Annotated in this window: 117 protein-coding genes, 1 tRNA gene and 1 pseudogene (2 of these 119 only partly in view); 31 read left to right on the top strand and 88 right to left on the bottom strand. The window is 60.2% G+C overall.

Annotated elements, in window-relative coordinates; all coding sequences use genetic code 11:
* The 13 genes from YY7_RS50270 to YY7_RS0101315 all read right to left on the bottom strand — a co-directional run.
* Positions 1 to 523, bottom strand: partial view of an extradiol ring-cleavage dioxygenase gene (locus YY7_RS50270; RefSeq protein ID WP_196237200.1) — the 5' portion only. Its footprint begins 317 nt before the window's first position; 523 of the gene's 840 nt are visible here — the first part of the coding sequence; the start codon lies at positions 521 to 523; the stop codon falls past the left edge of the window.
* Between the two features lie 372 nt (positions 524 to 895).
* Positions 896 to 2404, bottom strand: coding sequence for a tripartite tricarboxylate transporter permease (locus YY7_RS50265; protein ID WP_035688755.1), 1509 nt, complete (start codon positions 2402 to 2404; stop codon positions 896 to 898).
* A gap of 2 nt (positions 2405 to 2406) precedes the next feature.
* Positions 2407 to 2907 (bottom strand): tripartite tricarboxylate transporter TctB family protein, encoded by a 501-nt coding sequence (locus tag YY7_RS0101365; RefSeq protein ID WP_196237199.1) that lies wholly within the window; start codon positions 2905 to 2907, stop codon positions 2407 to 2409.
* Between the two features lie 25 nt (positions 2908 to 2932).
* Positions 2933 to 3889, bottom strand: coding sequence for a Bug family tripartite tricarboxylate transporter substrate binding protein (locus YY7_RS0101360; RefSeq protein ID WP_080663517.1), 957 nt, complete (start codon positions 3887 to 3889; stop codon positions 2933 to 2935).
* Between the two features lie 318 nt (positions 3890 to 4207).
* Positions 4208 to 5557, bottom strand: coding sequence for an MFS transporter (locus YY7_RS0101355; protein WP_028161656.1), 1350 nt, complete (start codon positions 5555 to 5557; stop codon positions 4208 to 4210).
* A gap of 169 nt (positions 5558 to 5726) precedes the next feature.
* Positions 5727 to 6779, bottom strand: a complete 1053-nt coding sequence (locus tag YY7_RS0101350) for a leucyl aminopeptidase (RefSeq protein ID WP_028161655.1) — start codon at positions 6777 to 6779, stop codon at positions 5727 to 5729.
* Entirely contained in the window at positions 6760 to 7650 is an 891-nt protein-coding gene (locus YY7_RS0101345; RefSeq protein ID WP_028161654.1) for an alpha/beta fold hydrolase, read from the bottom strand. The genes YY7_RS0101350 and YY7_RS0101345 overlap by 20 nt, the downstream gene beginning before the upstream one ends.
* Positions 7647 to 8363 carry an isochorismatase family protein gene (locus YY7_RS0101340; RefSeq protein WP_028161653.1) on the bottom strand — a complete coding sequence of 239 codons (717 nt, stop codon included), beginning with the start codon at positions 8361 to 8363 and terminating at the stop codon, positions 7647 to 7649. Before YY7_RS0101340 ends, YY7_RS0101345 begins: the two co-directional genes overlap by 4 nt.
* 33 nt (positions 8364 to 8396) lie before the next feature.
* Positions 8397 to 9608, bottom strand: a complete 1212-nt coding sequence (locus YY7_RS0101335) for an FAD-dependent monooxygenase (RefSeq protein WP_028161652.1) — start codon at positions 9606 to 9608, stop codon at positions 8397 to 8399.
* Positions 9609 to 9646: 38 nt separating this feature from the next.
* Entirely contained in the window at positions 9647 to 10135 is a 489-nt protein-coding gene (locus YY7_RS0101330; RefSeq protein WP_028161651.1) for a (2Fe-2S)-binding protein, read from the bottom strand.
* A gap of 1 nt (position 10136) precedes the next feature.
* The gene (locus tag YY7_RS0101325) at positions 10137 to 11006 is read right to left on the bottom strand and encodes an FAD binding domain-containing protein (RefSeq protein WP_028161650.1); all 870 of its coding nucleotides are present in this window, start codon (positions 11004 to 11006) and stop codon (positions 10137 to 10139) included.
* A 2-nt stretch (positions 11007 to 11008) separates the two neighbouring features.
* The gene (locus tag YY7_RS0101320; RefSeq protein ID WP_028161649.1) at positions 11009 to 11458 is read right to left on the bottom strand and encodes a CoxG family protein; all 450 of its coding nucleotides are present in this window, start codon (positions 11456 to 11458) and stop codon (positions 11009 to 11011) included.
* 4 nt (positions 11459 to 11462) lie between these two features.
* On the bottom strand, positions 11463 to 13721 hold the full coding sequence (locus YY7_RS0101315) for a xanthine dehydrogenase family protein molybdopterin-binding subunit (protein ID WP_080663516.1): 2259 nt from the start codon (positions 13719 to 13721) through the stop codon (positions 11463 to 11465).
* Positions 13722 to 14169: 448 nt separating this feature from the next.
* Between YY7_RS0101315 and YY7_RS0101305 the strand changes: the two genes are divergently transcribed.
* Entirely contained in the window at positions 14170 to 14637 is a 468-nt protein-coding gene (locus YY7_RS0101305; protein WP_028161647.1) for a MarR family winged helix-turn-helix transcriptional regulator, read from the top strand.
* A gap of 721 nt (positions 14638 to 15358) precedes the next feature.
* On the opposite strand, the gene YY7_RS64740 is transcribed toward YY7_RS0101305, so the two are convergent.
* Together YY7_RS64740 and YY7_RS64735 are read right to left on the bottom strand one after the other, a co-directional pair.
* Positions 15359 to 15508 (bottom strand): hypothetical protein, encoded by a 150-nt coding sequence (locus YY7_RS64740; protein ID WP_349642647.1) that lies wholly within the window; start codon positions 15506 to 15508, stop codon positions 15359 to 15361.
* Between the two features lie 5 nt (positions 15509 to 15513).
* Entirely contained in the window at positions 15514 to 15660 is a 147-nt protein-coding gene (locus tag YY7_RS64735) for a hypothetical protein (RefSeq protein ID WP_349642646.1), read from the bottom strand.
* A gap of 284 nt (positions 15661 to 15944) precedes the next feature.
* Here YY7_RS64735 and YY7_RS0101285 point away from each other — a divergent pair, with 284 nt between their 5' ends.
* Positions 15945 to 17015, top strand: a complete 1071-nt coding sequence (locus YY7_RS0101285; protein WP_245287145.1) for an AraC family transcriptional regulator — start codon at positions 15945 to 15947, stop codon at positions 17013 to 17015.
* Positions 17016 to 17099: 84 nt separating this feature from the next.
* Here the strand turns inward: YY7_RS0101285 and YY7_RS0101280 are convergent, their stop codons facing one another.
* The 13 genes from YY7_RS0101280 to YY7_RS50260 all read right to left on the bottom strand — a co-directional run bounded on the left by YY7_RS0101280 (position 17100) and on the right by YY7_RS50260 (position 30193).
* A complete protein-coding gene (locus YY7_RS0101280) occupies positions 17100 to 18332 on the bottom strand; it encodes an ABC transporter substrate-binding protein (RefSeq protein ID WP_028161644.1) in 1233 nt (410 codons plus the stop codon).
* A 142-nt stretch (positions 18333 to 18474) separates the two neighbouring features.
* Positions 18475 to 20346 carry an AMP-dependent synthetase/ligase gene (locus tag YY7_RS0101275; RefSeq protein ID WP_028161643.1) on the bottom strand — a complete coding sequence of 624 codons (1872 nt, stop codon included), beginning with the start codon at positions 20344 to 20346 and terminating at the stop codon, positions 18475 to 18477.
* A 1-nt stretch (position 20347) separates the two neighbouring features.
* A complete protein-coding gene (locus tag YY7_RS0101270) occupies positions 20348 to 21127 on the bottom strand; it encodes an enoyl-CoA hydratase/isomerase family protein (protein WP_028161642.1) in 780 nt (259 codons plus the stop codon).
* Positions 21128 to 21140: 13 nt separating this feature from the next.
* On the bottom strand, positions 21141 to 22274 hold the full coding sequence (locus YY7_RS0101265; RefSeq protein ID WP_028161641.1) for an LLM class flavin-dependent oxidoreductase: 1134 nt from the start codon (positions 22272 to 22274) through the stop codon (positions 21141 to 21143).
* Positions 22275 to 22500: 226 nt separating this feature from the next.
* A complete protein-coding gene (locus tag YY7_RS0101260; RefSeq protein ID WP_028161640.1) occupies positions 22501 to 23268 on the bottom strand; it encodes a creatininase family protein in 768 nt (255 codons plus the stop codon).
* Entirely contained in the window at positions 23269 to 24036 is a 768-nt protein-coding gene (locus YY7_RS0101255) for an enoyl-CoA hydratase/isomerase family protein (RefSeq protein ID WP_028161639.1), read from the bottom strand. It abuts the gene before it with no gap.
* A gap of 210 nt (positions 24037 to 24246) precedes the next feature.
* On the bottom strand, positions 24247 to 24966 hold the full coding sequence (locus YY7_RS0101250; RefSeq protein ID WP_028161638.1) for an ABC transporter ATP-binding protein: 720 nt from the start codon (positions 24964 to 24966) through the stop codon (positions 24247 to 24249).
* Positions 24959 to 25684, bottom strand: a complete 726-nt coding sequence (locus YY7_RS0101245) for an ABC transporter ATP-binding protein (RefSeq protein WP_028161637.1) — start codon at positions 25682 to 25684, stop codon at positions 24959 to 24961. The genes YY7_RS0101250 and YY7_RS0101245 overlap by 8 nt, the downstream gene beginning before the upstream one ends.
* Positions 25681 to 26658 carry a branched-chain amino acid ABC transporter permease gene (locus YY7_RS0101240; RefSeq protein ID WP_035688886.1) on the bottom strand — a complete coding sequence of 326 codons (978 nt, stop codon included), beginning with the start codon at positions 26656 to 26658 and terminating at the stop codon, positions 25681 to 25683. The genes YY7_RS0101245 and YY7_RS0101240 overlap by 4 nt, the downstream gene beginning before the upstream one ends.
* Before the next feature lie 37 nt (positions 26659 to 26695).
* A complete protein-coding gene (locus YY7_RS0101235; protein WP_028161635.1) occupies positions 26696 to 27565 on the bottom strand; it encodes a branched-chain amino acid ABC transporter permease in 870 nt (289 codons plus the stop codon).
* A 290-nt stretch (positions 27566 to 27855) separates the two neighbouring features.
* The gene (locus YY7_RS0101225; protein ID WP_028161633.1) at positions 27856 to 28362 is read right to left on the bottom strand and encodes a flavin reductase family protein; all 507 of its coding nucleotides are present in this window, start codon (positions 28360 to 28362) and stop codon (positions 27856 to 27858) included.
* Positions 28363 to 28416: 54 nt separating this feature from the next.
* Positions 28417 to 28788 carry a VOC family protein gene (locus YY7_RS0101220; protein ID WP_028161632.1) on the bottom strand — a complete coding sequence of 124 codons (372 nt, stop codon included), beginning with the start codon at positions 28786 to 28788 and terminating at the stop codon, positions 28417 to 28419.
* Positions 28789 to 29233: 445 nt separating this feature from the next.
* The gene (locus YY7_RS50260; protein WP_051396424.1) at positions 29234 to 30193 is read right to left on the bottom strand and encodes a LysR family transcriptional regulator; all 960 of its coding nucleotides are present in this window, start codon (positions 30191 to 30193) and stop codon (positions 29234 to 29236) included.
* A gap of 242 nt (positions 30194 to 30435) precedes the next feature.
* Here YY7_RS50260 and YY7_RS0101210 point away from each other — a divergent pair, with 242 nt between their 5' ends.
* Both YY7_RS0101210 and YY7_RS0101205 read left to right on the top strand, forming a co-directional pair.
* Positions 30436 to 31239, top strand: coding sequence for an AraC family transcriptional regulator (locus YY7_RS0101210; protein ID WP_028161631.1), 804 nt, complete (start codon positions 30436 to 30438; stop codon positions 31237 to 31239).
* Between the two features lie 307 nt (positions 31240 to 31546).
* Complete coding sequence (locus YY7_RS0101205; protein WP_028161630.1) at positions 31547 to 32173, top strand: Lrp/AsnC family transcriptional regulator; 627 nt, start codon at positions 31547 to 31549, stop codon at positions 32171 to 32173.
* Positions 32174 to 32469: 296 nt separating this feature from the next.
* Here the strand turns inward: YY7_RS0101205 and YY7_RS0101200 are convergent, their stop codons facing one another.
* The gene (locus tag YY7_RS0101200; RefSeq protein WP_035688753.1) at positions 32470 to 33297 is read right to left on the bottom strand and encodes an AraC family transcriptional regulator; all 828 of its coding nucleotides are present in this window, start codon (positions 33295 to 33297) and stop codon (positions 32470 to 32472) included.
* A 94-nt stretch (positions 33298 to 33391) separates the two neighbouring features.
* Here YY7_RS0101200 and YY7_RS0101195 point away from each other — a divergent pair, with 94 nt between their 5' ends.
* The 6 genes from YY7_RS0101195 to YY7_RS62895 all read left to right on the top strand — a co-directional run bounded on the left by YY7_RS0101195 (position 33392) and on the right by YY7_RS62895 (position 38754).
* Positions 33392 to 35476 carry an FUSC family protein gene (locus YY7_RS0101195; RefSeq protein WP_080663515.1) on the top strand — a complete coding sequence of 695 codons (2085 nt, stop codon included), beginning with the start codon at positions 33392 to 33394 and terminating at the stop codon, positions 35474 to 35476.
* Positions 35473 to 35691 (top strand): DUF1656 domain-containing protein, encoded by a 219-nt coding sequence (locus YY7_RS0101190; protein ID WP_028161627.1) that lies wholly within the window; start codon positions 35473 to 35475, stop codon positions 35689 to 35691. Before YY7_RS0101195 ends, YY7_RS0101190 begins: the two co-directional genes overlap by 4 nt.
* Complete coding sequence (locus YY7_RS50255) at positions 35688 to 36662, top strand: HlyD family secretion protein (protein ID WP_080663514.1); 975 nt, start codon at positions 35688 to 35690, stop codon at positions 36660 to 36662. Before YY7_RS0101190 ends, YY7_RS50255 begins: the two co-directional genes overlap by 4 nt.
* Before the next feature lie 524 nt (positions 36663 to 37186).
* Positions 37187 to 37849 carry a hypothetical protein gene (locus tag YY7_RS0101180; RefSeq protein ID WP_028161626.1) on the top strand — a complete coding sequence of 221 codons (663 nt, stop codon included), beginning with the start codon at positions 37187 to 37189 and terminating at the stop codon, positions 37847 to 37849.
* The gene (locus YY7_RS0101175) at positions 37846 to 38112 is read left to right on the top strand and encodes an HGGxSTG domain-containing protein (protein ID WP_035688750.1); all 267 of its coding nucleotides are present in this window, start codon (positions 37846 to 37848) and stop codon (positions 38110 to 38112) included. The genes YY7_RS0101180 and YY7_RS0101175 overlap by 4 nt, the downstream gene beginning before the upstream one ends.
* A 333-nt stretch (positions 38113 to 38445) precedes the next feature.
* Positions 38446 to 38754 carry an SEC-C metal-binding domain-containing protein gene (locus tag YY7_RS62895; RefSeq protein ID WP_080663513.1) on the top strand — a complete coding sequence of 103 codons (309 nt, stop codon included), beginning with the start codon at positions 38446 to 38448 and terminating at the stop codon, positions 38752 to 38754.
* Positions 38755 to 38828: 74 nt separating this feature from the next.
* Here the strand turns inward: YY7_RS62895 and YY7_RS0101160 are convergent, their stop codons facing one another.
* The 7 genes from YY7_RS0101160 to YY7_RS0101125 all read right to left on the bottom strand — a co-directional run bounded on the left by YY7_RS0101160 (position 38829) and on the right by YY7_RS0101125 (position 44916).
* Positions 38829 to 39521 carry a hypothetical protein gene (locus YY7_RS0101160; protein ID WP_028161622.1) on the bottom strand — a complete coding sequence of 231 codons (693 nt, stop codon included), beginning with the start codon at positions 39519 to 39521 and terminating at the stop codon, positions 38829 to 38831.
* A gap of 104 nt (positions 39522 to 39625) precedes the next feature.
* Positions 39626 to 40699 carry a type I restriction enzyme HsdR N-terminal domain-containing protein gene (locus YY7_RS50250; RefSeq protein WP_051396422.1) on the bottom strand — a complete coding sequence of 358 codons (1074 nt, stop codon included), beginning with the start codon at positions 40697 to 40699 and terminating at the stop codon, positions 39626 to 39628.
* A gap of 132 nt (positions 40700 to 40831) precedes the next feature.
* Positions 40832 to 42451: a hypothetical protein gene (locus tag YY7_RS0101150; RefSeq protein ID WP_155254986.1), complete on the bottom strand. Its 1620-nt coding sequence runs from the start codon at positions 42449 to 42451 to the stop codon at positions 40832 to 40834.
* Positions 42408 to 43103, bottom strand: coding sequence for a hypothetical protein (locus YY7_RS0101145; RefSeq protein ID WP_155254985.1), 696 nt, complete (start codon positions 43101 to 43103; stop codon positions 42408 to 42410). The genes YY7_RS0101150 and YY7_RS0101145 overlap by 44 nt, the downstream gene beginning before the upstream one ends.
* A complete protein-coding gene (locus YY7_RS0101140; RefSeq protein ID WP_028161619.1) occupies positions 43100 to 43753 on the bottom strand; it encodes a type VI secretion system-associated protein TagO in 654 nt (217 codons plus the stop codon). Before YY7_RS0101140 ends, YY7_RS0101145 begins: the two co-directional genes overlap by 4 nt.
* A 699-nt stretch (positions 43754 to 44452) precedes the next feature.
* Positions 44453 to 44527, bottom strand: a tRNA-Glu gene (locus YY7_RS0101130).
* A gap of 53 nt (positions 44528 to 44580) precedes the next feature.
* Positions 44581 to 44916 (bottom strand): hypothetical protein, encoded by a 336-nt coding sequence (locus YY7_RS0101125; protein WP_028161617.1) that lies wholly within the window; start codon positions 44914 to 44916, stop codon positions 44581 to 44583.
* A 117-nt stretch (positions 44917 to 45033) separates the two neighbouring features.
* On the opposite strand from YY7_RS0101125, the gene YY7_RS50245 reads away from it, so the two are divergent.
* Together YY7_RS50245 and rpoH are read left to right on the top strand one after the other, a co-directional pair.
* Positions 45034 to 46038, top strand: coding sequence for an RluA family pseudouridine synthase (locus YY7_RS50245; protein ID WP_051396449.1), 1005 nt, complete (start codon positions 45034 to 45036; stop codon positions 46036 to 46038).
* Between the two features lie 193 nt (positions 46039 to 46231).
* Entirely contained in the window at positions 46232 to 47128 is an 897-nt protein-coding gene (gene rpoH, locus YY7_RS0101115; protein ID WP_028161616.1) for an RNA polymerase sigma factor RpoH, read from the top strand.
* A gap of 92 nt (positions 47129 to 47220) precedes the next feature.
* Here rpoH and YY7_RS0101110 read toward each other — a convergent pair whose 3' ends face one another.
* From YY7_RS0101110 to YY7_RS0101100, 3 genes are all read right to left on the bottom strand, one after another.
* Complete coding sequence (locus tag YY7_RS0101110; RefSeq protein WP_028161615.1) at positions 47221 to 47844, bottom strand: peptidoglycan recognition protein family protein; 624 nt, start codon at positions 47842 to 47844, stop codon at positions 47221 to 47223.
* Positions 47845 to 47867: 23 nt separating this feature from the next.
* The gene (locus tag YY7_RS0101105; RefSeq protein WP_028161614.1) at positions 47868 to 49085 is read right to left on the bottom strand and encodes a GGDEF domain-containing protein; all 1218 of its coding nucleotides are present in this window, start codon (positions 49083 to 49085) and stop codon (positions 47868 to 47870) included.
* A 622-nt stretch (positions 49086 to 49707) separates the two neighbouring features.
* Entirely contained in the window at positions 49708 to 50097 is a 390-nt protein-coding gene (locus YY7_RS0101100) for a response regulator (protein WP_028161613.1), read from the bottom strand.
* A gap of 126 nt (positions 50098 to 50223) precedes the next feature.
* On the opposite strand from YY7_RS0101100, the gene YY7_RS0101095 reads away from it, so the two are divergent.
* Positions 50224 to 51078 carry an SDR family NAD(P)-dependent oxidoreductase gene (locus tag YY7_RS0101095; protein ID WP_028161612.1) on the top strand — a complete coding sequence of 285 codons (855 nt, stop codon included), beginning with the start codon at positions 50224 to 50226 and terminating at the stop codon, positions 51076 to 51078.
* A 213-nt stretch (positions 51079 to 51291) separates the two neighbouring features.
* Here YY7_RS0101095 and YY7_RS0101090 read toward each other — a convergent pair whose 3' ends face one another.
* From YY7_RS0101090 to YY7_RS50240, 4 genes are all read right to left on the bottom strand, one after another.
* Positions 51292 to 51798: a YkgB family protein gene (locus YY7_RS0101090; protein ID WP_433994479.1), complete on the bottom strand. Its 507-nt coding sequence runs from the start codon at positions 51796 to 51798 to the stop codon at positions 51292 to 51294.
* A 192-nt stretch (positions 51799 to 51990) separates the two neighbouring features.
* Positions 51991 to 52965, bottom strand: coding sequence for a zinc-binding alcohol dehydrogenase family protein (locus YY7_RS0101085; protein WP_028161610.1), 975 nt, complete (start codon positions 52963 to 52965; stop codon positions 51991 to 51993).
* Between the two features lie 39 nt (positions 52966 to 53004).
* Positions 53005 to 53865, bottom strand: coding sequence for an alpha/beta fold hydrolase (locus YY7_RS0101080; RefSeq protein ID WP_028161609.1), 861 nt, complete (start codon positions 53863 to 53865; stop codon positions 53005 to 53007).
* A gap of 48 nt (positions 53866 to 53913) precedes the next feature.
* Positions 53914 to 54750 carry an alpha/beta hydrolase gene (locus YY7_RS50240; RefSeq protein WP_080663512.1) on the bottom strand — a complete coding sequence of 279 codons (837 nt, stop codon included), beginning with the start codon at positions 54748 to 54750 and terminating at the stop codon, positions 53914 to 53916.
* Positions 54751 to 55179: 429 nt separating this feature from the next.
* Here YY7_RS50240 and YY7_RS50235 point away from each other — a divergent pair, with 429 nt between their 5' ends.
* Positions 55180 to 55737 carry a sigma factor-like helix-turn-helix DNA-binding protein gene (locus YY7_RS50235; RefSeq protein ID WP_080663511.1) on the top strand — a complete coding sequence of 186 codons (558 nt, stop codon included), beginning with the start codon at positions 55180 to 55182 and terminating at the stop codon, positions 55735 to 55737.
* A gap of 92 nt (positions 55738 to 55829) precedes the next feature.
* Positions 55830 to 56489 (top strand): CGNR zinc finger domain-containing protein, encoded by a 660-nt coding sequence (locus YY7_RS0101065; protein WP_028161608.1) that lies wholly within the window; start codon positions 55830 to 55832, stop codon positions 56487 to 56489.
* A gap of 65 nt (positions 56490 to 56554) precedes the next feature.
* On the opposite strand, the gene YY7_RS50230 is transcribed toward YY7_RS0101065, so the two are convergent.
* Together YY7_RS50230 and YY7_RS50225 are read right to left on the bottom strand one after the other, a co-directional pair.
* Positions 56555 to 57445: a cyclase family protein gene (locus YY7_RS50230; protein ID WP_051396421.1), complete on the bottom strand. Its 891-nt coding sequence runs from the start codon at positions 57443 to 57445 to the stop codon at positions 56555 to 56557.
* Between the two features lie 32 nt (positions 57446 to 57477).
* Positions 57478 to 58092 carry an SRPBCC family protein gene (locus YY7_RS50225; protein WP_051396420.1) on the bottom strand — a complete coding sequence of 205 codons (615 nt, stop codon included), beginning with the start codon at positions 58090 to 58092 and terminating at the stop codon, positions 57478 to 57480.
* 319 nt (positions 58093 to 58411) lie between these two features.
* Here YY7_RS50225 and YY7_RS0101050 point away from each other — a divergent pair, with 319 nt between their 5' ends.
* The 6 genes from YY7_RS0101050 (at position 58412) to YY7_RS0101025 (ending at position 64435) form a co-directional block, all read left to right on the top strand.
* The gene (locus tag YY7_RS0101050; RefSeq protein WP_035688745.1) at positions 58412 to 59716 is read left to right on the top strand and encodes an MFS transporter; all 1305 of its coding nucleotides are present in this window, start codon (positions 58412 to 58414) and stop codon (positions 59714 to 59716) included.
* A gap of 42 nt (positions 59717 to 59758) precedes the next feature.
* The gene (locus YY7_RS0101045; RefSeq protein WP_028161606.1) at positions 59759 to 60508 is read left to right on the top strand and encodes a maleate cis-trans isomerase family protein; all 750 of its coding nucleotides are present in this window, start codon (positions 59759 to 59761) and stop codon (positions 60506 to 60508) included.
* Positions 60509 to 60619: 111 nt separating this feature from the next.
* Positions 60620 to 61360, top strand: coding sequence for a GntR family transcriptional regulator (locus YY7_RS50220; RefSeq protein ID WP_051396448.1), 741 nt, complete (start codon positions 60620 to 60622; stop codon positions 61358 to 61360).
* The gene (locus tag YY7_RS0101035) at positions 61357 to 62127 is read left to right on the top strand and encodes an aspartate/glutamate racemase family protein (RefSeq protein ID WP_028161605.1); all 771 of its coding nucleotides are present in this window, start codon (positions 61357 to 61359) and stop codon (positions 62125 to 62127) included. The genes YY7_RS50220 and YY7_RS0101035 overlap by 4 nt, the downstream gene beginning before the upstream one ends.
* Entirely contained in the window at positions 62127 to 63536 is a 1410-nt protein-coding gene (gene hydA / locus YY7_RS0101030) for a dihydropyrimidinase (protein ID WP_028161604.1), read from the top strand. Before YY7_RS0101035 ends, hydA begins: the two co-directional genes overlap by 1 nt.
* Before the next feature lie 14 nt (positions 63537 to 63550).
* Positions 63551 to 64435, top strand: coding sequence for an alpha/beta fold hydrolase (locus YY7_RS0101025; protein ID WP_028161603.1), 885 nt, complete (start codon positions 63551 to 63553; stop codon positions 64433 to 64435).
* Between the two features lie 85 nt (positions 64436 to 64520).
* Here YY7_RS0101025 and YY7_RS50215 read toward each other — a convergent pair whose 3' ends face one another.
* Together YY7_RS50215 and YY7_RS60010 are read right to left on the bottom strand one after the other, a co-directional pair.
* Positions 64521 to 66470 (bottom strand): PAS domain-containing sensor histidine kinase, encoded by a 1950-nt coding sequence (locus YY7_RS50215; RefSeq protein WP_051396419.1) that lies wholly within the window; start codon positions 66468 to 66470, stop codon positions 64521 to 64523.
* A 343-nt stretch (positions 66471 to 66813) separates the two neighbouring features.
* Positions 66814 to 67233, bottom strand: a pseudogene (locus tag YY7_RS60010) (IS5 family transposase); the annotation flags it as partial.
* A 264-nt stretch (positions 67234 to 67497) separates the two neighbouring features.
* On the opposite strand from YY7_RS60010, the gene YY7_RS0101010 reads away from it, so the two are divergent.
* The gene (locus YY7_RS0101010) at positions 67498 to 67977 is read left to right on the top strand and encodes a GNAT family N-acetyltransferase (protein WP_196237198.1); all 480 of its coding nucleotides are present in this window, start codon (positions 67498 to 67500) and stop codon (positions 67975 to 67977) included.
* Between the two features lie 155 nt (positions 67978 to 68132).
* Here YY7_RS0101010 and YY7_RS0101005 read toward each other — a convergent pair whose 3' ends face one another.
* Positions 68133 to 69143, bottom strand: a complete 1011-nt coding sequence (locus tag YY7_RS0101005; protein ID WP_028161600.1) for a pyridoxamine 5'-phosphate oxidase family protein — start codon at positions 69141 to 69143, stop codon at positions 68133 to 68135.
* 144 nt (positions 69144 to 69287) lie between these two features.
* On the opposite strand from YY7_RS0101005, the gene YY7_RS0101000 reads away from it, so the two are divergent.
* The 7 genes from YY7_RS0101000 (at position 69288) to YY7_RS0100960 (ending at position 78091) form a co-directional block, all read left to right on the top strand.
* Positions 69288 to 70115, top strand: coding sequence for an AraC family transcriptional regulator (locus YY7_RS0101000; protein WP_028161599.1), 828 nt, complete (start codon positions 69288 to 69290; stop codon positions 70113 to 70115).
* Between the two features lie 476 nt (positions 70116 to 70591).
* Positions 70592 to 72244 (top strand): alpha-keto acid decarboxylase family protein, encoded by a 1653-nt coding sequence (locus tag YY7_RS0100995; RefSeq protein WP_028161598.1) that lies wholly within the window; start codon positions 70592 to 70594, stop codon positions 72242 to 72244.
* 326 nt (positions 72245 to 72570) lie between these two features.
* Positions 72571 to 72930 carry a hypothetical protein gene (locus YY7_RS0100990; protein WP_028161597.1) on the top strand — a complete coding sequence of 120 codons (360 nt, stop codon included), beginning with the start codon at positions 72571 to 72573 and terminating at the stop codon, positions 72928 to 72930.
* A 215-nt stretch (positions 72931 to 73145) separates the two neighbouring features.
* Positions 73146 to 75206, top strand: a complete 2061-nt coding sequence (locus tag YY7_RS0100985; protein ID WP_028161596.1) for a DUF1217 domain-containing protein — start codon at positions 73146 to 73148, stop codon at positions 75204 to 75206.
* A gap of 180 nt (positions 75207 to 75386) precedes the next feature.
* Positions 75387 to 76280 carry a hypothetical protein gene (locus tag YY7_RS50210; RefSeq protein ID WP_051396418.1) on the top strand — a complete coding sequence of 298 codons (894 nt, stop codon included), beginning with the start codon at positions 75387 to 75389 and terminating at the stop codon, positions 76278 to 76280.
* A gap of 752 nt (positions 76281 to 77032) precedes the next feature.
* A complete protein-coding gene (locus YY7_RS0100965) occupies positions 77033 to 77233 on the top strand; it encodes a hypothetical protein (protein WP_028161595.1) in 201 nt (66 codons plus the stop codon).
* Between the two features lie 144 nt (positions 77234 to 77377).
* Entirely contained in the window at positions 77378 to 78091 is a 714-nt protein-coding gene (locus YY7_RS0100960) for a response regulator transcription factor (RefSeq protein WP_028161594.1), read from the top strand.
* Here YY7_RS0100960 and YY7_RS0100955 read toward each other — a convergent pair.
* The 36 genes from YY7_RS0100955 to motA form a co-directional block, all read right to left on the bottom strand.
* Complete coding sequence (locus YY7_RS0100955; RefSeq protein WP_155254982.1) at positions 78057 to 78515, bottom strand: hypothetical protein; 459 nt, start codon at positions 78513 to 78515, stop codon at positions 78057 to 78059. The two genes, YY7_RS0100960 and YY7_RS0100955, sit on opposite strands and share 35 nt — an antisense overlap.
* Positions 78506 to 79003 (bottom strand): hypothetical protein, encoded by a 498-nt coding sequence (locus tag YY7_RS50205; protein WP_245287143.1) that lies wholly within the window; start codon positions 79001 to 79003, stop codon positions 78506 to 78508. Before YY7_RS50205 ends, YY7_RS0100955 begins: the two co-directional genes overlap by 10 nt.
* 23 nt (positions 79004 to 79026) lie before the next feature.
* Positions 79027 to 79509 carry a rod-binding protein gene (locus YY7_RS50200; protein WP_035688848.1) on the bottom strand — a complete coding sequence of 161 codons (483 nt, stop codon included), beginning with the start codon at positions 79507 to 79509 and terminating at the stop codon, positions 79027 to 79029.
* A 136-nt stretch (positions 79510 to 79645) separates the two neighbouring features.
* Positions 79646 to 80068 carry a hypothetical protein gene (locus YY7_RS0100940; protein ID WP_028161592.1) on the bottom strand — a complete coding sequence of 141 codons (423 nt, stop codon included), beginning with the start codon at positions 80066 to 80068 and terminating at the stop codon, positions 79646 to 79648.
* A 7-nt stretch (positions 80069 to 80075) separates the two neighbouring features.
* Positions 80076 to 80825 (bottom strand): flagellar biosynthesis protein FliR, encoded by a 750-nt coding sequence (gene fliR, locus YY7_RS0100935; RefSeq protein ID WP_028161591.1) that lies wholly within the window; start codon positions 80823 to 80825, stop codon positions 80076 to 80078.
* A complete protein-coding gene (gene flhA / locus YY7_RS0100930) occupies positions 80822 to 82909 on the bottom strand; it encodes a flagellar biosynthesis protein FlhA (RefSeq protein ID WP_028161590.1) in 2088 nt (695 codons plus the stop codon). The genes fliR and flhA overlap by 4 nt, the downstream gene beginning before the upstream one ends.
* A gap of 78 nt (positions 82910 to 82987) precedes the next feature.
* Positions 82988 to 83254: a flagellar biosynthesis protein FliQ gene (fliQ, locus tag YY7_RS0100925; protein WP_028161589.1), complete on the bottom strand. Its 267-nt coding sequence runs from the start codon at positions 83252 to 83254 to the stop codon at positions 82988 to 82990.
* Positions 83255 to 83257: 3 nt separating this feature from the next.
* The gene (gene flgD, locus YY7_RS0100920; RefSeq protein WP_028161588.1) at positions 83258 to 83668 is read right to left on the bottom strand and encodes a flagellar hook assembly protein FlgD; all 411 of its coding nucleotides are present in this window, start codon (positions 83666 to 83668) and stop codon (positions 83258 to 83260) included.
* 17 nt (positions 83669 to 83685) lie between these two features.
* Entirely contained in the window at positions 83686 to 84096 is a 411-nt protein-coding gene (flbT, locus tag YY7_RS0100915; protein WP_028161587.1) for a flagellar biosynthesis repressor FlbT, read from the bottom strand.
* Between the two features lie 8 nt (positions 84097 to 84104).
* The gene (gene flaF / locus YY7_RS0100910) at positions 84105 to 84452 is read right to left on the bottom strand and encodes a flagellar biosynthesis regulator FlaF (RefSeq protein ID WP_028161586.1); all 348 of its coding nucleotides are present in this window, start codon (positions 84450 to 84452) and stop codon (positions 84105 to 84107) included.
* A 38-nt stretch (positions 84453 to 84490) separates the two neighbouring features.
* Positions 84491 to 85534, bottom strand: coding sequence for a flagellar hook-associated family protein (locus YY7_RS0100905; RefSeq protein ID WP_028161585.1), 1044 nt, complete (start codon positions 85532 to 85534; stop codon positions 84491 to 84493).
* Positions 85535 to 85538: 4 nt separating this feature from the next.
* Positions 85539 to 87011, bottom strand: a complete 1473-nt coding sequence (gene flgK, locus YY7_RS0100900; RefSeq protein ID WP_028161584.1) for a flagellar hook-associated protein FlgK — start codon at positions 87009 to 87011, stop codon at positions 85539 to 85541.
* A 34-nt stretch (positions 87012 to 87045) separates the two neighbouring features.
* Entirely contained in the window at positions 87046 to 88284 is a 1239-nt protein-coding gene (locus YY7_RS0100895) for a flagellar hook protein FlgE (protein WP_028161583.1), read from the bottom strand.
* A gap of 78 nt (positions 88285 to 88362) precedes the next feature.
* Positions 88363 to 88842 (bottom strand): transglycosylase SLT domain-containing protein, encoded by a 480-nt coding sequence (locus tag YY7_RS0100890; RefSeq protein ID WP_028161582.1) that lies wholly within the window; start codon positions 88840 to 88842, stop codon positions 88363 to 88365.
* Positions 88843 to 88885: 43 nt separating this feature from the next.
* On the bottom strand, positions 88886 to 90112 hold the full coding sequence (locus YY7_RS0100885) for a flagellar hook-length control protein FliK (RefSeq protein ID WP_245287142.1): 1227 nt from the start codon (positions 90110 to 90112) through the stop codon (positions 88886 to 88888).
* A complete protein-coding gene (locus tag YY7_RS0100880; RefSeq protein WP_028161580.1) occupies positions 90109 to 91296 on the bottom strand; it encodes a chemotaxis protein in 1188 nt (395 codons plus the stop codon). The genes YY7_RS0100885 and YY7_RS0100880 overlap by 4 nt, the downstream gene beginning before the upstream one ends.
* Positions 91293 to 92660: a MotB family protein gene (locus YY7_RS0100875; protein WP_028161579.1), complete on the bottom strand. Its 1368-nt coding sequence runs from the start codon at positions 92658 to 92660 to the stop codon at positions 91293 to 91295. Before YY7_RS0100875 ends, YY7_RS0100880 begins: the two co-directional genes overlap by 4 nt.
* 1 nt (position 92661) lies before the next feature.
* Positions 92662 to 93306, bottom strand: a complete 645-nt coding sequence (locus YY7_RS0100870) for a hypothetical protein (protein WP_028161578.1) — start codon at positions 93304 to 93306, stop codon at positions 92662 to 92664.
* Complete coding sequence (gene fliF / locus YY7_RS0100865; RefSeq protein ID WP_155254980.1) at positions 93303 to 94928, bottom strand: flagellar basal-body MS-ring/collar protein FliF; 1626 nt, start codon at positions 94926 to 94928, stop codon at positions 93303 to 93305. Before fliF ends, YY7_RS0100870 begins: the two co-directional genes overlap by 4 nt.
* Positions 94929 to 95057: 129 nt before the next feature.
* On the bottom strand, positions 95058 to 96308 hold the full coding sequence (locus tag YY7_RS64300; protein WP_028161576.1) for a flagellin: 1251 nt from the start codon (positions 96306 to 96308) through the stop codon (positions 95058 to 95060).
* Between the two features lie 424 nt (positions 96309 to 96732).
* The gene (gene fliP, locus YY7_RS0100855) at positions 96733 to 97467 is read right to left on the bottom strand and encodes a flagellar type III secretion system pore protein FliP (protein ID WP_028161575.1); all 735 of its coding nucleotides are present in this window, start codon (positions 97465 to 97467) and stop codon (positions 96733 to 96735) included.
* Positions 97464 to 97919 carry a flagellar basal body-associated FliL family protein gene (locus tag YY7_RS0100850; protein ID WP_245287141.1) on the bottom strand — a complete coding sequence of 152 codons (456 nt, stop codon included), beginning with the start codon at positions 97917 to 97919 and terminating at the stop codon, positions 97464 to 97466. Before YY7_RS0100850 ends, fliP begins: the two co-directional genes overlap by 4 nt.
* Before the next feature lie 50 nt (positions 97920 to 97969).
* Positions 97970 to 98671 carry a flagellar basal body L-ring protein FlgH gene (flgH, locus tag YY7_RS0100845; protein ID WP_028161573.1) on the bottom strand — a complete coding sequence of 234 codons (702 nt, stop codon included), beginning with the start codon at positions 98669 to 98671 and terminating at the stop codon, positions 97970 to 97972.
* On the bottom strand, positions 98668 to 99357 hold the full coding sequence (locus tag YY7_RS0100840; RefSeq protein WP_028161572.1) for a MotE family protein: 690 nt from the start codon (positions 99355 to 99357) through the stop codon (positions 98668 to 98670). Before YY7_RS0100840 ends, flgH begins: the two co-directional genes overlap by 4 nt.
* Before the next feature lie 60 nt (positions 99358 to 99417).
* Positions 99418 to 100521 carry a flagellar basal body P-ring protein FlgI gene (flgI, locus tag YY7_RS0100835; protein ID WP_210164675.1) on the bottom strand — a complete coding sequence of 368 codons (1104 nt, stop codon included), beginning with the start codon at positions 100519 to 100521 and terminating at the stop codon, positions 99418 to 99420.
* Positions 100518 to 100967, bottom strand: coding sequence for a flagellar basal body P-ring formation chaperone FlgA (flgA, locus tag YY7_RS0100830; RefSeq protein ID WP_035688845.1), 450 nt, complete (start codon positions 100965 to 100967; stop codon positions 100518 to 100520). Before flgA ends, flgI begins: the two co-directional genes overlap by 4 nt.
* 51 nt (positions 100968 to 101018) lie before the next feature.
* Entirely contained in the window at positions 101019 to 101807 is a 789-nt protein-coding gene (flgG, locus tag YY7_RS0100825; protein WP_028161569.1) for a flagellar basal-body rod protein FlgG, read from the bottom strand.
* A gap of 9 nt (positions 101808 to 101816) precedes the next feature.
* Positions 101817 to 102134 (bottom strand): flagellar hook-basal body complex protein FliE, encoded by a 318-nt coding sequence (locus YY7_RS0100820; RefSeq protein WP_028161568.1) that lies wholly within the window; start codon positions 102132 to 102134, stop codon positions 101817 to 101819.
* A gap of 6 nt (positions 102135 to 102140) precedes the next feature.
* On the bottom strand, positions 102141 to 102560 hold the full coding sequence (gene flgC / locus YY7_RS0100815; RefSeq protein WP_028161567.1) for a flagellar basal body rod protein FlgC: 420 nt from the start codon (positions 102558 to 102560) through the stop codon (positions 102141 to 102143).
* An 11-nt stretch (positions 102561 to 102571) separates the two neighbouring features.
* On the bottom strand, positions 102572 to 102949 hold the full coding sequence (gene flgB / locus YY7_RS0100810) for a flagellar basal body rod protein FlgB (RefSeq protein WP_028161566.1): 378 nt from the start codon (positions 102947 to 102949) through the stop codon (positions 102572 to 102574).
* 93 nt (positions 102950 to 103042) lie between these two features.
* Positions 103043 to 104119, bottom strand: coding sequence for a flagellar biosynthesis protein FlhB (gene flhB / locus YY7_RS0100805; protein ID WP_028161565.1), 1077 nt, complete (start codon positions 104117 to 104119; stop codon positions 103043 to 103045).
* Between the two features lie 12 nt (positions 104120 to 104131).
* Entirely contained in the window at positions 104132 to 105166 is a 1035-nt protein-coding gene (locus YY7_RS0100800; RefSeq protein ID WP_028161564.1) for a flagellar motor switch protein FliG, read from the bottom strand.
* Positions 105167 to 105179: 13 nt separating this feature from the next.
* Complete coding sequence (gene fliN / locus YY7_RS0100795; protein WP_028161563.1) at positions 105180 to 105578, bottom strand: flagellar motor switch protein FliN; 399 nt, start codon at positions 105576 to 105578, stop codon at positions 105180 to 105182.
* 51 nt (positions 105579 to 105629) lie between these two features.
* Complete coding sequence (locus YY7_RS0100790; protein WP_028161562.1) at positions 105630 to 105911, bottom strand: hypothetical protein; 282 nt, start codon at positions 105909 to 105911, stop codon at positions 105630 to 105632.
* Complete coding sequence (locus tag YY7_RS0100785; RefSeq protein ID WP_035688738.1) at positions 105892 to 106827, bottom strand: flagellar motor switch protein FliM; 936 nt, start codon at positions 106825 to 106827, stop codon at positions 105892 to 105894. Before YY7_RS0100785 ends, YY7_RS0100790 begins: the two co-directional genes overlap by 20 nt.
* Entirely contained in the window at positions 106827 to 107732 is a 906-nt protein-coding gene (gene motA / locus YY7_RS50195; RefSeq protein ID WP_035688843.1) for a flagellar motor stator protein MotA, read from the bottom strand. The genes YY7_RS0100785 and motA overlap by 1 nt, the downstream gene beginning before the upstream one ends.
* Before the next feature lie 250 nt (positions 107733 to 107982).
* Between motA and flgF the strand changes: the two genes are divergently transcribed.
* Together flgF and fliI are read left to right on the top strand one after the other, a co-directional pair.
* Positions 107983 to 108714, top strand: a complete 732-nt coding sequence (gene flgF, locus YY7_RS0100775) for a flagellar basal-body rod protein FlgF (protein WP_028161560.1) — start codon at positions 107983 to 107985, stop codon at positions 108712 to 108714.
* Positions 108715 to 108744: 30 nt separating this feature from the next.
* Positions 108745 to 110076 carry a flagellar protein export ATPase FliI gene (fliI, locus tag YY7_RS0100770; RefSeq protein WP_028161559.1) on the top strand — a complete coding sequence of 444 codons (1332 nt, stop codon included), beginning with the start codon at positions 108745 to 108747 and terminating at the stop codon, positions 110074 to 110076.
* A 73-nt stretch (positions 110077 to 110149) separates the two neighbouring features.
* Here the strand turns inward: fliI and YY7_RS0100765 are convergent, their stop codons facing one another.
* From YY7_RS0100765 to YY7_RS64730, 4 genes are all read right to left on the bottom strand, one after another.
* A complete protein-coding gene (locus YY7_RS0100765) occupies positions 110150 to 110956 on the bottom strand; it encodes an NAD-dependent protein deacetylase (RefSeq protein WP_028161558.1) in 807 nt (268 codons plus the stop codon).
* 121 nt (positions 110957 to 111077) lie between these two features.
* On the bottom strand, positions 111078 to 111695 hold the full coding sequence (locus tag YY7_RS0100760) for a dihydroxyacetone kinase subunit L (protein WP_035688735.1): 618 nt from the start codon (positions 111693 to 111695) through the stop codon (positions 111078 to 111080).
* Positions 111695 to 112360 carry a dihydroxyacetone kinase subunit DhaK gene (locus YY7_RS50190; protein WP_349642644.1) on the bottom strand — a complete coding sequence of 222 codons (666 nt, stop codon included), beginning with the start codon at positions 112358 to 112360 and terminating at the stop codon, positions 111695 to 111697. Before YY7_RS50190 ends, YY7_RS0100760 begins: the two co-directional genes overlap by 1 nt.
* Positions 112357 to 112473, bottom strand: partial view of a dihydroxyacetone kinase subunit DhaK gene (locus tag YY7_RS64730; RefSeq protein WP_349642643.1) — the final stretch only. 219 nt of this gene lie beyond the right edge of the window; the window shows 117 of its 336 coding nt (coding positions 220-336); the start codon falls outside the window, past its right edge; the stop codon is at positions 112357 to 112359. The genes YY7_RS50190 and YY7_RS64730 overlap by 4 nt, the downstream gene beginning before the upstream one ends.

Below are 112473 nucleotides of genomic sequence, written 5' to 3'. Positions count from 1 at the left end.
GAACGTCGCTATCCCAAGTACGGATGGCGGCTGCAATAGCGCGCCCTAATGCATAGCATCGCCTCGAGGTTGGCAGGGGCGGAACCACGCAATTGATGAAGATAGGAACGATCGGCAAGTTCATTGCCGGCGTCAGAAAGTGCAAGGGCACCAATGCGCCGTGATCAATCTCGAAATCGACTGATGAGGTAAAGTCGAACCCCTCTTTAATCAGATGAGACAAGACGTATCGGGCCATGTTCGCCTCGACCTTAAGGTCGTACCACGGCATGCCAGGGGTTTGATCGTTGGGACCTGAGGTTGTCTCGGCAATTCCGATCGCAAATGTTGGCCAAATATCAAAGAAGAACGTGTTAAAGTGATCATTGTTGACGGTGAAGATGACGTCTGGCTTTGCCTGATCCAGATGCTGCTTGATCTGACCAAAAAAGCGCGACGTCTCAGAGCGATCGCCATTGAGCTGAACCTCGGCGACGAAGCTGGGCGTATGCGGCACCGCATAGACCCCAACTAGCTTAGCCATGATCCCTTCACTCCTCCCGCTATGCATCTTCGTTTTTCGCCACGAGCCATGGCGTCTCAACATACGCATCGGTAGGCGAGCCGCGTCATCAGGGGCTAGTAGACCGCGCTTCAGATGTCTGAAATCTTTCACTACGCCGGTTCGTGAGAAGCCACCCCGCCGCGAAAACCACGGTCACAGGACCAAGGCCCCACAAAACCGACGCCGAGCCCCGCCGCCGCTGCGCCGCAACAAGGATCACTCGGCACGACGCAATCGTTGGACTCGTCACCGATCTCGCAATGGTGGTTGGACGACCATTTGCGCTTTCGGAGCGTCAGAGAAGCTTGGTTGGCGGCTTGCGCCGCATTCGAAGCGGTGCCGAACTATCCCTTACGATTGCTGCGAAAGGCGGTTCCCGCGCGTGATCCACACGGCAATGGTGGGACCGACGACTGCCACTACGCAAAGGGCCGAAAGCACGGCGCTGATCGGCCGCGTGACAAAGATCGTGAGATCCCCGCCGCTCAGGAACAGCGTTTCGCGCAACGCCTTCTCGAAGATCGGTCCGATCACTAAGCCGAGAATCATCGGGGCGAGATCAAAACCGATCTGGCGCAAAACCGACCCGACGACTCCGAAGCCGACCAGAACGCAAAGGTCCCAGTAGCTGTTTCGCATCGTGTAGACGCCGATGAAGCTGACGGCGAAAATGAAGGCGATCAATGTGTATTGCGGAACGCGCAGCAGCCGGACCCACATCCCGACCAGCGGCAAATTCAGGGCGAGCAACGCCACATTTCCGATATACATGGACGCGAGGAGGCCCCACACGACGTTTGGGTGTTGGGACAGCAGCAGCGGCCCGGGCTGTATGCCTTGAACGATAAGCGCCCCGAGCATCAACGCCACGTTCGGCGTGAAAGGAATCCCGAGACTCAGAACAGGCACCAGCGCGGAGGTTGCGACCGCATTGTTCGCCGCTTCCGGCCCGGCAAAGCCCTCGATCGCTCCCTTGCCAAACTCGTCCCGGTGCTTTCGGGCGATGGCCTTTTCGACTCCGTAGGAGGCGAAGGTCGATGTGAGAGAGCCCGGGCCGGGCAACAGTCCGATAAGAAAGCCGATGCCCGACCCTCGCACGATGGCTGGCCATGCACGCGACCACTCGCGGCGCGTCGGGATCATTTCCCGCAAACGCACGGTGGTGGCACGCGGAAATCCTTCGTTCGAGGCGAGGACGTGGAACAGCTCGCTCAGTCCGTACAGGCCCAGTGCGACCGGTACGAGATCAAAGCCCAATGCCAACGTACTCGTGTTGAATGTAAAGCGCGTGTCCCCACTGACGGCATCGACGCCGATCGTCGCCAGAGCCATGCCGATCAAAAGCATGACCATGTTCTGGGCTGGATCGTTTCCAGTGATGCGCACCAGCGTCAAACCGCCCAACAGCGCCAGAAGGCAGAACTCCGGAGACGAGAAGCGCAGCGCAACGTCGGCTAGCAGCGTGGTGAACAGGCTGAGCCCGACAATGCTGATCGTTCCGGCGATGAACGATCCCACGGCGCAAATCATCAAGGCAGCGCCGGCTCGTCCCTTTCTCGCGAACTCGTAACCGTCGATCGTCGTGACAATAGATCCGCTTTCGCCTGGGATTCTGAGGAGGATCGCCGTGGTCGATCCGCCGTACATGGCACCGTAGTAAATCCCGGCCAACATGATCAGACCGGTCACTGCGGAAAAATGGATCGTGATCGGCATCAGGATTGCCATCGCACCCAGCACGCCGAGACCTGGCAGAACGCCGGTGGCGGTGCCCACAAGCGCCCCGAGCAGTGCGGCCGCAATGTTCACGGGCTGGAGAGCCACGGCGAAGCCGCCAAGCATGTTACCGAGCAGATCCATGGTCAGCCCCTGAAAATGACAGTGAGAAGGGAGCCGAACGGCAGCGATACCTTCAAGCCCAATGAGAAGACAATCCAGAACGCAACAGGTGTTGCCGCGCTGAGAACGACGGCACTCGTCCATGGTGCGCCGGCAAGACGTCCCATCAACAGGAGGAAGATCCCGGTCGTCAGGAAAATCCCAAAGAAGGGCAGCCCGACGATGAACATCACGCAAAGGAAAAAGGCGACCCCGACGCGCAGCGCCGCGCTGCCCCGGGGCCAGGGACCGAGATCAGCAGATACGCCGCGGTTACGAACCGTCACCAATGCGCCGAATAGCACCCAGCAGACCGCCACCAGGACGGGTACGGCGCCGACGCCCGTTCCCGGTGGGTCGCCCATCGGCAGTTCGATGGCCTGATAAAGATAGAACAGTCCCGCGACCGTCAGGATGAGCGATGTGAGCCTGATTCCGGTGGTCGATGCCGGAGCATTGGCCGCTGTCGAAGCCTCGGTCTTCATGACTATCGCCTGGTCCATCTGCGGCCTACTTTCCGCTCGGAGTCGATGGAGCCGTGGCGTTGAATATCTCCGTGAACTGACGGGTCATCTTCTCGCCATCGGTGAATTGCACCTGAATGTTCTGAGCGGTGAGCACCCGCATAAAGTCGGGATCGGACACGGCCTGCTTCACGGCCTCGACGAGAACGCGACGTTTGGCCTCAGGAATTCCCTTCGGAGCATAGACCACGTAGTCGCTGGTCGTGACGACGTCGTAGCCCAGTTCCTTGAACGTCGGGACATCCGGGTTCGAGCTCATCCGCTCGGGACCGAACACCGCCAGCGGACGCGCTTTTCCGACTTCGACCTGGGCCTTCAGCCCCGGCCAGGTGAGCGCCGCAAGTTCGGTGTTCTTTCCGAGGAAGGAGGCAACGCCGTCCGCATCGCCGCTATAGGGGACGAACCTCACGTTGATGTTCGCCTTCTTGGCGAAAGCGTCCCAAGTGTACTGGTTGATTCCGCCCGCAATGCTGGCGACCTTCAGCTTCCCGGGGTTCTCCTTCGCGTACTTCACCACGTCATCCAGCGTCTTCAACGGCGAGTCCGCCTGAATGCAGATGGTGTTGTAGACGATGCCAATGCCGCCCAGAATATCGTACGTGCTGGGGTTTCCCCAGGACAATCCCTTGACCGTATGCACGGCGATCGTCATCGGACTGTTCGTTGCGACACCGATCTGGTATCCGTCCGGCTCGGCCGTGACCACGGCGGTGACACCGCGCGTTCCGGCTCCCCCGGCAATGTTCTCAATCGCAACCGGTTGCTTGAGCGGCTTTTCAAGTGCTCGTCCGAGCGCGCGGGCAATCGCGTCCGATCCGCCGCCAGCGCCGTAATTGACAGTCAGGGTGACCGGCTTCGTGGGAAACGGGTCGTCGGCAGCTTGCGCGAGAGACCCGGCAGGGGAAAGACTGGCAGCGATGGTCATTACAACTAACATGCGCATCTTGAGTGATCCTCGAATTGTCCGACGAATGATCTAAGGCCGGCTATCGACCAAGCGCGCGCTCAACTCTGGACGCGCAAGTTCGCCCTTATCCAGGAGCCGTTGACCCAAGATCAGCGAGTGTAACGATATTTTGATCATTACTTGTGTACAAGCACAAAACTTGTTCGCAAGCGCAAAACTTGCAAGCAGTGCCTGGCGATTTTGAAAGCGCTGTGCCGTCCCGTCAGCGGGTGTGCATGAGTTCCGCCGCATGCATCGACGAGACAAGCGGGTCGACAACGCCTATCTCGCCGGTCAAGCGTCCCTCCACCAGGGTCAAACACCCGACACCGAAGCGGCCTTCATTGTGGGTTCCGTTTCCATGTCGACCTTAAAGCCCTTCGCGGACAAATCGCGACCGAGGGTCTCTGGAAGCAGAAGAGAGGCGATAATGAACACAGTCGCAGCAGGAAGGGCCACCGCAACCATGCCGTTGAGCAAGCTTCCACCGAAGTGAGCGGCCGCAAGAGGCACAATCACAGGCGCTATGCTGCCGAGCCCGCGACCGCCCATATAGAACGTCGACACCGCCGTCGCACGCAGGTTGACCGGATAGAGCTCGGATATCCAGACACCGGTCACGCCCAGCGCCACATTGCCCATGCCGAAGCCGATGTAGAGCCAGAACATCGGCCATTCAGTCTTCGATCCGGCGTAGAGCTGGCTGCCCCAGACGGCCATACCGACCAGAGACCCGACCCAAAACAGCGCGGGCACAAGCGCTCCGAAGCGGCGGCCAGCCCTGTCGTTGAAAAAGCCGTTCGCGAGATAGCAAATGCCGCTGACCACGGAGAGCAGAACTGCCGTCGTGCGAACAACATCACCCGGCGTATGCATATCCCGCAGCAGCAGCGTCGGAATAAAGGAGACGACGCTATAGTAGCAGAGCATGTAGCTCATCAGCCATACGAAGGCGATGACGGTCTGCCGTGCCAGCCCGTTGCGGAATAGATCCGCAAGAGGAAGTGTACGAGCTTCTGCAGTAGCCCGGCCGGCCTTGCGTTGCGCCTCATACTCCAGCCAGATCTTGGATTCAGGCATGAAGAAGCGAATGAAGATAATCAGCAGGATGGGTACGCCGCCACTCAGCAGGCCGATGCGCCAGCTCCACTCGTCGCTAAACGTCGCAATCAGCCAGATGCCAACGATTGAAGCTGTGGATGACGCGATCACAGCACAGCCTTGAAGGGCAGCCGCACCAAAACCGCGGCTGTTCTTCTTCCAGGCCTCGTTGAAGAGCACCATGCCGACGCCGTACTCGCCGCCAAGACCAATGCCGGTGATGAACCGTAGCACGGCAAGGGACCAGTAATTCCATGCGAACGCCGAAACGATCGCGGCAACCGAAAACAATGCGGTTGTGAGTTGAAGCGAGGTCTTTCGGCCAAGTCGATCACCGATGACGCCGAATAGCGCTCCGCCGATGGCCGATCCGAACAATGTGAGAGCTTGCAGCGAACCGACCTCGGTCAACGATAACGACATCGATCGCTGAATCGCAGGCAAGAGGAACGGAAATATCAGAACGTCGTAGAAATCGAGTATGTAGCCCAGCATCGCTGAGATCATAATCGAATACCGTTGCCCCGGCGTGTAGTCTTCCGAACTCGAGATGGTTGCCGACATGTGACGCGTTTCCTGTTGGAGGATTGAAGTCGATAGACGTGCCCGAGACGCTTGCCGCGTCTTTGAGAGTCGAAATGCGACTTTGGCATCGTTGGGAGTCGCGAACGCGGCTCCGGTATCATTCGGAGTCGCATTCGCGACTCCGGGTTGCGTGCTTGATGTGCAGGGCCTAGCGGCCCGGCGCCCTCAGCTCCGGATAAGCAAACTCGCCCTTGTCGAGGATGTGGATATCGTCGAGCCACAGGCTGCAGCCGCGAAGCGGGATGTCCAAATGACACGGCGTGTCATTCGTACCGCCGAGCTCCGTGTTCGGCCCCGTCGAGAACAGGACGTTTCCGTAGAAGGAGAGCGCATTCATGATGTGCTCCGACGACAGCTCCTGGGAAGCCGCGATGTGGTGCCAGGCGGCACGCTCGTTCGACCCCCAGCCGATATGCGAGATCGCCCAGCCGCGCGGATCGCCGAAGCTGTCGATATAATTCTTGATGAGCAGCGCGTCGGTGCCTTCGCCCTTGAGGTCGACGATATAGCCGTCCTTGATGGTCAGCGTGACCGGCGACTGGATGTAACGCTTGAACGCGCAGAGGATATCACCGGGCATCAGCACCACCGTGCCGTTGACCTCGCCGTCGGTCGCCTGAGTGAAGGCAAAGCCTGACGGGAAGTGATCCCAGCGCCCAGGCTCATCCGTGTATCCGTATTCGGAAATGACCGGGTATTGCTTCAGTCCATAAGTTACGTCCGTTCCGCCCGGCGACGTGATCCGCATTTTGCGGGCCGACTGCAGGAGGGTTCGAGAGAGCTCCGTTCGCCGGCGCAGATCTTCAGTCGGGAACATCTTCTTGAGGATGTGGAATGGCTCCATCACGCGCAAGATGCGCGTGCCCGCTTCCTGAATTTCGAGCTGCTCACGAGAGAACAGCAACCCCAGGAGATCGATCACCATATCGACGCGCTTGAGCGTATCGATCGCCGGCTGGTTGCCCGTGAGCGCGTGCCGGCCCTGCAAGCCCGCGACCTTGCCCTGGCCGTATTTGGGCACGTTGAGATGAAAGGTCGTTGCGCCCAGGCTCTGCGCGGCCAGCATGAAGGCCTGGGCGTATTCCTGCTGATCCTCGCCGCCGCTCAGGACCGCAACGACTTCGCCCTTCTTCACCTTGCAGAGTGCCAGCTCGGCCTTGAAGAGCTCGAGCATTTCAACATCAACGATTTGTCGGGACATCTTCACTGATCTCCTGTTTGCCGAACCTAGACAAGCGGCCGTCGAACCGATCGCGCGGTCGCGCTAGAAGCTCTTCAACGATCGAAAGGAAGCCCTCGGTATCGTCGATTTGCATTTGGTGACCGGCGCTTCGCAGCATCCTGATCGCGATTGACGGCAGCAATCCGCGAATTTCTTCTTCATCTTCGGGCAGAATGACCCCTCCCCGCCCCGCGACGATCAACGCGGTCGGAACGCTGAGATGGGCGAGGTCGCGATGAATGTCATCGTGATGAAAGCCCTTGTGGCTCTCGATCAGCGCACGCTCGTCGCAGGTATGCATCCACTCGGCCCGGGTGCGGATGTGCTGCTCGGGCCACCGCGGAGCAGAGGGGCTTCGCAGCGCCGCGTCGGCTTCTCCGCGCTTCGCGCTTCCAAGCAATTTGAGAAGCGGTTCGACCGGAATCGGATAGGCGCGACGTCCAGGACCTGAGACCGGCGGGTCGACCAGTATCAGTTGCTCCATGGACGATGGGCGGCAACGTGCGGCGCGGATCCCGATGCGTCCACCCATCGAGTGGCCCAGCAGCGCGTAAGGGCCCATTCCGAGCTCTTCAGCGAACCCGATGAGGTCGGATGCGCATGCGTCGAGCGAATAGTCGAGATGCGGGCCGCTTTCGGAAAGGCCGCGACCGCGGACATCGAGCACGAAAACGTCGTGTCCGGAGCACAGACGCTCTGCGATGAAGGCCCATTGCGCCGCAGTCGTCGAGATGCCGGGGACAATAATGACCGCCGGCCCGGACCCGCCGAACCGCAGATAATGCTGCCGAATGCCGTTGGCACGCACATGCGCGCCGTAAAGCAATCCGGATGCCGCGGCGCCGCTCACGTTCTCTCATCCTCTGTGTGGTCATCCGACAGCGCGTGAAGCCGCTCGATAGCGGCCTGCGTCGGCATGACGTCCGCGTATTTGCTGGCGATATCGAACAGGTTGACGGCGTGGGACGTGGGCGAGCGGTCGTAGACGGCGTCGCTCGGCACAATTGATTTGAAGTTCAGCGCGCACGCATCCACGACCGAGGCCCGCACGCAGCCGCTGGTCGTGCAGCCGGTCACCACCAGCGAGTCGACGCCGGCACCGATCAGATACGTCGCAAGCGGAGTGCCGAAGAACGCGCTTGCCTGAGTCTTCGGCAGGAGCAACTCGCCGGGCTCCGGAGCCACCTCGCGGACAAAGTCATAGCCCTCAGGCGGGATCCGCATGATACCCGGAATCTTCGAGGAGAACGCGCCCTGGTCCTGGCCCACCTTCCGTGCGACATGCGGGAAAATTACCGGCCACTTCTTCTCGCGAAACAGCCGCACCAATTCGGCGATGTGTGCGATGGCGTGCCAACCAGCTTCGCCGCAGCTAGTCGGGTATTGCTTGATCGCTTCGCGGATCGGCATCGGCCGGTTGCCGACCGAGCGATACTGCACGTCGATGACCAGCAATGCCGGTCGTTTGCCGAATCCCGCCGCGCCACCCAGCCCGGCGAGGGCATAGGTCTCGCGCTCGTCCAGCGGTATCACATCGTCCCAGGGTTGCTTGGTGCCAGTCACTGTTGCGCTCCAGCGGTCACAATCGTGAGCATGTCAGTGAAGCGGTACGGTGGTCGCATCGTACTGGTAGATCCAATCGTACCGCGCAGCCGTCGCTTCCGGCGCCCACTGGGTCTTGATGTAGTCACCTGCCGTTTCCGGCTTGCACAGCGCCTGATTGTGGAAGATCGGCAGCATGCCGGCCGCGGACTTCGTGACCATGGTGGTGCGATCGAGCCGCAGGCCCTGATACGTCTTGAATGCCACCGCGATGTCATCGGGATTCTCCTCGAAGCAGCGGGCGAGGACGGATGCATCCTCCAGGGCCATGTTCACACCTTGCCCGAGGTACGGCAGCATCGAATGGCAGGCGTCGCCGAGCAGGGTGATGCGTCCCTTCGACCACGTACCCAGCGACGGCCGCACGAACAGGCCCCACTTGTTCAGGGTATCCACGTTCCTGACCAGCTCGACGATGTCCGGATGCCAGCCCTCGAAGTCCTTCAGGCAGTCCTCGACCGAGCCCTTCTCCGACCAGGACTCGAGCAGCCAGTCGTTATGGTCGACCTGGCCCGAAAAGGTCATCATGACCGTGTTCTGCCAGCGCACCGGGTAGGCGGTGACGTGGGCGGTGGGCCCGATCCAGGTTGCCACCTCGGGTTCGCGCTGATGCGGCGCGAGGCGGTCGACCGGCACGAGACCACGCCAGGCGATGGCCTTCGTGTACTGGCTCTCGATGTTGCCGATCAGGCCAAGACGGACCTTCGAATGAGCACCGTCTGCCCCGATCAGGGCGCGCCCTTCGACTTCGGAGCCGTCAGCGAGCTTGGCCCGGACCCCTTCGTCGTTTTGACTGAACCCGACAACGTGGGCGTTCAGATGAATGGCGCCCGGCTTCAACTGGCGCACGCCGTCAGCGAGAATCTTCAGCAGGTGAGCACGCAGCAGCAAATAGGGCTGGTTGCGCGCCGCGTCGGAGCTGCGGTTGTAGAGGGGCCACCGATCACCGGTGTTCCAGAGCCGGATCGAGCGTCGCTCGGCTGCGATGCAGTTCTGCTCGACCTGTTCGGTGAGGCCGAGATCCCGAAGAACGCGCACGCCGTTCATGGAGATCCAAAGACCCGCTCCCACCTCGCGCAACTCGGACGCTTGCTCAAATACATCACAATCGATGCCGCGACGAAGCAGCGATAGCGCCATCGCCAAGCCGCCAATGCCGGCGCCGGCAATGAGGACGCTTGATTTATTGACCTGTTCAATGCTCATGACATCTCCAAACGATAATTGCGCTGTCTCGCAACGGGTTAGGCGGCATCTTCGGAGACTTGCTCGGCGGCAAGGCTCCTTACGGCCTCGAAAATCTTGGTGTACCCGGTGCAACGGCAGAGGTTGCCGTGCAGGTAGTGACGGATTTGTTCGTCGGTCGGGTGCGGCGTCGCCTTTAGCAACGCCGTGACCGCCATGATGAAGCCCGGCGTGCAGAAGCCGCACTGAAGGCCCCCGTGAAGCACGAACGCCTTCTGAATCCGTGACAGGCCATCGGGCGGCGTCACGCCCTCGATGGTCGTGACCTCGCGCTGATCGACATCGACGGCGAGTGTGGTGCAACTCGAAATCGGCTCACCGTCGAGCAGAACGGTGCACGCGCCGCACACCTCCATGTCACAGGAACGCTTGGTTCCCTTCAAGCCAAGGCGATCGCGGATAAGGTCGATCAATAGCGTATGGGTTGGAACGTCGATCGCGATCGCCTGACCGTTCAACGAGAATGAGATTGGCAAGACATCTGTCATTTCACGCGCTCCCGGCCGCGGCGATCGCTTCTTCCGCGTTTCGCAGAAGCAAGACACCTGCAAGGTGCCGCTTATAGTCGGCGCCGCCATGCCGATCCTCGTTGACTTCCAGCTCACCCAGCGCCGTCGGGAGCACCGCCTCGATAGCCGGGCGGACTTCGGCGACGGATATGCCCTGGAGGACATCTTCGATGGCCTTCAAAGGCTGAGGTCGAGAACCGAGCGCTCCGACCCGCACACGGGCGCTTCTGATCGTCCTTCCGCCGGAGCCCAGCGACCAGGCCATCGCGACATTTACCGAGGGCCTCTCACCATGCTTGAAGCGCCGATAGGTCACAGGTCCGGTCGGGCGCGGAAACACAATGACCGTCAGTACCTCATCCGGCTCCCGCACCGTTTCCAGCTCACTCCGGATGAAATCGTCAGCGTGAACGACACGCGTGCCGCCGGGGCCATTAAGCACCAGCCGTGCGTCCAGCGCCGCGAGCATCGTCGGCGGATCGGCGTGGGGCTCTCCGAAGCACAGATTGCCTCCGATCGTTCCGACGCTGCGGACCCTGACGTTCGCGACGTTGGCGCAGAGCGAGGACAGCGCCGGCACATGCTCGCGAATAACAGGATCACCGGCGATCTTGTTGTGCGTACAGCGCGCACCGATTTCGATGTCATTCGCATCGTTGAGAACAATGCGATCAAGTCCAAGGATTCCCTTGATATCGATAAGCCGGTCCGTATGGATGACGCGCATCTTCATCGCCAGCAGCAGTTCGGTTCCGCCGGAGTAGAACATGCCGTCGCCGGACTCTCGGACCGCACGCACGGCGTCGGCGATCGTCGAAGGCCTCTCGAATGCGAAGGGTGAAGGCAGCATGATCAGGCCGCGCCCAACATTTCTTTGAGCCGCTTCTCGAACTCCTCGAAGTTCTGATCGACGCGACGCTTGATGACGCCGAACCCCATAGTCGCGAGGCGACCTTGCACGTCGACCTTCGCGTCCACCGCGAATGTGGACCCCGCCCCTTCCGGCGTCACGGTCACGTCGAGAACAACCGCCAGCCTCGTCCCGGTGATCTTGTCGCGACCCGTGGCGCGCGTGCGGACGTGAGACGGCTCCGTTATCGATTCAACGATGATGTCGGCCGGGACCTCGAGCTTGAAGGGGCCGATCTTCTGTTTGACGGTCGCTTTGTAAGTTGCAAGCCGCTCGATTTCCTCGACGTTTTCGCAGCCGGGGATGCAACCCGATATGCGAGGGACGTCGAGCAGCGTGCTCCAAAGCTCCGCCGGCGTCGCTGGCACGACCATCGACATATTGAATTCCATGAATTCAGCTCCTCTTCTGCAGGGCGCGCCATACCTTTTCGGGCGTCATTGGTAGGTCGGTGATCCGAATGCCGTAGGTGGAGAACAGCGCGTTGGCGATCGCTGGCGCGACCGGAAGGATCGCCCCCTCGCCCATTCCCTTGGCGCCGCCTGGACCAGGACCGTCGCCGTTTTCGACAAGGATGGTGTCAAACACGGCAGGAACGTCGGAGATGCGCGGTATCGAATAATCGATCGGCGTCGCATTGATCGGCTGGCCATCCTCGAACTCCAGCACTTCATAAAGCGCGTGTCCGAGGCCCATGATGGCAGCCCCCTCGTCCTGCCCTTCCGCCGCGACGCGATTGATCACGCGGCCGACGTCAGCGGCGCTGGCATATCGGGGGACATGGATCTCGCCGGTGTCTTCATCGACAACGATTTCAGCGAGGCCCGCGGAAGTCTCCCAGAACAGAGGGGACTCGACCAGGGCGCCGTTCTTCGAGCGCGGCGTAATCGCACCGCGGCCGATGACCTCTCCCGAATCGACACCCAACGTGCGGTGAAAAATCTGATGGAAAGTGAGAACCTCTGATCCGGTCGAGACACCGCCCTCAACAAGCGACAGGTTCTCCCGGGGAAGCTCCCAGACGTCAGTAACCATTTCGAGGATCTGATCAGCCGCGTCGAGTGCGGCATTTTCGACGGAAAGGCCGACGACAACGGTCGATCGGCTTGCGCCTGTGCCCCAATCGTAAGGGGCCACGGAGGTATCGGTGCGCAAGACGGTTACCGCCGAGATCGGCTGCTTCAAGGTCTGCGCCGCGATCCGTCCCATGGTCGCGTGCGCCCCCTGGCCGACTTCGATGCTGGAAACCGAAACGAGGATCGACCCGTCGATCTTGAGACGTACGATCGCGTTACTGATCGGCGTATTGGCGGGATCGGTTGCGGCGACTGCCAGTCCGCGCGCCTGCCGGTTGGACGCCTTCACCTCCGATGCGAACGACTGGGTCACCCGGCCCATCAGATCGCTCATATCCATATCGAGCGGCCGCAAATCGGGGCGGATACGTTCTCCGCGGGACGCCAGGTTCAGCAACCGAAACTCGGCCGGATCCATGCCGATTGCCGCCGCGACATTATCCATGTGCGATTCTTTGGCCCAAACAGCTTGCGGCCCCCCGATCGAGCGGAAAGCCGCACCTGGAACGGTGTTCGTGTAGACCGCACACGCCTCGAGGCGCAGATTGGGCACCACGTAAGGGCCGATGATGCGATTTGCCGAATTCGTGGCGACGGCTGAGCCTGTGTCGGAATATGCCCCGCCATCGAGCAGCAGTTTGGCGGTCTTCGCGAGGATCCGCCCCTTGGCGTCCACCGCCGTTCGGATCGTGATGTCGGCGCCCAGCCTTCGGCAGGTGAGCATTGATTCAGTCATGGATTGGGCAACGCGAACCGGGCGCTGCACCTTCCACGAAGCGGCCGCAACCAACGGCTCGATCTTCACCGAGGCCTTGCCGCCAAAGCCTCCGCCGACAAACGGAACGATGACGCGGACCTTGGCCAACTGCAGTCCGTAGAGCCGCGACAGCACTTTCTGAACAGCGGTCGGCGTTTGTGCACCTGCCCAGACCGTCAGGGAGTCCCGCTGGAAATCCGCAATGACCGCATGCGGCTCCATTGCGAAGTGAGAAATCGCCGGGAAGGTGAAACGGTCTTCGTGGATGTACGCCGCGGCCGCCTCCGCGCCGTCAACGTCTCCGACGTTGTTCCGGTAAGTATGGAATATATTGCTGTTCTGGGTCGGCCGGGCCCCGCCCTTGAAGTAAAAGTCTTCGAGATTTTCGTGGCGCTCATGGATGAGCGGCGCATCTTCCGCAATGGCTTCCTGGATGGTCGTTGCGCGCGGAAGCTCCTCGTATTCGACATCGACCAATTCTGCGGCATTTTCCGCGATCTCGACCGTCTCCGCGATCACTACGGCGACGGGTTCGCCCACATATCGCACACGGTCGGTGGCGATGATCGGCCGATCCTTAAGCACAACGCCCCAGCAACCGAACGAAGCGACATCTTCGCCGATGAGCACGTCCACGACGCCGTGCATCGATCGTGCAGCGTTCGTATCGATCGAAACGATGCGGGCATGAATGGCCGGCGAGCGAACCACAAACCCATGCAGCATTCCCGGAACCGTCAGGTCGGTCACGTACTCGGCGCGCCCCGTGACCTTCTCAATCAGGTCGGGTCGAACGGAACTCATGTTGTCAGTTGCCGACATCCGCAAATCCGATGGTATCTGGATGCCTCCGCCGAAGATTGCAGGGCCTGCTTGGCTCCTCACGAAAGCAATCCGCGGACGCTAAGCCATTTATCACTCGTATGCAAGTGCTACGCTTGTACACAACTGATGAGATCGTGTGGATCGGCCCGAGAATGGAGACAGGGCGCGACAAGTCGCTTGCACCCAATGTTCTCCGCCGCGCGGTTTCAATCCTTCGATGTCCTAGATTTCAGCGCCCGGAAGACCGATGCGCCGGAAAAGGGGCAACCATCGCCGAAGCGCCTCGACGCGGCAGAGCGCGATAAGGCAGACTGAGGTCGAACAAAGATGGATTCCTGAGTTCAACGAATGTAGACAATCGACCAGCGCCGAAGACTTTCGGAGCTGAACAGTCACACTCTTCTAAAAATGAGCTCAGGCAACGTACCGCGAGGGGACGAAAGTCGTGCAATCGAAAACAAAGGCGCGCTCGGCGGAGAAGCTGAAGCAAGCTGTACAGTCCTACAGGCTGGATGACGCACCGGGCTTCTTATTGCGCGTCGCGCTCCGTACTCACACGTCCATCTTTGCCGCGAAGATGATTGAAGAACTAACTGCACCCCAATTCTCAACGCTGGCGAAATTGAGAGAGGTCGGACCTTGTTCTCAAAACCACCTAGGACGGCTGATTCACTACGACTCAGCCACAATCACCGGCGTTATCAATCGTCTCAAATCACGCGGCCTGATCAAGAGCTCCAAGGATCCCTTGGATCCAAGACGGCGGGAAATCGATTTAACTGAAAAGGGCACGCGGGTAGCGGATGCCGCGATCGAGACTGTTGGTGAGATTTCAAGCGAGACATTCGCTCCCTTGACCCGGGAAGAATTTCGAACGCTTACCGAACTCCTCAAGAAAATCATACGCCGCTGAACCGGCAGTGGTCCACATTGACGATCATCGATGAGCCGAATCGTTGGCCAATCGTTTCAGCCGACTGCGGTGAGACAAGATGGCCCGGCGATGGAGCCGGGCCAAGTAAAGGGAGGAAGCGAAAGATGGTGATCTCTCGCGAAACGCCGAATGCGGATTTCGATCGAAGACAGCTCAACGAACGATCTCAGCAGCAGAACTATCAGACATTCCGCACAGCATTTTGTGCTGAAGACGATGCCACTGCATAACTTTTCCGGCATCTCCATCGCACAGATCTCAGTCACATACCGACTCCGACACTGCCACGCGAAGATATTCTCTGAGTGGCTATCCTCAATTGTTTCTGCGTAGCGTGCGGATAATCTTTGTTCTGAAGCGCGCCAGGTCGAAGAAAAGTTTTGGCACTCTCTTAACCGCAACCGCTTTGCCATCGATTGCGAGATGTAGAACTCGGACCAATCTAGCGAGACCGATTTCCATAAATGCCTCCCGAACATGTAGGTCATTGGCTATCGTGAGCTGGTTGTTCACTACGACGATGGACGACGCTAGATTAGGCTCCCTCTCCAGAACGAAGTCTCGGCATGCTGCCGCAAACTCCTCCTCCTGAGCGCTCAAAGGTATGCTGAAGACACTCCGAGCATCTTCCGCCATATTCCGGGTCCTTTATGCCAGCCGGCGGCGGGACAGCCGCATGCCGCCTTTCGCTTTTCGATTTCTAATGGCTCACGCGCTTCGGCGCTTTCTTCCCGCTCGGCAACACGTCCATGCAAACACCTTCATAGATTTCCGCAGCCATGCCTATCGTCTCTCCAAACGCAGGATGCGGATAAATGGTCTTGCCGGTATCAATCGCATCGGCGCCCATCCCAGCTATATCTCTCCGATCATGTCGCCAGCGTGCGGGCCAACGATGACGCCGCCGACAATGCAATGCGTCTCCTGGTCGAAGGTCAGCACTTCGTCATTCCACGATTGCGCATTGGCCACCTTGATCGGCGGATCGATGTGAACGGTCATTCTCGTTGGTTCCAGCGAACTCCTTCCTTGGTAGCATTGAGTTGCACGGCATGTTTTGCCGAAGATCCAACCCATCTGACAGAATGCGCAGCTAAAGGGGGCGCGCTATCGCCTATACCCGGCATTCTCTGCCGCACCGCGCATAGGAACAGAGCCGATAAGAACTCTTCTGCACGGAGACGGGTGAAACGCGCCATTCTGCCACGGCCGGATTCGCACGCATGAATTGCAGTCGCTTTCGTCGCGCAACTGGGTGGAGGCTCTGTCAACGATCCGCAGGCAGGATGCCAAGCGGCGACCGCGACCACCAGGGACCGATCGCCTCGCGGCCGCGCGCCGGACGGGCCGCATTCAGTGTTCTGCCGCGAAATTTTTCCTCCGCCGCACTACTTTTCCGTGACGATCATGTTTCAGCGAGCTATCCTTTGAGGGGATCCTTCGCCTTATCGCCGCCCGACAGATTGGAACTGCAGTTTCAACGAGTGAATTCGATGCGCAAGTCACCCGCTTTTGAAACGGATGACGGCTTTGCCCGAATGAATTTGCCGGACCTTCGGATCAATTACGATCCGATCGATCCAGACCAGTTCGACCGACCAGTCGTCTCCTTCTGCCTCGAGACAGGTCAGGACAACGACGAGCTACCACTTCATTCGCACAAGAAGGGGCAGCTGGTGGTCGCCTCTCATGGATCGGTCATGTGCCGTGTACCGGGCGGATTATGGATCGTTCCGCCGCAGGGTGCCGTATGGATACCCGCCGGCGTTCTGCACAGCAACTGCGTGTCAGACAACGGAAAAGTCTACGTCGTCTTCATTGATCCGCAGGCAAGTACGCTTCCAACTACCTGCTGCACATTCACGATATCGTCGCTCGTCCGCGAGTTGATACATCGATTGTCCGTATTTCCGCCCTTGTATCCGATCGAGGGACCGACAAGTCGACTTGGGCGCGTATTGCTCGACGAACTGGTGCAGATGTCCACCGAACATATGTACCTACCTATCTCCTCCGATAGTCGACTTCAGCATCTGGCCGCCTCCCTTCTCAATGATCCTGCCGATCGGAGTACGGTCGAGGAGTTGGCTGCTCGATATGCGATGAGCGAGCGCACATTCGCCCGTCTGGTATTCAAGGAAACCGGGCTGACGTTCGGGCGCTGGAGACAGCGGCTCCACATCTTAGTTGCGTTGCAGCGACTATCGGACGGATCTTCCGTCCAGGCCGTGTCACTCGATCTGGGCTATGAAACGCCTAGCGCCTTCATAACCATGTTCAAGAAGACAATGGGTAAGAGCCCCCGTCGCTTCCTCGCTGAGCGGTCCAGCTTCGCCAGCCGGGAGCCGTTCGTATAACGCGATAATCGGAGAGTCAGAGAGCTCGACCATCGAAGAGCTGCGGCCCCGGCGCGATTGTCGGGGCCGCATCGCATCTCTCGTTTACCGCGCGCTGAACGGAACCAGCGGATACTGCAGTTCCGCCTCCGCAACGGCCCGCGGCGAGACCACACGGGGCCTTCCATTCTGGGCCTGCAGCATGGTTATGTCGCTTCCCGTATTCTGGCCGGTAGCATCGAATTTGACCTTGCCGCTCGACATCAGGAACGGCGTCATGTCAGTCACCTTGAGCGCAGTATGGATTGCGGCAGACTCCGGGGAAGCTGCGCGGGTCACCGCATCTCCGACAATCTGCACGGCTTCGAACGCACATCCCGCGTTTCCATCGAACCAGTCATTTGGATAGTCGGCGGCGAACCGCTTGAGAATGGCTTCGGTGTCCGGTGCCTTCGGGTTGCACCACAAGCCCGTCGCGATTCCGCCGTCGCCATATTTGCCCAGCGCGTCGTAATACGCTTTGTCCTGCACGCCGTTGGAGTTCGGCGAGAAGATCATCTTGGGATTCCACCCCTGCTTGATGCATTCCCGGATGATCATGATGGCGTCATTGACGCGCGTCACCGACACAAGCGCATCGGCCCCCGACGCCTTGGCCTTCGCGACCTCAACCGAGAGGTCCTTGGCCCGCTCGTCATACGGAACGTACTGAGCGATCTTCACCGGAACGTTCTCTTCCTTCCAGGCCTGATCGATGCTTGCCGCGGTCGATTGGCCCATCGTGTTGTTGAGATGTAGAACGGCAACGCTCGTCGGCGGATCCTTCAGCGTCGACAGGACCGACTTCAAGTCGGCGAGAGACTTCCTGACGATCGTCAGCGACGTGGGGTAGTAGCGAAAGACCTGGGTGAACCCTTGCGATGTCACCTGGGTCGCGCTTGCGATATGCACCACCATCGGAACGGCTGCGGCCTCCGCGGCCTGAAGCGCCGAGATGGTTGCTCCTGAGTCCCAGGCTCCAATGAGTACCGTGCAACCTTGCCTGATGAGGCCTTCGGCGGCGATTCGCCCGTTCTCCGGTCTGCTCTGCGTATCCGCATGGATGATTTCGATGTCGATTCCGAACTTCTCTTTGGCGAACTTCGCACCAACATTGATACCACGCACGCAAGCCTGTCCGGGGAACGCCAACACACCGCTGCTGGGCATGATCGCGCCGACTCGCACCTTGGCGGGGGTCGCCGCCTTGACCGGCCACGATACAAGCCCGGCAGCGATGGCAACGCCACCGCCGAGTACGGTGCGGCGCGTTATCCCGTTTCCGATGCGATTCTTCATGTGATGTCCCCTTCTGTTGACTGCAATGAATATTGAGACGGTTCGGTAGGAAACTTTATGGACAACCGTGCGCGTTGAAGCTCGAAAGCTGCTGCGAGGCGCGCCCGACACGTATGATTTGCGTAAGCGGCAATGGTTCAGATCACATTCCCATCTCGGTCTTGATCAGGTTCTCTTCGGTGTCGTCGTAAAGCGTATCGATCAGCGACCGGTATCGTTCCATCAGTTGCTTTCGGCGCTTTTTTCGTGTCGGCGTCATCACGCCATTCTCCGGAGACAGCTCCTCCGGCAGTATTCGAAAGGCCTTGATTTGCTCGGCTCTCGCCAGCCGGCTGTTTGCCTTGGCAATCTCGCCTTCAATCATTCGGACGACCACCTCGGAATTCGCCAGGTCCGAATACTGCGCGATCTTGAGATCGCGCGATTTCGCCCAATCCATCGTCGCGGTCGCGTCGACTTCGATCAACGCGGTGAGATACTTCTTTCCTTCTCCAATCACCGCCGCTTCGGAGATGAACGGACTATGTCGGATCTCGTTTTCGATCTGGGTCGGGCTAATTGACTTCCCGTTGGAGGTATTGATGATTTCCTTCTTGCGATCAATCAGCTTGAAAAGCCCGGTCGGCCCGACTTCGACGATATCTCCGGTATAGAGCCAACCGTCCCGCAGAGCCGACTTGGTTTCCTCGGGCTTATTCCAGTATCCAACAAAGAGTCCCGGTCCGCGGGTGATCATTTCCCCGTCTTCAAGAACCGCTGTCTCCCACGCCGGATCCTCCAAAGGCACTCCGACGGTACCGGCCTCAGGCCATTCTGCCATCTGGACCAGGTTGGCTCCGACCAGTTCTGTCTGGCCGTAGCACTCCTTGAGCTGAAGTCCCCACAATTGCCACAGAGACATCAATTCGGAAGGCATCGCCGCCGAAGACGTGAAGGCAACCGTGAGTTCTTCGAATCCGACTTCGGCAAGCAATGGACGGAATATATGTTTCCGGCAGACCTCGAAGAGCCCGGATATGAAGGGGTCTGGCTCACCACCAGCCTGACGATCATCAAGCGCCTTGCGGGCGATCTTCATCGCGAATTGATAGTCCTGCTTCTGCCTCGCAGATCCGGAATGAACCTTGCTGAGGATCTGCGTGGCAAACCGCTGAAAGAACCGCGGCGGCGCCATGAAGTAGGTCGGCCTGACTTCCCTGATCGTTTGAGCGAAATCCGCGCTCGTCTCGCCAAAATACGGAACCATTTTTGCGATCAATGGCATTGTCGTGGCTTGCGCGCGCGCAACGGTATGCGACATCGGCAGATGGACGACAACGCGATGCGTGTCGGTGCGCATGCGCGTGGTAAACGTCGTCACGCAGTGCGCGCCGGCGAGCAACGAGAGATGGGTCAGCATCGCACCTTTCGGGAAGCCTGTAGTGCCGGAGGTATACCCGATGCTCGCCAGATCACTGGCCTTGGCTTTCGCTGCCTGCTCCCGCAAAAATGCGTCGGTGTCGACTGGAGCCGTTCCACAAAATTCCTTCAGGGAGACGACATTTGCCGCTCCGCCGGCCCCGTTCCATGCACCATCCAGCATGATGATCTTTTTCAGCTTTTCAGCCTGGCCGGATCCAAGGACGATGCCCAGCTGAAGCTCGCTGCCGACGAAGGCAAAGGACGCTCCGGAATCGCTCAGATAGTAGCCGACTTCTTCCGGCGATGAGGTAAAGTAGACACCGACCATTACTGCGCCGGCGCAGATCGTCGCCATGTCCGCAAGCAGCCACTCCTGGGACACGTCCCCCATGATGGCGATGCGGTCGCCGCGCTCGAGCCCGGCTTTCTGCAGGGCGACCGCCAGGCTCGCGACCCGATCCGAATACTGCTTCCACGTCACGGCGATCCACTCGCCGTGACGCTTCTGATGATACGCGACCGTGTCCGGGCGTTCCGCTCTTCGCGCGCCCAGAAGCTGCGGAATGGTCACGTCGACGAGTTGAGCTCCCGACGTAAGGGATTCGACGTTCATCTTATCGCTCCGCGAAGCGCTTCCGCTTCTCCGCAAATGCGGCTACAGCCTCACGACGCTCTGGCGATGCGAAGGTAAGCATCTCCAGCGCGGCCGAAGTATCGAGAAGCAGGTGTGCGTACTGCTTGATGATCTTGTTGACGCTGTATTTCGTCCAAATGATCGATTCCTGCGGGCCCCCCGCAAGCATCTCGGCGTATTCGATCGCAGCGTCTTTGACGTCCCGGTTCGAAATGACTTCGTTGATCATCCCCATCGACGCCGCCTTCTCTGCGGAAATGAAATCGCCCGTCATGAGATAGTGTTTCGCGCGCACAGGCCCCATCAAGAGAGGCCAGATCACCGCACCACCGTCGCCCGCGACGACGCCGGCGGTTACGTGCGTATCAGCAAATCGCGCGGTCGGGTTTGCGAAGATGACGTCGCAAAACAGGGCGAGCGTTGCGCCAAGCCCGACGGCAACGCCGTTGACCGCCGCGATGAGCGGCACCTCGACTTCGAGCATATTGCGGATAAGGTGACGTCCGCTCCTTGTCGGCGACGGAAGCTTGCCCTTGTCGAGCGACTTCTGATCGCCGCCCGAACAGAAGCCGCGTCCCGCACCGGTCAGCACGATCGCACGGACCGACTTGTCCTTATCGAGATCCACGAAGACCTGCTCCAGTTCTTCGTGCATGTCCCAATTGATCGCGTTCAGAATTTCCGGCCGGTTCATCGTCACGACGGCAACGCCGCTGGCGCGCTTCTCGATGATCAGATACTTGTAGCCATGCTGTTGCATTGGTCTTTCCCTTTTATTTCTTCTGAGGCCGCATAGCTCGAATTTGCCCGAGGATGTCTTCCGTGGGCCGCACGACGTTGTTTCTGTCGTTGAAATGGGGAATCACATAGCGCCCGACCATCTCGATCGCTTCCATGATCTTCTCGTGATTCACCGAATCCAGATGAAGAAGCACCTCGTCGATCCCGAGCGCCTGGAACTTTTCGATCTGGCGAATGACGGTGTCGGGGCTTCCGCAGACCGTCGTCGCGGAGTGGTTAAGCAGGTAGTCCCAGTCCTTTGCGGCACGTTCCATCGCTGGGACGCTTTCGCTCATGTACGCATAGTCATCAGCAAGTTTCGCCAGGCGGGGATACGCGTCGGTGGAGATCCTCGCATAGTGCATCAGAGGCTCAGCGTAGTCGTCCTTCGCCTTCTGGTCCGTGGGGCCGATGCCGAAGAAGAGCGGAATGCCGATGCGAGGACGCTCAAGCGGGCCGAATTCGTCCCGTCTCCAAGCACTGCGATACGCGTTGATCAGCCTTTCCTGGATTTCCCATCCTTGGTAGATATTGCTGCTCATCACGGCCAGCCCTTCGGAGCCGGCCCAGCTGTGACTGCGTTCGCTGGTCGCGGCAATGCCGATGACCGGATGCGGCTTCTGAACCGGCTTCGGGACAAGCATTCGCGGTGGAATCTGGTAATATTTGCCCTCGAAAGTGAAGATATCCTCGCGCATCGACTTCTTCAGAAGCGCGAGACCTTCCTCCATCTGCGCAAGCGTTTCACTTGGATCGACATTGAACGCGCGCATTGCGATGGTCGTATTGGCACGGCCGCCGTAAAACTCCATGCGGCCGTGGGATAGGATATCGGTGACCGCCAATCGCTCTGCCGACCGCAAAGCATGATTGATCCTGTGCGGCATCAGGGTAACCGCGGACCGCAGCTTCACGCGCGATGTCACTGCGGCGAGGTAGCCATACACGACTTCAGGCGCTGAGCTCGAGATGCCACCGAGCGCTACGTGCTGCTCGGAAAGCGCGACGCAGTCGAACCCGACTTTTTCCGCGAGGCGCACCTCGTCCACCAATTCATGAAGTCGGCGAGCATAGCTCTGCCCGACCTGGGTTTCTTGCTCCGACCAAAACCCGAACGTAAGTGCCATCTTTTAAATCCTCTGGGAGATTCGAGATCGGCACAGCGTTTCATAGGCGGAGCAACATTTTCGTCCGAATGCTGGTCGTCGTTACATAACTTTCCAAATTTTGTGCTGTAAGCAGCCAGACTACGCTCCCGTCCCTGACCAACACTTGTTGCGGGCCGCAACGTCGTTTTCCTTCGCTGGCAGATTCCTGTGTTGGCGGCACGCATGAGGTGCAACCGGCGTCAACTTATTTGCCGAACGAGGCGGCCAGAAGATCTGTTATCGCCTCAAGGCATCGCTCGCCGATTTCGACGGTCGAACCATGCGGATCGCCAATGACGCCGTTTTCCGTGATCGACCTGATCCCATTCTTCCACATGGAGTGAAGCTGCTCTTCAGATAGCGCGCCTAGATGTCCCACTTCGAACCGATCCAGCCGCACGCTATCGGGGCGGAGACACATCATGAGAGATGTCTCCGCTATATCGGCATGCCCGCCGACTGCATTCGGGTCACCTCCGGCATCTTTAACGGCGCTTCGCCACCTGTCGATCCAAGCGATAGAGTCACAGAATGCGTCGATCTCAACATCTTTCGGAACCGCGCGCCTCAACCGAGGAAGAATGTCGCGCAGGACGGGAAAGTTTCCGATATGTCCGGAGAAGAGCAGAATCCGCCTGAAACCATGCAGCGCGAGACTTGTGCAGTAGTCCAGGCAGATTGCTTCAAACGTTTCCGGTCGAAGGGAGATGGTGCCGGGAAAGACAAGATGGTGAGCTGAACAGCCGACCTTGATCGTAGGGGCTATCAGGGCATTGCCAAGATGCCGCGCCACTTTCGCCGCGAGCGCGTCAGCGTGATCGGCATCCATGCAAAGCGGAAGATGCGGTCCATGCTGCTCGACAGCGCCGCATGGGATTAGGACCGTCGAACTTCCTTGCGCCAGGGCAGCCGATACCTCCTCGAAGCTCATGAACTCCAGGCGGATTTCTTCAGGAGATGCCAATGCGGTCATTCATTCCTTCTTTGAATTCTTCGATAGAAAGCGGGCACGCGCGTCCGCTGAACTATTCTCGGTCAGATAAGCGTTGAGATCTTCAATCGTCATCACCTCGAGCGAGGCGTCATCCATTTGTCCTGTCAAGTTCAACGAGCGCTTGATCGCGGCAAATAGCTTTTTCTCCTTTCCGCGAAGATGCTTGCATACCTCCACGGCACGGCCCATCACTTTCGCGGTGGTTGTGATCTCGTTGATCGCGCCAATTTCGAGCGCTTTCTGCGCGTCGACTAACTCGCCCCAATAGAGCAATGCTTGTGCTTCACGAAGCCCCAGCTTCTGGACTGCTTGCCGCATTCCTTTGGCTGCGGGCAAGAGGCCGTGGTTGATTTCCGGAAACCCGATCTTGCACTCGCGATTTGCGACGACGTAGTCGGCATGAAGAAGAAATTCGAACGCCCCTCCGACCGCATACCCTCGCACGGCACATACGACCGGGCCTGGATATCTCTCCATCTCGCAAAGAAGCGCATGGAAGACCCTCATGCGGGGTCTAGATATTTCGAGGCCGGCCACTTCCTTTATGTCGCCGCCCGCACTGAAGAATCGATCACCTTGACCCGTCAATACAATGCCTGGCGGCGACACTTGAGTAGACAATGCACGAATAGTGTTCAGCAAGCGATTGATTAGTCCGTTATTCACGGCATTTGCTGGTGGCCTATTCATGGTCAGCGTGACTATGTCGAGGTCGCGCTCGATTATGAGGTCGTCATCGTTTTCCATAGGGAAAGCTTAAGCGACATGCCTCCGAATTGATTGCTGTACACCGTTTCCGTGTCAGCGCATATCGACACAAACGGTCGCTGGAGCGCCGTATCGCGGCATTTTCTGCTCCGGCTTTCCGGCGTTTCCGCCGACCTGCAAAGCCGGTTAGCCATGAAGGACAGAACCGGTCTCGTTGAGCGGCCTGATACCGGGAGGGCGAAACGCTCACTACATTCCGAGATATGCGCGCTGAATCTCGGAATTGTTCAGCAGTTCGTGGCTCGATCCGTGGAGTACGATAGAGCCGTTTTCCAGGACGTAGCCGCGATTGCTCAACGCGAGAGATTTTGCGACGTTTTGTTCGACCAACAACACCGTTATCCCTTGCTCGTGCAAGGACTTCACTACTCCAAACATCACGCCCGTCAAAGCGGGCGACAGTCCAATAGACGGCTCGTCGAACATGACTACTTCCGGCTTCGACATGATTGCGCGTCCAATAGCCAACATCTGCTGTTCGCCGCCGGATAACGTCCCGGCAAATTGTCGCCTACGCTCTCGAAGCCTCTCGAACAAGTGATAGACGAACTCGAGCGTTTCGAGGTGGTTGGCCTTCGCGCGCTTAAGCGATCCGCCCAGGAGCAGATTTTCTTCGACAGACAGGCTTCCAAAAATCTGTCGACCTTCGGCGACCTGCGCAATGCCGAGTTCGCAGATCTCCCACGGCGGCATCCCGGTAATCTCAACGCCGTTCATCTTCACGACACCACTCGAAGACGGAACGATGCCTGAGATTGATCTGATCAGCGAAGTCTTTCCCGCACCATTCGCACCCACGACACAGATCAACTCGCCCTTGTGGATCTGCAAGGATACGCCGTTCAAGGCATTCGATCCGTCGTATGCGACACAAAGCCCGTCGATCGATAAAAGCGCCTCGTCAAGCATGGAAGCCCGTCCCCAGATAGCTTTCAAGGACCCTCGGATCCGCGACCACCTCTCTAGGACTTCCTTCCGCGATTTTGGCGCCATGATGAAGCACTACGACGCTCGACGCGATTTCCATCACGATCCGCATAACGTGCTCGACGAGCAGGATCGTTAGTCCACTGTCGGCAAGTTTCTGCAGTACGCGGACCACTCCCGCAGCTTCGGTGGGTCGGAGGCCCGCCATTACCTCGTCCAGCAGCAGTAGTTTGGGTCGCGTCGATAGCGCTTTGGCCATCTCCAGCATTTTCCGGTCCGGCAGCGTCAGCTGGTCCGTCCTAGCATCCGCTTTGCCGGCGAGTCCAACGCTTTCGAGAGAATCGTATGCCTTCGATCTCGCCTCGTTTACGCTCTTGGTCCAGCTGAAGGCTCCGACCATTGCGTTCTCGAGTACTGACATATCCCGCATCGGTCGCACGATTTGGAATGTTCGCGCGATACCTATCCTGCAGACTATTTCAGGCGGTGTATTCTCGATCGAACGCCCCTCGAAGAACACCTGCCCACTGGTCGGCCTCATGGCGCCGGCAACGAGATTGAAACATGTCGTCTTTCCTGCCCCGTTCGGCCCGATCAGCGCGGTGATACTTCGGGCTTCCAGTGCGAAGCTCACGTCGTTCACCGCGACCAGCCCCCCGAACGATCGGGAGAGGTTCTTTACCTCGAGCAGACTTGTCATTTTTCGGCCCTCCTCGGTTGCGGGAGCCACACTCGGGACGGCACCTGAATTGCCTTGCAGAGCCGGACGATCGCCGGCCAAATGCCGTCGGGTAGGAACCAGATCACCAAAATCAGAACGATACCGTACGTAATATTGTTCAGCCCCGGGATCCGAAGACTGTCGCCGAGGGCGCTCATCAAATGGTTCAGAGGAATAGCCGTGAGCGATCCGACCAGCGGACCGAACGTCGTGCCTAAGCCGCCGACCACGGGCCCTATCAGGACGTCAACGGAGAGTCCCATGCCCATAATCGAATCTGGAAATATCGATCCTTGCACGAGTGCTAGAATTCCACCACCCACCGCCGCCGTCGCCGCCGATATCGAGATCACGAGGATTTTGTGCCGGAATGTGCGGACGCCGAGCGCGCGTGCAGCCCCGTCATCATCCCTCATTGCGCGCCAGACATATCCGAAATACGATCGCGAGATAAGTTCAGTTCCCACGATCCCTAGTGCCGCCAGAGCGAGAGCGATAAAGTAGTAGAAACGCGCATCTCCTCGAAGCATCGAGATTTCGATTGCGCCGGTTGGCGCAGGAAAGAACAGCCCCTGCATTGCGCCAACAAACTCCCAGCCACTGAACATAATCCTGGCGAACTCCGCGGCAGCAACCGTCAGCAGCGCGAAATAGATTCCGCGCACTTCGAACCGGAAACTCAACCACGCCAGCACCGCGCCGACGGATCCGGCAATGAACATTCCGACCAGAAGGCCTATCCACGGAGAAATGCCGTACTTTACATCGAGGACGCCCACTGAATAAGCGCCTAGGCCGACAAATAGGGCGTGACCGATCGATAGTTGCCCACCGATCCCGAGCATCAAATTCCAAGATTGCCCCAAGAAAGTGAAGAGCAATACAATCGTCATCAACGAGATGACGTACGGGCTTGCCAGAGCACCGACTAAAGCGAGGACAACGAAGAGCATTGATCCAGCGAGCCACCGTCCCATTTCAGTCGCACCATCAAATCTCTTTTGCACCAAAAAGCCCTCTCGGACGGAAAATCAGGATGATGATCAGGAGCGCATAAGGAAGCGCCGTCTTCATCGACGGAGCGAACATCAACGCCGCGATTGCCTCGGCGACGCCGATCACCAATCCACCCAAGAGTGCTCCACTGAAGCTGCCGAGGCCGCCGACGATAACCGTCACGAAAGCCAGCAGAGTAAAGTCGACAGCTAGATATGGTTGGGCGTCGAACAAAGGAGATATCAATGCGCCGGCTACGCCCGCGCAGGCCGCTCCGACACCAAAGGTCACCGCATAGACCCGAGGAATGTTTAACCCCACGATCAGGCCGCCCAACCGATTGTCTGCGGACGCTCGCAAAGACCGACCGAACGATGAAAACTTCAGATACGCTCCTAACAAGGCAATGAGCAGGCCCGCAGTCGCCGCCGCTTGAAGTCTCGCCAGGTCCAATGTCACGAAACCGAGCGATACGGTTTGAAACGACAGCTGAGAAGGAGTCGGGCGCGGATCCGGTCCGAACGCCACCAGCAGCGCGCCGCTGAAGAGCAGCGACAGACCGATGAAAACAATGAACTGATAGTGATGGGGCCGGTTGACGAACCGCTTTACGATCAGGGTTTCCAAAAAGTATCCGAAGACGAACATCACGACCGCCGCGATTGCGGCCGCGACAATGATTGGAACGTCCCAAAGGCGGACCGCCCAATAGCCGATGTAGACGCCGAAGACGACCATCTCCCCGTGCGCGAAGTTGACGACCCGCATGACGCCAAAAATGATGGTCAGGCCGAGCGCCACGAGGCCGTAGACGAGACCGAGCAGAATGCCACTCGCGAGAACATTGAGCCAAAGCGACAACATTAGCGGACACTGAATGGTACGAGTGGATACCGCGGCTTGAATACGGCGATGCTCAAACCCGCGACGACTTGCGGCTGGCTTCCCTTCGCTTGAATCGAACCGACTCTGGCGTTGTTGCTGTGGCCGCCTTCGTCGACGTCTATCGTCCCCCCGTACATCAGAATTGGCTCCATGTTGGTCGACTTGATGGATGATCTCCCGCGGATAACCGCGTTCGCGACGATCTGCATGCTTCGAACGCAGATCCCGGGCTCGGGCCCGACATAAGAAGGGTACTCGCCGGCGGTCGCTTAGCGCTTAGGTACAGTGAATTCGCCATTCACATAGACAAGAGGTTCGAGATCAGCGTTTGTCGCCTGTGCAACCACCTCGCCGATGAAAATCGTATGACTTCCAGCGTCGTACGAATCGGAAACCCGGCAATCAAAGCTACAAATTGCCTGGATGAGACTTGGCGCTCCCGTAGCGAGTTCGCGCCACACACCTTCGCTGAAACGTATATCGCCTTTGCTCCCGTCTTGCCCCGCGAATTTCTGCGCCAGCGCAACGTGATCTGCCGCGAGGATATTCCAACAGAATGATCTGCTCTGCTTTATCGTATCGTGGGCGCCAGCCGACTTATTGACGCAGACGAGCACGCTCGATGGCTCGGTCGACAACGAACAGCCCGCTGTCAGCGTCAAGCCGTGCCTGCCCGGCTGCGTACCCGTAGTTACGATAGACACGGCGCCCGGCACATTGCGCATTGCGCTGCGGAATTCTGTGCTGCTGAACACCGGGGTTTCTTGACTAGGCATAGGCGACACTCGGAAGTTCATGGTGATAAATAGCCCCGTCACATAGAACTGAAGTCATTCAGAGGGTTGATCTGACGCCCTACTCGCGACTTGAATGAGCTGGATCGTATTATGTTGCGGGTCCCTGAAATGGGCCACCCGGCCATGCGCTCCCATATCCCGGACTTCACCAAGCACCTCAGCCCCCTCCGCCCGCGCGCGTTCGACAGCCATTTCCAAATCATCCACCTCGAATACGAGGACCGCATTGTGAGACTGCTCGGACACGGATTCAGCCGGGCTTGCGATACAAAAGGCAGCTTTCTCTCCTACGAATTGGATCCACTTGCCACGGTCAGCGAAGCGGATCGTCAATCCGAGAGCCTCGTAGAACTTGGCTAACCCTTCGGGTTCGACGGCAGTAAGATAGACTTGCTTAAGCTTCACTTTCTCACTCCCGATTCCGAACGGGCCGTCGATCTGCGATCTCTGAAAACTTCAATCGTCCTGCAATTGTGACGCCGCTTTCTCAGCATTAATGCTCAAACAGTTTGTCGCCCACCTAGCTGATCAGCATTTTATGCCGCAGCACACAGACTTTAGCATCATTACGCACCGGCGCGCGCGGCGAGCGGAGGCGATTTATCTCTGCTGGGTTTCGACCTGTTTCGATCGCAAATGCGCTTGCCATACTTGATGTCATCGCATCGCCGGCCATCTCGATGCTGTTCCCTGGACACTTATCGATGCTTCCTGCTCTTGGACTGAGCAAATCGTCATTGCTTTGTGCAGTACGCGCCTATTTTTTCGACTTCTCACGCACCAACGCGAACAAAGCGGAACATGCCAGCGACCCCAACCACATCCTGTCGAACCAGAACGTCGTGCAACTTCATACGCTGAAAGCCGGAGTGCTTCGGTCGCTTCCTTGGTCTCGACCTTCGCCTGGATCCGCGGAAAGCAAAGCGCGAATTTCTCGTAGCTCCTGCAGGATGAAATTCAGGACCGCGCGCGTACGTGGCGCAAGATGCCGGCGCGAGGAGTAGACCAGGCTGAACGGAATGTTCGGAGACGGGAAGTTGTTCAGCACACGGACGAGCTGGCCGCTGCGCAAATCGTCGAACACGTCGACCAGCGCGAGATGGGCAATCCCGTATCCGCTTCGTGCAGCCAGATGCACGGCGCTCGCGTCATTGGCGAGAAATCCGCCCGACACGCGAAATTGCTGGGCCCCCTCATTGGTCACGAACGTCCACATGTCGGAGTTCTGGTTGCTGGCGTGGACGATGCAGGTGTGCTGCGCAAGTTCCGCGGGCAAGCAAGGCTCGCCGTGCTTTTCGATATAGCTGGGCGCGGCCACGGCAACGCGTGAAAATGTGCCGGCGTGACGAACAATCAATGATGCATCTGATATCTCGCCAAGACGCATCGCAAGATCGAGACGCTCTTCGATCATGTCGCCGATTCGATCGCTCACCACCAATTCGACCTTCAGCCCCGGGTGATCCGCCAGTAACTCGGGCAGACGTTGCGCCAGAAAGCGACCAGCGGTACCCGTCACGCCAACCCGGACCAATCCGATGGGAGAGGTACTCTGTCGTCCCACAGCCGTCAGCATATCCTCGACGCCGTCCAATATCGGTCTTGCAAGGACGACAAGCATCTGTCCGTCATCGGTGAGGCTGATCTTTCGCGTAGTGCGATGGAATAAGCGAACGCCAAAACGCTCTTCGAGCTGCGAAATCTGGCGGGCGACCGCAGCCTGGCTTACGTCGCGCTCGCGCGCCACGGCCGAGAACGAAAGAACTTCCGCTACGCGTACGAAAATGCCGAGGCTACCGAGAAGGTCCATCGCTCGTATACCTGTTCTAAGGCCCCGGTACCTTCAGACGCGCTTTCTCGAGCCCTTCCTCAAGAGAGAACAGTTTTCCACTGAGCTCACTTTGCAATTGAAGATTCGAATTGACCATTCGGGAAATAAGAACGCGCATTTGCATCTTGCCTCAATAGATGGCGCTATTCCCTACACTTCCGCAGCGGCGAAAGGACTAAGTTACCTTGCCAAATCATCTCCAAATATCGACAATTGCGGACATGACCGTGCAGTTGGGTTTTTCTGAATTCGATCCGGACGATTGTCCCGTCGCGGCCACTGCCGTTCGAATGGACGTCTTAGATAACGATAACGAGACGCCGATCCACAGTCACAGAAAAGGTCAGCTCGTTTTGGCACTCCGTGGTGGAATCACCTGCGACGTTCCAGGCACTCGCTGGATAGTACCTCCGCAGTCCGGCGTGTGGATCCCGGGCGGCCTTGAGCACAGCAACAAGGCAACAGCAAACGCGATGATTTGCCTTCTGTTCGTCGAGCCGGATTCAGCGGCCCTTCCGGAAAGATGCTGCACATTGTCGATCAGCCCGATGGTCCGCGAGATGATTCTCCGGCTCGCGGTCATGCCGCGACATTATGATCCTGACAGTCATTGTGGTCGGCTTGCCAGAGTTCTGCTTGATGAATTGACCGTCCAGCCGGTCGAGGATCTTTCGCTGCCCATTTCCGGTAACCCAAAACTTCAGCTCATAGCCGACGCTCTGACCAGAACTCCAGCCGATAGATCTTCATTGGCTGGATGGGCCGATCGTGTAGCGATGAGCGAACGATCGCTTTCTCGGCTGGTCGAGCGGGAGACAGGTCTGACCTTCGGACGCTGGCGACAGCAAATACACCTAATGGTCGCGTTGCGGGAACTCTCCGGTGGCGCGATGGTCCACCAGGTTGCAGCCACGTTGGGCTACGGCTCTACCACTGCATTCATTACGATGTTCAAGAAGGCTCTGGGGAGATCTCCTGCCAAATACTTTCAAGAACGCTCCGAGCAGGCGTCAGTGGCAGATTAAGACGATTGCTTTTTATTTCTTCTATCGGTCGCAGGATCCGCCTTTTGTGTTCGGACTCTAGCCGTTCGGTCGCAGGCGTTTGAGCACGCACACTTGTTTTCGAGTGGACGGCATCCCGCCACGGGTTGCCTCATGCCTGCACGGCCAGCCCTGAGAAATTGACGGTTTTTCGATATAAGTCGTCATTTTGTCGAAATTTCACGGTCGCAACTGCGGTTAGCATCTCTGTCATCGAGATGTCACCACGCGGGATAACGCGCGGGGCCGGGCCTCGATAAAGCTACCGCTTGCCCTGGGAGAAGACGAGATGACAACCACGGCTCTCGACAGGATCGACATAAAGATTCTGAATGAACTGCAGCAGAACGCCGACCTGACCAACGTCGAGCTTGCTTCCCGCGTCAATCTTTCACCGTCGCCCTGCCTCGCCCGAGTTCGTACGCTTGAAAAGCTCGGGGTGATAGATCGACGAATTGCCGTACTGGATCCGGCGGTCCTCGGCATCTGCGTTACCGCCTTCATCCAAGTCAAGCTTGAAAAGCAAGTCCAGCTATCACTTGAGAACTTCACGCGCACAATTGATCGCTTGAGCCAAGTGATGGAGTGTTACCTGATGACGGGAGACAGCGACTATCTTCTCCGCGTGATGGTGCCCGACATCGAGGCTCTTGAAGACCTCATCGTCAACAAGCTCTCGCGCATACCGGGTGTTTCGAGCATTCGTTCAAACTTGGCTTTGAAGCGGATTTCTCACAAGACGGTACTTCCTATCGACTCAAACCAGCCAGTTCAGATCAAGTCGTGCAACCTGGCTTCCAAGCGCATCGAGAGGCCGGCTAAGCCACAATACGACGCAGCCCCTCAGACGAGGATCGACGCGGGCATGAGCATCGAGACGTCGCGCACCCTTGATCATAATGCAGCCAGCTTTTAGCGACATCGTCAATCCATCGCTTCAAAGGTCTGTCCGGATTCGGGATCGAGATCGTTCGAAACGAAGAACTTTGATTTCAATCCTCAGGGGAAGTGATCTTAAAAGACGGCTGGTCGCCTCATCGGCAATCTTTGACGGTGCTCGATCGACCGAGCAACCTAGTGACGGAGTGCGATCGGGAACATTCCTCGTTCGTGCGATTGGCTGGCGGCCGTCGTTGAAGATATCTCGATGCCGGAAAGAGCGCTCGATCTCGTGCTTCGCGCTCGGCACCGGATCTCTCGCCGCTGCAGGATCTAGTTGAACTGCGGTTCCGCCGCCCCTTCGCCCCGCTTGTTGACGCGATCGGAAAAATACCGCGCCGGCGATTTGCCGAGCGCCTTCTTGAACATTGTTATAAATGCGCTAACGGAATCGTAGCCGAGAACTTCAGATACCGATTGCACAGACTCTCCCGCGGATAACCGCTGAAGAGCGATTATGATGTGGAGTTGTTGACGCCAGCGACTGAACGTCATGCCGGTCTCGGCGACGACGAGGCGCATGAGCGTCCGTTCGCCGAGCGCAATGGCCTCGCCCCATTCTGCTACGGTGCGGCGATCCGCAGGATTTTCCATCAAGGCATCGGCGATCGCGCGTAGTTTTGAGTGGCGCGTAACTGGAAGATGCAATTGCTCGGTCGGCATCTCGATGAGCTCGTTCAGCAGAACCACGACGATCTGAGCCGTTGGTCCTTCCGGATTATAGAGGGGCGGCAGCGTCGCCAAGCGATGGATTAGTTCGTGCAGAAGAGGGGTGATCGACAGCGTGCAGCACTCCTTCGGAACGGATGCCGCATTCATGTCTACGTATAGGAAATAGATGCTGGCATTGGCGGTCGCTCGATTGCTGTGCGGCATGCCGCCGGGGATCCAGACGCCGCATCGCGGAGGCACCATCCAAAGTCCACTGGGGGCCTCGCACGTCACGCCACCGCGGTGCGCCAAAACCAACTGTCCTTTCCGATGTGTGTGGATCGGAACTTCGTCTTCCTTCTCCTGAGTATCGACCATGAGCGCAGCGACCGGACGGTCCAGCGCGTCCGGATCCAATTCACGGTAGTATTGGAGGAGAGAGCCACGCATTGTCATAACTTAGCAATTATTTGGCAAAGTGGCGAAATTCCTGGCGCGCTGCAAGTCCTATCGTTCGGGTGCTTCACGGACCCGGCGTAGAACCATGACACGAATCACTCTGTCCCGAATTTTCGGAGACATCGCATTTCCAGGTACCCTCGACCCCAAGTGGGCGCTGCTATCGGCCAATTCGTTCATTGCGGCGATGCTCGCAATTTATCTGGCGTTTCGTCTCGGCCTACAGAGACCCTACTGGGCAATGCTCACCGTCTATCTTACTGCCCAACCACTCGCCGGCGCGGTCCGTTCACGGGCCGTTTACCGTCTGCTCGGCACACTGCTCGGCGCCTGCGCCGCCGTGGCGCTTGTTCCGATCTTGGTCGATCAGCCGACCTTGATGACCGTTGCCATCACGGGCTGGGCAGCGTTCTGTCTGTACGTCTCCCTTCAAGACCGGACTCCCCGCAGTTACGCCTTCATGCTGGCGGGATACACGGCGACGACCGTCGCGTTCTCAAGCGTAGCTGCTCCTGATTTGGTTTTCGACGTCGCCTTGGCACGCGTCGAGGAAATCGCGCTCGGGATCTGCTGTGCAACAGTCGTCCATACGCTGCTGTTTCCGAGCGATGTCACAGGCGCCCTGACCAAGGCAATCGATGCTGCGGTTCGTGATGCATTCGCTTGGACGGCGGATGTCTTGCTGGATCACACTCCAACGCAAGGAAACTCCGCGCGCTGGCGGTTGGCCGCTGACATCACCCACTTCGAAGTGCTATCAACCCACCTCAGCTACGACACAGCCGCGACAAAGCCAGAGCTATGGGCGATTCGTGCCTTGCAGGACAAGCTCGCGCTCGTGCTGCCCATGCTAACGGCGATCGAAGATAGGCTCGCTGCGCTCGGCGAGCGACGCACGCCGGAATTGGATCAACTTCTCTCGCAACTCGGCGAATGGGCGCGCGATCCAATTGATTCGCGGCTGAGCGCGACCGAGTTGCTCCGCCGATGCGCGGAATTTGACGCTGCACTGCCCGCTGCGCAAGACGAATGCGAAAGGCTTCTCGCATCCAGCATGATCGCCAAGTCGGCGGCGTTAATCGAAGCACTGGCTGCAACCCACGAACTGTCCGCGATCATCCATGGATCGCAAGTTACTTCCAACCCGACAACGGCATCTCGCCCGAAAGTCCGCCGCGCCAAGAGAACTCTCCATCGTGACCAGGGGCTCGCTGCCTTGTCCGTCGTCGCTCTTTTCGCGGCCGTGCTTGGCTGCAGCGCCGTTTGGATCGCAACCGCCTGGCCGGAAGGTGGCATCGCCGTGCAGATAGCCACGATCGCCGCAGCGCTCTACAGCAGCCTCGACGATCCCGCTCCGACCCTGATGTCCTATACGATCTGGACAGTGGCGTCGCTGCCGATCGCGGCCATCTACCTGTTTCTGATCTTCCCAGCGATCGACGGATTTCCAATGTTAGTAGCCGCGCTGGCTCCGCCGTTCCTCATCATCGGTTATCTGCAGGCCAATCCGCGCCACATCCTCAAAGCGTTGGCCCTCGGCCTCGGTCTGATCGGGGCGCTTGATCTTCAAAACAGGTTCTCGGCCGACTTCGCTTCGTTCGCCAACACCAATGCCGCCTCACTCATCGGCCTCATTGCCGCCTTCCTGGCCGTCCGCACATTCCGCTCGGTGACCGCGAAGCACGCTGCGAGACGCCTAATCCGGCACGGATGGGTCGACCTGGCGATCCTCGCCGGCGCCCGCCGACCGATGAGCCGAGAGCGGTGGGTGGGCGTGATGCTCGACCGTCTCGGCCTGGTCATTCCAAGATTGGCGCTATCCGGCGCGGATGTAGAGGCAGAAGCCGGCCGCTCGCTGGCCGCGCTGCAGATGGGCCTGGACTTGCTCGACTTAAAGTCGAGCGTGGTGAGCGTTAACGGCCAGCGGAGCACGACTCTCGGAGATCTCCCCGCTAAGCTGTCGCACGCCTTCCGACGGTTTGCGTCGGGGGACAGCGAGCTTCATCCAACCGAGGCACAGGCGCTGCTCGCGGCGATCGATGTGGAGCTGCGCCAGCATTGCAAATCGGACGCCGCAATCCAACGAACACGGCTGCCCGCATTAGTCGGCCTACGTCGCGTGCTCTTCCCGAATGCGCCAGCTCCAACTTTTGATGAAGTTGCGCAATGAACGAAGAGATCAACATCGCAGGTGTGTTCGTGCCGACCTTTGTCGTCGCCTGCGTCTTCGCGCTGGGGCTCGGGATCACTTTATCCGCAGTGCTCAAGAGATTCGTTTCGTCAGGGATCAAGAGCTTCGCGTGGCACCCGGCGCTATTCGAATTCGCGATCTTCGCGATCCTCGTCGATATATCCTACACTTTCTTGGGGAAGTTGCTGCCATGACCGGGAGAGGCTCGATTCTGCCGCGCATCTTTGTCACCACGTTGGTTCTCACCATTGCGGCACCGGTCGCCATCGGCATGTGGGACCACTACGAAGAAGCTCCCTGGACGCGGGACGGCCACGTCAGGGCCGACGTTGTCGTCGTCGCTCCGGACGTTTCCGGCCTGGTCGAGGAAGTTCTGATCAAAGATAATCAGGCGGTTCGCAAAGGGGACGTCCTACTTCGATTGGATCCGGAGCGATTTCGTCTGGCGGTCCGACAGGCAGAGGCTGTGGTGGCAAACCGGGAAGCCGCCCTTGAGAGAGCCGCGAGCGATCGCACCCGCTATGAAAAGCTGAGCGATGGGGTCATCTCTCAACAGCAGCGCGAGACGGTCCGCGCCGCAGATCTTCAGGCCAAGGCTGCCTATAATCAGGCCCTAGCGGATTTGGATGTCGCACGTCTCAATCTGACCCGATCTGAGATCCGCGCCCCAGTAAATGGTCACGTGACAAACTTCGATCTGCGTCCAGGTTCCTACCTTCCGGCGGGTCGAGGCATCATGGCTTTGATCGAGACCGACACGGTGCGCGTCGAAGGCTACTTTGAGGAGACGAAACTCGCACGCATCCATGTGGGCGATGCTGCCGATGTCAGGTTGATGGGCGGTTCGATCCTGAGAGGAAAAGTTGATAGCATCGCCCGCGGAATCGAAGATCGTGAACGAAGTTCGGGTGCGAGCATGCTTGCCAATATCAATCCGACCTTCTCATGGGTCAGGCTCGCTCAGCGCATTCCCGTCCGGATCAAGCTCGACGTGAATGACAATGCGGATGAATTGATCGTCGGGCGAACCGTCACCGTTCAGATCGACAGCGACACCGGTCTCAATCCAGTGGTCACGTCAATGCTCGGGTCGGGTATCTCGCGCCTTTTGCGGGTGTTCGATCGGGAAGACGGTCTCGGGCGATCAGCAGCGCGTAAGCTTTGAACGAACCTACTGGCGCAATCGTACAAAGTCGTACTCCAGCGTGGAAAGGCGCAGCATGGCGCGCCACTCAGAATAAAACTGCGAACTCTTATGTAATTCAGATTGCAGTATAATGCTCCTAGGCGCCCCGCGGGAATATTCATATGCAGGTCGGCCATGCAACTCGATACCCGCTATCGTGCGTATCGCACCGTGCCTTTGCGGGTGACGTCGGAGAACTCCCCTTCGAAGGTGCGCGCTCTCAAATATCGAAAACAACCCCATGCAAAGATGCAGGCGGCAGCTAGCGCTGGAATAGCACCTTGACACGTCGGGCAAATCAGGGGCATTCCTTGATCATTCCGCAATCTTGTAAACGCCCGTCGGTCCGCGAGTAGCGGGCGCATCGGTTGCGACCTGCGGTCCAAGAATCCTCACCCGCATCCTCATCCACAATTGAAATTGCACCGGCTCCGCGCGGTGAACCATGACTGCGCGTGGCCGAACCGCGCCCGCTTGCCGCGCGCATGCCAGGGAGTTTCGACATGAACACCGCCCCAAGCCTCGCCATGCCAAACATGATCGCCGCAACCGACCCCACCAAAGCTGCCGCCGCCCCGCGGATAAGGCTCTCGTCGCAGGGATTCTCCATCGAGCATCCCGATCCGGAGCTCGGCGAACAACTCATGGCGAACGCGCTGGGGGCAACCGATCGCGACGCGATGGATGGCATCCTCCGGCAATTGGTCAGGGCCAGCGTGAGCGGCGGGAGCGCCGACGAGGTCAACCTCTCCTTCATGATTTCGATGGTGAAGAGCATTCGCCCAAGAGATTCCGTCGAGGCCATGCTGGTGGCGCAGATGGTTTCGGTTCATGTGATGGCGATGCGATGTGCCCATCACCTCGCCAGCTCTGACGACCTCGCCCAGCACGACAGCGCCGCGCGCGCCTTGGGCAGGCTCGCCCGCACGTTTCCCGCCCAGATCGATGCGCTGAGCCGCTACCGAAGCCATGGCGAGCCCGCCATCACCGTGCAGAACGTGAAGGTGGAGGACGGCGGCAAGGCCATTGTCGGCAACGTCACGCAGCATGCGAGCGTGATCGTTTCGGACAAGAATCGGGCCTCCGCCGCGCGGAAGGCGCCGAAGGCTGCTGGCTCCAAGCGACGGCGCGATTCCGCTGTCGCCAAGCGGGACGCACAGCCATGAGCGATCACATCAGAAATACCGGCCCGATGCTGGCGAGCCCACGGTGTGGCGCCAAAACCCGCACCAGTAGCGCCTGCCGCTCGCCGGCGGTGCACGGCAAAAAGCGCTGCCGCATGCACGGCGGCGCACAGGGATCCGGCGCGCCAACGGCAAACCAGAACGCCCGCAAGCACGGCCTGTTCACCAGAGATGCGATCGCCGAGCGAAGGCGGATTAGCGCGTTGTTGGGTGAAGCGCGGAAGTTGCTGCAAGCGATTGAATGATCGTCTTTCGCAGCAGCGCGCAAACCAAAAGAAATCGGCGATGCCGGGAAGGAATCCCTGCCATTCAAGCCGAGCCACGGATCAAAGTCATCGAGTGGCTCAAGATGATGGGGAACCGGCCGGCGCAAGCCGCCGACCCAAATGACCCGATGGCCAATGCAGCTTCGACTCGCTTTGGACAGAACTAGGCCTCAGCAAACTGACGCGGTGAGCGAAAACGCAAGTGGCTGCTGCGCAATTTGCCTGGGGTTGCTTGGCTGACGACGCCAGTCCATATTGTCTATTCGCTCGAAAGAGAATTTGTCGTTACGGGTTCTGTCGCTGGGCGCTCCCATGGTCAATTTGTACAAAGGTGTGGGACGAAACGACCCCTGCGGCAGCGGCAAGAAGTTCAAGAAGTGCTGTCTCAATTCACAAGGCCTGGACAAGCCGTCATCCGGCTTGCACCAAGTTGATCCTCAGGCGCGGGAAGTCGCCCGATCGCCGCTTGAGCAAGCGGAAGGCGCGATCCGTAAGTATGATCCATTCACGGAGCCGCCTGCGGAGCAGTGGCTTGCGCTGGACGAACAGGAACGGATCGATCTTGTATTGGAGTATCACCGACGCGCGGGGATCCGCCTCCCGCGCGAGCAAACGCGTTGACGCCATACAGCTTGTCAAAGCTCCTCGTGAGCCCATGCCGTTTCAGTTCGAGCCGATTAATGGGCGGGTTGTCACTAGACAATATCCAAGTCAACTTCAGTGAAAACTTCAACGATATAGGGTGCTTCAGTCAGAGAAGTTCTAAGAAGGCAAAATCGGAAACACTGCTCTTCCTTTTCGTCTCCAATCAATTTCAGCTTGGCGCGATACTTGGTGGATTTTTGAATTAGGTTTCCGGGGCTATCGTTAGCGCCGCCCCACCAGACTTCGCTGGCGTCTGCGTTACAGGTCACCACAGGCACCCGGATTTGTTGACCTTCGATTACGTCTTGCAGGTTCTGGAGCAAGACTTGGCGCGGCTTGAGCCATCCTGCCCAGCCTAACGACCTATGAAACGAACTGTACTCGACAACTATTTGGAGCTTGTCGTTACCGCCCTTAGCGTTCGCGATTAGCAACACCGGAGCCGTGGTTTGCGGCGTCATGCCTGCTGCGAGGTTGACGCTTTCAACATGATGGACGGGTGCGGGCCAAAGTCTTCGCTTGATGGTCGGCAACATGAGCGATGCGACGAGCACAATGCCCGCAAGTATGAATACCAAGCGCGCAGCATTTAGACTTAGGCCGAGCGGATCAGATGCCCACCTGATGAAAAGGCCCACCCAGTAGTCGGAACCAAAGCCAAGCAGCGCCAGAAACGCGAGGGCTATACCAGCAAGCAGTTTCGCCGCGAGTGATCCTACGAATGTCTGGAGGAATTGCTTCATTGAACCATGGATCACTGCTGCTGAGATAGCATTCAAACGCTTCCGCCGCTGAGCTTCGCATTATGAATTGCTTCACCTCGAGGACTACATACACATCATCTTCGTTAGGCTGGCAGATTGAGGAGCACCTTGAACGTGCCCTCTCCTTCTACTCGCGCTGTTGACGGAGTTGCCGCGATTGCAGAATCTAGAATCGGGTTGCCGGATGAAAAACCGCGCGCGAGTTGGTATCTGTAGTCGAACGCGAGCACCCCAACGAATGTGGCCGCTACATAGCCGGTCGCGTAGGTTGATACGGTGAACTGAAACCAGGGGAGGGGAACCGGCGGCAGCCCAGGCAGCAATTGAGCTTTCTGCCCCGGCGGAAGTTCGCCGCTCACCACGTTCTGAAAGATCGTTGGCCTTTCGACGTTTCTGGAAATGAACTCGTCCGAGCAATAGAAACTGAAATCTTCGAGCCCAGCGAGCTTGATCAGGGCCGCAAGCTGCTGATAGGGGCTCCTTACGCTCACTGAAGCCAGAAGCCGCCCATCGTCGTTCCGCTTGACTTGACCGCCGGTAACCGCTCCCACCAATCCCTTCAGCGCGTTCGCTTGAAACAGAGGATGGTCGGAATAGTGCTCGCCGTACAATACCTCCCCACCAACGATTTTTACTCCGGAAGGAAGGCCAGGCCCAAGGGGCTTATTGACGTCAGGGCGGGTTATCTCGGTGAGCCTTCGGATAGCGTCGTAACCCACGACATTGAAGAGATTCATAATCCTCTGTTCGGTTTCCTCGAACATCCAATTCAAATAGGGCTGTGTCAGTTGCCCAGTAGCGTACAGCCTAAACTCCCGCCCGTTAGTCAGTAGGAAGTAGGTCGCACTGATCTCTGGGTGAGCACAGTAGGTGTGAGCCTGCTCAACATCATCTTGAGTCAGCGACCGCGAAGGCGCTTTAACTTCTACGGCCCAGCGCCCATAGGACGTAGCATCGCAGATGTAGTCTGCTCGACCAGCCAAGGGAGGATCTTTCTTCGGCTGCTTCCGCCCCAGGAAGGCTCTGTCATAGCGTAGCGGGACCTCGGTGCGGATATTGGCAACCGTTCCATGTGCGTAGCCCAGTCGGTGCAGAAGCGGACGCACTATGATTTCGCGTACGTCCGTCTCGTTCATCGCATCGAAGTTCGGGGTCATTGGTCATTTCTCTTCACGTTGGCTGCGCTTACCGCCGCCCGGTCTCGCTGCAGAACGAATCGTTAGGTCGGTAGGATGCCCGAGAGCTCAAAGAAGCCAGCACTTCGGGGCCGCCTTCTCTTCCAGAAAGGATCAATACCAAGTCCGACAAAAGCAACGATCAAGCCAAAGAATTACATCACGGTCCATCCGCTGGGGAATAAACAAGCAATAGAGCAGCACTAAATGCGGTCGCTCGCGGAGCGAGTCTGGAATCAATGGACGCGACGTGTTTGCGGCCTCGCCAACTATGTCTTCCCAAGTTCTTTGGGTGCTCGTATCCAACACTCTATCTTCCGCGATAGCGTCTTGGCAGCGCGCAGGTCCAAAATCAACTGCATTCGGTAAACGAGTCCTGGCGTGCAGGAACCTCGTCAACGTAGGCCATAGAAGCTGGCAGTGGGACTTATAGTTGCGCCGCGCCAATAGCATGAATAAGGGCTCTGCGAACCAGGATCGGAGACGATGATCGTCCACATCGAGCTTCGAGTGCTGCACCCCAAGAAAATCGCTATATTTGTGCTCTACAACTTGACGCAAGGAATAGTACGGCCCTGCAAGATGCAACTGCGTCAGGTCGCTCGAATTTGAATGCAAGATGTCGCGCGTCAAAGTGAACAAACGTCTGTGAGGCTCAATTGTGCCCTGAAGATTGGAGAGAGCCCAAAACTCTGCAAGACAATACGGAATGATACCTTCCCAGAGAAGAAATGCGGAGTGCTTCTCTTTACAAACAAAGCTCCAGATGAAATCGGTTGTCTTTTCGTCGAAGCCGTTTGACTTATCGAGAACCGCTGCTGAAAGAATGCCTGAAATCATCTTTCTTCTGGGGTGGTAGTACGCAAACTCCCCGAAGATGTCACGGTTGATCAGCGGCCCACGTTCGTATTCCATTTTCACAGCTTGCACAAAGCAATGAATATGAGACTTCAGATTGATAGTTATCTCTTCGATGAACTGCCCGTCTCTTTTCCGCCGTCGCTTCCAGCGCGCTTGATAGCAAGCAACAGCCACAGCCAGGAGCGCATACATCTTTATCAGCTCAAAGTAGTTCGCCTGATCGATCCAGTTCGACGCTAGTACGGCTGCGATCAGGTGCAAGGCAGGGATAGCCGCATCGTTGTACTTAGTCGACACAAGCACATCGCTTAGAAGAGATACGAACTCAGCAAGTGGTAATTCATCGTCGCCTTTTGAAACAAAGATGTTGAGGACGTTGCGTTGCGTAGAGATATCAACGGGCCAGATAGTGTCTGCGGCGTTTACGATTTTTTGTAATAGCTGGCCGCGCGCGATTGTCTGCAAGGAACGAGCGTGAGGCGCCGCAATCGCCGCGTTCAGGCCAGTAATTGCCGCATAGACGTCTTCATGTATCTCGCCGTTAGTAACGAGAACTGGTGTATGCGGCGTGCCCGGCTTTATTGCTGGGTGCGAAACTGGTTGATAGATAAGCGTTTGCAATTGGGCTATTAGAGTATGCCACTGAGACATCGACAATCGTCCACCCGGATTGCCCTTCAATTGATAGGCGAACAGTTCTCCGGATGGGGACACCGCAATGACATCCTTTCCAAGCTCAAGCGCGGTGTGACTAGTATCGTGAAGGATCGTGTAGCCCTCCAACAGGAGAGCATTACGGAAGGCAAATTGGTACTGACGTTCGCCTGCACTATCCAGCCAAATTTCGATTAATTTCTCGCGTTCGGAACTCATCTCGCTTCTTTTCTATGAAGTCATCCCATCGCTTTCTTAGCGCCGGGTCATTGTCAAATTCGGCATCCAGCTTCTGAAATGTCGTCGCAATCCCCGAAGAAGTGACGATAGAGAAGTTCGGATTTCCATTTACATCGAAATCCATGTGCATACCGGAAAGTGCTTCGATGATTGTCTCATTGGTGAGCGGCTTTCCGTTTCCATCGTATCTCAGACCGGTTTTCTTGGTTACGTCGTCCATCGTCTCAAACAGATGCATCGACAGATGCTTCTCGAATTGATCGGCAATCTCATTAGCCTTTGTTAGAATGTAGCTCGCATCTACTGACTTCAATTCTTCAAAATCGATTATTACCTGGGCAGTAGCTTCCCTCATTGTCGTGTATTCTGTTTCGACGGTGCTACGCTCTATCGAGGTGGAGCGACCTTCATGGATAGCGTGAGACTTGATCTGACTTAATACGCCTCTACTGCGCGACCTAGCTTGAACGTACGCCTGAATGGCTTCGCGAAATGCTTCATCGAGTTTTGCGATTCTGGGTAACATGGCTGCAAACACCAAAGTTAGCAAAGCGCGTAAAGCAAGGAGCGAGCGAATGCTCTGGCCGTTAAATTGTTGGCGACCTATAAGCCGTTTCCGGTCAGGGCTCACTTGCTTTTCGCATTCGCAGTCGGCTTGCTAGCACTACGATCGTTCTTGGGCGTCGACCAATTGCAAGCCTCCTCGATCTTCGTTCGTACCGACGATACATCAGCGAGTTGGAACAACCCATCAGACTGGCGTCCACGAAATCCTGTAGCCCTGATGAAAAGCTTCCCACCGTCTGTCAGTAAACGAATGAACGCAACTGGCGCAGGCACAAACACGGCCTGCCCCGAAGTAGATTTATGCCACATGGTGCTGAGCGGCTGTTCGTCGTTGAGGCGCATTAGTACTGGGACACCATCACCAGAGTCGGTTATGAATGTATCGGAGGGCAAGAAAGCTGCTTCAGTCTTACGTTCCTTGCACCTCAGTACCAGCAAGGCCCCGGCAGGCTCTCCGCGGATAGCTGCTGAGACCTGAGGAGAGTCGTCGATCGGAGACCGATCTTCCTCAACGGCCCATTTTGCAGGCTCAGTATTGGGTTGAGAGCCTTTCTTATCTAGTTCAGCGCCTATCTCGTCGAAACATTTCAATCTTGCCGTGTCCGCACCGATCTTCTTGCACATGGCAAATGCCAGAGGCTCGAATTGAGCGAGCGATTGTTCGTTAGAAACAGACACGACAAAGAATACCGCTAGAAGCATCCGCAAAAGCATTGTTGCCCCACCAACCAAATCACCAGCGGTTGCATTTTGCCCACTGCTCGCGGTTTTTCAATCGGGATTTGGCCGGCGAAACAGCAATGAGCCGGCTCCGACAAAGGACGCGCCGCGTTCTATCGGCGTGCTGGTAACCTCTTATCTGAACAGTGACGCGTTCGCGTCGCTCGGCGAAGGAAGCCAGTCAGGCTATCGCAATCGAATGGATCAGATCCGCCGCGATCACGCGACATCGTGCGGTAGCTGGGCTGACGAAAGAACGGATTGGAGAAAAAATCCCGAAGCCGCTGGCAAACAAACCCGGCGCGAAACTCGATACGCTGAAGAAATTTCGCATCCTGATCCGCCACGTCAAGGACGATCTGAAGTGGCTCGCACTTGACCCTTCAGACGGAATCAAGCGCGGCAAATCGAAGGAAATCCGCGCCTGGACCGACGCCGAAACGGTTTGCGCAAGACGTTCCGTCGGTTGCTCGCCGACCAGGCGCGACCGCTCACGACATCATGACCGCGCTAGGTCATCTGACATCGGCCGAAGCTGAGCGCTACACGCGTGAAGCCGATCGTCGCCGTGGTGGCCGCCGCGCAATCGTGAAGTTGGAAGATCACTAGGCGAACAAAACTCCCCAAACCTCTTCCGTAAATTTGGGAAAACCGGCGAAAACCTAAGCGAAATCAATATGAGGGGAAGACAGCTGGCGCTCCCTAGGGGAATCGAACCCCTGTTTCAGCCTTGAGAGGGCCGCGTCCTAACCGCTAGACGAAGGGAGCGTTGCGGTCTCAGGCAATAGCCTCGAAAACCGAAAACTGCAAGCGAGCTCGGCTCAGGGTTCGCTGACGAAGCGGAGTTTTCCTGCGGGTTTCAGCGTTTTTGCATCGAAGGTGCGGATTTCGGTGGCTCCGCCTATATCGAGGGTCACCACCAGGCGGTCGCCGGCGATGCCGGTGGAGACGATGCGGGCGCCCTTCGGCAGCGCCGCCGTGATGTCGGTCGCGGCGGCAGGGCTTCCCTCCCCGCGGTAAAAGCGATACCCGACGGCGATGAGGACCACGGCCACTGCCAGCGCCGAGGTCAGGCCCGCGATCAGCATCATCCGCCGCACCCGCGCGATCAGGGCGGCCTGCTCTTGGGTCGGTTCAGGGATCGTTGCGTCGGTCATGGGCGGCTCTTTAAACATGATCTGCGGAAGTGGAAACCGGTTTTGCCGAAGAAAGTAAGCGTGAACGAAGAAGAACAGGGCGCCCCCTGCCCTGACGTCCCCTCCGGCGGCCAACGGCTGGCGGTCGTCGTTCAGGGCGATGAGGGCTCGCCCCGGCTCGACCGTGTCCTCGCCGCGCGCCTGCCGGAACTGTCGCGGTCGCGGCTGAAGGCGCTGATCCTCGCCGGTTCCGTCACGGTGAAGGACGCTCCCGTCCGCGACCCTGCTTTTCACGTCGCCGCAGGCGATACGGTTATAGTCGAGGTTCCGGAGGCGGTGCCGCCGGAGCCGAAGGGCGAGGATATCGCGCTCGACATCGTCTACGAGGACGACGACCTCATCGTCATCGACAAGCCGGCCGGCCTCGTGGTGCATCCCGCCGCCGGTCATGAGAGCGGCACGCTGGTCAACGCCCTGATCGCCCATTGCGGCGCCAGCCTTTCCGGCATCGGCGGCGTGCGGCGTCCGGGGATCGTGCATCGGCTGGACAAGGATACCACCGGCTTGATGGTGGTCGCCAAGAACGACCAGGCCCACCAGTCGCTGACCGCGCAATTTGCCGACCATGGCCGCACCGGGGAGATGGAGCGCGGCTATCTGGCCTTCATCTGGGGTGTGCCGAACCGCCAGCGCGGCACGATCGATGCGCCGATCGATCGTCATCCCTATGCTCGCGAGAAGATGGCGGTGCGCGAAGGCGGGCGCGAGGCGATCACCCACTGGGAGCTGCAGGAGATGTTTCAGGGCCGGGACGGCAAGCCGGTCGCCTCCCTGCTGGCCTGCCGGCTCGAGACCGGACGCACCCATCAGATCCGGGTGCACCTCGCCCATATCGGCCATCCCCTGCTAGGCGATTCGGTCTACGGGCCGCATTTCAAGACCAAGGCCAGCCAACTGGGGCTCGAGGCGCAAGCAGCGCTGGCCGCCCTCGGCCGCCAGGCGCTCCACGCGTACCTCCTTACCATCGAGCATCCCAGGACCGGGGAAATTTTGCATTGGGAGGCGCCTCTGCCGGAGGATTTGCTTCTCCTGAAAGGCGCTCTCGGAGGTGGCGCTATGACGCACCCCTTGAAAAACCATTGATATGACAATAGGTTATACCAGCCACACGGGGACGTGACGTCAGCAATCCTTCCCTATCGGGGGCCATTGGGTGTATTGTTGCACCTGCGTTGAATATCCAACGCGGAACATCGCAAGCCGGTCGGCTTTAACACAGCGGCCGCCTGCCGGGCCCGCCGCTATCGGGGGCCTGAACCAACTGGAGGGCGCAAGTATGGCCCGTACAGCTACGTTGCCGGTTCTCAATGGAGAATCCGGTCTTTCCAGATACCTCGCCGAGATCCGTCGGTTCCCGATGCTGGAGCCGCAGGAGGAATATATGCTCGCCAAACGTTGGCGCGAGCACGACGATCGCGACGCGGCACATAAACTCGTCACCAGCCACCTCAGGCTCGTGGCCAAGATCGCCATGGGCTATCGCGGCTACGGCTTGCCGATATCCGAAGTCGTATCGGAAGGCAATGTCGGCCTGATGCAGGCGGTGAAGCGGTTTGAGCCCGAGAAGGGCTTCCGTCTCGCCACCTACGCCATGTGGTGGATCAAGGCGTCGATTCAAGAGTACATCCTGCGTTCATGGTCGCTCGTGAAAATGGGCACGACCGCGAACCAGAAGAAGCTGTTCTTCAACCTGCGCAAGGCGAAGAGCAAGATCTCCGCGCTGGACGAGGGTGATCTCCACCCCGACCAGGTGAAGCTGATTGCGAGCCGCCTCGGCGTGACGGATCAGGACGTGATCGACATGAACCGCCGTCTCGGCGGGGACGCGTCGCTCAACGCGCCGATCCGCGACGACGGCGAAGCAGGCGAATGGCAGGACTGGCTGGTCGACACCGCGCCGAACGCGGAAGCCCTGATGGCGGAGAGCGAAGAGTTCGATCATCGCCGCCAGGCTTTGACCGGCGCCATCAGCGTGCTCAACCCGCGCGAACGCCGCATCTTCGAGGCGCGGCGCCTCGCGGACGAGCCGATGACGCTGGAAGACCTCGCCGCCGAATTCGGCGTCTCGCGCGAACGCGTGCGGCAGATCGAGGTCCGCGCTTTCGAGAAGGTGCAATCGGCCGTCAAGGGCACGATCGCCAAGCAGGAAGCGGCGCTCGAAGCCGCGCACTGACAGCACGACGAGAACAAATCACTCGGTCAAAGCCGGCGGCGACGCCGGCTTTTTCTTTGCGACCATGAACCCGCTGAACGCGCGGCTCCCGCCTACTCGCCCCACTCCCGTGCCATCTTCGCCAGGGCGCAGCCCTCGCAATAGCGGGCGTCCTTGAAGTCGATCCAGTTATGGGCGTAGACGCGCTCGAGCGGGATGTTGTAGCGGCTGCGCAGCACCTTCACCAGGATCCGCCACGCCGCGACTTGCGCCTCGGTAGGCGGACGCGTCACGTCGGGATAGTTGCCGGCGAATTCGACGCCGATCGAATTGCCGGCGACGACCTGGTGATAGGTCGGGCCGTTGTCGATATATTTGTTGTCGTTGCGGTTGGCGCCGTCGCCATGGGTCGTCACCAGCTTCTCGTCGACCGCCCAATAGACCGTGCCGTCGGTCTCGACCCACACCATCACGCCGCGCCGGCGCGGGTTTTTGGATTGCGCCTGTGCGCCGCCGCGGGCCGAGCCTGCGGGGCCCTCGGTCTGGTGCACGATGATGTTGCGCCAGGGATGGGATCTTGCGACGTCGCCCCAGGGCGCCAGCCACACCATCTTCAGACCGGGGATTTCGGGTGTGCCCGAGGATCGCGCGATCGCCGCAAGGTCAGGCGTCTGCGCGACGGCCGGCGTGACGAGCGCGGCGATGCAGAGCGCCGCCGCAAGCAGGCGAGGGTTCATGCATCAGCCCCCGTGAGGCGGCTTCACGCCGTTTTGCGCCGCACGATGTCAGGCATGTCGGCGATGTCGGGCACTATCGGCGGAGCCGGCTCGGAAATCGCGTAGCCGTCGCGGCCCCGCTTCTTGGCTTCATAGAGTGCCCGGTCGGCGGCGGCGATCAGCCGGTCCGGATAGGCGCCGATCTCCCTGGTCCATTGCGCAACCCCGATCGAGACCGCGATCGGGATCTCCTGGCCCGAGCATTCGGCCGCATCGGCCCGGCACACCTCCAGCACGCGGCGGGCGATCATCGCCCCCTCAGCCAGCGTGGACGACGGCAGCACGATGCAGAACTCGTCGCCGCCGCTGCGCGCCAGCATGTCGGCCGGCCGCAACCGGGTCTGCGCCATCAGCGCGAAATGCTGCAGGCAGGCGTCGCCGGCAGCATGGCCATGGGTATCGTTGATACGCTTGAAGCCGTCGAGGTCGATCACGAGCAGCGCGAACGGCTCGCCGCTGCGCACCGAGCGGGCGCATTCCTCGGTCAGCCGCTGCACGAAATGCCTGCGATTGCCGACCCCGGTGAGGTCATCGAGCAGCGCGAGATCGGCGACTTCGTTGCGCAGCCGGTCGATCGCCATCAACAGGAGGCCGAAGTTCCAGGCCATCGACAGGAATATCACGATCAGGATCAGCGCAGCCTGAATCCCGTTGAAATCGACGATCGAGAGATCGCCCCCGACCCGCATCAGCGCCAGGACCGAGCGAACGCCATAGGCGATAATGAGAAGAGCGCAGCAGATGGCGGCAAGGCGGGCGCCGGGATTCTGGTCGTCGCGCCGCATGATCAGCAAATGCAACGTCACCGCCGCCGGGATGATCTGTCCGAGGGAATAGATCGCGATCCGCATCGGCATGTCGTCCTGCACGAACTGGAAATAGGCGAGGCCGATGCAGGTCAGGCCGACACCGAGCACAGGCATGCGCCAGGAGATCGGCAGGTTGTAGAACCGCTGGACGCCCATGACCACGAACCAGCAGGCGAAGGTCAGAAGCGCATTGCAGCCGATCAGCAGCAGGCTGAAGTCGACCACGCCGCGCAGCATCGAAGCTGCGGCACCCGCGATCGCCGTAAACGCAGCCGCCGTCCAGAACCGCGCTGCTTCGAACTTGGGATAGCAGCGCGAGACGTAGACCCAGACCAGGCCAAGCGCGAAAAAGTTGGTGACGGATACCGTCCACAGCGTCGGAACGCTCAGCACCGCAAATCCAGGATGTGCATCCTGCCCCTTCCCACAGGTGAACGGGCCGCTCGTGACGGCTCTCTCGCGACCGGCAACATGCCGTCGTCTGGCTTAACGGAATCTCAATTTGATCGCCTATTCGGTGCTGTGGTTTTGAAACAATAAAGATCGAATTTCCGCAGCATTAACCTTACCAGCTTGACCATCGATGCCGCCGGGCGCGTGTGGCGCGCGCGGTGGAGCGTGGCAGTGCGGCGAAAAACCGTGTCAAACTGCGTAACAGTTGTGGATAACACGATGACAGTGAGGTGACAGCCCGCGGCAGCACGCCGCGAATCTGCTGAGCTTGCCAACCGAGGATGTTGCGAGGTTGGCCCTCCGCCAAGCATGCCTCAGCGTCGCGTTTCAATCCATTTAACCCTGAGAGGATACTATGGCTAAGAAAGCGAAGAAGGCGAAAAAGGCGAAGAAGGCCACCAAGAAGAAGAAGGCCAAGAAGTAACTGTTTCAGCCCGGGCGGCGGCGCGCGCTCGCCCCGCCCGGGCGCTCAACCGGAGTTGGTCAAACCGGCGGGCTTGCGGCCCGCCGTTTGATTTTGCGCCCACCGATCGGAAGCCCACAACGCGCATGGGATTATGCCCTAACGCGCTCCATCCCGCGCCAGCACCGTCCGCTCCGCCTCGCGGATCACATCCAGCGGTGCCCAGGGCTTCGACCAGAATTTGGCGCCATCGGGCAGCTGCCGCCTCAGCGGCTTGCCCGAGGTGACGATAACGCCGAGGGCCGGATTGCGGCGCTTGGCGATGTGAGCGAGCTCGACGCCGTCCTTGTAGCCGGCGAGCTCGACGTCGGTCATCATCAGATCGATATCCTCGCCGTCGCGCTGCAAAACCACCTCCGCGGCTTCGGCGCTGGCGCATTCGATCACGTCGAAATCACTCTCTTCCAGCAAGAGCCCGATCATCTGCCGCTGCATCGGGTCGTCTTCGACGATGAGCGCTCTCGCGCGAGGCGTTCTTGCCTGTTCCATGGCGCCTCCGTTCGTGGAGTTAAAGCAAGTTAAAACCTGCACCGCGATCTGGTTCAGTTCGAATTTGAAAAACTTGCGGAACCCTGTGCTACAGATGGTTCCCCTTCCTCTTTGGGAGCTGATCGCATGACTACGATCTCGGCAAGCGCGGTGGCCCTGACGGGAGCCGCCAGCGGCATCGGCCGGGCGCTCGCGCTCGAGCTTGCCGCACGCGGCGCCGATCTCGCGCTGGCCGACCGCGACGAGGCCGGCCTTGCTGCGGTGGCCGCCGAGGTTGCAAAAGCAGGCGCGCCGAAAGTCACGGTGCATCGCGTCGACGTCGGCGAAACCGATCAAATCGCGGGCTTCGCGGAGGCCGCAACCAGCGCGCACCCGTCCCTCAACATCCTCATCAACAATGCCGGGGTCACCCTGCTCGGCCAGTTCCACGAGATCGAGCAGGCGCAGATGGAGTGGCTGTTCAACACCAACTTCTGGGGCACGGTGCATGCGACGCGGGCCTTCCTGCCGCAGCTTGCGCGGCAGCGCGAGGCGCATATCGTCAACGTGTCCTCGATCTTCGGCATCGTCGCACCGCCCGGCCAGACCGCCTATTGCGCCTCGAAATTCGCGGTGCGCGGCTTCTCCGAAAGCCTGCGGCATGAGCTTGCCGCCGCACGCAGCCCGGTGCGGCTGTCGGTGGTGCATCCGGGCGGCGTCGCGACCAACATCGTCCGTAATTCCCGCACCGGCGCCGGCGTATCCGACAATGCGCGCCGCGCGCAGGCGATCGAATGGTTCGATGCGGCCGCCAGGACGACACCGACTGCCGCCGCGCGCAGCATCATCCAAGGCGTCGAGAACAACCGGCCGCGCATCCTGATCGGCAGCGACGCGCGCTTGATGGACCTGCTGCAACGCTTGCTCCCGGCGACGTATTGGTCAGTGCTGCAGCGGCGGCTCGGGAGAGAGACGGCGCAAGCGGGGACATCCTCGCGATAGCGCCGTAGGATGGGTAGAGCGCGGCGAAACCATAGCGATGGAGCAAGCCGCGCGAATGATGGGTTTCGCTACGCTCTACCCATCCTACAACTCTCGTCATTGCGAGCGGAGCGAAGCAATCCATTTCGCCACTTGCGGAAGCATGGATTGCTTCGCTTTGCTCGCAATGACGGAGAGTGAGAACCCCGCAACAATGGCGAAGAAGGACCCCCCTCACATACGACGTGATCGGATGAAAGATCGCGGCAAAGAAGCCAGGAACAACACGACACAGACGCAAAGCAGGACGATGTCCTTGAAGATGAACTGGCCGGTCAAGTTCCAGGCCATCGGGTCGGTCGACCAACTCCATTTAACGACACCGGGCGTCGTGAAGAAGAATGACCAGGTGATGGCGAACGTAATCATGCCTAACAGCGAACTGACCGCCGACAAGATCGGGCTGAACGCGCCTGCCGCAAGAAGCACGGCAATACCCAGCTCCACGACGCCGAGGAAATACGCTTCTCCCCGGATACCCAGCACCGATAACCACGAAATGAACGGACTATTGCTGATGAATTGAACAATGCCCTGCGCGGACTGCGGCGTGAACTTTTGCATGCCGAACGACACGAAGATGACAACCATGACCCAGCGGAGGATAGCCAGCAGGCCGTAAGGCCCGTCGCCCTTTTCGGCGACGTGGAATGGCGTCTTCATGTTGAAGGGCATCTTCATGTAGATCACCTCTTTCCTTGACGGACTGCACTGACGCGTTGAAGTTCATGACATCCCGTACGCATGGGCAGCGCCCGTCGTTACGGGTACCTACAGCTCCCTGATTCACAACGATGTGTAGGGGGTCGGCCGCGTTCATAGCGGTCGTAGGTGATGCTCACCGCCAATGCCAATGCAGCCTGGCGCGCGGGCTCACGCGTGCACGACGACCAATTTTCCTTTGGCCTCGTTGGCCTCCATGACGCGATGCGCCTCGCGGATCTCCTCGAAACGGAAGATCCGGGCGGGCTTCACGTCGAGCCGACCCGCGGCGGCGTCGGCGGCAATCTGCTGAAGTGGCACGTCCGAGAGCGCAAAGCCCGGGGTCCCGAACACGAAGCTGCCGAAGAAGGTCAGATAGACGCCGCTGGCCATCTGCAGCAGCGGATTGAAGTCGGGGATCGGATCAAGGCCGCCGAGCCAACCGGCGAGACAAGAACGGCCGCCGCGCCGAAGCATGGCGAGAGAATCCAGCATGACGGTATTGCCCACGAGGTCGAGCACCGCATCGATCTTCTTTGCCTCGGGGATGACCTTCGACAAATCTCGGCGCTCTATTTCGCAGCGCTCGGCGCCCAGCTTTTCGAGCATGGCGAAGCGATCGCGGCTGCGGCTCGTTGCGATCACACGCGCCCCGGCATTGACGGCCATCTTGAGCGCGGCCTGACCAAACGAAGAAGTTGCCCCGCGAATGACGAGCAATTGCCCCTTCTCGATCTCGAGATTGCGGAACAGGCAGGTCCATGCGGTCGCATAGGTTTCGGGAATCGTGGCGAGTTCGGCCCAGGGCAGATCCGATTCGATCAGCGCGACATTCGAGACCGGCGCGCGGGTATATTCGGCATAGCTGCCATTGATCGTGCGGCCGAGCCCGCCCATCAGCGCGGCGACTTTCGCGCCGATCGGAAACTCGCCGCCGGGACAGGATTTGACGAGGCCGACGCACTCGATGCCGCTGACCGGAGCAGCCTCTGCCCACTCGCCCCTGCGCATATGCAATTCGGCGTGGTTGATGCCGAACGCCTTCACCTGGATCACGACATATCCCGCCTTCGGTTCAGGCTCCGGGATCTCCTTGATCACCAGGCTGTCGAGGCCGCCAAATTTCTCGAGAACGATTGCGCGCATCGGACCACCCTTCGAAACAGACTGTTCGGGCCGCACATTTCACTTCAAGCGCGAAAGAAAATCGCGGATCACGGCGGCGATTTCTTCGCAGTGAGTCTCAAGTGCAAAATGACCGGTATCGAAGAAACGGACTTGCGCGCCCGGAATGTCTCGCTTGAACGCCTCCGCGCCTGGCAGCAGAAAGAACGGATCGTTCTTGCCCCAGACCGCCAGGAACGGCGGCTTGTGCTTGCGGAAGTACGCCTGGAAAGCCGGGTAGAGCGCGACGTTGCTCTTGTAGTCGGCAAATAGGTCGAGCTGAACCTCGTCGGCGCCGGCGCGGGCCAAATAGAAGTTGTCGAGTGAATAGCCGTCCGGGGACACAGAGGTCGTATCGGACACGCCGTGCGTATATTGCCAGATCGTCGCCTCAGGGGCGAGGAAGGATCGCAGCGCGTTGCGATTGGCCTGCGAAGGATCTCGCCAATAGGCCTGGATCGGATTCCACCCCTCGCTCAGCCCCTCCTCATAGGCGTTGCCGTTCTGCGAGATGATTGCCGTGATGCGCCCCGGATGGCGAACAGCCAGTCGAAAGCCCGTCGGGGCGCCGTAATCGAACACATAGATCGCGAAACGGGTGAGCCCGATCACTTCGGTGAAGCGTTCGATCACGTCGGCCAATCGGTCGAACGTGTAGGAAAACCTGTCGCGAGACGGCATGTCGGATTGGCCGAAGCCGGGCAGGTCCGGTGCTATGACGCGAAAGCGATCCGACAGGGCCGGGATCAATTCGCGAAACATATGACCGGAGCTTGGGAATCCGTGAAGCAGCAGCAGTGCTGTCGCATCGGCCGGCCCAGCCTCGCGGTAGAATACCTTGAAGCCGTCGACATCTGCCTTCCGGTAATGAACCTTGGTCATGAAGAGTTCCTGTCTCGTGTCGAGAGATAGTAACCGTCTTACGACGTTTTATACGGTTACTACATTCGGACAGGTGATACGCCGCGCGTCTTCCCTGTCCTTCTTGTCATGCTCGATATCGAGCGACGCAGCTGCGCGATACTCCTCGCAGATCGCGTGCACCCGGGCCGGATCGCGATAGGTTTCGATGTACGCCGCCCTGACATCGGGGCCGAAGGAGCCCTGGCCAAACGGATTATCGAATACCGCATCGGGCGCACCCAGGAGATATTTTTCCGGAAGCGGCTCCTTCTGGCACAGAAGAATCCAGGGCCAGTACGTCGTGGCGAACTTTGCATTGGCGCGAGCCCATCCTTCCGAGATCGGGATGACGTCAAACACGGCGAGACGGCGCACCCGTTCCGGATGATCGAGCGTGAGGCGATAGGAAACGCGGCCACCACGGTCGTGTCCGACGAGATCGAATTTCGAGAAGCCAAGCTTGTCCATCACCGTGACAAGTTCGTTCCCCATTGCCCGCTTTGAATAGGGGTAATGATCCTCGGCGGAAGCGGGCACGCCGCTGCGGCCATAGCCGCGCAGGTCGACGCAGATCACCGTGTGCTTGCTCGCCAGTTGCGGCGCTACGTAGCGCCACATCAGGCTGGTTCGCGGAAACCCGTGCACCATGAGCAGCGGGGATCCCTTACCGTAACGCCTGATGAAAATGGTGTTCTCGCCGGTATCGATTTCCGCCGTCTCAAACGGATCGGAAGCGGTCGATGCGGCATCGTCGACGGGTTGGGCGGCGGCGCGCTGCGCCAGGGTGAACGATAGTGCAGTGCCGGAAGCTGCGGTAATTGCTAGAAGCACGGTGCGACGTGCGACGTCTGTATTGTCGATCATCTGCTGGAGTCTCCCTGACAACGGCCACGGTGATGCCAACCGCGCCGACTTGACCACATGAAGTTCCCGCTCTCAGGCGTAGTAACTTGTCTGTGACGTTCTCGGAGGTTACGTCACTTCTTCTTGATATGGCTGTTCCAACCCATTCAGACCGGTCTCACGTGACCATCTTTCGTTGGACAAACGGCTTTGGTTACAGCGGACGGAAAATTTGCCAGCGCCTTCTTGCTTGCGTCGAGAGGAGCCTCTCCAATGGACAGCATCCACGATAAAGGAACCGATTGCGCTGCATGTACCTGGACCCAGAGCGCCCGGAGTTCAGCCGAGAAGCTCCTGTCCTCCGACGCCGCAGGTCGTTCGCCGCGAACCGCGCAGAACGCATTGCAGTCCACGAATTGGGATAGCCGTTCCGAGCGATGGGGTCGCCTGATGGTCGCCGCGCAAGATGGTGACAGCCGGGCCTACGAGCAGTTGCTCCGCGAAATAGACGTCTGGCTCCGTCGTTATTATGCACGGCGGCTTCCCTATCCTGTATCAGATGATGCAAGACAGGATGCGCTTCTCGCGATCCATGCCAAACGGCACACTTACGCTCCATCGAGAGCCTTCGGGGCGTGGGTCAGGGCGATTGCACGCTACAAGGGGATCGATCGCATACGTGACGCGTCTCGATTCGCCGCGCTCCCGCTCGACGAAGACATATCGACCGGGGACCACGAGGGGACCGCGGTAAGTGCCGCCACGCTGGACGATTTGCTTGGCCGGCTGAAGCCCGCGCAAGCCATCGTGATCCGCCTCGTGAAGCTCAACGGCCTCAGCATTGTCCGCGCGTCCGACGTCACAGGCCAGTCTGCGCCGCTCGTCAAGATCAACATCCATCGAGGCCTGAAGAGATTAGCTGCCCTGGTCTCCGGCGACGTCGTTGCCGCAACGACACCAGCTCATTCCCAGCAACACCGCGGCGCGCGAGATGCGAACAGCATCTAAATGGTTTTCTGCGGGTTATTGCAGACAAGCTACCAGCGGCTATATTTCGCCTTGCCGGCCTATCGATAGTTGCCGGTCTCTCTGGGACTCCTGTGACAACCAAGCGCCCGCCACCCATCTTCATCGCTGACAACCCGGGGCTGGACTTCTTGAACTCCATTGCGGTCCCGGTGGATGTCACGGTCGAGTGGCTGGCGTCGGGAGAAGATCTTCTGGCGTGGCTGAAACAGGCCGGATTGGTGCCGGACGAGGTGCTGAACGGTTTTCGCAAGAGCGCCCTTCCCGGCGAGCTGGACGCCATTGCAGCGCAAGCGCGCGCGCTGCGGGACTGGTTCAAGCCCTTTGTCTACAAACATATGGGTAAGCCCATTGGGCAGAATGCCCTGCGCCAACTCGAACCGCTCAATCAAATGCTGGCGCGCGACGACGAGTTCGGCCAGGTCGTGGTGCGCGATCGACCTAACAAGCGGCACCATGGCCATGGCGGGGTGTCCGGCCTCGTCTGGCGCCGAGAGCGGCGCTGGCAATCACCGGACTCGCTGCTTCTCCCATTGGCGCGATCGCTGGCCGACCTCGTCTGCAGCGAAGACTTCACCTATGTGAAGGCGTGCGAGGGGCCGGACTGCACGCTGTTGTTCGTCGATCGAACCCGAAGCCGCGCGCGCAGGTGGTGCAGCATGGCGGCGTGCGGCAACCGGGCGAAACAGGCCGCGCATCGCAAGCGCGCCCAGCAGGCCAAACGTTCGAAGTAGATACATCCGCCGGACGCAGGGATCCGCGATAGCGCGTCCCGCGTCCTCACTTGTCGCGCAACTGGTCAGCGGCCGTCCGGGCCGCCCGACATCATGCCCGATGGAATCTGGCGTGGCCCAAAGATCGCCTTCGCCACGTCACCGACGGCCTCGACGTTCTCCTCCACGTCCTGGAAGCACACGATCCGGCAAGGGCAGGCTTCGAGCCCCTCATAGCGCCATGGAAACGCGCCGATGACGGCGCGCTTGTTCAGCATCAACTCGATGTCGCCGCCGACGTTCTCGGCGTGAATGAGTCCTTCCTGAAATGCCTGCGAGTGAAAGGGGAAATAGTCTTCCACGACTTTTCGCCCCGAACGCTTGTGCGTGTACGAGTTCTTGCCGAAGAACTCGTCGCAGCTCATTCCGACCTTGGCCTCGAACTGTTTTGCGAGGTCGGGCCGCATGCGCCTGATCGTGGTGTTCATCGCGTGGTCGCCGGAACCGCAATCGATCCCGAACCATTTGATCTTCTTCTTCAGCATCCAATCGAGAAGCTCCTGCTTCCCTCCGGGATGCATGCAGAAATACTTCACCAGGTCCTGCTGCGGCTTGCCTTCCCAATAGCGGTGCCAGCCGGTGTGAATGATAAGGATGTCGCCGTCCTTGACCTCAACCGGCGCGCTCTCGATCATTTCGGGCGTGATGACGGCCCAATCCTCCATATGCTCGGACACATCGACGACGGCGCCCGGTCCGACCAGGAAATCCAGCGGATAGGATGCCATGTCGCCCATCCCATCCGTACCGTGCATCGCACCGTCGATGTGGGTTCCGACATGGAGCGCGGAATCGATCCGCTGGGCGACGATGTGGATCGTCTGCAGATTCTGAGCGTAGTACATCTTGTTGCCGGCATATCCGACCCAGCCGGGCGTGTGCACATTCATCAGATGAGACAAGTCGACGATCTTCATCGCGCGAATTCCTTTGCTTTAGGTTGTTTGGCTTACGCAGCCTTCTTGAAGAGCGAGTTCAGCCAGCCCTTCAGGGCCGCAAAGAACAGCGAGGTGGTGTTGAGCGGCTTGACCGCTCCAGAACCAGGCGCGAATGGCGGGGCCGACTCCGTCGATGAATCCGCCTGAGGACTGCCAACTTCGGCCGCCGCGGCGGCGTTTCTGGCGCCGAGCTCGGTCTCGGCATGTCTCACAAATTCACGGACGAGCTGATTGGCGATCTCGGTGATGAGCCCGGTTCTTCCAAACTGAGCGATCGTTCCGGAGAGCTGGACGTCGGCGAGGACATCAACGCGAGTGGCGTCGCCTTCAGGAGCAAGGGTGCACAACATCGACATTTTGCCGCGACTGGCGCCTTTCCTGTCGACGCCCTTGCCCTCGAACGCGACCTTCTTTGCCTCCTCGTCGTATTTGACCTTTGCTTCGCCTTCGAAGCTCGCCTGGAATGGGCCCACCTTGGCGGAGACCTTTCCACCGATCGAGCCGTCGTCCTTCGTACCGAGATATTCTGCTCCAGGCAGGCACGCGGCGACGCTCGGAACGTCGTGAAAGAACGTCCACACCGTGGAGAGAGGTTGCGCTACGACGAAGTTCTGCTTGATCTCCATGCCTTGCCTTGGAAGTTGTCAGAAGAGCCACGCATCTTTAACAGCATTCAAATCTATAGAGCAAAATTGAAATACACAATCCCGTTTGGTCGGGCCTGCCGGGCGCCCAATTCGTAATCAGCTCCGCGATGAAATTTCAGCATCGCGGATATTTGTCATCCAAAAATTTTATTCTTATCAAGGTGATATGAGCTATTGCATGCAGCATACAAAATGTTGTTGCCGCTCATCTTCGACTGGACCAGACTTGGCGACGTCAGGGGACGAATGAACGTCAATGGAGACGCTCGCTGAAAGTCCGCCGGCACGGGAGGGAGCAATGAGCGAGCAGGTGTCCGCCATCGGAGCGACAGGCGCCGTCAGACCGACCGGTGTGCGCTGGAACATCTTCCTGCTGATGCTGTTCCTGATCTCGATCAACTACATCGATCGCGCCTCGCTCTCGGTGGCGATGCCGCTGATCTCCAAGGAGTTCGACATCGATCCGGCGATGCAGGGCCTGATCCTGAGCTCGTTCTTCTGGACCTACGCCTTCATGCAGGTTCCCGGCGGCCTGCTCGCCGATCATTACAAGCCGCGGATCGTGATCGCGCTGGCGACGATCTTCTGGGGCGCCTTCCAGGCGATCGCGGCAGTGGCCACCAACTGGTGGGTGCTGCTGCTGACCCGGCTTGGGCTCGGCGCATCGGAAGCGCCGATCTATCCGGCGGGCGGCAAGCTCAACGCCATCTGGATGACGCAGAACGAGCGTGGGCGTGGCGCGACGCTGCTCGACGGCGGCGCGCCGCTCGGCGCCGCGCTCGGCTCGATCGTGATCGCGTGGCTGATCGCGATCTTCGATTCCTGGCGCACCGCCTTTGTCATCGCCGGCGTCGGCACGATGCTGTGCGGCGTGTGGGCGTGGTACTACATCCGCAACGAACCGCGACAGCACCCGTCGGTCAATGAGGCCGAAGCGCGCTACATCGAGCAGGCGCACGCGCTGGAAGACGCCGCCACGCCGCCCTCCTCCGGCGGAAGCTGGATGGCCTATTTCCGTTTCCGTTCGGTCTGGTGCATGTGCCTGGGCTGGATGTTCTTCAACACCACCTTCTACGGCTTGCTGACATGGATGCCGACCTATCTGTTCAAGGTGCACAATTTCGACATCAAGGCGCTCGGCGGCGCATCCTTCATCATCTTCTTCGCGGGCTTCGTCGGCGAACTGGTCGGCGGCTGGATCGGCGACACCTGGCGCAGCCGCGGCGGCGCGCCGAACCTGGTGTTCCGCACCTTGTTCGGCATTGCCGCCATCATGGCGACGGTGTCGATTTTCCTGGTGGCCTATGTCCGCGACCCGGTGACGGTCGTGGTGCTGCTGTCCTCCACGCTGTTCTTCCTGCGCTGGTGCGGGATGTACTGGGCCATCCCTTCCGCGCTTGCCGGCCGCGACAAATCGGGCTTCCTCGGCGGCTGCATGAATCTCGGCGGCAACATTGCGGGCATCATGACGCCGCTGATCGTCGGCCTGATCGTCCAGACCACCGGCTCCTACTTCCTCGCCCTGATGTTCTTCGCCGCGGCCGGCGTTGCGCTGTTGATCTGCTCGACGCTGATCGACTACAGCCGCAAATTGCCGGTCTAGCAGTATGGATCAACGGATGGCCGCGTATGATAAGGCTGCAACATGACTAGTCCGGTCCGGCTCGGCATGCTGACCCCTTCGTCCAACACCGCGCTGGAGCCGATCACCTATGCGATGCTGGCCGGCATCGCTGACGTCTCGGCGCATTTTTCGCGCTTCAAGGTGACCGAGATCGCGCTGTCCGAATCCGCGCTCCGCCAGTTCGACGACAGCGAGATCCTGCGCGCCGCCGAGCTGCTGGCGCACGCGAAGGTGGACGTCATTGCCTGGAACGGAACATCGGCGAGCTGGCTCGGCTTCGAGCGCGACGAGCAACTATGCGAGCGGATCACGGCCGCGACCGGCATCAAGGCCTGCACCACCGTGCTCGCCTTCCGCGACCTGCTCCGGCGCCGCAAGGCGGGGCGCATTGGGCTGGTGACGCCCTATCGCCGCGACGTGCAGGACAAGATCATCGCCAACTGGGCGTCCGAAGGCTTGCACTGCGCCGCCGAGCGCCACCTCTCGCTGCAGGACAATTTTTCCTTCGCCGAAGTGCCGGAGACCGAGGTGGCGAGGCTGATCGAAGAGGTGGCGCGCGAAGGCTGCGACGCGGTCGCGGTGGTCTGCACCAATATGCGGGGCGCCGGCGCCGCCGCGCGGCTCGAGGCGAAGCTTGGTGTCGCGGTGTTCGATTCCATCGCGGTGACGCTGTGGGCGTGCCTGGCTGCAACCGGCGTCGATCCATCACGCATTCGCGGCTGGGGCAACCTGTTTGAAATCCCGATCGAGACCCACGGCCAATTTGATTGACGCGCTTCACAGGACACTCGAAGGTGCGGAGATTCTTCACCGGAACGAAAACTGACCGTGACTGAGACCAAGACGACCAAGACCAGGAAACAGCCCAAATCGCGCGGCGCCGTGACGACGCTGCAACGGCGACGGCTGCGCGTGCCCCGAACCGGCCTGCACGAACAGGCCGCGACGCGGCTTCGCACATTGATCGTGCGCGGCGATCTTCAGCCGGGCGAGCAATTGCTCGAAGCCGATCTGTCCGAGGCGCTCGGCATCTCGCGCACGCCGCTCCGCGAGGCGCTGAAACAATTGGCGGCCGAAGGTCTGGTCGAACTGCGCCTCAATCGCAGCGCCATCGTCGCGCCGTTCCGCCGCGAAGAGTTGACCGAACTGTTCGAGGCGGTGAGCGGGATCGAGCGCTGCGCCGCCGAGCTCGCCGCGACACGGATGGTCGAGCGCGACGTGGAGCGACTGGAAGAGCTGCAGGAGCGCATCGAATGGCACCACGACCGCGGCGAGCTGCGCGAATATTTCGAGACCAACCAGCAGATTCACAGCGCCATCGTCGGCTTCGCCCGTAACGCGGTGTTGAAGGCCACGCACGATATCCTGCTGGCGCGAGTGGAACGCGCACGCTTCTTCGCCCTGTCGGTCCATGGGCGATGGGATGAATCGGTGCGCGACCATCAGGACATCCTGGCCGCGCTCAGGGACGGCGACGCCGAGCGCGCCGGACGGCTGCTTGGCCACCATGTCCGTCGCACCGGCGAGATCATGGCCACGACACTGGGCTCCGACGCGGATGATGCCAGCACCGCAAGCGCCCAGCCCAACATGCGCGGCATAACGAGAAAGGCCGGGCCGTGAAGATCCTGCTGCTCAATCCCAACACCACGTCAGCGGTGACCGACCTGCTCCATGCGGCCGGCGCGCAAGTGGCCTCGCCTGGCACCGAGCTGGTGGCGATGACGGCCAGCCGCGGTGTGCCCTATATCGCGACCCGGGCCGAGGCCCAGATCGGCGGCGCCATCGCGCTGGAGATGCTGGCGGAGGCCGACACCGGCATCGATGCAGCGATCATCGCCGCTTTCGGCGACCCCGGCCTGTTCGGGGCGCGCGAACTGTTCGATATCCCGGTCGTAGGCCTTGCCGAAGCCGCGATGCTGACCGCCTGCATGGTCGGTCAGCGATTTTCGATCGTGACGTTCGCCCGCGCGCTCGCGCCCTGGTATCGGGAATGCGTTGCCATGCATGGTCTCGGCGCGCGCTGCACCGGCATACGGACGCTCGATGATGGCTTCCGCTCCATTGCGGATGTCCAGGCCGAGAAGGAGGACATGCTGGTGACGCTCGCCAATCGCGCCGTCGAACAGGACGGCGCCGACGTCGTCATTCTTTCCGGGGCGCCGCTGGCCGGCCTTGCCGCCAAGGTCAGCCATCGCATTCCTGTGCCGGTGATCGATCCGATCGCGGCAGCGGTACGGCAGGCCGAGACGCTCGCCGTACTCAAGCTGCGCAAGCCCGTCGCCGGGACGTTCCGCCGCCCCGATGCCAAGGCAACCATCGAGCTGGCGGAGCCGCTGGCCGCGGTCATCGAACATCGGCCACGACATGATACGCAAGGAGAGAGCTGATGCCGTTCGACACCATCATCCGCGGCGGCACCGTTGCGACCGCCGCCGACACCTTTGCCTGCGACGTCGGAATCCAGGGCGGCAAGATCACGGCCTTGGGGCACGATCTCGGCACGGCGGAGACGATCATTGACGCCACTGATCGCCTGGTGCTGCCCGGCGGCATCGACAGCCACGTGCATTTCGCCCAGCCATCGGGCGACGGCATCGTCATGGCCGACGGCTTTGCCAGCGGCACGCGCTCGGCAGCGTTCGGCGGCAACACCACCGTGCTGCCGTTCTGCCTGCAGGAGAAAGGCCAGACGCTGCGCGAGGCACTGCGACGCTACCACGCGCTGGCGGAGGGCGAATGTCATGTCGATGTCGCCTTTCACCTCATCGTCACCGACCCGACCGAGCAGGTGCTCGGCCAGGAGCTGCCGGCGCTGGTGGAGGACGGCTACACCTCGCTCAAGGTGTTCATGACCTATGAGGGGCTCGCGCTGTCGGACCGCGAACTGCTCGAAACCATGTCGGTCGCGCGCGAGACGGGCGCCATGCTGATGGTGCATGCGGAAAATTTCGACGCCATCCGCTTCCTCACCGATCGCCTCGAACGCGCCGGCAAGACTGCGCCGCACTTCCATGCGACCTCGCGGCCGATCCCGGTCGAGCGTGAGGCCACGCACCGCGCCATCTCGCTGGCCGAACTCGTCGACGTGCCGATCATGATCGTGCATGTCTCGAACCGCGACGCGATGGAGGAAATCCGCCGCGCCCGGCAGCGCGGGCTGAACGTGTTGGGCGAGACCTGCCCGCAATATCTGGTCCTGACCGAGAACGATCTGGAACAGCTCAACATGGAAGGCGCCAAGTATGTGTGCTCACCGCCGCCACGCGACATCGCGAGCCAGCAGGCGTGCTGGGAAGGCCTGCAGCAAAAGGTGTTCTCGGTGTTCTCGTCCGACCATTGCCCGTTCCGCTATGACGATCCGCAGGGAAAGCTCGTGCCCAAGGGCCGCACCAGCTTCCGCTGGGTGCCGAACGGCATTCCAGGCGTCGCGACGCGATTGCCGATCCTGTTCTCGGAAGGCGTGGTGAAGGGCCGCATCGACCTCAACGATTTCGTCGCGTTCAGCGCGACCAATCACGCGAAAATCTACGGCCTTTATCCCCGCAAGGGCACCATCGCGGTGGGATCGGACGCCGACATCGCGCTGTGGGATCCCAAGCGCAAGGTCACGATCCGCCACGAGCTTATCCATGATGGCGCCGATTACACGCCCTATGAAGGGCTCGAGGTCACGGGCTGGCCAGTGCTCACCATGGTGCGCGGGCGCGTGGTGGTCGATGATGGCGTCCTGGTCGGGGCGAAAGGCCACGGCACCTATCTGCCGCGGAGCAAGCCTGCGGCGACGGCCAATTTCTGACGGCGGAGATCAACATGCCTTACGCAACGACGGACGACGGGGTGCGCCTTTATTTCGAGGAAACGGGAACCGGCCGTCCCGTCATCTTCGTGCATGAATTCGCCGGCGATCTGCGCAGCTACGAGCCGCAGATGCGGCACTTCGGCAAGCGCTATCGCAGCATTGCCTTCAACGCGCGCGGCTTCCCGCCGTCCGACGTGCCCGAGCAGGTCTCATCCTATTCGCAGGCGCGCGCCGCCGACGACATCCTCGCGGTGCTCGATCATATCGGCGAGCGGCAGGCGCATATCGTCGGCCTGTCGATGGGCGGTTTTGCCACTCTGCATTTCGGCCTGCGTCATCAGAAGCGGGCGCTGTCACTCTGCATCGGCGGCTGCGGCTACGGCGCCGAGCCCGACAAGCGCGAGACGTTCCGCGCCGAGGCCGACGTGATCGCCGACATGATCCGGCGCGAGGGCATGCCGGCGTTCGCCGAGCGCTATGCCTATGGGCCGACGCGCGTGCAATATCAGAACAAGGATCCGCGCGGTCACGCCGAGTTCAAGGCCATGCTGGCCGAGCATTCGGCGACCGGATCGGCCAACACGCAGCAAGGCGTGCAGAAGGAGCGGCCTTCGCTTTATGCGCTGGTCGAGGAGATGAAACGCATCACCGTGCCGACGCTGATCATCACCGGCGATGAGGATTGGCCGTGCCTGCTGCCGGGCATTCTCATGAAGCAGAGCATTCCCTCAGCCGCGCTCGCGGTAATGCCGAATTCGGGGCACGCGATCAATATCGAGGAGCCGGAGGAGTACAACCGGATCGTCGGCGATTTCCTGGCCCAGGTCGATTGCGGCCGCTGGCCGCTCCGCGATCCGCGGGCTGTCAGCAGCTCGATCACCGGAATGAAGGACTAGCGGTGGATTGAAAAAGCATGTCCTTGCCGATCGGCATGGCCATGCTCCAGCGAACAACGCGGTTGTCGCAAGTGGTGCTGCCCGTTCACTGTACCGGCATTGGACGATCGTTCGCGGCGGGACTGGTCTCGTCCCGCTCGGGCGGCAGGCGGAATTCAAATACCGCCCCACAGGGCTCGTTGGCAGATGCCCCCAATCGTCCACCGTGCGCCTCGATGATCGAGCGGCAGATCGCCAGGCCCATGCCCATGCCCTCGGGCTTGGTCGTATAGAACGCCTCGAACAGGCGGTCGGCACTGTTCGGATCCAGCCCGACCCCGGTGTCCAGCACCGCTACGCTCACGGCCCCGGATTCATCGAGATCGGACCGGATCCGCAGCATGCGCGGCCGCTCCGTCACCTCCTTCATGGCGTCGATGCCGTTCATCATCAGGTTCAGCAGCACCTGTTGCACCTGCACCCTATCGCCTACCACCGGCGGAAGTTCGGGCGCTAACTCGGTCCGCAGCAGGATGCCATGCCGGAGCACTTCGCCATGGAGCACGGCGACCGTATCCCGGATCAGCTCGGTCACGTCGACGCATTCCCTGATGGTGGCTGTCTTCTTGAGGAGCGCGCGCACCCGCCCGATCACCTCGCCGGCCCGATGCCCGTCTCCGACGATGTGCTCGAACGTCCTGCGCGCCCCCTCGAGATCGGGCGGCTGCCGGTCGAGCCAGCGCAGGCCCGCATAGCCGTTACTGACAATCGCGCTAAGTGGTTGGCTGACCTCGTGGGCGATGGAGGAGGTCAGCGCGTTTATCGTCGTCACGCGCGTGATGTGCGCGAGCTCGGCCTGGGTCTCGTGCAGCGCCTCCTCGGCCCGCTTGCGCTCGGTAATGTCAGTGATCGTCACCAATACGCGATCGAGATTGGAAGGTCGGGGCGGGAAGGTAATCGCAAAGAGAACCGTCAGTTTTTCTCCCTTCAGTGTTTGGAGAATCGTCTCGGCTGAAAAATACGGGCGCTCTTCTGCGACGGCGATCAACTCCCCGGCAAACGCCTCCAATGTTTCGGAGGTGAATACGGCATCCAGCGAGTGAAGGAGCTCATCCTTGCTCTGCGCCTTGAAGAGCTCGACCGTTGCATCGTTTACGTCGACGACCTTCGCACGCGAGATGGACTCTCGTACGAACTCCGGATGTGCTGCAAAATACGCGCGGAAGTCTGCAACGCCTTGAGCTCTCAGTTCGTCGATGGCCGCTTTGATCTGAGAGAAGTCCTCTTCCCAGATCGACACGCCCGCCATCCGGAAAATGCTCTTGTATCGTCTCTCGCTGTCCCGCAGCGCGTCCTCCGCGCGCTTGCGATCGCTGATGTCATTGTTGGTCTCCAGGATCGCGGCCGGAAGGCCACGTTCGTCCTTTTGCAGGGACCACCGACTGGCTACGATTGCCTGCGTGCCATCCTTCCTCGTGTGGACGAGCTCTCCTTCCCAGCGACCGGTTCGGAGCAACTCTTCCATGATCGCTTCGAGCGGCATGGGGAAGATCGTCTGCATCAGTTGGTGAGTGATCCTGCCGAGGGCTTCCGCCTTCTTCCACCCGTACAGCTGCTCGGCTCCGCGATTCCAGTAGGTGATGATATCCTTCATGTCGCGCACGAAGATCGTATCGTGGCTGAGGTCGAGGAGTCCTGCCTGTTCGCGCAATACCATCTCTTGTGATCGGCTTTGCACGGCGAGGAAAGTCACAACGCCGATCGTCGCAAGGCTGAGAACGCGGTTCGAAATGGAGATGGTTTCCCACGAGTCGCCGTATGGCGTCAGAAAATGGGCGAGCACCGTCAGCGCCATGCAGCCGACGGATACGAGCACAATCCCACGCGTTTGAAGAAACCGCGCAGACAGCAGCACAACGCCGACGAACAGCGTCGAGATCACCGAGGCTGCAGGGGTGATCGCGTCAAAAATGAAGATCCCAATAGCGATGGCAACGCTAAGGATTAGAGAAGTGCGCGAAATGACTGCCGTCGGCGAAGTCGCACTGTCGTCCATTGGTTCTGCTCCGGCCACCTGTGAGGTCTCGAAACGGCCATGGAAGTGGCCCCCGCAATCGGGACCGGGCATTGTTCGTTCAACCAGTCTGGCAACCTGACGCTCGGGTTTCCGGAACTACGCAGCACAGGCGCTGCTCCCACCCTCGTCATTTCCACCTGCAGCGACGGCAGTTTGTGCCGACATTTTCCTTCGCTGCAAGACCCAACAGCCTTGCCCTCTAGAGCTGGAACAGTAAAGGTCCTTCCGTAGGTTTCCGACCGTGAACGAGGTTCCCTCGAGCGTATCAAGGATGCGCGCACCAAGAAACAGGGCCGTCTCGGTTGGCGGCCCCCTTTGTTTCGGATGCGACACGTCGGAAGTCCTCCTTCTTGGAGAAGAGCCGCCCCGATCAGATTGCGCTCGCGGTAGAGCCTCTTGCGGAAGCAGGGCTTCCAGCGCCGGTTGCTCTTGGGCGGGATGTTAGGGGTGGCACCTTGCTCCTGAATCAGTTCACGGCTGCGGTCGGCATCGTAGGCCTTGTCCGCCAGCACGATGGTGCGCGGGCCAAGATGGTCAAGCGGTGTGTCGGCGATCTGCCCGTCATGCGCCTGTCTTGCCGTCAGGCCGAGCCTGATCGGAAGGCCTTGCGCGTCGACAACGACACGAATCTTGGTCGTCAGCCCGCCGCGTGATCGACCGAGACAATGATCTGCCCCCCTTTTTCCGTCGCGGCCTGCTGATGGGCACGAACGGAGGTGCTGTCGATCACAAGCGCCCGGCCAAACTCAATGCTCCGGGCGGGCCCGGCGACAGGATGCCTTGGGGCGAAGCGGAATCAGATGCTGGGCAAGACTCTCGATCCGGTCGAAAATGGCCCCCGAACGGACGCGTTGGCGGCTTCAATCGAAGTCAGCTCCTGACACGGAGCTGAAAGCTGCCCGCTCAGCGGCTTTGCTGCGCGGACCGGTAATTGGCTGCATCCGCTACACTCCTTGAAATTCAATCCGCGGCGGCTATCTGCGTGATGTTGGAGCAGGGACCAATCATGACAAATAATTCAGTTAGGCCTGCACGTGTTGACGAAGCCGAGGAGCTTACGCAAATCGCGGTTCGCGCGACCAGGAATGACGGATACGACGATGACGCGATCGTCCGCTTCATGCCCGCACTCAAGGTCAACCTTTCGCTTATTGCCGCCGGACTGGTCTTTGTGTCCCACAGCGAAGCCGGCGTACCGCACGGTTATGTGGCTGTAAGACCGACGGGAATCGGAGGCCTGACTCTGCTGGAGGGTATCTTTGTCGATCCAGCCTGTTCGCGAAGGGGCGTTGGCACGCGACTTTTTGCTACCGCAGTCGAGCTTTCGAGAAAGATGGCGGGAAATGTGATCCTGATTAACTCGAGCCCAAGCTCTGTCGATTTCTACGCCCGTCTTGGCGCCAACAAGATCGGTACCACACCGTTCGTATTCTCCCCTGAGGTACAACTATCGATGTTCGCGTTTGCAATTCCGCCTGTCCGTTGAGCTTGGCATCGAAGCTGTAGAAGCGTCCTCGCAATTGCTTTGCCGGGATCATGCTCGAAAGCGCGACGAGATGAGGATGAATCATCATCGCGCTTTAGATTATTGTTGAGCATGATCTTTTCGGAAAACCGCTTCACACTTTTCCGGATCATGCTCTAGTAGAGATTATTTTTGTATTCGTTCTCCAGTCCCTTCTTCAGAAGGCCCGTCATGCCGGGAACGGACAATGCAGCGCTTGTAAGCCGGGCTCCAAGTCCGTTGGCCTTGTTGAGCTTGATATGCTCGGTGAAGACCTTCGCGGGGTCGATGGCGGGGCGGCCGGACATTGGCCAGAGATGCGTTCGAACGAGGGCGCGGCTTTCGGACATCGAGAGGCTGAGATCGTCGATCCGTATGGCGAGCGCCGGCGTCTTGTCCTGCACCCGGAATTGCGCGCGCATCGCTTCGTCGTCGGTCATGTAGGCCGTCCCCGATAACCTCACGACGTGGGTCGAGCCAGGGACGAGCAGCGCAGCGGCGACGCGGGGCTGAGTGATGATGTTGCGAAAACTATCGACGCGACGGTTTCCCGGACGATCGGCAAACCAGAGCCGCGAGCCCTCGAGATGCGCCATCATGCCGGCTGGATCGCCCTTCGGGCTGAGATCCGCTCGGCCCTGAGCATCCGTGGTGGCCAGCGCAAGGAAACGACAATCGGCGATGAAGGTCGGGACGTCTGGCGGCACTACAGCGATCGGCGCAGCGGTCCAAAAATCCGAGCGGATCAGCGCCTTGCCGCAATGACCGTAGCATTCCTCCACCGCGATACGGATTTCATCATGCCGAACCTCGGCTACCCTTCCGTTGACCCGCAACGTCTCCGTGATGCCTGGCAGCGGAAACAGCGAGGCGAACCCGACACCGGCCCGGGCGAGTGCCGCATCATCGAGCAACGCGGTGGGTAGCCGCAGCTCGTGCGCGCTGGCGAATGCGAAGCCGGGATCGCCGCCCGCCATCGTCACCGCGATATCAGAAGTGTCACCGAAGGCGGTAAAGCAAAACGGCGAAAGCCGGATCCAGCGCAACGCACCTTCATCAAGATGGTCGATCACCTTGAGCGTCGTCGGCAGGGGCGTCTTGCCGATGATCGCTTCAAGTTCCGCGACAGTGGCGATCTGTTTGCTCATCCAATATCCACCAAGAGTTCAGCGCTTGCGCCAATGACGGTTCAGGACGGATAGGCCTTCGCGCGGTTGGCAGCATCAGGCAATTCTGACATTATATTCTGAATTCCTGCCAATGCACTTCCGCGGAAATTGGAATCGATTGGAATGCCAATCCTTACTGATCTGAGCGATCGGGTTAATTTCGTCGATCCGGATGAGGTGGCGCGCGCTGTGGTCACCTACGGCATCACGACGGTCACGACCGGCGTCGAGCTTGATTTTCACAGCCACCGGAAGGCGCAGCTTCTGCTGTCACTGCGCGGCGTTCTGACCTGCGAGCTCGAAGGCGGCCTTTGGATCGTGCCGCCGCAAAGCGCAATCTGGATTCCCGGCGACGTATCGCACAGCATCAAGGTGGCGGGCGAGATCGAAGGCTATAATGCCTTTATCGATCCCGCCATCGCCGCGAACCTGCCCGCCAACTGCTGCACGATTTCGGTCACGCCACTCCTGCGGGAGCTCCTGGTCCGGTCTGCCAGTTTCCCGATTGCTTATCCCGAGGGAGGCATGGAGACGCACCTTGTGGCCCTCCTGCTCGATGAAGTCGCGGTGGCGCCGGTGGGCAAGTTGCATCTGCCGATGCCAACGGATCGCCGGCTGCGCAAGATCGTCGACATGATGATGGCCGATCCGTCGGCCCAGGCGACGATGGAGATCTGGGCCAAGCGCGCCGGACTTAGCGAGCGAACACTGGCGCGCATGATTGCCCGGCAGACCGGCATGACCTTCGGCCGCTGGCGGCAGCAGCTCAACATCGTGCTCGCACTGCAATGGCTGGCGGGCGGCGCTACGATCCAGCAAGTGGCCATGGATCTCGGCTATGAGAGCGCGGGCAGTTTCGTCACGATGTTCAGGAAAACGCTCGGCACGACGCCGGGCCGCTATATGGCTGAACGGCAGGTGCCGCTCGCGCCTCGCAGTTCAAAGCATTAGAGCAACGCTACAGGAGCATTCTGTCGCCTTTCATGATCGAATGCTCGTTGTTGCGGCGATCACGAAGCCGTCACAGGCGCACGCAGAGATTTCTCTTTTGGTTTATCGGCGACCTTCGATTACCGGCGACAGTTTCCCGGCAAGCTACACGCCTAAGTGAATTGTGCCGGCCGCACCGTCAATCATTTCAGATGTAACCAGATTTTCGCGCTGGGTTATCGTGTCGTAACGAAGGAAAACCACATTTAGTCCAGCCAACAGTCGTGGAGTTTGTTGTGGACAGGTCTTCTTTCGGTACTTCCCTCTCAAGTGCGCCCTCAATGTGGACACAGTGGGAAAACGAGCGCGAAGTCAGACGAGCAGTCCGAGCGCTCGCTGCGCTTGATGATCAAACCTTGCGCGAGATGGGTATTCGAGACCGCTCCCACGTCGAGTTCACCGTTCGATTTTGTCGCGAGTGTTGACGAGACCGCGTGATGTCAAGAACCGTTGTTCAGCATGTGCTCTCGCGGCTGCGTGATGTCGGCATCAGCGATGTTTTTGGCGTTCCGGGCGACTTCTCCTTTCCGCTCAACGATGCGACGTATAGCGAACCGGGTCTGCGCTGGATTGGATGCTGTAACGAGCTCAACGCCGCCTATGCCGCTGATGGCTATGCGCGGATCAATGGCGCCGGCGCTGTCTGTACAACCTATGGCGTAGGCGAGCTCAGCGCGCTGAACGGCATCGCCGGCGCTTACGCCGAACATCTCCCCGTTTTCCACCTGGTCGGAATGCCGCCTACGGCCGCGCAAGCCGCGCGCTCCGTGCTGCACCATACGCTGGGCAACGGCGAATTCGATCTGTTCCGCCGCATGACCGAGCCGGTGGTCTGCGCGCACTCGGTCATCACGCCGCAGAATGCTGCATATGAGACCGAACGCCTCCTGTTTGAGGCATTCTATCATCGGAGGCCCGTCTACATGGCCTTTCCCGCCGATCTTGCCGACCGGCCCGTGCTTGGAAGCGCTCAGCCTCTCGCCGCTCCTGGAAGCGATCCCGTCCTTCTCGAGAAGGTTGTGAATGCAATCCTGTCAAACATCGATCGGGCCAAGACCGCGTGCATCCTGCCCGGCCTCCTGGTGGCGCGCACCGGCCTGCAGCGGACGATGCAGGCGATCGTTGACGCGTCCGGCCTGCCATTCGCCACCATGTTTCTCGACAAATCCGTGCTCGACGAAAGCCAGTCGGCGTATGTCGGAATGTATGCCGGACGATTGATGAACGAGGATGTGCGCCAGTTCGTCGAGAGCTGCGATCTCGTGCTCGCCATCGGCACGCTATTCAGTGACCTGAACACCGGCGCCTTCACGGCCAAACTGGACCCGGCACGGCTCATTTCGATAGGTCATCACCACACCACATTGCAGGGGCGCACGCATTCCGGCCTCGAGATGGCCGATGTGCTCGCTGCCCTGGCGAAGCGCCTCGGCAAGCACAGCAAGGTCGTCACGCCGTCTTGTGCCGACCCGATTGGCGCGGAAAGCGGCAGCGGCGACGACCCTATCACCGCTGCCGCGCTCTATTCGCGCTGGAACAAGTTCATACGACCCGACGATATCGTCGTCGCGGAGACTGGCACGGTCTCCATGGGGCTAGGTTTCGCGCGGCTGCCGCGGGGCGCGAGCTTCCACAACCAGGGGCTATGGGGATCGATCGGCTGGGCAACGCCGGCCGCGCTCGGCGCCGCCGCTGCCGCCCCACACCGACGCACGGTGCTCGTGACCGGAGAAGGCTCTCATCAATTTACGGTGCAGGAAATCAGCCAGTTTGCCCGGCTCGGTTTGAAACCGGTGATCTTCGTGCTGAACAATGGCGGCTATCTCATCGAGCGGCTCCTGGCCAAGGAGCCTGCCGTTGCCTACAACGACGTCCCATCCTGGCGATATGCCGAGCTGCCGCGGGTGCTGGGTTGCGACGGCTGGATGACGGCGCGCGCGACGACGTGCGGCGAACTCGACCAAGCGTTGCGAAGCGCCGCCGGCGCGCAGAGCGGAGTCTACATCGAAGTCGTTACTTCGCCATCTGAAGCACCGCCCTTCCCGCTCCGCCTGCGCGACAATGCGAAATCCCTGTATCGCATGTCCTGAGGCGCTCCGTCGGCCCATTCCGAGGGGCAATCATCGTGCGTTTGAGACGCGAGGATTCTAGTCGGCAAGCTGACTGAGCTACATCCTCCGGCTGTGCTTGGCGGCGTCGCATTCTCTCTGCTGCGGCGCCACAGAATGCGGGCCGCAAGGCCGCTGCCATCCGTTGTAACGCCATAGTGAGGTGGCTCAACGGAATTTTTCAGGACCGGCTGTGGAAGCCAACCTACATCTATCTTCACCAGCATATCGGTGCGGATGCGACCGCCAATGGTCCGCAATTTAGGATGTTCACGTTGTTTATCCGAGTAGCCTTAGGAGGGAATGTCATGAAACGGCTTCTGCTCGCAATCGCAATTGCCGGTATGGGCTCGCTCTTCGTTACCAACGCCGATGCGCGGTCTGCCTATGACGGCCCTTGGAGTCTCCTGTTCGTCACGCAATACGGTCCCTGTGATCCGACGTACAATTTCTCCGTCAACATCATCAACGGCATCGTCACTCACCCCAATCTGGTGAATTTCAGGGGACGCGTGGCTCCATCCGGCGCAGTCCGCGCTTCTGTGACCGTGCACGAGAAATATGCTTCCGGATCCGGCAGGCTCGTCGGTCCGTACGGTCGTGGAACCTGGAGCGGTCATTCCGGCAATGCGCGCTGCGCAGGTTATTGGACGGCCCAGCGCAACTGACCGGCCTGCGCAACACCGATACTGCCCTGCTCTGTCGGTGACGTCTGCGTCGGAACATGGCTTCGCGGAACATCAACGGCTCCGCCGGATGCCGCCTCAACCTCCCGGTACGGAGGCCGCCGATACTGGGCGAGCGCCTTGTTCCAGCAACCCTGCCAGCTTCACGCAAGGAAGATGGTCATTATATCAGGGAGCTTTCCAAAAAGGATGGATCGATGGTGTCGACGTACGCCAGCTACAATTCCGTCGTGCGCAACCTCCAGCAGTCCCTGACGCGGGTCGCGCAGCAGGCTGACGTGACACGAAGCGCCGCCTACTACAAAGAAAACATAGGCAAGATCAAAACCGTCGATGAGTTTCTGAAGAACGACCGGCTCTACCAGTATGCGATGAAGGCATACGGGCTGGAGGATATGATCTATGCAAAAGCCTTCATGAAAAAGGTGCTGGAGAGCAATCTCCTCGACGCGAACAGCTTCGCCAACAAACTGACGGACAAGCGTTTTCGTGATTTCGCGTCAGCATTTTCCTTCACAGGCTCCGATACGCCCGCTGCGCAATCGTCAAACCAGACTGACGAGATGATCGGCCTGTACACGGCATCGGTCCAAAAGCGGGTCGACGCAATCGACGAAGACACGAACTACTACAACATCGTGATCGGCCGCGTCAAAAACGTCGATGAGCTGCTGAATGACGACCGCCTTCGCACATATGTGTTCGAGGCGTTCGGCATCGACGACAGCAATTGGTCGCGTGACACGATACGGAAGGTCTTGAGCAGCGATCCATCCGATCCGAACAGTTATGTTAACACCGTTTGGGGTCCCCAGAAGGATACGATCAATGCCAAGCTCGGTCAGGCGCAGGCGGTTGCCGCCGATGCCAATGCGAAAATTGCGCAGTATATGTCGCAGCTATCGCAGCCTGGCGCCGATGTACCAGGCTTGAGAGCGAAGATTACGACCGAAACAAACCGGTTGGCGCAAAGCAGGGCAGACATATCGAGCTACCAGGACTCTCTCACCACAATCGGCCACTATTTCGATCTCGCCGGCGCGTTCGAGTTTTCGGCAGATGGAACGCTTGCTTCCGGCAAGTCCGCTCAGACCGACGCGAACCGGAAGAGCACCAACGACAAATTTGTCCTCACCAAGGGGGCCGAATATCTCGACGCGGAGGAAGAAAATGAAACCCTCGCGATCAAGCAGTTCAAGGCCAATATTTCCAATGTAAAATCAGTTCAACAGTTCATGTCCGCGCCGAACATCTATAACTTCGCACTCAAGGCGGTTGGCCTTGACCCGGAAAAAGTCTCGCCGGTCACGATCAAGGCCGTGCTCACCAGCGATCTGAGCGACCCGACGAGCTATGCCTATACCCTCCGAGACGACCGATACATACAGCTCGCGCACGCTTTCAACTTTGACAGCAAGGGCAACCTGACAACGCCCCTGGTGGCGCAGAACTCGGTTGAAGTTACGCAGATCGTCAAGGACTACATCATCGCAAAAACGCGATTTGCGAGCGCGACGGAAAAGGACAGCCTTCGCCAGAAGGCCGAGAAGGACGCCAAGTATTACCAGACCACGATCGCAGGCATCGAGAGCGTTTCCGAGCTGCTTTCGGACAGGAAGTTGGTCGATATCGTTCTTGTTGCAAACGGCCTGGATCCCACGAAGGTCACCAACGACTATCTCAAGAAGATCTTCAATTCCGATCTGAGCGATCCCAAGAGCTTCGCAAACACCGCCAGCGACTCCCGCTTTGCCGAGATCGCGGCATCGTTCAATTTCGACAAGGAAGGCAACATTGCCCGGATTCCGGCAATAGGGCCCCATAGGCGAGACCAGCTCTTGGAGACGCAGAACAACTATCTCCAGCAAACGTTGGAGGCGCAGCAGGGAGAGGCGAATGCCGGTGTTCGCCTGGCGCTGTATTTCGAACGAAAGTCCGCACAGATCACGTCCGCATACGATATCCTCGCCGACCGGGCTCTCGCGCAGGTGTTTCGAACCACCTACAATCTGCCGGATGCGATGGGGAGCATGGACATCGATCAGCAAGCAAAGATCGTCGAAAAGCACCTCAACCTGAAGGATCTCGCCGATCCGGAGAAACTTGCAGCGCTACTAAAGCGGTTTACCGCGATGTACGATGTGATGAACAACAGCAGCCAGGTTACGTCACCTGCGCTCGCCATCCTGCAAGGGTCTGGCACTGGCATCAATCAGGACACGCTGCTGTCTATCGCGCTGCTCGGCAAGCAGCGTTGAACAGCCGCAGCTCCCGGCAACATGGGAGCTGCATTCCGGATGCGGACCTGACGGACCGCTGCGATCGCGAAAGATCCGCTGCTAACGCCAACATCACCTCCCGCTGGCCCGAGGGATCGTAGGTTTCACGCAAGGTTCGCTTGATATCCAGCAAATCAGGATTTGTCCGCCGACAAAATCATGGCCGAACCAGCAACCAACGAGACCGCAACCGAAGCGACGCCGACTGCCCCGCAGCCAACCGCCACTGATGCCGGCAAGAGCGGCGCATCGCCGCCGCGACCCGGCAATAAGGCGAAGGCCACCGCCCCTCGCCCGGCCGCAGCCACGGTTGACGAGCTGCTCGCCCAGGAGGCGCTCGCCACCATGAAGCGCACCCGCACAATGCCGCGGCCAGAGCCTGTCAGGCCCAAGGCGCGTACGCCGATCCCGGCCGCCACGCTCGTCGTCAAGAAGCCGCAGCCACGGACATGGATCGCGCCGTTCGTCACTCTTGCAGTGATCGTCGCGATCTCCTCTCTCATCTCCATAGGCGGCGTCGCCTACCTGGTCCTTCGGCCCATTGCGATTACCGCAGCATCGGATGCCGAGCTTCGCAACCTCCGTGAGGCGATGTCGCAACTGCGCCGCAACGTTGCGAGCCTATCAAGCGATGTCGCGGCGAACCGCACCGCATTCGACGCCGCAAACCGAGCCGCGAGCGACCGGTACGGCCGACTGGTCCAAAGCGTCGAGCGCGTCGAAAGAGATCAATCGATATCGGCCACCAAGGTCGAACGCATGGTCGAAGCAAAGCCGCAGGTTGCACGAACCGTAGCGGCAGCTTCATCCTCCGACGTCACTGGCACTATTCAGGCGCAGCCGCGGCAAACCACGGCGCGACGAGAGATCATCCCGGGTTGGCGCGTGCGGCGCGCTTATGAGGGCGTTGCCATACTTGAAGGACCAGCAGGTGTGATCGAGGTTACTCGGGGCCAGGAGGTGCCGAACCTGGGTCGCATCGAGGAAATCAAGAACGAGAACGGTGGCTGGCAAGTATTGACCAGCAAGGGCATCGTTGCTTCCGCGCGTTGATGTTGCCACTGCACGACTGATCGTGTGATGCGGTCAGTTCGCCAGATATGCACGCCAGCGTGCATTATTCCATATGATCGATAGCATGCACTGCGGCGCACCTATGACCGCTAGCGTGCATTGAGTTCCATGTGACCGCTAGCGTGCATTGCGTGCATGCCACGCACAGCAACGCGAGCACCACATGTTTCACTTTCCGCAGACTGCACTCGCGGCTGACGATCTGCATGTCGATCGTCAGATACACGCCTGTTGATGCGACGCATGACGAACAGCAGCGCCTCTATCGAACCTATGCGACGTTTTGACGCTCACCAAAATCAAGCGTTCATCACATCGACCGATGATCTCGCGTCGCGCCACACGATGATCTCGTGTTGGCGACACCACTTCAACTCCACGGCTACGAGTGATCGATGCTTATCGAAGCGTTTTCGCAGCGTTTTGACGACGGCGGAGATGCCAATTGATGAAAAGTCCGCCTAGCGCGCGCGAAAAAAATGATCTCGTCGAAACACGAATTTGTTCCACGACGGTTCCATGACGACGATCGTCGCTCTTGGCAGAAAAATTCTCTCCCTTTGTTTCAACTTAGAGGAGCACATTGCCAAGTATTCCGAGCAAATGGGTTGAGTAAGCGTTTCAATAAAGCAACATCTACTCGCTGACGAGTTGTCTCGCAGTAGATGCCTAGTTCAATTGCTTGACGATCATACTCCACTTCGACGTAATGGACGTGATCCGATTCGACAGTGCGCGAGCTGATGTTCATTCTTGATGTGACCTTCAACAACAAGACGCTGTTCGCTTCTCGCCGCAATTTCGATCGGTTGTATCGAGACCAGACTGCAATTGCACGAACAGTGCTGAGGAACCCAAAAAGATTGCCGGGCAGCATCACGACCACGGCAACGTTCCTCGTCGCCTCAAACGGCGGCATCACCCGCGCCTGATCAAGCTTTCGAGCAAACCAGACGCGCGTGCTTCGGTCTCAGTAACTTGTATCGGGTCAGTACCTGTTGTGTTGCGTAACCAAGCGGAGCGAGCACGCCTGCTCGACTCCACAACAACTATCTAGGGCAAACAGGGGCATCCACATGTTCATCGTCATCGATGATCGGGAGACCGTTACACGCGGCTATGCGGCTGGATTCGATCGCGAAGGCGTCGTTTCGATCGGCTTCTCATCGAAAGACTTTCGCGAATGGCTACAATCCGCCGTCGGCAATGACGTAATGGCAATCGGGGCGTTTATCCTGGGGGACTGCTCGGATCGAACGAGCATTCCCAAGAGCATCCGCAACAAGTCTCACGCACCGATCATCGCCCTGAACAACCTGAAGCAGCTCCGGGATACGATCGAGCTGTTCGAAGCCGGCGTCGACGACGTCGTCCATATTCCGATCCATGTTCGCGAGATCCTGGTTCGCACGGCGGTCATCCGCCGACGAACCGTCGGTCAATCAGCCGAAACGCCAACCAGCCTGATCCGCGTTTTTCTTGACGGCCGGGATCCGGAAATCGGCGGCAGAACGCTGGCCCTGCCGCGTCGCGAGCTGCGCATTCTCGAGCATCTGGTCGCGCACCAGGGAAAGTGGCTGACAAAGACCCAGCTCTTCAATGCGACCTACGGTCTTTTCGACTCGAGCTTCGACGAAAACGTGATCGAGGGGCACGTGAGCAAGCTTCGCAAGAAGCTCCGCAACCACCTCGGCTACGATCCGATCGAGTCAAAGCGCTATATGGGATACCGGCTCGACGACTTGCGAAAGCGGTCTAACGACGAATTTGATCCTTCGAAACATAATTGAAGTCCTGAACGAGCACGTCCTGCAAGACGTCAGCCTGAAGGCGCTTGTTGACGTGCTCTCTGACCGTACGTGAAAAGTGGGCGAGATCGAATCGAGAAAGGTTCTTGAAGTCGAGATTCTCGTCGGAATAGATTTTCCGAAATGCCTCGTCCACGACGAAAGCTTCCGGCGGCACCGGAAGCTGACGAAGCACTGTTGAATCCGCCGTGAAGACGAACTGTGCAACGATGTAGCCCTGGACGCTGCCATCAGCGATCATCGGCACGTTGATCACCCTCGTCTTCTCGTAGACGAGGCCGCCCGCGTAGTCCTGCTTGGCCGCAGGCGCGGCATGTCCTTCCTTCCAGTAAGACAGAGCCAGGCTTGCACCGACGGTGACGATGCAGGCCCAGACGCCTGCCACGAGCAGCCTGACTATTTGCATCCGCCCGGCCCCATCAATGAGTATGTGCCATCCGATTCAACTTCCTGGATCGACTTCGCGATGATCGCTGAGACTTCGCGAACGGCATCGAGATGCATTTGTAGTGCGGCCTGATTTCTGACGAGGCTCGCCCGCAGGCGCGTCAGGTGCGCGACCACACGAGGGTCGAACTCGATCCCCTGTGTCACGCGCATGGCCCTCGTCAGTTCAAGCAGGCCACGATTCTTGCGCTGACTAAAGGAATCAAAATCAACTTGCGCCCGGTTCTCGAGTTTGTCCGTTTCCTCTTCAATGGTCGCCGTGAGCCGCTCGATCGCATTCAACGCGTTCGAGTTGGTTCCCAGCCATTGAGCCGCGATATCCTGCGCATCCGTCAGCTCGGGCAAAGCTTGTTGTGACAGCGCCGGCAGACCGCCTCCCTCGGAAACAATCGTCGCCTGTGCCTCGAGGATTTCAAGCGTTTGTTGCTGCTCGTCATTCTGATTCATCGTTGCGCTCATCTTGCTGCAAATTAGCCGTTACCAGCCGCGGAATTGGCAACGGAGCGCGATTTCGCGAGCTGCTTGGCAATTCCGATTCCTTCACCCTTGGCCATCTCATTGCTGATCTGTTCAGCCAGCATCGACCGCCAGATCGTGCCGGCGGTTCCTTTGCCGAAAATCTCGCTCGCGTTCTGCGGCAGCATCGACTCGACGAACGTTTGCAGGACGAACGCTTCGAACTTCCGAAAGACGCCGCGATCGGTATCTGCCTTCCTGATGATCGTGGCGTGCCCGCTGCCGTCGATCGCGGCGCCGCGCAAAGCGTTCGTGCCTTGCTCAGACGCCGTGGGTCGTTCCAGTGCACCTGTCTCGATCTTCCGGTCCATCGCCGCGGCGAAGTCTTCGCCTGCGGACGAGGCGCGCTCAAGCTTGCCAGTGGCCATGCGCTGGGAGACCGGATCCGCGGCCTCCATCACATCCAGGATAAGATCCGGTACGGGGCTGACCGTCATGCTGTGACTCTCCTCGATCATGATCCGATTAAAGGGAATCGGATCATGACCTCATCTCTTTGTTTGAGCATGATCCTCCCACGCGCTTCGCGTTTGTCGCGAGGGAAAACCGGTTTCCACTTTTCCGGATCATGCTCTAGCGATCCAAACTGGTTTCATTGGCCTGCATTCTCTCGGCCGGCCGTTTCGCCGCTGTTTCAGTTACTTCCTCAAGGACGCGCTGCTCCCGCTGCCGGAATGCCTGCCGCGCGACCGTTTCAGCCATTCGGAGCACCTGCTTCAGTTTGCGGGCCTCGGTCATCGCATGCGAGGTGATACGCTCCTTCGCCTTGGCCACCACTCCTTGTTCAACGCTCGCGGTCCTCAGATTCTGACCCGCGTTTTGCGCCGCCAACGGCGTCACTCCGATCGCCTCGTTGAACCCCTCGATGATCCGACGCTGCCGCTCCTGCAGTTCCTGCTCCTTCGCCTGGCACTCTATGAGCTCCCATTGCGCGAGACGGTGCATCTTCGCCTGGACGGCGGCGATGCGACGGATTTTGCGATCTCTCGATTTCATGCGTCGATCAACCGGCCAGCCACGATGAAAATGCGATTGTGAATTGCAGCACGAGTTCGCGACTGGTCAGATAGACCAGCATAAGGCCGCCGAAGACCACGAAAGGCAGCGAAATAAAATAGACGGGAATGCTTGGCGTCAGCTTGTTGGCGAGCCCGAGCGCGAGGTTGACAATGACGCCGTAAACGATGAACGGGCTGGCCACCCTGAGTGCCAGGACGAACGCTTGTGAAAGATGATCGGTGAGCTCGGAGAGCCCGGTCTCGCCGCTGATGCCGACCGCCGGCGTCCAGATTCGATAGGAGTTAATGAGACCGCGGAGCAGCTCCCAATGTTGACCGGTCATGAAGAACAGGACGATCGCCGGCAATGTGATGAATGGCACGAGGGCCGGCATCTGTTGACCGTCTTCCATCGTTCCGGGTATTCCGCTGAGCCCGATCGCGGATGCCGCCATCGTCGCCATTGTTTCCAGGGCGAAAAAGAACACCGCGGCGGTCAGGCCAATCAGGAGGCCGATCACCAGCTCCGACATGATCGCACGGACGATGGCCGCCATCGCGGTTGTCTCCACGACAGGGCGTACGCTCGCCTCCAGCAAGGGCGCCAGCATCAGCGTGACGTTGATGGCCATGAACAGCCGGACCTGCACCGGAATGTTGGAACGCGAAAATCCCGGCGCGATCATCAAGCATGTGCCGACCCGGCAGAAGATCAGAAATGTGGCCAGCACGGAGCCTGATGCGCTCGCGATCAAGAAATTGCTCCAAGCGACTTCACCTCGACACCGCGCGCGATCTCGACGTGCGACAACACCGGCAGGGTCGGGAACACCCGCTCCGTAATCATGCGAACATATGGACGAACTTCCGGGGGCGCGACGAGCACGACGCTTTCGCCCTGCCCCATTGCCTTTCGAACCGCGGTCGTAACATCCGCCGCGAACTGCTCGACAAGGCGAGGATCGGCGTCGAATTCCACGATCTCGCCCTTGGCATCGCGTTTGAGGCTTTGATGGAATGCGAGATCCCAGCGATTTCCGAGCCGCAGCACTTTGAGCACCCCGTTGTCGGCGAAGTCACCGCAGATCTGCTGCGCGATGCGCATGCGAACGTGCTCCGCGATAGGTTCGGCGCGGCGGATAAACGGCGCGATTTCCGCAACGGCTTCGAGAATCAGATGCAGGTTCCTGATCGAGATGCGCTCAGCAAGCAGCAGCTTGAGGACCGCCTGCAGGCCCGAATAGGAGATTTGCGACGGGCAGATATCCTCAATGAGCCGCTTGTACTCGGGGTCGAGCCGATCCAGCAGGGCCCGCATGTCCTTGTAGGAAAGAAGCTGCGCCAGATTGCCACGGATGATTTCGCTCAAGTGGGTGAGAAGGACGGAAATGTTGTCCGCAACCTTGAAACCATCCCGTCTGACCTCTTCGAGGAACGTCTCAGGTATCCACATCGCCTTCATGCCGAAGGCCGGCTCCACCGTCTCGTCGCCCGGCACGTCCGGTTTACGAACACCATCGAAGAGCACCAGAACCTCGCCGATGCGAAGCTCATGCTGCGCCACGATAGTGCCGTGTATCTTGATGCGGTAGCTCTTCGGCCCGACGGACATGTCGTCCGTCAATTTGATTTCGGGAATCACAAACCCGTATTGGGTCGCAAAGCGGCGCCGTATCTTGCTGACGCGATGCGAAAGTTCCCCGTGCGCATGCAGCATTTGAACCGCAAGCTGGCTGCCTACGCAGAGCTCGACGTCCGCTGTCTTCAGATATTCCTTGATCGATTCTTTCGAGTCGGCCTGCGATCGTTCGCGCTCCTGCGCCGCAAGCACCTCCTCCTGCTGCCGTCTCGCCGCCTGCCGGCGGGGAAGCGCGTAACTCATGAATGCCATCACGCCGCCCAGGAAAGCAAAGGGCAGCAGTGGCAGGCCCGGCAGCATTCCCAGAACGAACATCATGAGCGCGGCCACCGACTGCGCGCGCGGATAGCCGCCGAGCTGCCTGAGCACCGTCTGTTCCGCCGATCCCCGTGTGCCGCCTTTCGAAACAAGCAGGCCAGCCGAAAGGGAGACGATCAGCGCCGGGATCTGCGAGACCAGACCATCACCGACGGAAAGCTTGGTGAAAACGTCTGCCGCCCGCGCCAACGGAAGGCCATGGTGAACCACGCCGATGACGATGCCGCCGAATATGTTGATCGCGGTGATGATCAGCCCGGCGATGGCATCCCCGCGCACGAATTTCGAGGCGCCGTCCATTGCGCCGAAGAAGGCGCTTTCCTCCTCCAGCTCCCTGCGCCGACGCTGCGCTTCCTTGTCGTCGATCAGCCCCGCGGACAGATCCGCATCGATCGCCATTTGCTTGCCCGGGATCGCATCGAGCGTGAAGCGCGCGCCGACCTCCGCGATACGCGTGGCGCCCTTGGTGATGACGACGAAATTGACCGTGACAAGAATAGCGAAGATGATCAGCCCGATGACAAAGTCGCCGCCCATCACGAACTTCGAGAAACCAGCCACCACATAGCCGGCCGCGTGCTCTCCCTCGGCCCCGCGCGACAGGATCACCCGGGTTGTCGCCACGTTCAGCGCGAGGCGAAGAATGGTTGCAATCAGGAGCACCGTCGGGAAGGCCGAAAAATCCAGCGGGCGCTGAATCCACAGCGCCACCATCAGGATCAGCGCCGAAAGCGCGATCGAGAAGGCGAGACCGACATCGATCAGGACCGATGGAACCGGCAGGACCAGCATCGTCAGGATGGCGACGATGCCGACCGCAAAAGCAACGTCGGCACCCATCCGACGCTCGCTCGGCAGAGCTGGGCTTAGTGCTTGGGCCATGGAGATTCCTGGGACACCATCATATCGGCACCTTGCAGCGCCTAGCTTGCGCGAAGGTGTTGGCCGCAGCGTCCCGCTTCAGAATCCGTGCTCGATCCGCGAGTAGAGCAGTTCGGTAAAGGCGTAAATGTGCGCGCCGATGAACGAGCCGGAGACGGCGACCACGATCAGCATGACCACCATCTTGGGGATAAAGGTCAACGTCATCTCTTGCACCTGGGTCAGTGCCTGCAGCAGCGCAATCAGGATACCGACGATCATTGCGGCCCCGACCGCGGGGCCAGAGACCACGATGATGGTCCAGATCGCCTGCTGGACGATGTCGAGAGCGTCCCGTTCGTTCATCGCTTAGCTGATCGTCAGGCCCGGCCCAAGCTGCACGTCGACACCGTTCTCGAGTGTCGCGACGGCTCCGCCCTGGATGATTCGCACAGACATGATCTTGCCTTTGATAGCCTCGCCTTCGGAGCTGGTGAATGACACCGTGCGTCCGACCAGGCTTTCGGCCTGGGCCAATGCGCTGGAGGACAGCAGCGTGTCGAGCTTGGCATTCGTCTGTATCGCCTGTTCGGTGGCGGATAGCTGCGCCAACTGACCCACGTACTGCGACGTGTCCGTCGGACTGGTCGGGTCCTGGTTCTTCAACTGCGCGACCAGTAGCTGCAAGAACTGATTGTAATCCACCGTCGCCGGCGCGGACGAGGATTCCGATTTCTTGTTCGCCGCCGAGTTTGCAGAACCCACGCCGTCAACGTTCATATCGTCCTCCTGATGTCTTACGCGACTTCGACGGGCCGCGGCAGGCCGCCGCCAGCCAGGATCAGCTGTTCGATCTCGAACAGAGCGCGAATCCTGCGCAAAGCCTCATAGTATCGTTTCGATTCGACCAGCTTCTCGATCTGCTCCAGGCCGTCCAGGATCTCTGTGTTTTCGGTGGCTGCGAGCAGCCCGGACCGCTGCAGCCGATAGACCGCTTTCGCCTCTTCGACGTCGTGCGGGCTCATGAGCATGAGCTGGACGACGAAATAGAGCTGGCGCAACGGTGTTGTCGCGTCCGTGACCTGCATGACCTGGCTCTCGAGCAGAAAAGTCACGTCATTGATCAGCTCAAGGGTCACCTTGCGATCGACCCTCAACACCGCGCCATTGATATAGATCCGCTCACCGCCGCGCAGCGAAATACAGATCGGCTTCTTCATGCGAGCGCGTCTCGAATAATGACGTTGATCTCGACAAGCTCCGCGACGTCGCAGGATTCTTCCTGCCGAATTCTATCTGCTTCCCTGATGATCCACAGGCCGATCGAGATAAGCTCGGCGCGCAACTTTTCCGGAAGCCCATTGCGGGCGCTCGAAAGGTCCTCCACGAAGAACGCCCAGAGCCTTCGAATGAACAACAGCGCCTCGGCATCCTCCGGGGGTGCAAGATCGCCGCCTTGCAGACGCCTCAGCAGATCGATCCCGTGGCTCAGGGCCCGTTGTTCCCGGGAGCGCGCCTCCCGCCCAGAGTCCTCGATTACCGCGTCGTAACTGGAAAATGTCATCTAACTCGCAGCCGGCTGGTTACTGACGGGATCGCAGATCAGAGATAGTTGAGGATGCTGAGCTGCTGAATGCGAGACGTGAGCGCCAGCGACATGTCCAACTGGTTTTTCAGGTTCGTGACGCGAACAGATGCCTCAGCCGTATCGACCTCCTCCATAGCCGTGACCTGCTTGGTGATCAGATCGGTCTGGATCTTCAGGCGGCTCGTGGCGTTGGTCGTCTGCTCCTGGGCAGTTCCCAGTTTGGCGCCGACACCGGCCAGGTCGTTGATCGCAGCACCGATAATTTCGGTCGCCTTGTCGATCACCACCTGGAACGCGTTCTGGTTGAGGTTCTGCGTGCCGAGGTCGCTCAGCATCGTGTAGGCCATCGCGAGCTTGCGAAATCCGGGCTCGTTGGCGCTGGCTGACGAGTCGATGGTTTCGGTCGTCGAGATGCGGCTCCGCATCACCTGATCGGAAGCGGACGACCAGTTTGCCCCCCAGGCCGGATCGTCGAACTGCGCCTTGAACGTGGTATCCAGGAAGTTCTGCATCGCTGCGGCGCTGATGCTCGAGACCGCCGGATCACTTTGCGTGAAACCGAAATTTGCCAGGAACGCGGCATCGACGGCATTCTTGTTGGTCGAGCCGGCCGCGTAGCCGGTGATCGGTTGCACGCCGGTATTGATGCCGCCGAACAGATATTGGCCATCCGTTGTGACATTCAGCGCCCCTATCAGGGCGTCGAGGTTGGCGCGCGACGGCGTGAGGATGACGTTGCCGCCATTGGCAGAATTGCGCGCTGCAAACAGGTCCTTCTGGAAGGATTGCGCGGTATTGATCAACTCGCCCACTCGCTGCTGCGATATGTCGAGCCGTCCGGCGACAAGAGCGTTGGTGTCCACCAGCTTGTCGAGATCGAGCAGCTCGGCCCTGAGCGTCACATCACGACCGGTGAGAGCGCCGAGCTCGCGGCCGACATCGGCGAATCGGCCTGTCGTCGCCTCTTTTGTCGCTTGTGCGATTGCGGTCTGGCTCTTCATGGCCGCGATGCGCAACGTGGTCGAGATCGAGTTGGAGGAAATGAACGTCGTAGCCATACCGTTACCTCACCGCCGCGAGAAGGTCTTTCAACATCTCGTCGATCGTCGCGATCAGCTTCGACGACGCAGAAAATGTGCGCTCGACCTGCAACATGAACGACATTTCGTCGTCCATATTGACGCCGCTGACGTTGGACAGCGCTTCCGCGCTGCGCTCAAGCAGCGTTTGACTGTAGGTCGCTTCATCGTTCGTGCTCTTGCGCTGGGCTTCCAGCCAACTCACCGACGAGCCGGCGAAGTCGATCAAGCTCGCATTCGGCTTCCCGAGAGCCGCCGGATTAAACGGACGGTTTGCCGCCATCCCATCCACAAGCTGCTGCACCCGAGTCGAGAAACCGGCGGCGCCGCTCGTGTTGTAGCGATAAGCCACGTTGCCGGAGATCGCACCGTCCCTCAGCAGCAGCGGATTGCCGCCGGCGCCCTGATCGACCGACGGGTTGACGAAGATGGTGCCGGCAAGCCCCGAGGATATCACACCCGCCGGCGGCATGGCCGGCGCTCCCGGATAGGTGAAAAGGCCGGGCACGTCGGGCAGCGCCGCCGCGGTCTGGTCGCTCTCCCTGAACGTCTCGATCAGGCCGCGCGCGATTTCGTCGAGCTGGTTTTGATAGGTGACCGTGGAATCGTCGCGGAGCGCGGCAAGGCCCGCTAGCTTTCCGCCATGGATCGGCATCACGGCAGACGCGCCGGTGACGGGCACGCCGTCAATATAGACCGCATTTCCGGTGGTGCCGGCGGTGTAAGCATTGGTCGGGGCAAGCGTGACCGATCGCGCCTTGGTCTCGAACAGCGTAACGCCCGAATCCGTGTAGATGACCATATCGTTGTTGGCACGGGTCGCGACCGTTACGCCCACCTCCTGCGAAAGCTTGGAGAGGATGTTGTCCCGCATATCGAGGTAGTCTGTGACATCGCTTCCGGTGATGGTCCCCTTGACGATCGATGTATTGACCGTCTCGAACTGGGCCAGCAGCTGGTTGATGGTCGAGACCGATGTCACCATGTCGGCATCGGCATCGGCGCGCACCGACTGAACCGTCTTCGTCGCGTCATTGAGTGCCGAGGCGACGCCCTTGGCCGCCGTTACCGCCGCTTGCGCGAGCGTGATATTGTCCGGCGCCGTCGCATATTGCTGCAGGGCGCTCTTCAGCTTGGCAAGTTGAGCGGCCGGCGACTGGTCCTGCTGCGGGTCGTCAACGGTTGTCGCCGCGATCTTCTGCAGGCCGTTATAGATCGAATCCTGCTTGGCGGTGGAAGAGGCCGCCTTCAGCACATTGTAGAACAGCCCCTGACTGGTGGCGCGCTGGATGCCGGCAACATAGACCCCGTTTCCCGGCAGCGACGCGACCAGCACATTCTTTCGCGAATAGCCGTCCTGCATGGAACCGGCGATATTGCGCGATATCACGGAAGCCTGCGCGCTGGTCGTCATGAGCGACGTGCGCGCCGAGCTGAGTGCGACCGTGAGTGACATGAGACCCCCCGTCCCGATGATACGCTGACGCCGCTTAGCGCTTCAGATTGACCAGCACGTCGAGCAGATCGGCACCGGTCTGGAAGACCTTTGAATTGGCGGTATAGCCGCGCTGCGACTCGATCATCGATGTCAGCTCGGCCGCAAGATCGACGTTGGACTGCTCGAGCGCCTCCGACTTGACGGTGCCCAGGCCGCTCCGCCCGGCGAAGTCGAGTTGCACGTTGCCGGAGTCGATCCCGACCGAGTAGACGTTGCCGGCCTCCGGCATGAGATTGTCCGGACTCGGCACCGTCGCAAGCGGGATTTTATAGGTGGCAAGCCGCGTCCCGTCGGTATAGATCGAATACAGGGTGCCGTCGGTATCGACCTCCACCTTGTCGATCGAGCTCGGAGCGTTGCCGTTGACGCTCGGCTTGAAGGCGAACTCCTTGGCGACCTGCGTCATCGCCGAAAGATCGAGCGTGAACGGCGAGCCGCCCGGGATTGTAAACGCGAGCGTGGTGGGGCTGGCCGCATCCAGCTTGCCTTTTCCGGTCGCGCTGACGTCGAAGGTAAACGTATCGGAATCCAGCGGCCCGCTTGAATAGGGGAAACCGCCGGCCGTCGATGCAGCATTGTCATACACGCGCACGTCCCAGGTGTTGGCTGCCGTCTTGAACATGTAGACGTCGAGGGTCACCTTGTTCCCGATATTGTCGTAGGTGACGATCGAGGTCTTGGACGTATAGGCGGGCGGCCCCGCGGTAGTGGCTGCGTTGGCGTCGAGATTGGCACTCTCCAGTGTCGCCCTCGTCGAAGGATTACCCTGAAGCGACCTTTGTGCGATGTTGACGACGTCCAGGCCGGTCAGACCATTGGCGACAACGTTGGGCGGACCGTTCTTGACGTTATAGCCCATCAAATAGAAGCCCGCCGCGTTGACCAGATTGCCTTCGCCATCCGGCACGAAGGAACCAGCGCGGGTCAGGAACGGCGTGCCCCCAGCGTCGGTCACGACAAAGAATCCGTTGCCCTGGATCATCATATCCGTGGCCGATGTCGTGTACTGCGGAGCTCCGGGATCGGAGATGGCATAGCGGACATTCGTCTCGACGCTGCCGGAATTGTAGTTGCCGGACCCGCTCCTCAGAATGAGCGAAGAGAATTCGGTGGCGGCACGCTTGTAGCCTGTGGTGTTGACGTTCGCGATGTTGTCGGCAACCGTCGACAGCTTGTTGGACTGCGCATTCATGCCGGAGCCACCGGTGCGCATAACACCATACAGACTCATCAATCATCTCCATTCTGAGTGAATGCCATTAAAGGCGGTCTTGCTTGCGTGAGGCTGTCTGCAGCGCATTCCTCTAGCTCAGGTCGCGCGCTCGCCGCAGTATGCGCGCGCGCCGGTCGTCCACGCTCCAAAGCCGCTCGCCACCAGGCTTCCGATCACGCTGCAAATGTAGCGCCGTTGCGCGACCGTATTGTTTGGACCTGCGTTGTAGCGGGCGACCGCCATGGTCCAGCTCCCCTCCCGCGCGCGCAATTCCTTGAGAAAGCGCGCCGCATAGTCGACGTTCTTCACCGGATCGAACATCGCCTCGACGCTGGCGAACTCGCGCCCGTGATAGTGATGGTTGATCTGCATGCAACCGAGATCGACCAGCTTGGCGCCCTTGCTCTTGGCCTCGCGGAACTGGGCAACGGCATCCCGGAGGTCGCTGGCCATGGCTGTCCTGCCGTCGATATTGAGCGCGTAAGGGTGCAGGACGCCTTTGCGTCCCGTCTCGCTCAGGCCCACTGCATACAATACCCCGAGCGGCACGCCGTGAGCACGCGCCGCACGCGCCATCTCACGCTCGCAGAGCCCGTCGGCACGTGCGAGGGTGGACAGGCTACAGATAGACAGCACCGCCACTGCGATCGACCGCAACCTCTTCATCCTGACGACGCTCGGTTGGCGTGATGAACTGGTCATGGCCCTGCTGCCTGTTGTGACGTGTCCCGGCTTGCGCATCGCTCGACTGACGCTCCGAGGCGCCGTTGTTGAACTGCGATCCGCCCTGGGGCTGCTGCTGCGACGATTGCTGGTCCGATTGTGCGTGCGATTGGCCGCCGCTCGACGTCGGATGGCGCGCACTGCTATGGTCAATCGAGGCAATTTCGAACGTATAGCCGGCGGACCGCATCGCATCCGTCAGAACGCCGCGATCCTTGCGCAGCAGCTCCGTTGTCTCTGGCTGATCCGCCAGCAGCCTTACCTCGACGGCATCGCCGGCCAGGCGCATCCTCACCGTCACCGTACCCATGCTGGGCGGATCGAGCTGCAGCGTCAGCATCCTGATCGGCGCATCCGGCCCCCGACGCATGTCCGGAGGTGTGAAATCGGGCGCAGCCGTGGGGGCTGGGGCCTGCGCCGATGCCAGATCAGGAGCGATGCGATCGACGATCTTCTGCAGTAGCGTCGGCTGGCCGACGGGCTGGAAATGCGTCTCCTGTTCGCGCACCGCGACCTTCACTGTCGGCAGGGTCCGCGTCTCGATCGCACTGACCGATGATGCAAAGCGCTGCTCGGGGACATCGACCTTCGGAGATTTTGGCTCACCCGGCGTGAGCAGCTCCGCGCGCTGCTCGACCCGGGCTTGCGACCGGGCTGGGAGCGGAGCATCGCCATCATCCCGCGGAGAGAGTGGCTGATCGAGCCTGGAAATCATGGAGCTGAGTGCAGCCTCGGGCGTACGCCATTCCGGAGCAGGCGCGGTGATTTCTCCGCCCGGTTGGTGCGAGGACGTCTCACGCGGCTGCTGGCGGGTCCGATCCTTGGGCCGACCGGCAACATGGTCCAGCACTTCAGCGAGGGGATTGGACGGCTCAGGATCCTGCGCCGGCTCCATATCGACACTTTTGGCGTCGAGCTGCGGCTTGATATCGAGCGGCTTTTGCTTCGCTCCCTGCGCGATCACTCGGAGCTGCTCACGGAAATGCCCGGCGTCACCCTTGCTGTCCTCGGCCTTCCCCTTGTGGTCCTTGGCGAGCATCGCGTTCTGGGGAGCGAGGCGCGAAGCCGCCTTGCCACCGGTGAGCTGGCGGATCATTGCCATCAAAGGGTCGGTCTTGTTCATCGAGCTCGCTCCTTCAATTGCTCTTTCGATTCGTCGAGAAGGACTTGCGCCCGATTGACGGCCGCAAGCGAGCGGCCGAAGTCGATCCGCGGGCGCATCGACGTCTGCGCCTCGCCTGGCTGGTCCTGTTGTGCCGGCGCTGCGGGGAGCGCCTTTTTGACATTGCGTCCAACCGCGAGCACTGCCTTCAGCAACTCGGCATCTCGTTCGGGAAGCCGGCCAACCTCGATCTTCTGCAGATCCAAAAGCGCTTGGTCATGCGCGTTTGTCACCACGCGCGCGGCCGCGCGATAAAAGCGCGCACGCTCGCGCTCGGAACTCCCCTCGTCCGTAAGCCCCAGCACGCGCTCTGCCGCCAAATCCGCCATTTCGACCTTGCCGCGCACCAGCGCGGTGCGCGCGATCAGCAGATACAGGGCGCGCTGGCCGGCGTCGTCGAGTTGATCGAGCAAGGCGACGAGCCGGGGAAACCGATCCGATTGCTGCACGAAGCTGAAGCGCGCGACGGCCACTGCGAGGCGTTGTCGAAAATTCCCCGCATAGATCGAATGCCGGAAACGTCGGAAATATCTCTGAGCCAGCGCTTCGAACTTGTCGAAATCGTCAACTTGGCCGGCGACGAAGATCTCGCGGCGCAGCGCGGCCTCCTCGACCAGCGTTCCAGGCATCAGCAGTCTGGCGTCATCGAGCCGTTCGATCGCGGCTTTCGGGTCGGCCTGCGCCACGAGCGCGGACTGCACCAGCGCAATTTCGGCCGCGATGGTCGGCGGCAAGTCGCGCGCATGTATGTTCCCAAGCCGTGCCTTGGCGTCCTCCGCCCGACCTTCCACATAGGCGATCGCGCCATCCAGGATCGCCTCATCGAGAACGAGCAGTTTCCGGGAGCGCAGCCCATCGACCACCTGGGGCGATCCTCCGCTCAGCAGGAAGGTCACCACGGCGCGCGAGTTTCTCGGCTCCTTCCAGACGGACGGATCAACTTTCTGAAACTCCTCGCCCAGTCGCTTGAGCAGGGCCGGCTGCGCATTATGCGCCTCCAGGCTTCCGCGCGCGATGTCATCCTGCAAAGCGTGGAGCGTCCGGATCATCTGATAGGGTTCGCGCGGCGGCGCTTCAGCCTCTTCCGCTCGGGCTGCGCCGACCAGAACGACCAGCGCGACGGCGATGGTTCCCACGCGGTTCATGGCAAAGGAGCGCGGATCAAGAGCTCGATGCGCCGGTTCTCGGCGGCCGACGGATCGTTCAGATTTTTCGGGCGGCGATCGGCAAAACCTTCGATATGGTCGACGCGCCGGGCATCGAGTCCGCCGCGTATCAGCATGTGATAAGCCATGTGAGCGCGCGCGGTCGACAATCTCCAATTATCGTATTCCGACGATCGATAGGGGCGGTTATCGGTATGGCCGCGTACAATCACCGGACCCTGGCTTTGCGATATCAAGGGCGTGATCTTGTCGAGGGCCCGCACGAGGCCAGCGGTTGGTTCGGCCGAGCCGGTGGCGAACATGCCGTAATTGACATCGTCGGTGAGGCTGATGAGGAGGCCCTCATTGCTCTCGCGGACCTCGGCAACTGGACGCGCCGATCCGAGCGGCGCAAGAGCGGCGGAGATGGCAGCCTGCAATTTGGCCGCCTCGCTCTGCACAGACTTGCTTTCGGCTTGCGGAGTGGCTGAGCCTTTATCTCCTGGAGGAGCGGTCGCGCCCTTGTCTCCTGCGGGCGAGGTCGAGCCCTTCTCTCCTTGCGCCCGCGACGAGCGATTGGCGGCCGGATCGTTCATGGAGTCATCGTCGGCGAACAGGCCAGTCGCCTTTGCCATATCCTGCTTTTCGGTCGGCGCGGGGGATCCCTTGGCTGAATCCGACCCCTGAATGGGAGCCGCTGTGGCGTCCGGTTTTCCTTCCGACGGGCGCGGACCTTTTCCTTCACTGAGCGCCGTGGCGTCACTGTCGAACGGCAGATTGCCAAGCTCCTTGCTGCCTGACCCCTTCTTTTCCAGCGGCGCCGACGACCCCATGGGCCAGTAGACAGGATCAAACGGGTCTTTGAACGCCTCGCCACCCTTCCACCCCTCTTTGCGGGTCGAATCCAGCGCAGTGCCCAGTTCCGCGATCCGCGGCGGACCGCCGGCAATTTCCGACAGCACCGCGTAAGGATCGCGGAACAGCGCCGCTTCACCAGAACGCGGCGGCGACGCCTGCTGCGCCTGCTCCTGGCGCTGCGAATATTGCGTCGACTTGCCCGGTTCGGGTTTCGGCCGCAGGCTGTCTTCCTCCTCGGCCTTGCCGGGATCGACGCGCCGGGCATCGTTGATACCCTTGCGGTCAGGGGTCGAGTCCGTCAGCTTGATCGGATTGAAGTAGTTAGCGACGCTTTCGCGCGTTTCCTGGTTGGTGGCGCTGATGAGCCACATCACCAGGAAGAACGCCATCATCGCCGTCATGAAATCGGCATAGGCGATTTTCCAGACACTGCTGTGCGATTCTTCGCCGTCGAGACTGCCCCGGCGTCGAACGATGATCAGCTCTGCCCTCTCTTGATCGGCCATGTCAGTTCAGGATCGCGAACTTCAATCGCTCCGCCCAGAGCTTGATCTGGGTTTCAAGGAAGATCTGATCGACGGTGACGGAAGCCTCCGCCACCGGAGCGGCCCGAAGCTCCACCGCAATCGCGCGCGCCGCAAGCTTGCCGCGCAGCACCTCGACCAGTTCAGGCGGGCATGTGACCCGCAAAGCCGGCCGGCGAACGTCGGAGGCAACCGACGCGAGCTGCTCGACGAAGGTGTTAACCGCCTGCTTCTGCACCGCGTTCGAAATGAACGGCTCAAGTATGCGCGCCGTCACCCCGGCGATCTTGGCTTCAAGCTGCGCGCCGGCTTCGGCGATATCGCCGGCAATCTTGGCGGCCATTTCATCCAGCAGATTGTGCTTTTCCTCGGCGAGCTGCATGCTCAGCCTCTGCCTCTCGTCGGCAAGCTTCTGCTCGAACTCGGCCAAGGCCGCCGCATAGCCGCCGGACCTTCCACGCTCATACGCCTCGTCCTCGGCGGACGGAGGCGGCGGGGCCGCCGGCCTAGGCGGCGCCTTGGGACTGGAATGCTGGGTGTAATCAAACGGAATGACGCGGCTACGAGCCTTCTGCGGCTCCGGCTGATCGAAGCTTGCCAGCAAACGCGCTACCTTCTCCGAACTCATGCTGCCGACTCCTCCTGCCTAATCCATTGCTTGAGAATCGCCGCCGCCTGCTTCTCATCGAGCTGAATGATTTGCTCCAACCGCCTCTGTGGAGCGTGCAGAACTCTTTTCGATATGTCCTGGACAAGATTTGGCGGCTCTTCCGCGAACCGCTCCATCGAGCCGCCCTCGCCGCCGAGCAGCGCCGCGGTCTCGCCCGTCTCGAGCTGGGCGGTCTCGGTCGAGCGGGAGTCGAGGATCGCGTTGATCGCGGGCCGCAGGCCGAACCAGATCAGCATTGCCGCGACGGCGACGATTGCGACGGCGCTGACGAAGGCACCCGACTGGCGCATCAGCACTTCGGTAAAGGTGACCGCAGGGACCGGCGGGAAGTCGCGCGCGCCTTCCATGAACTCGACCGCCGATACCTGGATCTGGTCTCCACGCTGACGGTCAATACCTGCTGCGGTTGCGACAAGCTGGCTGATCTCGGCGACCTTTGCTTCCACGGCCGCATCACTGGCCTTATCGCCAAGACTGGCCAGGAGGCGCGGACGATTGACCAGCACCGCCAGGAACAGCTTGTTGACGACGTAGCCATCGCTCACGGTCGTGGTCGTTTTCGACGACACCTCAAAGTTGGTAACGTCCTCGCGCCGCTGCTTCTCGTCGTTGGTATTCTTGTTACCGGACGCATTGACCTGCTGATCAGGCAGGTTCTGCTGCACCGTCGTCGGCGTCTGCCGATCCAGGCTCTGCGACGATTCCTTCTCACGGACGGCGCGAACCGATCTTTGGACGCGAGACTCCGGATCGTAGACGGTCTCGTTGGTCTGCCGCTTGTCCGTGCTGAGCTGGGTGGCGACGCTGACTTCAAAATTGTCGAGTCCCAGATAGGGCGCCAGCGCCTTGCTGACATTCTCCTGGATCAGTCGACTGACGACGCGTTGCAGGTTCGCCATGCTCGTCGGCGCCGCGCTCTCGTCGTCGGATGCAAGCAGCGATCCATCGCTGTCGAGGACAGTCACCTTGTCGGCCGCCATACCGGGGACAGCCGCGGCGACGAGGTGACGAACTGATCGAGCCGTTTTGGCATCGGCAGCCCCGTCGGTCCGGATCACAACGGATGCCGAAGGCGGCTGCTGCTCGCGCCGGAACGATCCACGCGCCGGCATGACAATGTGGACGCGCGCGGCCTTCACGCCCTTGAGGACCTGGATCGTACGGGCGATCTCGCCTTCGAGTGCGCGGACGCGGGTGACTTCCTGCATGAAGGACGTGAGACCAAGGGAGCCGATCTTGTCGAACAGCTCGTAGCCCCCGCTGCTGCTGTTCGGCAGACCCTTCTCCGCCAGCAACGTTCTTGCCTGGGCGGTCTGCCCCGGTCGCACGAAGATGGTGTCGCCCGTGGCATTCACGTCGAAAGCAATGTTCGAGTCGCGCAGCACCGCGCCGACGCGCGAGACGTCCTCCCGGGAAAGACCGGTGTAAAGCACATCGAATTCCGGCCGGCTCAGGTAATAGGCGCCGCCGCCGACACCCAAAAAAACGGCAAGGCCGACGAGCGCGAGCACCGTGAGGCGCCTGGGGCCAAGCTCGAGCAGATTGTTCCACAGCCGTTGCGCATGTTCGCGGTTAACCATCAAACCCTCTGCCATACTTCCGAATCGATTCTCGATCGTGAAGCTTGTCCGAGGGTTGCGCGGCGCGAACCATGCAAAACGGCCGCGACCAGGTCGGTCGCGGCCGTCGTAGTCACGAGGTCGAGTCTACTAGCCGCGGAACAGCGACAGGATGCTCTGGCTGCCCGAGTTCGCGATCGACAGAGCCTGAATGCCGAGCTGCTGCTGGGTCTGAAGAGCCTGCAGACGGGTCGATTCAGCGTTCATGTCGGCGTCGACGAGCTGGCCGATACCGCGATCGAGCGAGTCAGTCAGGGTCTTCACGAAGTCCTGCTGCAGGCCGATGCGGTTCTTGATCGCGCCGAGATTGGTCGCCGCGTCGGTGATCTTGGCGAAGGCATCCTGGGTACCCTGGATGTAGGTCTCGAGCTTCTTGAGGTCAGCAGCGCTGTCGGTGAGCTTCGAGATGTCCAGCGTCGCGACGCTGAAGGTTTCCCAGGCCGTGCCGGTGTAGGCGTCGTAGGTCTGGTCGAGGATGCCCTTCTTGGTGTCGACGGGCGCGGCGAGCGCGGTCAGCGTGACCGCGGCACCAAGACCGGCGACGCTGGCGTCGATCGAGATGTCCGCGTCGTTCCGGCTCTTGAACGCCAGCTTGTCGCCAGTCGCCTCGACGCCGACCGACAGGCCGTCGATGCCGAGCTTGTTGATCGCCGCTGCGATGTCCGACAGGGAGGTGTTCTTCGCCACAGCGATGTTGGTCGCCGTGCCGCCGACGGTCACCACGATGTTGCCACCGGCGTCGGTTGCAGAGTCATAGGCAGCCGTTGCGCCCGTCGGGAAGGTCTGGGCCGCGTAGGTGGTGTCCAGGTTCGCGTCATAGAGCTTGATCGCGTCCAGATTGACCGACAGCGTGTCGATCTTGACCGTGCCGCCGGCACGCGAGAACGACGAAACGACGGATTTCGAGGCGTTGTAGCTCGCGGAGGTCGAGTCGACCGAGATCCAGTTTTCACCGTTGAAAACCGCGCTGTCGGCGGTGTTCTTCAACTGCTTCTGCAGTTCGGTGATTTCGCTCTGGATCTTGGCGCGATCGACGCCGGGCGTACGGGCGGCGACCAGCTTCGAGTTGATCTGCGAGACGACGCTGACGGTGCCGTTCAGGCCCGTGTACATCGTGTCGATGGTCGCGGCGCCGAGGCCGAGTGCGTCCTGCACGGCGCTCAGAGCCAGATTGTCCGAACGCATCGTGGTGGCGATCGACCAATAAGCGGCGTTGTCGGAGGCCGTCGACACCCGGTAGCCGGTGGAGATGCGGTTCTGGGTGGTCGCAAGACCCGCGCTGACCGTCCGCAGGGTCTGCAGGGCGGTCATGGCGGAGGAGTTGGTCATCAAGCTTGACATTGATTATGTCCCTTAGTGTGAGGTGTTTATCTGGGGGACATACCGGGTTTTCACCGGTACGGCAGGGCGGCATCATGCCTTTGGGGTTGAAGGAACACCCAACCTGCCGTTCATTCGTCCTAGCATCCGAACCTTACCTAGAGCTGAACAGCAGCTCGAAGATTTGCGGTCCGGATGCCGTGCTGGCTCCCATGCCAGAGCATTTTCGGTTCTGATTCCATCAGAACCGAAGCTCTATATTCTAGTTTCGACGCGTTTTCTGCGCAGTAAGTCTACGCAATCTGCGTAAACTTGATGCTTCGCTCGAAAACGCTCCAGATCATGTTCCGATTGGACGAAATCGGATCACGATCTCATCTCTTTGTTAAGCATGATCTTCCCACGCAAACGCTGCGTTTGTGGCGAGGGAAAGCCGGTTCATGCTTTACTGAAACGATCGTACCAGGCCAACGGCGAGAAGATTCCATCCATCGATCAGCACGAAAAACAGCACCTTGAAGGGAAGCGCGAACACAGTCGGCGGCATCATCATCATGCCCATGGACATGGTTAGCGTGGCGACAACCATGTCGATCACGAGAAACGGCATGATGACCAGGAAGCCGATCTCGAAGGCCCTTCGCAGCTCGGAGATCATGAACGCGGGTATGATCACGCGCAGATCGATCCGTTGGCCGTCGGGCCGCGTCTTGAAGCCTTCGGCCGCCAGGCTTTCAAAGCTTTGCAAATCCTTCTCACGGACATGCGCCAGCATGAAATCGCGGAACGGATCGGTCACACGGGTATACGCTTCCTGCTCGGAAATTTCGTTCTGCATCAAGGGCTGAACGCCGTCCTTCCAGGCGCGGTCAAATGTCGGTGCCATGACATAGAAAGTCATGAAGAGCGCGAGGCTGATCATGACGATATTTGCCGGCGTCGTCTGCAATCCGAGTCCCTGCCGCAGAAACGAAAGCGCGACGACGAACCTGGTGAAACTCGTCACCATGATCAGAAGCCCGGGAGCCAGCGACAGGACCGTGAGCAGCGCCACGAGCTGGATGATCCGGCCGCTGGCGCTTCCACCGCCTTGCGGGATCAGCGAGGACAGATCGGGAATCTGCGCCGCCGCCGCGGTGGGGAGAAGAGCCAGGAGCAGGACGAGGCAGAAGCGCTTCATTGGATGACCAGTGTTTCGATGATCAGTTCGCGCACCTTTCCGCCCGAACGGACCGCCGCCCGCTCGTTGAGATCCTCGCGAAGATACTGCAGCCCGCGCGCGCCCTCGATTTGCGCCGCCGACACCGTTCGCAGGTAGGACACGATGTCTTCGCCCAGCCGGGCCGCGAGAAGGCTCGCCTCCTCCTCGTTCATCTGATCGGTGATGACTGACCCCTCCATGCGGACCCACGTGCCGGTCGGTGCCGCCAGGTTGGTCACTACCGGCGAGATCTTCCGCAGGCGCGCCGTCGGACTGAATGCGGTGGCGACCGGCCGCTCCGCGGGCTCCTTCTGGCTATCCGCCATCCGCTGCCCGGCGGACAGGAGATACAGACTGGCAAGACCGCCCGCCCCAGCCGACAGCACCGTAATCAGCAACAACGCGGCCAACCATTGCATCACGTTTCCCATGCCCCGCTCCGCCGCCTGACGAGCTTCGCCACTTCTGGCCGCACCATCGGCTAGAACGGCCCGACCTGGTCGTAGATCTGCTGGCCCCACGCCGGCTGCTGCACCTCCATCAGACGGCCACGGCCGCCGTAGGACATTCGTGCTTCTCCGATCTTGTCGTAGGCAATGGTGTTGTTGCGGCCGATGTCCCGCGGTCGGACGATGCCGGCAACGTTCAGAATGCGCAGTTCGTAATTGACGCGCATTTCCTGCGATCCGCTGATCAGCAGGTTGCCGTTCGGCAACACGTCGACCACGACAGCTCCGACCGAGAACTTGACCTCATCGGTGCGGTCGATCTTGCCCGCTCCCTTGGTCGACGTTTGCGAGTCGACGTTGCCATTGGCCTGTCCCTTGGGCGACCAGCCGAAAATGTCGACGAGGTAGTCGGCACTGAACTTCGTCTTCGAATCCCGCGACCGGTCGGTCTTGTTGTCGAAAGTCGCCTTGTCGTTCATGGAGATGGTGACGGTGAGGAGATCACCGATGCGTGCCGCGCGCGGATCGCGGTAAAGATCCCTGCGCTCGTCCCAGAGCGAATGATAGCCGGCGGTGTATCGGCTGCGCGGCTCGACGGGAACCGCACGCGCTTCGGCGTGCAGGCCCTGGCCGATCGGCGACAAATAGGGCGCCTGGCTGATTTCGGCGAGACTGTTCATGCACCCGCCCAGAGCGAGAACCGGAAACAGAGAAAGCAAGCGAAGAACCTTCATTTGTTCGTCTTCCCGTCGTCGGGGCGTCGCATGCCCGCCAGGGTGTCGGCGAGGTGGGCCGCGCGCCCGGTCTCCATCTCGTTCAGGATCGCGCTTGCGGTCCGCACCCGAAGCTTGGCGAGCACGGCCGCCGCGGTTTCATCCGCCATGCTGGCGATCTGCCGCGCGGCGGCATCCGGGTCCATGCCGGAGTAGATCTCGACGACGCTGTCTTCCGCCTTTTTCAGGAAGTCCTCGCGCAGCTTCAGCCATTTCTCGTACTCGGCGCGCTTCGCCTCCAGCTCGGCGATCCGCTCCCGAAGCTTGGCCTCGGAGGCTTCCAGCTGCTTTTGCTGCCACGCCACGCGCGCATCCAGCGCAGAATCCGTGATGTTCTTGCAAAATTCGGTAGCGTCAGATCCGCGCTGATCGCCTGTCGCCGGCTCTCCAGGTGCCGATGGAGGCGCTGCATTTTTCGCAACGGTTGCGGTCGTCAGCGGCAGTTCGGGCTGGGAATTGCCGGACGGCGCCTCCGGCTTGGCAACAGGGCGGGACGGCACCGCGCGCGATGTCTTGGCGAAGTTGGCCAGGTTCAGCGGCTTCGACAATTTCTGCTCAGGCTGCGCCCATGCCGACGCCTGCGCGGAGAGCGCAAGACAGCCCGCAAGCAGCATGCTTCTTCCCAGCAACGTCGCGAGCCTCACCATCCGCTCCCCGTACAGCATCTGTTCGAAGCGTTGCACGTTCAAGCTTGTGCGACGCTGACTCTACTGGATGACAAGATCGGCTTGCAGTGCGCCCGCCGCCTTGATCGCCTGCAGGATCGCGATGATGCCCTGCGGCTTCAATCCGATCTGGTTCAAGCCGCGCACGAGACGCTCCAAGTCCGTTCCACGCAAGATCGCCACTTGCGCGCCATTCTCGCCGGCTTCGATGAACGTTTGCGGCACCACGACCGTTTCGCCGCGGCGCGCGAATGGCCCAGGCTGGGAAACGACCGGCATCTCGGTGATCCGAACCGAGAGATTGCCGTGGGTGACGGCGACGGTCGAGACCTGGACGTTGCGACCGATCACAACGGTGCCGGTCCGTTCGTCGATGACGACCCGCGCCGGCGTGTCAGGCTCGACCAGCAATTCGCCGATCTCGGCGATGAAACGAACCGGCGCGACCGAGCGTGGCCGCGACAATATGATCGACCGGTAGTCGCGCTCGAAGGCCATGCTGGCGTGATATCGCCCCTGACCATAGTGGTTGATCGCGTCGATGATTCGCGTCGCGGTGACAAAATCCGGATTCTTCAGCTCGAGAATGAGCGATTCCATCTGGTAGAATTTGCCCTGCACCTCGCGTTCGATCAGCCCGCCGTTTGGAATGCGGCCCGACGTCGGAACGCCCTGGCTGACGGTCTGCGCGGCACCTTCGACCGAATATCCGCCAACCGCAATGGCTCCCTGGGCAACGGCATAGACCTCACCGTCGGCGCCGCGGAGTTGGGTCATGAGGAGAGTGCCGCCCAATAGCGAAGAGGCGTCGCCGAGCGAGGAGAGCGCGACATCCATGCGCGAACCACCAGTAGCGTATGGTGGCAGATCGGCCGTCACCACGACAGCGGCGACGTTTCGCGTCCGCAGCAACGTTCCGCGGATGTTGATCCCCATATTGTCGAGCATCGACTGGAGCGACTGCTCGGTGAAAGGGGCATTGCGCAACGTATCGCCGGTCCCTTTAAGACCGATCACCAGACCGTAGCCGATAAGTTGGTTTTCCCGCACACCCTTCAGGTTGGCGATATCCTTGATCCGCACCGCCGCATCGGCGACGGTGCAGGAAAGGAGCAGGACGATGAATGATAAAAGTCGCAATATCATCCGTTTTGAATCCGCACCGATCCGTCCGACTGGATGATACCCCTGATGATCACGCCCGTATCGAGGTTCCGAAGCTGGATCATGGTGCCCGGACTGCCGGACTGCAGCGATGAGGCGTAGGTGACGATGGAAAGCGATCCATCTTCGACGATCACCTTGACGACATTGCCCCGCGCCACGAGTTTCTGCTCTTCGAGGGCGTTGATCGGGATCGGCTGGCCCGCCACCAGCGTCCTTCGCGCGACGCGGCCAACAAGCGATGCCCGGTCGGCGGCAAAGGCCGCTGCACCGGGCATATTCGGCCCGAAGGCGCGATCGATGATCAACTCGTCCTTGATCACATCGCCCGGATAGATCACCGTTGCCGGCACGAGCAAGCGCACGGATTCTTCCGCGATCGCGCCGCCACCTGCGCCGCTCGCAACGAGCATGAGCGCCGCGATCATGGAAACCAGCGCGAACTTGACGAGCTTCAAGACGCTTCTCCGCTTGCAATCCTATCGAAGACCCTTGGAGACCGTCGACGCCATCTCGTCCGCCGCCTGGATCACCTTCGAGTTCATTTCGTAAGACCGCTGCGCCGAGATCAGTTCAGTGATCTCTTTCACCGGATCGACGTTCGAACTTTCCAGGTAGTGTTGGTGGATCTTGCCGAAGCCGATATCGCCGGGAACGCCAACGACCGGAACGCCGGACGCCAACGTCTCCTTGTAGAGATTGCCGCCAAGCGGATCGAGGCCCGCCTCGTTGGCGAAATTCGCGAGATTTAGCTGGCCGAGCAGGCGCGGATTAACCTCGTTGTCCAGCTTCGCGTACACCTGACCCGATTCATTGACCGTGACATCGACCGTCCCTTGCGGGATGATGATCGCGGGATCGACGGTATAGCCATCCGCCGTCACCAACTGTCTATCCGCGTTGGTATTGAAGGCCCCGGCGCGGGTGTAGAGCGTTTCGCCATTCGGTCCCACGACCTGGAACCATCCTCTGCCGTTGACGGCGAGATCGTAGGTATTGCCGGTTTGCGCCAACGCACCCTGCAAGTGCAGCTTTCGCACGGCCACCGACCGAACGCCCAGCCCCAGCTTGGCCCCCTCGGGGACCGCAGCTTCGCCGCTGCGGTTCGGAACGCCCTGCATGCGATCGACCTGGTAGAACAGATCAGTGAATTCGGCTCGCGAACGCTTGTACGATGTCGTGTTGATGTTCGCGATGTTGTTGGCGATGACCTCGACATTGAGCTGCTGCGCGCTCATTCCGGTCGCCGCGATGGCAAGCGCTCTCATTTGCTATCCTCAGATCGCCATTCGGCTGACTTCTTGGTACGCCTGCACGACCTTGTCGCGCACAGCGACCGCCATCTGCAGCGTCTGCTCGGCGGACATCACGGCCTCCACCACGCTCTGGGCCGACACCTTGCCCTGGATATACGACACCGACGCAGCCTCCCCGTTCTTAAGGGTGCCGATGGCGTCGGCGGCAACCTGCTCAAGGACCCCGCCGAAACCGACCGAGGATTGAGCCGTCTGCGGCGCCGCCGGCGCGGACGTCGCAACACTGCTTGAGCGAACGACGCCGGCGATGTCTTTTAGAACCGAAACCGCTTCCAACATCATGGACTATGCCCCCTTCAACAGATCGATCGTCATGGCAACCATCGACCTCGCCTGCTTGATCACCTGCAGATTGGCCTCATACGAGCGGTTGGTTTCCCGCATGTCCGCCATTTCGATCAGCATGTTCACGTTCGGCAGCTTGACATAGCCGTCCTGGCCGGCCGCCGGATGAGTTGGCTCGTAGTCGACCCGAAACGGAGCACGGTCGACGCCGATGTCCTTGATCTTCACGACCCGCACGCCCGCCGCGCGATCGACCTCCGCCGAGAACGTCGTGGTCTTGCGTCGGTAGGGCTCGGCACCGGGCGTACGGCCAGTGGAGTTGGCGTTTGCCATGTTCTCGGATACGACGCGCATCCTGGTCGACTGCGCCTCAAGTCCCGAACTGGCGATTTGAACAGATGCCTGCAGCGGATCGATCATCAAGCCTCGCGTTAGCTCTTCGCACCGGTCATGAACATGCGGTGAAACGATTTGACGATTGCGACATTCAACGAATAGTCCTTGTTGATATCGCCCGCCTTGAGCATTTCCTGCTCGAGACTCACCGAGTTTCCGGAGTGAACGACTTCCCAGCTATTCTCCTTGCGCATGCCCTGCGGACGTACAAGCGAGCCGGTGGTCATATGTTTCGGAGATGTGACTGCGAGCGGCACGACTTTGGTATCGAGTATCTTGTCGAACGGCTCGATATCCTGCGCTCGGTAGCCCGGCGTATTTGCATTGGCTACGTTCGATGAAATCGTGGACTGCCGAAGCGACAGCCAGCGCGCGTGAGATGAGGCAAGATCGAAGAGATAAACGGGTCCCACAACGTCCTCGTCACAGTGGTCCTATGACGATCGTATACGAACCCAAACTTGTCCGAGGCTGGTGAAATCTCCGCCATTGATGCGAAGCGTTTCTCACACACCCGCCTTCTGCTTGCGTGAATGCAGGAAATAGATGATCTCGGCGACTGGACGAAAGAACTCTTGCGGAATCACCCGGTCGACCTGAGCGGCACCGTACATGGATCTCGCAAGCATCTTGTCCTCCACGACCGGCACGTTGTTCTGCTCGGCGATTTCCCTGATCTTGAGAGCGATGAGATCCTGCCCCTTCGCAAGCACGGTGGGAGCTGCATCTTCGCCATGTCGATATTTCAGGGCGATCGCATAGTGAGTGGGATTGGCCACGACCAACGTCGCGCGGGGAACCGCAGCCAGCATCGACTTTCGCGCCCGATCGCGGGCCAATGACCGCAGCCGCGACTTGACCAGCGGATCGCCTTCCGCCTGCTTGAATTCGTCCTTGAGTTCCTGCCGCGTCATACGCAGGTCGCGCCGCCAGTGGAATCGTGCCCAGACGAGATCGAGTGCCACCAGCACGATCGTGGCAATGCTGATTGCCGATACGAGCCGCATCGCAGTCGTCAAGATAAGTTCCGGAACGCCGGTCGGGTCGCTAAACAAAGAATTCACGGCCACAGCCTCCTCGGCCCGCAATACGATGGCCACCACGAGGCCTATCGCAAAAAACTTAAAAGCAGCCTTCAGGAACTCGATGCGCCCCTGACTGCCGAATAATCTTCCCCATCCCTGAGAAATCGAAATACGTGAGGCCTCGGGCTTTATCCTTTCAAACACCAGACGCGGAGCGTTCTGCAGGAACGAAGCCGCCAGTCCGGCTATTGCAAGGACAACCACGATTGGAAGCAGCAGGGCGGCCGAACTGCTTCCAATAACCACCATGAATTCCAATGCATCCGCACCGTTACGGATGCGAATCCCGGAGGGATCATCGATCAACCGGCTCAGCGTCGATGCCAGTTTCCGGACACTGTCGACCGTAAGGAAGCTCAGGATGATGAGGAACGCGATCATGGACGAGAAGATCGACGCCTCACGCGAGACCGGAATTTTGCCCTTCTCGACGGAGTCTCTTATCTTCTTTTCCGTCGGCTCTTCGGTCTTGCTCTCCTTGTCGGGTCCCTCGGCCATAACCGTCAGTCTTTACGTGAATACCGGCCCATCTTCCTGATCCGGATTGAGCTCGATCTCTCCTCGCCCGGCCATGTCGAGCGCAAGGTCCGTGATCGCGCGGCGCGCCTCCAGGATTTCGCGCTGGTTCGAAGGGACACTGCTGGCAAGCTCGCCCTCGACCATCCGGCGCGTCCGCGACGCCAGCGACGACAGAATGAGCTCGCGAAAGCTCGTATCGGTTCCCTTCAGCGCTATCACCGTGCGATCGGTCGGGACCTGGTCGAAGATCAGCATGCGCGCCTTGGCGGTGAGATTGACGATATCGTCAAACGTGAACAGCATCCCCTTCAGTATCTCCGCCGACTTCGGTCGCGATTCGGAGAGATTCTTCAGCGATTCCTCCATCTGCGTCCGCTCCATCTTGTTGATGATGTCGGCCATGCGAGGATAGGTGTCGGATGCGAGGTTGCGCCCGAAGTTGATCATGAAGTCTTCGTGCATGGTCTTCTCGATGACCCCCATCGCCTCCTCGACAACGGGTTTCAGGCTCAGCATGCGGCGCATCAGATTGTGCCGCAAATCCGCCGGCAGCAGGCTCATCACGCGCGCGGCGCACGCGGGCTTCACCCTGGAAAGGATCAAGGCGGCCGTCTGCGGATGCTCCTTGAGCAGATAGTTGGCCAGCAGGCTTTCGGACACGGAAGAGACCCGTTCCCACACCGACTTGGTCTTGTTGCCGAGCACCTCCGATATGATGTCCGTGACCTGCTCGGGAGGAAGAACGCCGGTCAGCAGTTTCTCCAGCTCGCCAACCGTTCCGAAGATGTTTGGCCCGGTCGTGAAGTGCTGGGCGAACTCCTCGATGATCGCCTCGAGCTCGGGACCTGAAATAGGCTTCAATTCCGCCGCTGCGCGCGTGACGATCCTGATCTCATCCGGATCGAATTCCTTTAGAACGCCGCCGGAGAGCTCCCGGCCCATGGCCAGAAGGAGCGCGGCAACCTTCTCCGTACCGCTCAGCGGCCTGGCTTCGGAGCTACGCTTTGCAGGTGCATTGAACGCCATTCGGGCAGATCCCTTACGCCTCTACATCGCCTGGGGATCCTCCGACGATTTCGGTGAGCGACACGCCGAATCGCGAGTTCTCGTCCTCCACGACGACAACCGCGCCGCGCGCCACGATTCGGCCGTTGACAACCACCTCCACCGGCTCGCCGACGCGATGATCCAGCGGAATGACGGCGCCTCGCCCCAGCTTCATCAGATCGGCGACCGGCATCGTCGCCGAGCCAAGCAGAACCTGGACAGTGACCGGAATGCGCAGGATCGGCTCAAGGTTTGTAAGCCGGCTGGTTTCCTCCGCCGCGCGCGCAGCAAGATCCGCGAGTTTTCCGAACGCGGCTCCTCCCAGCTTGGCCGTCTCCGACGGATTCGCTGTCGGGGAGGCGGCTGATTCGGTTTCGAATGGCTGCTTCATTTCACTTGCTTTCTCGGCAATTTCATATTCCGGCGATCACGCCAACTATAACTACCTGCGGGACACATCGGCGCGAGTTTCGATATCGGTGATTGCCTTGCGCGCCTCTTCGATCTTGCTTCCGAGGACATTGACGAGCTGCTTTCCGTCGGCACTGAACTCCCGCACCATGAGCACCATGTCATCCATGGTTTCGGTGGTCTTGCCGAGAATGAAAGCGAAATCGCCCTGGCTGGCGCGCAGGTGAACGAGCTCCCGGTGCATCCTCGTCACACGGATGGTGGTGACAAGCAGCGCCGCCAGGAGAATAAGGTCAACGAGATAGGATGCCATCGATGAACTCCCGCTTTTGATCCGCCGATTCCTTGACTTGCAGCGAATAGACCCCGTTGAGCTGCCCCATTTGGCACCAGAACAGCCGCTGATTGTTGCACTCGAGCCTCACGAGAGTGCTCGGCGTGGCATTCAGCTCGATCACCTGACCTACCTGAAATCCCGCAACTTCGCCGAGAGTGAGCGAGCGCTCCTCGAGCACCGCTTTCAGCACCACCTCGGTGCGCTGGATCTCGTTGTGGAGCTGCTTGCTCCAGTTCGGGTCCGTGGATACGGACTCTCCGGACACGATCTGCGAAAGCGCCTGGCGGATAGGATTGAGAACGGCGTGCGGAATGACGATGAACATCTCGCCACCGCGGTCCAATCCCTGGACCAGAATCTTGGCATATACGGCCATGTTGTTGAGCCGGCCGATAGCCAGATAATCCATCCGCGTCTCGACGCGTTCCAGATTGAACTGGACCTCCGAAGCGCGCGAGAACGACGATTGCAATGCCTTGCCGAAGCGTTCGAACAGCGCTTCTGCAACATGCAGCTCCACGTTCGAGAAGACGCGCGGCATGTCCAGCGGTGGTTCCGCCCCGTCGGAGCCGAACAACAGCTCTACCATCGTGTATACGAAGTCGCGATCGAAGCCGATGAGGATTCGGCCGTCCCACGCCTGCGCGTAGAACACCGCCACGATCGCCTCTGATTCGCGGCCGTCGAGAATCTCGGAAAGACGGTCGCTACCGACACCGGTCAGCGAAAAATACGACTGCGACGGCGACATCGACCGGAGACTCTCGGCGCAGAGGTTGGTCATCTGATCGAAGATCACATGCAGCATCGGCATGCGATCGACCGAGATTCCGGCAGCTCCGAGCAGTTGATCAGGCGCCGGCTCGTGCCGCAGTGGCTTGCTTTCCGACATCAGGCCTTCGCTCCCGCCACTTTCGCCACCTGCTCACCGCCGCCGCCCTTGGCCGGGCCGGCAATGGTCTCGTTTTCCACCACGTCGATCGAGGGACGATCGCCAGGTCCGATCATCTTGCGGCCATGCTCGATTGCGATCTGCGGCAGCGCGCCGTTCATGAAGGCAAGCAGCGTCTGCTTGACGATGATGTACATCCGGCATTGCTGCTCACGCACCATTTTGACCTTGTGGGCCAAAGGCGCAACAAGACCGTACGAGAGAAAAATTCCGGCAAATGTTCCAACCAGCGCCGAACCGATCAGGCCACCGAGAAGCTTGGGCGACTGATCGAGCGCCCCCATCGCCTTGATGACACCCAGGACCGCGGCCACGATTCCAAGCGCCGGCAGGCCTTCCGCAACCATCATCAGAGAATGGTACGGCTTGAGCTTGCTACGAACGATCGTTTCGATCTCTTCGTCCATCAGCGCCTCGATCTCATGCGGTCGCGCGCTTCCCATGACGATCAGGCGAAAATAGTCGCAGATGAAGTGCACGAGAGAATCGTTGGCAAGTACGGTCGGGAAGTTCTGGAAGATCTCCGACGATGACGGGTCGTCAATATGCGCCTCGACTTCATTGCGCCCCTTGTTGCGCACCTCGCGCATGAGCGCGTGCAGAAGTCCGAGCAGGTCGAGATAGTGGCGCTGCTTCGGCACCGCCACGGTAAGCGCCTGCACGATCCCGACCCCCGTGTCGATGACGACTTTCCAGGGGTTCGCGACAATATAGGTGCCGATCGCCATGCCGGCGATGATGACGAACTCCCACGGCTGCCAGATCACGCTGACATGCCCACCCATCGCCACGAAGCCGCCCAGCAGGCTCGCGATCGTGACGATGACGCCAAAAAGAATGCTCAAGCCCACCGCTCCGAATTGGGACACATTCGTTTAGGCAGCGATCCTTGCACGAAGCTGTCACTGGACCGGCGCGAACAGCCTCACACAAGCTTGCCGGTCGATTTTTCAGCCAGTCTTAATCCCCGTGTGCGCGCAGGAGCTGCTTTCGCGATGGTGTCCCACGATCGCAAGCTATCGGAGATCTCCGGCAATCCGGCTCGATCTCCGAGCGGACGGCGCGCAGCAACCTGAAGATCGGACGATAGCCGGTATGCAATCAGCGCTCTATGTCAGCCTTTCCGCTCAGGTCGCCGTCGAAAAGAGGCTTGAGACCATCGCCAACAATCTGGCGAACATGAAGACGACCGCTTTCCGCGCCGACGCGGTGAAGTTCGAAACGGCAATGTCGCGCGCCGCATCCCAGCCCGTCGCCTTCTCGACCCCCGGGGAAAACTTCATCTCCCGAAGGCCCGGAAGCGTGACGCGGACCGAGAATACCCTCGACGTCGCCGTCATCGGCAACACATGGATGGGTTTTACCGGTCCCACCGGCACGGCTTACACGCGGGACGGCCGGATGCAGATCAACCGCACTGGCGAATTGCAGACCGTTTCAGGGTTCCCCGTGCTCGATGCAGGCGGCACGCCGATCATCGTCGATCCCGAGGGCGGACCGCTGACGATCTCGCGAGACGGGACCATTACGCAAGGCATAAACCAGGTCGGAGTGCTCGGCCTGTTCGACATTCCTGTGGGCGCAAAGCTGGAGCGCTACGGCAATTCGGGGGTCATTCCGGACCGTGCCGCGACGCCCGTCGTCGATTTCATGTACACCGGCTTCCAGCAGGGCTATGTCGAGGAGTCCAACGTCGATCCGCTATCGGAGCTGACACAGTTGATCACCGCCTCGCGCGCGTTCCAGAGCGTCACCTCGCTTGTCGAGGGCTCCGAGGGCACGATGCAGAATGCGATTCGCTCGCTTGGCGAACCGCCCAAGGCATAGCAGCCAGCAATACAGGAGCCTGGTGACCGAATGAATGCGCTGGAGCGGCTGGAATCGACGCTTTCGTCGCTTCGCAAGGACGTGCCGACGGTCCGGGTGGGCGGCACCGTTTCAGAGGTCGCGCCAACGCATTACCGCGTCTCGGGCCTCTCGCGATTCGTAAGACTGGGCGAGTTGATCGGGCTCGAAATCGATGGCCAGGTACAACTCGGAGAGGTCGTTCGTATCGACGGCAACGGCGTCACTGCCAAGCCATTCGATTCCCACATCGGGGCGGGCCTGGGCCTCGTTGCCTATCGTCATCCACCAAAGACGATCTCGCCGCATCCAAGTTGGAAGGGCCGGGTGCTGAACGCCCTTGCCGAGCCGCTCGACGACGCTGGCACGTTGCACGTCGGGGACCGGGTGATGTCAACGGACGCGAGCCCGCCACCCGCCATCAGCCGCGCCCGGGTGCGCGCACCGTTGCGGACGGGAGTGCGGGTGCTGGACCTGTTTACGCCGCTCTGCGTCGGGCAACGTATTGGTATTTTCGCCGGGTCAGGCGTCGGCAAGACGACGTTGCTGTCCATGATCGCGCAAAGCCAGGGTTTCGACACCGTCGTCACGGCCTTGGTCGGCGAACGCGGCCGCGAGGTACGCGAATTCCTCGAGGAGGCACTGGTTCACCATCAATCGCGCGCGATCACGGTGGTGTCCACGAGCGACGAGAGTCCGATGATGCGCCGCCTGGCGGCAAAGACCGCCACCACGATCGCCGAATATTTTCGGGATCGCGGCGAATCGGTGCTGCTGATCGTCGATTCGGTCACACGCTTCGCTCACGCGGCCCGCGAAATAGCACTGGCCACCGGCGAGCCGGCGGTTGCGCGCGGCTACGCCCCAAGCGTCTTCAGCGAGCTGCCGCGCCTGCTCGAACGGTCCGGACCCGGCATCGACGGACAGGGCTCAATCACCGGCATTTACTCCGTGCTCGTCGATGGCGATGATCACAATGAGCCGATAGCGGATACGGTGCGCGGCACTCTCGATGGGCACATCGTGCTTGACCGGGAGGTCGCAGATCAAGGGCGCTATCCCGCCGTCAATGTACTCTCATCGGTATCGCGCCTGGCCCAACAGGTCTGGACCGCGGACGAGCGCAATCTGCTGCGAAAGTTGCGCGCCATGATCGCGCGCTTCGAGGACACGCGCGATCTGCGCTTGATGGGCGGCTATCAGCCGGGTCGCGACGGCGAACTCGATCAAGCCGTCCAACTCGTTCCGAAGATCTACGATCTGATGCGGCAGGCGCCGTCGGACCCGCCGAGCCGTGAGCCGTATCAGGAACTGCTGAACCTCATCAAGGCCGCAATCGAGTAGCGGTTTGCCTTTCCGGGAGGCCAACCTCGGAAGGTCACTGTAGCTTTGTTGTTCCTGACACTCGCCGAGTTTCTCATAGCAAGAAGGCAAGCGCCGCCTCGCAGCGATCTTCTATCTTCAGCGTGAGCAGGTGATCGGCACGGGTCCGACCGAGATTGACGGCCGCGATCGGCAGACCATTTTGAGCGGCCATCTGCGCGAACCGAAAGCCGGAATAGACCATGAGCGAGGAACCGACGATCAACATGCCGTCGGCTTCGTTCAAATGGCTCTTAGCGGTGGCAACGATCTCGCGCGAAACATTTTCGCCGAAGAAGACGACATCCGGCTTGAGAACGCCCCCGCACGATCGGCAAGCCGGTACGACAAAGCTTGAGAAATCCTCGTTCTCGACGTCAGCGTCCCCGTCCGGAGCGTCCGCGGCGTCCAAACCGAGCCACGCGCCGTTCAGGCGAGCCAGTTCGTCCTGAAAAGTCGACCTCAGGGTCGTCGACGCGCATCCCAGGCACCGAACCATATCAAGTCGTCCGTGCAGGTCGATGACCTGCCTGCTGCCTGCAGCCTGGTGGAGCCCATCCACATTTTGCGTCAGGAGGATTTTGCTTCGTCCCTTCGCTTCCAGCTTGGCCAGCGCATGGTGGGCATCGTTGGGCAACGCACGGCCAAACCTCCGCCACCCGATCAGACTTCGCGCCCAATAGCGCTGCTGGGTCGCGTGCTCACGAATGAAGGCCTGGTAGGTGACCGGCGGCGTCCGCTTCCACTTGCCGTCGCTATCGCGATAATCCGGAATGCCGGAATTTGTGCTGCAGCCTGCTCCCGTCAGGACGAACAGACGTGAGTGGCGGTTGATGAAGTCCTCGAGCGCATCGTCTTGCATGGCCGGGAGTATTTAGTGCGTCGGTGTCGCTGACGCCAGTAGGAGCCCGCGAGCTTGTGCGCCGGGCCCCGGACGGGGACCGCTCTCGACACCAACTTCGGCCGAGCCCGCGCGCAAGGCCTTATGAAGCATGATTGCCTTCCGTAACGGCGGTCACCAGCCTGACAAATGCCAGCATTCCGGGATCGTCGAGGCCGCGGCTCTTGTCGCCGAACATCCGCGCACGGCCGATCCTGCAGGGTTTGTCGTTGAAATCGGCCAACACAGCGGCGGCGCTCTGCCGCGCGGCGCTGACCATCTCGGTCCAGTCCGACTTGCCCGTGACCGCCTTGGCAACGGCATCGATCGCGTCGATGACCGTCTTGTCGCCGAGCGCCGATTGGCCGCGCTTCAGCATCGCGTCACGCACATCGGCAAGGATCGGACCCAGCTCCGAGGCGGCAAGCTCGGTGCGGCCTTTCGTGGCGCGAGCGAACGCGAGAAGTCCGGTCGCAAATAGCGTGCCAAGGCTGGAGCCGGTGGCAGCCGCGGCCGCCTGTGCAAGAGCGCCGCAGACACGGCCGAGATCGTCGCCGTCCTTCGCATCCACCGACGCCAGCCGCTCAATCACCCTGGCAAGCATACCGCCCGTGTCGCCATCGCCCAACTTCGCGTCGGCAGCATTGAGTTCTTGTTCGAGCTGCGGCATCGCGGCATGAGCGCGCGACGCTGCCGAAATGAGGGACTTTGCCGACAGCATCAGCCGACCGTCCAGAATGGGCAGTATGCGGGAGCAGCGAGAAGGCGCTCCAGTTCGTCGTCGAGGAAGCAAAGGCTGATCGAGGCGCCGGCCATCTCCATCGACGTCACGTAGGGGCCAACAAGCGGCATCACGATGTGTAGCCCGCGTGCCGCCAGGAGTTGGGCCGCTTTCCTGTAGAGGATGAACAGCTCTTCCAGCGGCGTCGCACCCAGGCTGTTGACGAGGATGGAGACCCGATTGCCGCTGCCCCGCGGCTGCTCCGCCAGAAGGCGCTCGATCATTTCGGTCGCGATCTCGTCAGCGGATCTCAGCTTGTCGCGCCAGATGCCGGGCTCGCCGTGAATGCCGATGCCCATCTCCATCTCATCCTTACCGACGGTGAAGGTCGATCTGTCCGCGCCGGGCACGCGGCAGGGCGCGGTCGCCATGCCGATGGTACGGGTCGCATCGACAGCTTTCTGCGCGATCCCGGCGACATCAGACAGGCTGGCCCCCTCCTCTGCGCGTGCGCCGGCGATCTTGTAGGCGTAGACGATGCCGGCGACACCACGCCGCTTGCGCGCCTCCAGAGGCGAGGCGCTGGCGATGTCGTCGCAGCCAAGCACGGTGCGCGTTTCGACGCCATCAAGCTCAAGCATCTCGGCGGCCATGTCGAAATTCATGGGTCGCCGCCGTAATTGCCATAGAGCAGCAGCACGCCGGCGCCACCATCAGCAAGCTTGATGGCCTCGGTGCAGGAGGCCACGTTCGGTCCCTCGAAGACGTTGCCGATGGA

It is taken from the genome of Bradyrhizobium elkanii WSM2783 (assembly GCF_000472865.1).
In the GTDB taxonomy this organism is placed as follows: Bacteria; Pseudomonadota; Alphaproteobacteria; order Rhizobiales; family Xanthobacteraceae; genus Bradyrhizobium; species Bradyrhizobium elkanii_A.
This window is presented reverse-complemented; position numbering and strand designations above follow the sequence as displayed.

What these genes read in the sequence shown, in the direction of transcription:
- YY7_RS0101250 (WP_028161638.1), bottom strand. Translation starts at nt 24,966, where the DNA reads ATGCTTGACGAGGCGCTTTTATCGATCGACGGGCTTTGTGTCGCATAC.
- fliP (WP_028161575.1), bottom strand. Translation starts at nt 97,467, where the DNA reads ATGAAGCGCTTCTGCCTCGTCCTGCTCCTGGCTCTTCTCCCCACCGCG.
- flgF (WP_028161560.1), top strand. Translation starts at nt 107,983, where the DNA reads ATGCAATCAGCGCTCTATGTCAGCCTTTCCGCTCAGGTCGCCGTCGAA.
- YY7_RS64735 (WP_349642646.1), bottom strand. Translation starts at nt 15,660, where the DNA reads ATGACCGTTCACATCGATCCGCCGATCAAGGTGGCCAATGCGCAATCG.
- YY7_RS0100885 (WP_245287142.1), bottom strand. Translation starts at nt 90,112, where the DNA reads ATGAACAAGACCGACCCTTTGATGGCAATGATCCGCCAGCTCACCGGT.
- YY7_RS50240 (WP_080663512.1), bottom strand. Translation starts at nt 54,750, where the DNA reads ATGATCGACAATACAGACGTCGCACGTCGCACCGTGCTTCTAGCAATT.
- YY7_RS0101190 (WP_028161627.1), top strand. Translation starts at nt 35,473, where the DNA reads ATGAACGAAGAGATCAACATCGCAGGTGTGTTCGTGCCGACCTTTGTC.
- YY7_RS62895 (WP_080663513.1), top strand. Translation starts at nt 38,446, where the DNA reads ATGGTCAATTTGTACAAAGGTGTGGGACGAAACGACCCCTGCGGCAGC.
- flhB (WP_028161565.1), bottom strand. Translation starts at nt 104,119, where the DNA reads ATGGCCGAGGGACCCGACAAGGAGAGCAAGACCGAAGAGCCGACGGAA.
- YY7_RS0100955 (WP_155254982.1), bottom strand. Translation starts at nt 78,515, where the DNA reads ATGCAAATAGTCAGGCTGCTCGTGGCAGGCGTCTGGGCCTGCATCGTC.
- YY7_RS0100760 (WP_035688735.1), bottom strand. Translation starts at nt 111,695, where the DNA reads ATGCTGTCGGCAAAGTCCCTCATTTCGGCAGCGTCGCGCGCTCATGCC.
- YY7_RS0101280 (WP_028161644.1), bottom strand. Translation starts at nt 18,332, where the DNA reads ATGAAGAATCGCATCGGAAACGGGATAACGCGCCGCACCGTACTCGGC.
- YY7_RS0101050 (WP_035688745.1), top strand. Translation starts at nt 58,412, where the DNA reads ATGAGCGAGCAGGTGTCCGCCATCGGAGCGACAGGCGCCGTCAGACCG.
- YY7_RS50200 (WP_035688848.1), bottom strand. Translation starts at nt 79,509, where the DNA reads ATGACGGTCAGCCCCGTACCGGATCTTATCCTGGATGTGATGGAGGCC.
- YY7_RS50260 (WP_051396424.1), bottom strand. Translation starts at nt 30,193, where the DNA reads ATGGACCTTCTCGGTAGCCTCGGCATTTTCGTACGCGTAGCGGAAGTT.
- YY7_RS0101010 (WP_196237198.1), top strand. Translation starts at nt 67,498, where the DNA reads ATGACAAATAATTCAGTTAGGCCTGCACGTGTTGACGAAGCCGAGGAG.
- YY7_RS0101330 (WP_028161651.1), bottom strand. Translation starts at nt 10,135, where the DNA reads ATGACAGATGTCTTGCCAATCTCATTCTCGTTGAACGGTCAGGCGATC.
- YY7_RS0101025 (WP_028161603.1), top strand. Translation starts at nt 63,551, where the DNA reads ATGCCTTACGCAACGACGGACGACGGGGTGCGCCTTTATTTCGAGGAA.
- YY7_RS0100785 (WP_035688738.1), bottom strand. Translation starts at nt 106,827, where the DNA reads ATGTCGGAAAGCAAGCCACTGCGGCACGAGCCGGCGCCTGATCAACTG.
- flgH (WP_028161573.1), bottom strand. Translation starts at nt 98,671, where the DNA reads ATGAAGGTTCTTCGCTTGCTTTCTCTGTTTCCGGTTCTCGCTCTGGGC.
- YY7_RS0100875 (WP_028161579.1), bottom strand. Translation starts at nt 92,660, where the DNA reads ATGGCCGATCAAGAGAGGGCAGAGCTGATCATCGTTCGACGCCGGGGC.
- YY7_RS50235 (WP_080663511.1), top strand. Translation starts at nt 55,180, where the DNA reads ATGGTCGCCGCGCAAGATGGTGACAGCCGGGCCTACGAGCAGTTGCTC.
- YY7_RS0101150 (WP_155254986.1), bottom strand. Translation starts at nt 42,451, where the DNA reads ATGAGTTCCGAACGCGAGAAATTAATCGAAATTTGGCTGGATAGTGCA.
- YY7_RS0101225 (WP_028161633.1), bottom strand. Translation starts at nt 28,362, where the DNA reads ATGCCTAGTCAAGAAACCCCGGTGTTCAGCAGCACAGAATTCCGCAGC.
- YY7_RS0101005 (WP_028161600.1), bottom strand. Translation starts at nt 69,143, where the DNA reads ATGAGCAAACAGATCGCCACTGTCGCGGAACTTGAAGCGATCATCGGC.
- YY7_RS0101270 (WP_028161642.1), bottom strand. Translation starts at nt 21,127, where the DNA reads ATGCAACAGCATGGCTACAAGTATCTGATCATCGAGAAGCGCGCCAGC.
- YY7_RS0100990 (WP_028161597.1), top strand. Translation starts at nt 72,571, where the DNA reads ATGAAACGGCTTCTGCTCGCAATCGCAATTGCCGGTATGGGCTCGCTC.
- flhA (WP_028161590.1), bottom strand. Translation starts at nt 82,909, where the DNA reads ATGGCCCAAGCACTAAGCCCAGCTCTGCCGAGCGAGCGTCGGATGGGT.
- YY7_RS50250 (WP_051396422.1), bottom strand. Translation starts at nt 40,699, where the DNA reads ATGACCCCGAACTTCGATGCGATGAACGAGACGGACGTACGCGAAATC.
- YY7_RS0101100 (WP_028161613.1), bottom strand. Translation starts at nt 50,097, where the DNA reads ATGGAACAGGCAAGAACGCCTCGCGCGAGAGCGCTCATCGTCGAAGAC.
- YY7_RS0101160 (WP_028161622.1), bottom strand. Translation starts at nt 39,521, where the DNA reads ATGAAGCAATTCCTCCAGACATTCGTAGGATCACTCGCGGCGAAACTG.
- fliF (WP_155254980.1), bottom strand. Translation starts at nt 94,928, where the DNA reads ATGGTTAACCGCGAACATGCGCAACGGCTGTGGAACAATCTGCTCGAG.
- YY7_RS0101175 (WP_035688750.1), top strand. Translation starts at nt 37,846, where the DNA reads ATGAGCGATCACATCAGAAATACCGGCCCGATGCTGGCGAGCCCACGG.
- YY7_RS0100895 (WP_028161583.1), bottom strand. Translation starts at nt 88,284, where the DNA reads ATGAGTCTGTATGGTGTTATGCGCACCGGTGGCTCCGGCATGAATGCG.
- YY7_RS0101080 (WP_028161609.1), bottom strand. Translation starts at nt 53,865, where the DNA reads ATGACCAAGGTTCATTACCGGAAGGCAGATGTCGACGGCTTCAAGGTA.
- YY7_RS0101265 (WP_028161641.1), bottom strand. Translation starts at nt 22,274, where the DNA reads ATGGCACTTACGTTCGGGTTTTGGTCGGAGCAAGAAACCCAGGTCGGG.
- YY7_RS50225 (WP_051396420.1), bottom strand. Translation starts at nt 58,092, where the DNA reads ATGGAGATCAAGCAGAACTTCGTCGTAGCGCAACCTCTCTCCACGGTG.
- flgG (WP_028161569.1), bottom strand. Translation starts at nt 101,807, where the DNA reads ATGAGAGCGCTTGCCATCGCGGCGACCGGAATGAGCGCGCAGCAGCTC.
- YY7_RS0101000 (WP_028161599.1), top strand. Translation starts at nt 69,288, where the DNA reads ATGCCAATCCTTACTGATCTGAGCGATCGGGTTAATTTCGTCGATCCG.
- YY7_RS0101365 (WP_196237199.1), bottom strand. Translation starts at nt 2,907, where the DNA reads ATGAAGACCGAGGCTTCGACAGCGGCCAATGCTCCGGCATCGACCACC.
- YY7_RS0101320 (WP_028161649.1), bottom strand. Translation starts at nt 11,458, where the DNA reads ATGGAATTCAATATGTCGATGGTCGTGCCAGCGACGCCGGCGGAGCTT.
- flgI (WP_210164675.1), bottom strand. Translation starts at nt 100,521, where the DNA reads ATGATATTGCGACTTTTATCATTCATCGTCCTGCTCCTTTCCTGCACC.
- YY7_RS0101085 (WP_028161610.1), bottom strand. Translation starts at nt 52,965, where the DNA reads ATGCGCGCAATCGTTCTCGAGAAATTTGGCGGCCTCGACAGCCTGGTG.
- YY7_RS0101110 (WP_028161615.1), bottom strand. Translation starts at nt 47,844, where the DNA reads ATGAACCCTCGCCTGCTTGCGGCGGCGCTCTGCATCGCCGCGCTCGTC.
- YY7_RS0101255 (WP_028161639.1), bottom strand. Translation starts at nt 24,036, where the DNA reads ATGGAAAACGATGACGACCTCATAATCGAGCGCGACCTCGACATAGTC.
- YY7_RS0100765 (WP_028161558.1), bottom strand. Translation starts at nt 110,956, where the DNA reads ATGCAAGACGATGCGCTCGAGGACTTCATCAACCGCCACTCACGTCTG.
- YY7_RS0100850 (WP_245287141.1), bottom strand. Translation starts at nt 97,919, where the DNA reads ATGGGAAACGTGATGCAATGGTTGGCCGCGTTGTTGCTGATTACGGTG.
- YY7_RS0101260 (WP_028161640.1), bottom strand. Translation starts at nt 23,268, where the DNA reads ATGACCGCATTGGCATCTCCTGAAGAAATCCGCCTGGAGTTCATGAGC.
- YY7_RS0100940 (WP_028161592.1), bottom strand. Translation starts at nt 80,068, where the DNA reads ATGAAATCGAGAGATCGCAAAATCCGTCGCATCGCCGCCGTCCAGGCG.
- YY7_RS0101125 (WP_028161617.1), bottom strand. Translation starts at nt 44,916, where the DNA reads ATGACCGACGCAACGATCCCTGAACCGACCCAAGAGCAGGCCGCCCTG.
- YY7_RS0101200 (WP_035688753.1), bottom strand. Translation starts at nt 33,297, where the DNA reads ATGCGTGGCTCTCTCCTCCAATACTACCGTGAATTGGATCCGGACGCG.
- fliI (WP_028161559.1), top strand. Translation starts at nt 108,745, where the DNA reads ATGAATGCGCTGGAGCGGCTGGAATCGACGCTTTCGTCGCTTCGCAAG.
- YY7_RS0101325 (WP_028161650.1), bottom strand. Translation starts at nt 11,006, where the DNA reads ATGCTGCCTTCACCCTTCGCATTCGAGAGGCCTTCGACGATCGCCGAC.
- YY7_RS0100790 (WP_028161562.1), bottom strand. Translation starts at nt 105,911, where the DNA reads ATGGCATCCTATCTCGTTGACCTTATTCTCCTGGCGGCGCTGCTTGTC.
- YY7_RS0101090 (WP_433994479.1), bottom strand. Translation starts at nt 51,798, where the DNA reads ATGAAGATGCCCTTCAACATGAAGACGCCATTCCACGTCGCCGAAAAG.
- fliN (WP_028161563.1), bottom strand. Translation starts at nt 105,578, where the DNA reads ATGAAGCAGCCATTCGAAACCGAATCAGCCGCCTCCCCGACAGCGAAT.
- YY7_RS64300 (WP_028161576.1), bottom strand. Translation starts at nt 96,308, where the DNA reads ATGTCAAGCTTGATGACCAACTCCTCCGCCATGACCGCCCTGCAGACC.
- YY7_RS50210 (WP_051396418.1), top strand. Translation starts at nt 75,387, where the DNA reads ATGGCCGAACCAGCAACCAACGAGACCGCAACCGAAGCGACGCCGACT.
- YY7_RS0101360 (WP_080663517.1), bottom strand. Translation starts at nt 3,889, where the DNA reads ATGCGCATGTTAGTTGTAATGACCATCGCTGCCAGTCTTTCCCCTGCC.
- flgK (WP_028161584.1), bottom strand. Translation starts at nt 87,011, where the DNA reads ATGTCACTCACGGTCGCACTCAGCTCGGCGCGCACGTCGCTCATGACG.
- YY7_RS0100840 (WP_028161572.1), bottom strand. Translation starts at nt 99,357, where the DNA reads ATGGTGAGGCTCGCGACGTTGCTGGGAAGAAGCATGCTGCTTGCGGGC.
- YY7_RS0101140 (WP_028161619.1), bottom strand. Translation starts at nt 43,753, where the DNA reads ATGCTTTTGCGGATGCTTCTAGCGGTATTCTTTGTCGTGTCTGTTTCT.
- flgD (WP_028161588.1), bottom strand. Translation starts at nt 83,668, where the DNA reads ATGAACGTTGACGGCGTGGGTTCTGCAAACTCGGCGGCGAACAAGAAA.
- flaF (WP_028161586.1), bottom strand. Translation starts at nt 84,452, where the DNA reads ATGACATTTTCCAGTTACGACGCGGTAATCGAGGACTCTGGGCGGGAG.
- YY7_RS0100985 (WP_028161596.1), top strand. Translation starts at nt 73,146, where the DNA reads ATGGTGTCGACGTACGCCAGCTACAATTCCGTCGTGCGCAACCTCCAG.
- YY7_RS0101240 (WP_035688886.1), bottom strand. Translation starts at nt 26,658, where the DNA reads ATGCTCTTCGTTGTCCTCGCTTTAGTCGGTGCTCTGGCAAGCCCGTAC.
- YY7_RS0101335 (WP_028161652.1), bottom strand. Translation starts at nt 9,608, where the DNA reads ATGAGCATTGAACAGGTCAATAAATCAAGCGTCCTCATTGCCGGCGCC.
- flgC (WP_028161567.1), bottom strand. Translation starts at nt 102,560, where the DNA reads ATGATCGATCCGCTGCAGGCATCTGTTCAAATCGCCAGTTCGGGACTT.
- YY7_RS50255 (WP_080663514.1), top strand. Translation starts at nt 35,688, where the DNA reads ATGACCGGGAGAGGCTCGATTCTGCCGCGCATCTTTGTCACCACGTTG.
- YY7_RS0101245 (WP_028161637.1), bottom strand. Translation starts at nt 25,684, where the DNA reads ATGACAAGTCTGCTCGAGGTAAAGAACCTCTCCCGATCGTTCGGGGGG.
- YY7_RS0100960 (WP_028161594.1), top strand. Translation starts at nt 77,378, where the DNA reads ATGTTCATCGTCATCGATGATCGGGAGACCGTTACACGCGGCTATGCG.
- flgA (WP_035688845.1), bottom strand. Translation starts at nt 100,967, where the DNA reads ATGATCGCGGCGCTCATGCTCGTTGCGAGCGGCGCAGGTGGCGGCGCG.
- fliQ (WP_028161589.1), bottom strand. Translation starts at nt 83,254, where the DNA reads ATGAACGAACGGGACGCTCTCGACATCGTCCAGCAGGCGATCTGGACC.
- YY7_RS0100880 (WP_028161580.1), bottom strand. Translation starts at nt 91,296, where the DNA reads ATGAACCGCGTGGGAACCATCGCCGTCGCGCTGGTCGTTCTGGTCGGC.
- YY7_RS0100820 (WP_028161568.1), bottom strand. Translation starts at nt 102,134, where the DNA reads ATGTTGGAAGCGGTTTCGGTTCTAAAAGACATCGCCGGCGTCGTTCGC.
- YY7_RS0101180 (WP_028161626.1), top strand. Translation starts at nt 37,187, where the DNA reads ATGAACACCGCCCCAAGCCTCGCCATGCCAAACATGATCGCCGCAACC.
- YY7_RS50230 (WP_051396421.1), bottom strand. Translation starts at nt 57,445, where the DNA reads ATGAAGATCGTCGACTTGTCTCATCTGATGAATGTGCACACGCCCGGC.
- YY7_RS50205 (WP_245287143.1), bottom strand. Translation starts at nt 79,003, where the DNA reads ATGAATCAGAATGACGAGCAGCAACAAACGCTTGAAATCCTCGAGGCA.
- YY7_RS0101045 (WP_028161606.1), top strand. Translation starts at nt 59,759, where the DNA reads ATGACTAGTCCGGTCCGGCTCGGCATGCTGACCCCTTCGTCCAACACC.
- rpoH (WP_028161616.1), top strand. Translation starts at nt 46,232, where the DNA reads ATGGCCCGTACAGCTACGTTGCCGGTTCTCAATGGAGAATCCGGTCTT.
- YY7_RS0101235 (WP_028161635.1), bottom strand. Translation starts at nt 27,565, where the DNA reads ATGTTGTCGCTTTGGCTCAATGTTCTCGCGAGTGGCATTCTGCTCGGT.
- YY7_RS0100870 (WP_028161578.1), bottom strand. Translation starts at nt 93,306, where the DNA reads ATGAGTTCGGAGAAGGTAGCGCGTTTGCTGGCAAGCTTCGATCAGCCG.
- YY7_RS0100995 (WP_028161598.1), top strand. Translation starts at nt 70,592, where the DNA reads ATGTCAAGAACCGTTGTTCAGCATGTGCTCTCGCGGCTGCGTGATGTC.
- hydA (WP_028161604.1), top strand. Translation starts at nt 62,127, where the DNA reads ATGCCGTTCGACACCATCATCCGCGGCGGCACCGTTGCGACCGCCGCC.
- YY7_RS0101210 (WP_028161631.1), top strand. Translation starts at nt 30,436, where the DNA reads ATGACCGTGCAGTTGGGTTTTTCTGAATTCGATCCGGACGATTGTCCC.
- YY7_RS0100905 (WP_028161585.1), bottom strand. Translation starts at nt 85,534, where the DNA reads ATGGCTACGACGTTCATTTCCTCCAACTCGATCTCGACCACGTTGCGC.
- YY7_RS0100890 (WP_028161582.1), bottom strand. Translation starts at nt 88,842, where the DNA reads ATGGCGCGTGCGGCGCGTGCTCACGGCGTGCCGCTCGGGGTATTGTAT.
- YY7_RS0101195 (WP_080663515.1), top strand. Translation starts at nt 33,392, where the DNA reads ATGACACGAATCACTCTGTCCCGAATTTTCGGAGACATCGCATTTCCA.
- YY7_RS0101205 (WP_028161630.1), top strand. Translation starts at nt 31,547, where the DNA reads ATGACAACCACGGCTCTCGACAGGATCGACATAAAGATTCTGAATGAA.
- YY7_RS0101275 (WP_028161643.1), bottom strand. Translation starts at nt 20,346, where the DNA reads ATGAACGTCGAATCCCTTACGTCGGGAGCTCAACTCGTCGACGTGACC.
- YY7_RS0101285 (WP_245287145.1), top strand. Translation starts at nt 15,945, where the DNA reads ATGCCAAGCGGCGACCGCGACCACCAGGGACCGATCGCCTCGCGGCCG.
- YY7_RS0100800 (WP_028161564.1), bottom strand. Translation starts at nt 105,166, where the DNA reads ATGGCGTTCAATGCACCTGCAAAGCGTAGCTCCGAAGCCAGGCCGCTG.
- YY7_RS0101095 (WP_028161612.1), top strand. Translation starts at nt 50,224, where the DNA reads ATGACTACGATCTCGGCAAGCGCGGTGGCCCTGACGGGAGCCGCCAGC.
- YY7_RS50215 (WP_051396419.1), bottom strand. Translation starts at nt 66,470, where the DNA reads ATGGACGACAGTGCGACTTCGCCGACGGCAGTCATTTCGCGCACTTCT.
- YY7_RS50190 (WP_349642644.1), bottom strand. Translation starts at nt 112,360, where the DNA reads ATGAATTTCGACATGGCCGCCGAGATGCTTGAGCTTGATGGCGTCGAA.
- YY7_RS0101315 (WP_080663516.1), bottom strand. Translation starts at nt 13,721, where the DNA reads ATGTCGGCAACTGACAACATGAGTTCCGTTCGACCCGACCTGATTGAG.
- YY7_RS50265 (WP_035688755.1), bottom strand. Translation starts at nt 2,404, where the DNA reads ATGGATCTGCTCGGTAACATGCTTGGCGGCTTCGCCGTGGCTCTCCAG.
- YY7_RS64740 (WP_349642647.1), bottom strand. Translation starts at nt 15,508, where the DNA reads ATGGGCGCCGATGCGATTGATACCGGCAAGACCATTTATCCGCATCCT.
- YY7_RS0101355 (WP_028161656.1), bottom strand. Translation starts at nt 5,557, where the DNA reads ATGTCGGCAACCATCTCGAGTTCGGAAGACTACACGCCGGGGCAACGG.
- YY7_RS0101350 (WP_028161655.1), bottom strand. Translation starts at nt 6,779, where the DNA reads ATGTCCCGACAAATCGTTGATGTTGAAATGCTCGAGCTCTTCAAGGCC.